This is a genomic window from Thalassospira sp. ER-Se-21-Dark, assembly GCF_017922435.1.
In the GTDB taxonomy this organism is placed as follows: Bacteria; Pseudomonadota; Alphaproteobacteria; order Rhodospirillales; family Thalassospiraceae; genus Thalassospira.
This window is the reverse complement of the sequence record NZ_VDEZ01000002.1, coordinates 513,213-628,555: the sequence shown is the minus strand read 5'-3', so window position 1 is coordinate 628,555 and position 115,343 is coordinate 513,213. Positions and strand designations below refer to the sequence as shown.

Here is a 115,343-nt window from a genome sequence, read left to right as displayed (position 1 = left end):
AATAGCCAAAAGACCGGTAGGTATGGGCATTGTTGCGGGCCTTAAACCCGCGAAGTTTCATCGCCATGCGGAGCCGGTGATATTCGTCATGAAGCACCGAAATATAGCGCACCGTAAACATCATCAGATGCACCAGAACCGGCGGACATTTCAGACGATATAGCGTGTGACCAAGTGTCACCGGCGTCATACCCGAAAGCAGGCTCAGCATCATAAGCACAACCGCATTGGCCCGTATGCCGACAAGGATAGCATGCATCAGGCCTTCCTTGCTGGCCTCTGCCCCAAGGACCGAAAACATCGGTGTTCCGGGGGTCGTAAACGGCAACATTACCAGCATGACGATAATGAAGCCGTCCATCGCTGCCATGCGTTTCAGGGTTACGCGCAGCGGCAAGTCCGTCAGGCTCATGGTAATGGCGGCAAATATCAGGGCACCCAGTGCGAATTCGATCTGATGCAGGGCCACCACGACGATTGCAAATACACAGGCCGCGACCACCCGTACCCTTGGGTCAAACGTTCCGACGAATGACGGTGAATGTCCGCCACGCGCCTGAACGGTCAGGGGTTGGTCATGTCCGAAAAGGTGGCTCATGCGTTTGGTGCTTTTGCTCTTAGCCGTCGCGCAGCGATGTAATAAATGATCCCGAAGGCACCGAATATATAGCCAATGCCGCCCAGAATCGATTGAAGATCATTCTTTTCCTTGTAGGCAGTGAGTTCGCGCCTGAGCGGACGCAATTCGTCACGCACGATGGTCGCAATGATTTCTTCCTGTTCACGGGTAATTGCAGGCCCAGCGTTTGATCCTACGCCTGATGCAGTCGGCGCCTTTGACGGTGCTGTTTGTACAGTCCCATCAACACCCGTCAGGTCCGCAATGGCAAAGGTTGCCTCGGCAACGTGCCCTGCCCCGAGATCGGCCCGAAAACGCAGATCAATCTGTTGGCTTGGCGTGTAGATAAAGAAACCGTCGCCGTCGGTGGTAACTTCATCAATCTTGTTGCCATCAAGATCAAAGATCTCAACAAGCGTGTTTTCGGCCATAACACCGTTGGAGAAAACGATTTCACCTTCGATGTCCGAACCGCTTGGAAACAGAGATGCGATAACCTTGTGCGCCTGTGCAGGTTCTGCGCCGACCACAAGCATGCCAAGCACAACGACCAGCATGAGTGATCTAGCCATTGGATGCCTCGCCCGCCTGCTTTGCACGCAAAGTTGCTGCCGGTTGCATCTCAAAACCCGATGTCTGATCGGCGGGCTGCAACAAGGCCGGTTTTACCTTGGCGATCAGATACACCGATGCCGCTGACACCAACCCTTCGACCACCATGATCGGAATGTGGGCAAAGAAGACCAGTTTGGCCGCCGGAACAAATGCATCACCGCTGAGCGCAAGCGAAATCGCGACAAACACCGTTGTCAGTCCGATGGAAAACGCACCGGCACATCCACCAAGGACGGCGGCTGCGACCGGGCTGCTGCGCGACACCATTCCCCGGAACAAAAGCCCCGCCAGCACAGCCGGAAAGGCGATATTGACCGTATTGACGCCAAGAACCGTCAGGCCGCCAAAGCCAAAGAAAACCGCCTGAAGCAAGAGACCGACAAAAAGTGCCGGAAACGCAGTCCAGCCAAGCACGAGCCCGGCAAGACCACTCATGATCAGATGCACACTGGATGGTCCCACCGGCACATGAATAAGCGAGGCAACAAAGAATGTTGCCGACAAAACCCCGGTAGCAGGAATTTTATCGATTGGCAGTTTCCGCAGACCAAGTCCAAGCCCGGCAACTGCGAGAACACCCCCGCCAATCAAGACTTCCGGTGCCAGCGCACCATCAACAATATGCATCTGTTTTGTCCCTCGCCTATTTCACATCATAGGCGCGAACCCACAGGACTGCATCCTGTGAAAGTTCCTTGCCCTGAAATTCTTTGTCAGGGCCGCTGCCAAGTGCTGCAAATCCCCAAAAACCTGCTTTGGGGACACCAAAAGTGAAATACCCGTTTTGATCGGAGATGGCCACAACCGCACCACCGGGCATTGGCGATGCCGTTGGCCCTTTGGGTGTGTTACTGGCCATATCGGGTTCTGCGGCCATGTATTCGATTTCGACTTCAACACCGACTACCGGTTGGCCTTCGCTTAACACTCGGCCGGTAAAGGTCGAACCGGCAATGATGTTGGTTGGTCGATTAAGCGGCAGGATTTCGGTTTTAAGACCTTGCGGTTCCATCCAGTCGGTCGGAATTTCATTGCGGTTCACATAGGATTTCGTGATCTGCTGGATGAAGATATCTTCGCTTTCTTCGTAATACGGCGTCGGCACCACCACCATTACGTAATCACCGCTGCGGCGCAGAGTCAAAGTTGCGTCAAAGGCCGCTGCCGAGTTGGCAATTCCGGTGAAGGTAATCGGCGAAAGCGTTGATTTCAGATCAATTTTCTCACCGCGGTTAACCGCATAAAAGTCAAGCGGCTCGGCCATATCCATGACATGACCGTTTTCAAACGGGTGCCAGAAAATCAGCTTCACCGGCTGATCCCCGGCCTTGGTCACGTTTACGTCCGGCGTATAGGCCAATTGAAAATGCGCATGGGCCGGCATGGTCGCCGACAGCACGCAGGCGCTTGCAATCGCAAGCCTGCCAAGGGTCTTCAACATATAATCGTCTCTTTCTCAAACGATGCACGCAGGCCAAAGGCCCAACGCACAGGGTCAGGACAAAGAACGATAGGATGGCTGGAAGCAAGATTGCGGATCTTCAAAAGACCGTTTGTACCCCTGCAACCTGACGCTCACCCCGGCGTCCAACAGTTTCATACCGGGCAATCGGCACCCGGCAGTCAAAGGCAGGTCTCCTGGCTCACGGTTTGAAAAGCAATGCGCCTTCCCGGGTTGCACCAGTGGCATATGCAATGCTCTGACCGCTTACAGTTGCGGGGGCAGCCGTGGCTTTGTCATACATGACGCACCACGTTCCCTTTTAAGTTGATCCAATCGGATCAACACCAAAGACAATGTCATAATCCACGTCGGACGGATTGCTGTCAACTCCCTGCCCCATGGTCCATGACAATCTTTTTGCGGATGGCTTGACGCGCCTTAAACCGGGCGCGAAGATCACGCGCAATTTTGCCGACGGGCCGCAAAAGCCTGCAATCAGATGGGTGGAAACATTATGAAACCTGAAACGGTTCTTGTTTTCTGGTTCAAGGAACTCGAAGAAAAACAGTGGTTTATCAAGGATGAAGCACTGGATCGCCATATCACGGAACGCTTTGCCGATTTTCACGACGCCGCCACGACCGGAGAGCTTTTTAACTGGCGCAAAACCGCCCATGGACGACTTGCCGAGATCATCGTTCTTGATCAGTTTTCACGCAATATGTACCGCGATCAGCCACAGTCCTTTGCATCAGATCCAATGGCATTGGTGCTGGCACAGGAAGCTGTTTCGTTGGGGCTGGATCGCAAACTGGTCACACCGCAGGAACAGGCATTCCTGTATATGCCCTATATGCACTCGGAATCCGAAATCATTCATGAAGTGGCGGTTGACCTGTTTTCACAGCCCGGCCTTGAACACAATTACGAGTTCGAGCTGAAACACAAAAAGATCATTGACCGGTTTGGCCGCTATCCACACCGCAATGAAATATTGGGCCGTCCATCGACGCCAGAGGAAGTGGCGTTTCTCAAAGAGCCCGGATCATCGTTCTGAGCATTAAAAAAGGGACGGTTTCCCGTCCCTTTTATTTGATCGCACTTAGGCGCAGAACATCAGCCAACATCACGGTCGCGATTATCCCACCAGCCCTGCACAAGGCTTTCTGCCTCATCCATGTAATCCGCCTTGCCCGCAAGGAAGGCTGCCATGGCAGCACTACCCTTGATCTTGGCTTCGGCGGGAATATCTTCCACCTCGCCACGCCAGACAGCTAGGAAGTGCTTCAGCGACACAGGGCTTTGGTCTTCGCCATCCTTTTCGGTTTTTGACAGCAATGCTGGCCAGCGAACATCATTGAGCTCCCCATTATCAAGCATGCGCAGATCGACATGCTTATAGGGTGTTCTTTCGGCTTCGCCGCCACCGCCCTTGATCACGCCGATGCGTGGAAGTTCCAAGAGCTTGCCGGTTTCACGATGGACATCAAGAAACGCCGGATGAAACACACCAAGGAAGGCTGCACGCGCATGCAACGGATTAAGCAAACGCAGTAACGTATTGACCGGACTACGCAATCCAAGAAGCGGACGCAATCCGATCAGCTCTTGCAGCTTGGGATGCATGTGACGTAGCGGCAGATACGCAAAGCCCTTCGATGCGATATCAGAACGCGCTTCTTCTGCAGACATGGCAATCGGAAGCTTAAGCGCCTTGATGGCAACTTCTGTGCTGATCCCGTTGACCAGATGCGAGTTATAGCCATGCATCAGCACCGGAACATTATTCTGCGACAGCAGAAGCGCCGACAGCACAAACCAGGGCAGACCACGGGTCCGACCGGCCGCATAGGATGGCCAGTCCAGCGCAGGACGCATAAGCGCGTCATCTTTGCTGTCTTCATCCGGTTCAAGGCGCGCGGCCTTGCGCACAGCTTCGATCATGCCAGCCAGTTCTTCGGGCGTCTCAGCACGGTAGCGCAGCATCAAAAGGAATGCGCCAAGCTGGATCGGTTCGACCTCGTCGCGCAGGATCATCGAGAACGCATCAAATGCCTCCTCGCGGGTCAGACTGCGCGAACGGCCCGGCCCACGGAAAAACGTGCGCAGATAGCCAGAAAACGGATGCGCCTCTGGTAAGACATTCTCATCCTCGAGCTGTTCAAGATGCTCGTCGGTCATATGGTTTCACCGGAATAATTGGTGTTACTGATCGTGAATACGCGTGAAGACCCACTCTGTTTCGGTCGAGAGGTCATCCTGATAGCGATAGCCATCAACATTAAACTTCTTGAGCTCTTGCGGGTCTTCGAGCCGATTGTCAATCATATAGCGTGCCATCATGCCACGCGCACGCTTTGCCGAGAAGCCGACAACCTTGGCCGTACCGCCCTTCACTTCCTTGAACACAGGCGTAATTACCGGGCCATCAAGGACCTTGGTCTTGATCGATTTGAAATACTCGTTCGAGGCGAGATTGATCAGACTACGGTCCTTGTGACCTTTGGTAATCGCGTTGATTTCTTTTGAAAGCTTATCATCCCAGAACGCGTAAAGGTCCTTGCCCCGCGGGTTGGAAAGGCGCGTTCCCATTTCCAAACGATAAGGCTGCATCAGATCACGCGGCTTCAGAAGGCCATAAAGGCCCGAAAGCATCCGAAAATGATCCTCGGCCCAGTCGATGTCGTCGGCCTTCATGGTATCGGCATCAAGGCCGACATAGGTATCACCGCGGAATGCAAAGATCGCCGGTTTGGCGTTGGTGCTATTAAACGGACGCGAAAAATGCTGAAAACGCTGATAGTTCAGATCGGCAAGGTTTTCGCTGATTCCCATGATCTTCATCAGATCGCTGCGGTTTTTTTTGCGCGCGACATCAACAAGTTGTTCGGTGTCGTCCAGAAATGCGGGTTGAGAAACAGACATTTCCGGGACGTCTGTTTCGAAATCCAGCTTCTTGGCCGGGGACACAACAGCAAGCATCAATCTGCCTCTTCTCTTTCATCTCGGTTCGATTTGTCGTAACAAGCCACAAGGCATGGGCAATGTCTAGGGTCCAACCCTATGTACAGGAGTATACGGCTGTACATGGATTTGGACCCTTAGCGTTATCCATAAACTTCTAATCTTGCAGAAAATCCGTCGGTTGCAAGTTTTGACGGATGAAAGGACCCATTATGAGTGAACAAGTTCGCGCGTCGCACATTCTTCTGATGTATGCCGGTTCGGCACGTTCGACCGCCACCCGCACCAAAGACGAAGCCCTGACCGAAATCAACGCGCTGAAAGACCAGATCGCAAACGGTTCCGATTTCGCAGAACTGGCAAAAGCCAACTCTGACTGCCCGTCCGGCCAGCAGGGCGGCGACCTTGGCTTCTTTGGCCGTGGCATGATGGTTCCGGAATTCGATGCCGCTGCGTTCAGCATGGAAGTTGGTTCGACGTCTGACGTGGTTGAGACCGATTTCGGTTACCACCTGCTGCAGCGCACCGCATAAGCAATCGCCTGCGCGTGATGCAAAACGTAAAGGCTGGCATTTGATTGCCAGCCTTTTTCTTTTTTCAGAACCGCCTGTCAGAAATCCACAACCGGGGCATCAAGTTCGTATTGCCCCTTGTGATCTTCGATTTCCAGCACCCAGACATCCGGATCATAGCCAATTTGTTTCCGCCAATATTCATCGCAGACAAACTCGGTTTCGCGGCCCCCATCCGGGCCACCGGCCACCAGCATCCAGCCCAGCTCCCCATCAAGTGTCGTCACACGTGAATAGACAAAGCACCCTGCATCAAACCGATTGAGCTTCACAAGCACGGCCCCGGCATCTTCGTTGCCCTTGTGGGCCACCATCGCCGTAATCAGTTTCGACTGGCAAATGGCGATCTGCGCGCGCACCCACAACCCGGCTTTCAGACGCGGTTGCATCTATACCCCTTCCCGTGACGCGGTCACGTTTTCAGGCATTTGCAGGATCAGGTTCGGGTTTGGGCAGATACTTTCCCAGATATCCCATTCTGACGGCTTGGCGGCACCAAAGAAGTCCCCTTCGCGCCCCAGCATGTCAAAGATGATCTGAAAATGCAGATGCGGTATCCAGTCGCCATTAATCGGGAAATCGCCAAACCGACACAGAAGGTCACCCGCCGTGATTTCCTTACCCTTGTATAGCCCGTCCAGGGATTCGCGGCTGAGATGACCATATAGCGTATAGAACCGGATGCCTTCAGCCGGTTCATGCTGCAAGATAATGGTCGGGCCGTAATCCAGATGCAGGTTGTTATCGGCAAAGCTGTGCACAACGCCGTTCAGCGGTGCAAAGACCGGCGTGTATGCCGGTGCGAACAGATCAATGCCAAGGTGCTGACTGCGGGCCTCGCCATCGTTTTTGAACTGTTCGGACTGATAACAAATCCGGTCCTCGCGATAACGCCCAATGCCAACCGGGGCATTGGCATCGGCCAGTTGCTGCCACATGATTTCGGTCTGGCGCGCCGGATCGCTTTCGCCACCAATCACCACATCGCCGTTTGAAGAAAAGTCGTAAACGATCTTCGCGCATGTTTTGAGGTCGCATTCCATGACCGAGTGAAAGCTATCACGGTTCTCATCGATCCAGGCACGCAGGCTTACGGCTTCTGGCATCGGCTCCTCGCCATTTGCAAAGCGGTCCTGATAGGATTGAAGACGTTGGGCTGCGGCAGTCGATCGCAAGGCGGTCACGGTGGTGGCTCCGAAACAGAAAAAGGCAGGGAACTATGCCCTGCCTTTAGCTACATTAATTTTTGCCCGAACGGCAAGCCCTGGCTTACCAGTTGGTCACTTCATATTCGCAGGACACATCGTCATCATCGGTGTCGGTCAATGCAACCGTCAGGCGGCGCATCTGCGGATTGAAGCGTTTGATGAAGTTCAAGAGCAGCAGCGCTTCTTCGGAGAGCTCGCCCGCGTCTTCGTCATCTTCATCAATTTCGCAAAGCTCGACCAGTTCGAGGAACAGGGCACCAAGGGCGCGTTTGACGTCTTCGCCGCCTTTAAGGCCGCCGGTAAGCTCGCCAAGGGGTGAAAGATCGATTTCAAGTTTGCGCAGGTTTTTGCTCATCTGGTCGATGGCATCTTCATCAAGCACCATTTCGGCCGCGATCATGTGCGTGCCAACTTCGTTGATGTTCATGAAACCGATGAACTCGAACAGGTCGTCTTTGGTGCGACCGTCTTCCAGCAGCTTTTCAGTATGGGCTTCGAATTCTTCGAAGTCGATGTCGTCGCCAAGATCGTTTTCAAGATCGCTCATGTCGCTCTCCAATCAAAATTTGCGCTGCTGATACTCTGGATTGCGGGAAAACTCAACCCGGACTGGTGACATGACGATCTGCTATGCATCCATCACATTGCGTGGCAAACAATATTGCGAACGATAGCGCATTATCACTAGGATTAGAATAAATCTGATGGAACGGCTTTGAATGGAACCCGTTATGCCCACCTTCACGCTTCTTGATGTTGTCGCAATTTGTTGGGCGTTTGCCTGGTGGGTTGGTTACACGATTTTTGCCGATGCCAGTTCGCGACGCCGTAACTCCATCTCCGCCCACATGGCACGCAATCGCCATCGCTGGATGGAACAGATGCTTAAACGCGATATCCGTATGGTTGATACATCAATCGCCAGCAACCTGATCACCGGCATCAGTTTCTTTTCCTCGACCACCATTCTGGTCCTGATCGGCCTGATGGCGCTCCTGGGTTATACCGACAAGGCGATTGAAACTGTCTCTGCCCTGCCCTTTGCCGCTGTCACCACGCCGGCTGTGTGGGAATGCAAGGTGGTGTTGCTGATCGTGATCTTTATCTATGCCTTCTTCAAATTCACATGGGCGTTTCGGTTGTCCAATTATTGTTCCATCCTGATCGGCGCCGCCCCTGAAGCCGACGCGCCCGATGCGGCCCGCGCGGCAGCGCGCGCATCGCGCATGAGCATGATGTCCGCCCACAACTTCAACCGCGGAATTCGCGCCTATTTCTTTGCGCTCTCGGCATTGGGGTGGTTCTATCATCCCCTTGCTTTCATTGTCTGTGCGACCTGGGTGACGCTGGTTCTCTATAATCGGGAGTTCCGATCGCACGCGCTCGATATCCTGAGCGGTCATCACTGATCGGCACAGCAACGAAAAAGGGCCGCATGTGCGGCCCTTTCTTTTATCTATCAAAGTTCTGTCTTCAGGCCGCTTGTGCCTTACGTCGGATCGCGAAGGTCGCAACGATCAGCAACACCAGACCAACCGGCAAAGCGGCACTGTAAAGCAGCGTCCCCCATCCCGATCCGGCATAGATCGTTCCTGCCGACAGCGATGCAATCGCAACGGTGCCAAATACGCAAAATTCGTTGATCGCCTGCACCCGCGCCTGTTCGGACGGACGGTAGTTTTCGGTCAGGAACGTCGTCGCACCGACAAACATGAAGTTCCAACCAACGCCGAGCAACACAAGCGACACCCAGAAATTGCCGATCAGGTCCTGTCCGGCAAGACCAACCGCAAGACAGGCAAAGTTCAGGATTGCACCGGCCTGAATAACCTTAAGCGCCCCAAATCGTTTGATCAGGTTCCCTGTAAAGAAACCGGGCGCATACATGCCCACCACGTGCCACTGAATGATAAAGGCGGCATCACCGAACGCGTAATCGCAATCAAGGATCGCAAGTGGGGTCGCCGTCATCACAAAACTCATGACCGCATAGCCAAGCGCACCTGCAATAATCGCAACAATAACGGCGGGTTGACCCATTACGGTCGATAATGGGCGTGCCGGTTCAGGATGCTTGTGGCCGCGCATGTCGGGCAAGCGCAGCTGACCAATGGCAATCACCAACAGAAACTGCAAGCCGATCAGGGCAACGAAGGTGCCAAGAAACGGGATGGTCTCAAACCAGTCCCGAGCAAAACTTGCCAGGTTCGGCCCGATAAAGGCCGAGGCAAGCCCGCCCAGCATGGTGTAGGAAATCGCACGCGCACGAAATTCAGCCGGCGCGGCTTCTGCAGCGGCAAAACGGTATTGCATGGCGATGGCATTGCCAGCACCAATGCAGGCACATGCAGCACAAAGCAGCCAGAAATTGGCGTAGTAAACAGCGCCCATACCCGACACTGCACCCATCATGGCAATGGTCGCCCCCATCCAGAACCCGAATTTTCGGCCCATCTTGGCCATGACAACCGCCGACGGGGCCGTCATCGCCATCATGGCAATCATCATGAAGGCGACTGGCAGGGTTGAGAGGGATTTGTCACTGGCCAGCGAAAAGCCGATCACTGCAGCGACCGTGAAAATCAACGACATCGCGCTGGCAGACAACGCGACGCAAAGACTCAAAATCATGATGTTCCGGCGAACTTCAGGGCTCGACATTTGGGGCTCCCTTCGATGGCGTTGGTGGCGCCGTAATAATGCGTTGAACAAAACCTGCCTTTGGCAAAGGCTTGCGTCTTGCTCTACAAGTTTGTCCTGTTATATTAAGTCTTCACCTTACGGGATAGTATCAATGCACGGCTTTGCCGACAAAAAGTTGAATACCGCCGAAAACACTGCACGCCTGATTGGCGTTGCGGCGGTTCGTGCTGTCCCGAAAGTCGCTTTTTTCAAAGAGCGAACTTGACCTCATCCTGAAATTCCTTTTCTTGTGCATTTACCCCGCGTAAACATGCGGGTCCTATATGTGCATTCCTGAATTATGCCCGCAGATAAAGCAGAGTTGAGCCAACCATGATTGCCCTGACCCTTCCCGATGGTGCCGTGCGCGAATTTGACGGCCCCGTATCGGGTTTCGATGTCGCCAAAAGCATCAGTTCTTCGCTGGCAAAGAAGTCCTTTGCCATCATCGTCAACGGTGAAGTGCGCGACCTCGCGCGCGAGATTGACACTGACGCGACTATCGAAATCGTGACCAAGGGCCATGCGGAAGTTCTGCCGCTGATCCGTCACGATTGTGCGCATGTCATGGCCGAAGCCGTCCAGGAACTTTATCCCGATACGCAGGTCACGATTGGCCCGTCTATCGAGAACGGTTTCTATTATGATTTCGCCCGCGAAACGCCGTTTACGCCGGACGATCTGGTCAAGATCGAAAAGCAGATGCACAAGATCATCGAACGCAACGAACCGATCGTACGCGAGGTCTGGGACCGTGACGAGGCGATCAAGTTCTTCCTTCATAAAGGTGAGAAATACAAAGCCGAGATCATCCGCGACCTTCCGGAAACCGAGACCATTACCTGCTATCGCCAGGGCGATTTCATCGACCTGTGCCGTGGTCCGCATGCACCGTCGACCGGCAAGATCGGCAAGGCCTTCAAGCTGATGAAGGTTGCCGGCGCCTATTGGCGTGGCAATTCGGATAACGAAATGCTGCAGCGTATCTATGGCACCTGCTGGGAAAGCAAGGAAGACCTTGATGCGTATCTGCACATGCTTGAAGAAGCAGAAAAGCGCGACCACCGTCGCCTTGGTCGTGAAATGGACCTCTTCCATATGCAGGAAGAGGCCCAGGGCTCTGTCTTCTGGCATGACAAGGGGCTGAAGCTTTATCGCAAGGTCGAAACCTATATCCGTGATCGCCTTGATGCGGCCGGGTATCAGGAAGTGCGTACGCCGCAGTTGGTCGACCGTGTGCTTTGGGAAAAATCCGGCCACTGGGAAAAGTTCCGCGAGAACATGTTCACCACGACCCCGGATGAAGATGATCCCGAGAAGGTTCTGGCGCTTAAGCCGATGAACTGCCCGTGTCACGTGCAGATCTTCCGCCTTGGCAGCAAGTCGTATCGTGACCTGCCGCTGCGTATGGCGGAATTTGGCTGCTGTCACCGCAATGAGCCGTCTGGCGGCCTGCATGGCATCATGCGTGTCCGTCAGTTCATTCAGGATGACGCCCATATCTTCTGCACCGAAGACCAGATTGTCTCCGAAACCAAGATTTTCTGTGACCTTCTGAAATCGGTCTACAAGGATTTCGGCTTTACCGACATTCTTGTGAAGTTCTCCGACCGCCCGGAAGTGCGTGCCGGTTCTGACGAGATTTGGGACAAGGCCGAAGCAGCCCTTCGCGAAGCGGCTGAAGAAGCGGGTCTGGCACTTGAAGTCAATCCGGGTGAAGGTGCTTTCTATGGACCGAAGCTTGAGTTCGTGCTTCGTGATGCCATCGGTCGTGACTGGCAGTGCGGTACGCTTCAGGCTGACTTCGTTCTGCCGGAACGTCTTGATGCATCCTACATGGGTGAAGACGGCGAAAAACACCGCCCGGTCATGCTGCACCGTGCGATCCTTGGATCGCTTGAACGCTTCATCGGTATTCTGATCGAAAACTATGCCGGTCGTTTGCCGCTGTGGCTGTCACCGGTTCATGCGGTTGTCTGCACCATTACCAATGATGCAGACGACTATGCCCATGAAGTCAAGGCAGCACTTGAAGCCAAGGGCCTGAATGTTGAGCTCGATACCCGTAACGAGAAGATCAACTACAAGGTCCGTGAACACAGCCATGCAAAGGTCCCGATGATCCTTGCGCTTGGCAAACGCGAAGCCGAAGAAAAAACTGCTTCGGTCCGTCGCATTGGGTTCAAGCACCAGAAGACGTTTGGCATTGATGAACTTGGTGATGCAATGGCGGCCGAAATCCGCGATCGCGTGATCGAAGCCGACTTCTGATCGACGTTAGAAACACAACCAATAAAGCCCGCAAGTTAAATACTTGCGGGCTTTTCTTTTGGCTCAACGTGACCTTATTCAGGCGGAAGTTTGGGTTTGTCCGATGGTGGCAAAGCTGATCCGCTTGCCCCGGATAGATTGAGTTTTGGCAGCCCCGTACCGGGGCTTGCCTGTTGCGCACGCGTTTGGGCATAGGCCACGGATGGATGACGTGCATTGCCAAACACCTGCCCGATAAACCGCCAGATCTTTGGCACCAGCCAGACCAGAAGCAGAACAAACAGGGCAAACAGCACAAAGAAAACCACCGGATGGAAAGCGACCGTGTACAGCGCGCCAAATACGGCGACATCCTCGGCGACTGAGGCAATGCTGTTACTAAACGGTTCAGGCGATGTATTGATTGCCGCGCGGCTGCCAGCCTTTGTAAAGTGGCTCCCGGCCGCCACCGTCCCGCCGACCAGCAAGGCAATCGCAGTTTGAAGGCCGTCGCCCATGCCGGTATCAAGGCCGCTCATGGCGCCTGCGGCAAGGAGTGCGCCAGCAGGAATCCTGATGAAGGTATGAATGGCATCCCAGACGCTATCGATGATCGGGATCTTGTCGGCCACAAATTCGATCAGATAAAGGAACATAGCGAGTGCCAGCACCCACCAGCTTCCCAGGACCTGAAGCTCCGGCGGCAAATCAAGCAGCCCGAAATTGTTCAGAAGACCAAGAATAACCACCGTGCCATAGAGGTTTACACCACTGGCCCAGGCCCCGCCCATTCCCAACGCAAGAGTTTCAATCACCCCCACAGATTACGCCCTTTCAAAGCCATAATTCTCACCAACAAGTGAACAGGAAAAACGTTCAGTTGTGATAAATCACACTTTCAGCGCGTCCCGACACACGTATTAATGCCAAACCAGATCACAGAAAGGTACGACGATGGACCGTAACGGTGAAACCCCAAAAATGATCAAGGTATGTGCTGTTATGATGATGCTTGCCGCCCCGCTTCTGGCAGGCAACGCTTTTGCAATGGGCAGTTCGGACAGCTGGAGCTCGGAAGGCACCGACCTTTCCGCTGTTACGGAGCTTGTTGATACCGGCATGTACGACATGGCGATCGACAAGATTGAAACCATGCTCGAAGAAGATCCGGAAAATGCCGATCTTTACAATTACCTTGCCTACAGCCAGCGCAAGATGGGTGACTTTGACAGTGCCGCGCAAAACTATGAACGCGCCCTGATGATTGACCCTGAACATGTCGGCGCTCTTGAGTATCAGGGCGAACTTTTCCTTCAGACCGGAAAACCTGAAATGGCTCAGGAAAACCTTGCGCGACTGGAACAGCTTTGTGGCATGGACTGCGAAGAGTACAAAACGCTGGCCAGCAGCATTACGAACTGATCTCTCCCGTTTGTCCGCCAAGAGAACCTATTCTTTAGGATAGGTTCTTATTTTTGCGCGAACACGCCATATGTCTGTCAAAGTTGTACACGAAAAAACAGGAATAAAGATGACCGACGCGGCACTTAGCAAAAGTTATACTGTGGTTTGCCTGCGCAAGACCGGAAACCTGATGGAGCTGGAGCCGGTATCGGACTACAGTTCTGCCCTGAAGACTGCCAAGGATGCGATCAGCAGCAAAGGCAATTCTGAAGTACGGATCGTTGAAAACAAGTACGACCAAGATACCCGCAAGGAAAAGAAGCAGGTCATCAAGATTTTGACGTCCGAGAACGCCGGCGGTGCAACGGGTGCGTCCGGCCGATCTTCTCAAAGCCGTGGCATGACGCGTGAAACGGCAAACAAGGCAACAAAAGGCATCATAAATATCGTCATCGCCGTAACCGTTCTGATCCTGCTTATCGGGATCATGGTTCCATTGGCCATGCGGTGATTTAACTGCCTGCTGCGCCACCCTTCTGAATGCGATACCGCTTACTTGCTATGTCCCTGATTTCCAAAGACAGCTGATCATCATCGTTGCGTTAGCAGGAGTTGTTTTTGCTGGCGATGAAAGATATAACTTTCTGTGATACAGCGATGATCAGGTGAAGCGTGAAAATCAGGTTTGCGACAACAAACACTCCCCGTCGACGCAACTGGGGAAGAATAACTGCCGCAGCTCTCTTGCCGCTCCTGACTGCTTGCAGCACTTCTGATTTTTCCGGCCTTTGGTTCGGTTCATCCACTGCCTCGCAAGAACTAAGTTCTCCATCGAACGAACAATTGCCTGCGGCGGAAAAAACAAGCTTTAACCGGGCCGCCTGTGGTTTGTTTTTCGGCCACACCGCTTCCAATGGTACCGGTATGGCGAAGGATGGCTCCACCCCATCCGAACCGATTTCACTTGATCGAAGCCCCGAGGATAACTTCCTTCAGGCGATTTCATATGACATGGACGGCAACTATGAAAGTGCGCGCAAGCTTTATGTTTGGCTGACCGCGACGCCGCCCGACGCCAAGATCGATCTTGATTGCGGCCAAGGTGTGCGACTTTCAGGCAGCATCAACAGCCTCGCACAACGACGGCTTGTCACGCTTGATGCATCATCTCCGGAATATGCGCGATCCAAAGAAATAGATGCCGTTGTCGCATCCGCCACGGTTGCACCAGGTCCAGAATTACCCAATCCGCCACAGGTCGAACGTGATCGCCGGTTTTATGAAACTGGTGGCGTGGTAGAGGCTGAACCCGAAGCCCCCACCAGTCCCGTGGTTCGGATGGAGATGGAAGTCAGCGAAAACACGGCGCGACTGACACGGGTTGACCGACAGGCCGCTGCACCGAGTGCGACGCCTGCAGCTAAGCCCGTCCCCGCAGCTGAGCTAACCAATGGGCCGGCGAGCAGTGGAACGGAAACGGCAGTTTCTAAACTTGCCCCGGTTGCAGCCCCTGCACCAGTGGCCAGTCAGTCAGTGCAAACCGCGGCACCGGTTCCCGTTATTGCTGCGCCGACGATTGCTGGCGATGCAGCCTCAACCGAACATAAGGGTGCAATGGTCACCTCAAACGCGCGCCCGACTGAACAGGGCGAACTTGATATTGTTGACCCTAAACCCGAAGCACCAATGATCGAACTTCCGATCACCTCGACAGAGCCGGTGGCAACACAAAACGCGATGGCGCCATCAACTGGGAACTCAACACCAGCGGAAACTGCGACCAGCCAAACCACGCAAAGTGATAGCCCCTACTACGCCGTTCAGCTTGCAGCGTATCGTTCGCGCGGACGTGCGGAAGATGCATGGACGAAGTTCCAAAGCGCATCGCATGGCATACTGGCGGCCGCAGACCATGAAGTCGTCAGCATCGCGATTGAAGGCAAAGGTCTGTTTTTCCGCCTGCTGACCGGAATGTATGCTTCCTCTGCCGAGGCAACGCAGGCTTGCAACAGCTTGAAATCTGCCGGGACGGATTGCCTGGTTCGACGCGTTAGTCCTTAGACCGTTGTCTGGCGGATGCCGCCATCTTCTCAGACCGCATCAAGCCATCCGGGCGGGTTTTCCGACCGTGTCTTCGAACGAAGCCGGGCATCTTTCCCAAAAAATATTCGATCTTGGTGTTGTGCCGGTAATACCGCCAACGCAGATGCTGGATAAATCGCCGCGTTCGTTTCGATCCCGCTGCCAGCAATGGAATACCAAGGGCAATAAACACCATGCCAAAAAATGGTGGCGGCAATGGCAGGAACAAAAGCCCGACCAGCAAACTGATCGCCCCCACCAGCATCAAAGCTGTCGATTTCAAATGCTTGAACCTGTGCAAAGCCATTCCATCTTGCCGTTCCATGGACTTTTGGTGCGGATTATCAGCATGATTGGTGGTGTCGCCAAAAGAATGTTCAAAGACATTTGATCAAGACGGGAATTGCTATTGTCCGCGTCTGGAGTACATTGCAGGCATGAGCGCAAATTCTTCTTCGGGATATTAAGACATGTTCTCCGTGCTGAAATCAGACAAACCCAAAATGCCAACCGCTGACACCGCGCTTCCGGGGCGCGACGAAGCACTGCCAGTTGCCGATGCCAATATCGTCACTGGCCATCCGATGAAGGGCCCCTTCCCGGATCATCTGGAAATTGCCGTCTTTGGCATGGGATGCTTCTGGGGGGCGGAACGCTTGTTCTGGAGAGCTGAAGGCGTTTACAGCACTGCTGTTGGGTACGCCGGTGGCTTCACCAAAAACCCGACCTATCGCGAAGTTTGCAGCGGCATGACAGGCCATGCCGAAGTGGTGTTGGTCGTCTTTGATCCTGCGGTAACGTCCTATTCTGCGCTTTTGAAGCTGTTTTGGGAGAACCACGACCCGACTCAGGGGATGCGTCAGGGCAACGACATCGGCACACAGTACCGGTCCGTGATCTACACCTTTACGCCTGAACAACGGGAAGCGGCTGTTCAGTCACGTCAGGATTACAACGCCGCACTGAAAGAAGCAGGTCAAGCCGACGTGACAACCGAAATCACCGAGGCACCGGAATTCTTTTATGCCGAGGACTTCCACCAGCAATACCTTCACAAGAATCCTGATGGTTATTGCGGGCTCGGTGGAACAGGCGTTTCCTGCCCGGGTATGTAAACAGCAATCCTACTTAGCGCGATAACTTTGGTCTGCGGAAGAACGCCGTTCTTTAGACCGGCTTTCCTCCATATTCGCGGCTCAGGTCGGCGCAGACACGGCGTATTTTAAGGCCCAATTGCTCGATATGGTCGTTTGGAATACGGGCTGCAGGCCCCGAAAGTGATAATGCCGCAATTGGCAAACCCGTTTCATCACGGACGACGCCCGCCACACAACGCAGACCAACCGCATGCTCTTCATCATCAAGGGCATAACCGCGCTGACGGCAACGCTCCAGATCCTTTTCAAGAGCTTCCTGGGTTATCAGGGTTCGTTCGGTAATTTTTGGCAACCCGTGCTTTGCTACGACCGAGTGCAGTTCTTCTTCCGGCAAAAAGGCAAGCAAGGCTTTGCCAACGCCCGAGCAGTGCATCAAAGCCCGGCGGCCCGGTGTGACGAGTGCGCGCATCATTTTGCGGCATTCAACCTGCGACAGGAAGATGACCTCCCCACCGTCTGCGACAGCAAGATTGACCGTTTCACCGCTGTCTTCCATGAGTGCGCGCATATAGGGGCGCGCGATCTGGCTAAGATTGCGATTTTTGGTAAATGAATTGCCGACGCTGAAAGCCTGAACCCCGACGAACCAAAGGGTGCGCTCCCCCTCGAACGATACATAGCGTTCGTGCTGCATGGTGGTCAGCAACCGGTGTGCTGTCGAGGGCGGCAATTTCACCTGATGAGAAATTTCGGTCAGGGTCATCCCGTCTTCGCTTTCGGCAAGCGCGTTGAGGATACTTAACGCCCGTACCAGTGACTGGACTTGCTGCATTCAGCGACTACTCCCTGTGTGCGGTCGATTTGACCGACCATCATTGTCGTGTTCTCTGAATGTTAGGAGATCATTGCGCTGCTTGCACGGACTTTTGGCGGACCCAGACGAAAGTGGTGTACCCGACCAAATAGACGGTGGCAGCCCCGAAGGCACACAGCGTGCCCAAGCCAAGCCCAAGAACAGGATAACCAAGGGTTACGGCAAGGATATAAACCCAGAGCGCCCCCATTCCCCTCGGAAAGTTTCGAATAACCGTATGCACCGGTTCTGCCCCATAGGTGAAATGAAGGATCAGCATCATGGGATAGAGTGTTACGGGGAAACCTGACAACAATCCTGCCCAGCGCGGACCAATCCACGCCGCCATGCCGCTAATGACCAGAACGATGATTGCCGCCAGTGAAGCGCGAAGCAAAACAACCCGCTTGGTCAGGCGAACTCGATTGAGAATACGCACATTCTCGATCTTACGGAAAAGGATCAGTGCGACAACGATCGCAACCAGCAAAATCACCGCCGCCTGCGTCAAGCTCATCGGTGCGAGCTGAAACAACCAGGAGACAGACAGATAAGTGACAAACGCCCCGAGCGAGCTGAGCAGAATCTGTGGAAAGACAGGCAGGCGCACGCATTGGAGCGACACAATGAAATAGGCATAGAGGAAGGTTAAGGTCGCAATCAGGCCGGGCAAGGCGTACACCGCGCTTTCACTTGCGAAGGCAACACCCTGCTCGACTGCAATGAAATACAAAAGGATTGCTGTTCCCAGCGGGTAACCTGACAACACACCGGCGACACGCGGCCCTGCCCGTTCTGCAAGCATCGAAAGCCCCAGCACCGTTCCGATAGACACGGCAATTTTGGCAAGGATCAGTTCCAACAGCTTTCATCCTTCAAGGCAGCTACGATGACATTTTATCAATAAAGTGACAGCATCGTTATCTCTTTTCATGCCAAGGGGCAAGCGCAAACACCTGAGCACAAAACAAAAGAAGACGGGCACCAACACAAGGTACCCGTCTTCGTTTAGCAGATCGATATCGCCGTTTGCCTAGACGTCGACGTTCAGGCGGCAGCATTTTCCGATCGTGGTGTTTGCACGATAACCCCACGCCAGCCGAGCCCTTGATAGGTTTCGTAACCTGGCGTCAAGGCGTAGGCCACAAGGGATCCGTCTTCAAGCAGATAGGCCCCACGGGCAGGATCATCGACACGCAGATGAAATGTTTCGCTGAGCACGCCGCGATCATCGGATGCAGCAAGAACCCGATTTTTTGCGTCGATCAACATCACCCGGGTACGTTCACGTTCTTCCGCGTTGAAGTTTAACGATTTGACGATCATCGGTGCCTGGCTTTCCCAGTCAAAGAAAACCCCCAAAACACCAATCACATCGCCATCAACGGCACCGCCCCGGCGCACGGCGGTTGCATAAGTCGGTGTTGCGGCATTGTTTAACAGCGAATTGGCTGCCACATCCGCGACGGCATAATGTCCACCATCGCGACAGCGCAATGCTTCCTGAAACCAGCCCTGATCAGAAACATTTTGCCCCATGACGCGATAGGAGTCCGGGCGTCCGTTGGCAATAACGTTGCCGTTCCGATCAGCCACCCAAAGATCAAGATACACAGTATAGGAATCGAGGATCACACCGAGCCGTTCCGATGCACGCAATGCAAACGTCGGATCTTGCAGATTTTCGCAAACATCGACCACGGCTGCGTCGGTTGCCCACCAGCGCACATCGCAAGATCGTTCGTACAGGTTGCGGTCCATCAATTCGACAGAATAACGGGCAAGGTCGGCAAAACGATCACCACGAACCGTCTGCGCTGTTTTCTCCAGATCGGAGGCAAGCGTCAGAAACATGTCTTCAAGTTCTTCGGTAATCACGTTCACGCGTTGAGAGATTTCCTTGACCTCGTTGGCAACAACGCCAAACCCCCGGCCCACTTGGCCTGCGCGTGCGGCCTCGATCAACGCATTAAGTGCAAGGGTTCGTGTTGCCCGTGTAACGGCCTTGATTTCGGTAATTTTATCATTGGCTTGCCCGGAAATTGCTGTCGCAACCTGCAGAATTCTTTCTGGCATTTAAATAAAGCTCCCATATGCGCATCAGGTTTCCTCCTGGCTGCTGATCGCGTGCTTCTATTCGCCATCCATTCTGCTTGTCTTTGCAGCACTGATATCTAATAAGCCACTTATACCATTACGTAAATACAGGATTATATTCGGACCACACGGCTATCTAATTGGCGTATGCCATTTCCACCCTGACGCGAGTGAATACATCACATCAAAACCATTGATCGACACGCCGACAGTTAGCGCAGAGCGTTAAAGTACCGCGCAAACCGATGCGATGTTCAGGCTGTAAATTCGAGGATCGAATCTGCAAGCAGCTTAATCCCTGTAAGGAACAAAAGGCTGTAGCAAACCCGGTAGAACAATTTGACACTGACTTTGTCATGCGCCCACAAGCCAAGCCACGTCCCGAACAGCGCGATCGGCACGAACAAAAGTGATGTTCCGAGGTTGGATGCATCGAATTGCCCAAGCAGCGCATACGGGATCAGTTTGACGTAATTGACGACAATGAAGAACATGACTGTCGTGCCGACAAAGATCGATTTGTCCATTCGTTGCGGCAGCAGATAAACCGATACCGGTGGCCCGCCCGCGTGGGCAACGAAACTGGTGAAACCTGCCAGCGCACCAAGAACTGTACCCTTGCCAATCGTTGCCCTGCCCGGTGCACCGGTTTCCTTTCGGCCACGGAGCCAATGATCAAGGGTAAAGATGATTGCGATCATCGCGATGATCAATTTGACGGCCGCCTCGTTCAGGTAGCTGAAGGACAATGTCCCGACAAGAATGCCCAGCAATGCGGCCGGCACCAGGATTTTCATGTTCCGGCGATCCCAGCGGTTACGGTAGGCCCAGACATTTGCAAGGTCCATCAGGCACAGGATGGGAAGCATGATCGCCGCGGCGGCCTGTGGTGATACCGCCAACGCCATCAAAGGCACAGCCACAACACCGAGCCCGCCGCCAAAGCCGCTTTTTGAAACACCGGCGATCAAGACGGCGGGAATGCCGACAACATAGAAAAACGGATCCGAGATAAATTCCATCGGAAGTCCTTGTTATTTAGGGAATTCGGGGATCACGGGCAACGGATATGAACGGCGTGCGCCCCTATTCTTCAAGAAGACGCGGCATGAGCTCGACGAAGTTGCACGGCCGATGACGGATATCAAGCTGATAGGTCAGAATTTCGTCCCAGGCATCTTTGCATGCCCCGGTCGATCCGGGTAACGCAAACATATAGGTTCCCATACACACCCCCGCGGTCGCCCGTGATTGCACGGTGGATGTGCCAATTTTCTGATATGATATCCAACGGAATAGTTCGCCGAAGCCCGGGATTTCCTTTTCGTAGATTGCCCGGTGGGCTTCCACCGTCACGTCGCGCCCGGTCACGCCTGTGCCGCCCGTGGTAATGATCACATCGACATCCGGGTTTGAGCACCAAGCACCGAGCTGCTTGCGCAAGGCCAGTTGATCGTCTTTCAGGATTTTGCGCTCGTAAACGTGATGGCCCTTGGCGATGATGCGCTCACAAAGAACCTCGCCCGAGGTGTCGTTATGGAGATCGCGCGTATCGCTGACGGTCAATACGGCAATATTGATCGATACAAAGGGTTGGCTTTCGTCAATACCTGCCACGGTTATCTCCATGTCTCATGAAATGCTGTGTCAACCTAATATGCCCAGACAGGCGTGCAAGCGTTTTCACGTGCAAGAAACGCTGGCATCGCAACCCAACGAATCACGATAGAACAAAAACCGTCCGCCATTTGATATTTTATTAGCCTTACGGGCTATTTTTAAGCTTCAACTCACAATATTTTTGCACGTCAAAACGTTAGATCATTATACCTTCAATACAGACACTTAAGGACAACACCTCGCCTTATATATGATGAAAAACAAGTCAATTGGTATTACCAATTAAGGACATCTGTGTTACTTCACTTGCTGGTCCGCATTTTTACGCCTAGAAAAGCGGTAAAGGACTACCAATTTGGCGCCCTCAAAGGATGCGCCGACGAGATCGAAACGTTCGGCAGGAAACAGAGGACTCATGATGAGCGACTTTCTTTGGCAACCGACGAAAGAACGCGTTGAAAATGCAAACGTCACCCGCTTTCGCGACTGGGTGAATGAAAAGCATGCGCTTAACCTTCAGAGTTTCACCGAACTCTATGACTGGTCCGTTGCCGAGATTGAGCGTTTCTGGCCTGCTCTTATCGAATATGCCGATTTGAAAGCGGAAACATGGGGCGACCGTGTCCTGATCGACGGCAACAAAATGCCGGGCGCCCAATTCTTCCCGGATGCGCGCCTGAACTTTGCCGAGAACCTTCTGGTCCGTGATGACGACACCGACGCCCTGATCTTCTGGGGTGAAGATAAGGTGAAAAGCCGCCTATCCTGGGCGGAACTTAATATTGCGGTATCGAAATTCTCGCAGGCCCTTCGCGCAGAGGGCGTTGGCAAGGGTGATCGCGTATGCGGCTATATGCCAAACATGTCTGAAACCGTGATTGCGATGCTGGCAACGGCAGCCATCGGGGCAACGTGGTCCTCCGCCTCCCCTGATTTCGGCGTTCAGGGTGTTGTAGACCGCTTTGGCCAGATCGAACCAACCGTAATGATCACCGTTGACGGTTATCACTATAACGGCAAGCAGCACGACATCCGCGAGAAAGTCCACGATGTGGTTGAACGTATCGATAGCCTTAAGAAGGTTGTGATCGTTCCATATGCCTTCGATGGCACCAACACCACCGATATCCGCAACGCCGTGACCTATGACGACTTCATTGCCCCCTTCCGGACCGAAAAGATCGTCTTCGAACAGGTCGAGTTCAATCACCCGCTTTATGTGATGTTCTCGTCCGGCACGACGGGCAAGCCGAAATGCATTGTTCACGGCACGGGCGGAACACTGCTGAAACAGGTTTCGGAACATATCCTGCATTGTGATGTCGCGCCCGGTGATCGCGTTTTCTATTTCACCACTTGTGGCTGGATGATGTGGAACTGGTTGATGGCGGGGCTTGCGGCCGGTGCAACGCTTCTGCTTTATGATGGCTCGCCCTTCTATCCGAGCGGCAATATCCTGTTTGATTATGCCGATGCAGAAGGCATGACGCTGTTTGGCACATCTGCCAAATATATCGATGCGTTGGCCAAGGCCGAACTCAAACCGCGCGAAACACACGATCTGTCCACTGTTCGTGCGATGACCTCAACCGGCTCGCCGCTTGCGCCGGAAAGCTTCGATTACGTTTATCGCGACATCAAGGAAAACATCCATCTGGCGTCCATCTCAGGCGGTACAGATATCCTTGGCTGTTTTGTGCTGGCTTGCCCCGTCCTGCCGGTCAAACGTGGCGTCATCCAGACCCGTGCCCTTGGTGTTGCTGTCGACGTGTTTGACGACTATGGCAACTCCGTGCGGAACGAAAAAGGTGAACTGGTCTGCACCAAACCATTTCCATCCATGCCGGTCGGCTTCTGGAACGACCCGGATGGTTCGCGGTATCACAGCGCCTATTTTGACCGGTTTGATAACATCTGGTGCCATGGCGACTATGTCGAGCTTGATGATGATGGCGGCATGGTCATTTATGGGCGTTCGGATGCGACCCTTAACCCCGGCGGCGTTCGTATCGGCACGGCAGAGATTTATCGTCAGGTAGAAAAACTACCTGAAATTCAGGAATCGATTGTGATCGGCCAGGACTGGGATAATGACGTTCGGGTGATCCTGTTTGTTGTGCTCCGCGACAATTACGAATTGGATACCGCACTGATCGACAAGATCAAGAAGCAGATCCGCAACAACTGCACCCCACGCCACGTCCCTGCCAAGGTGCTTGCGGTTGCCGATATCCCGCGGACAAAATCGGGGAAAATTACCGAACTTGCTGTTCGTGATGTTGTCCACGGACGGCCGGTAAAAAATCAGGAAGCCTTGGCCAACCCGACGGCACTGGAACTGTTTTCGAACCTGTCGGAACTGAAAACCTGATCAAGACAAGCCCCGCTTCGAGATGCGGGGCTTTTTCGTGCCGATCCGGTTTTGCAAGATGCTAGGCCGCGATGCTTAGCGAATGCGGCTCCCGATTCCGCAGTGCAACGATGCGTATTTTTTAAACAGTGTGAACTAATGCACTTTTTTTGATCATGACCGATTGTTTGGTGAAAAAAAGTTCGTGCAATTTTCGGTCTTGTCGGTGATCAGAACGAAACTACCACTAGGTTATTGAATATATGAGACAAACGAAGTTTCGTATATTTTATGTGATCGCATCTCCGCGCGATATAACCGCAGAAAAAGCCTCAATTTTTAGGCAGCACCGCAGGTTCTAATGTTGCCAAATTTTTTTCACACTTGACACAAGGCGGCCTAAAATTTCTTAATTTGGCGGTCCGATCTTTTTCGGACAGATGGATATGCGGCTGTGCATATCCAGGGTGGCACAAAAGCTAAAAACAATGCTTTGCTAATAAGGGAGCTATCTTATGAAAATCCAGACGATCCTTGCCGCTGGCGCAATGACCGTTGCAGCCGTTGCCGCGCAGAACGCACAGGCAGGTGCCGTGCTTGACGGCATCAAGGCCAAAGGTTTCGTTCAGTGCGGCGTGAACACCGGTCTTCCGGGTTTCTCCGCTGCCAATGCCGAAGGTAAATGGGAAGGTATTGACGTTGACGTCTGCCGTGCAACCGCTGCTGCACTTCTTGGCGACGCGAACGCTGTTCAGTACACCCCGCTGACCGCAGCACAGCGCTTCACGGCTCTGCAGTCCGGTGAAATCGACATCCTGTCGCGTAACACCACTGCAACCACCACCCGTGATGCGAAACTGGGTCTGACCTTTGTCGGCATCAACTACTATGACGGTCAGGGCTTCCTGATCCCGAAAGCTCTTGGCGTTTCCAGCGCAACCGAGCTTGACGGTGCGACCGTCTGCGTTGAGCCGGGCACCACGACCGAGCTGAACCTCGCTGACTACTTCCGCGCCAAAGGCATGTCCTTCGAGCCGGTCGTTATCGAGAACATCAACGAAGCAACCGCTGCCTTCTTCTCTGGCCGTTGCGACGTTTACACCACCGATGCTTCGGGTCTTGCTTCCATCCGTACCCAGATGGCTGAAAATCCGGCTGACTATGTGATCCTGCCGGAAATCATCTCCAAAGAGCCGCTCGGCCCGGTTGTCGCCCAGGGCGACGAACAGTGGTCGGACATCGTTCGCTGGGCTTTTGCTGCAATGGTTGAAGCAGAAGAATATGGCGTCACCATGGAAAATGTTGACGACATGAAAGCAAACAGCACCAACCCGGGTATCCAGCGTCTTCTTGGCGTTTCGCCGGGCATGGGTGAAGCTCTTGGTCTTGACGAAGCTTGGGCATACAACATCATCAAGCAGGTTGGTAACTATGGCGAAAGCTATGAGAAAAACGTTACCGCCAAGCTCGGTCTTGAGCGTGGTCTGAACGCTCTGTGGACCGATGGTGGCCTGCAGTACGCATGGCCGGTTCGCTAATCGCTAGCAAACCGACTGCCTAAACCTACGAAGCTCCGCCCCACTGCCTAAACGCATGGGCGGAGCTTTTCGTTAGGTGCTTGCTGATTTTGGATACAATCTACACCTGAGGGTCATATGAGTAAGCCTCAAAATGCCCCGGGGGATGTTCGTTCCAAGGGCCTCGTTGATTATCTCAATGACGAAAACGTCCGTGCGGTGCTTTATCAAGTCGTCGCAATTGGACTGATCGTTCTTGCGGGCTGGTACCTGGTGTCCAACACCTTGTACAACCTTGAACAACAGAACATCTCAACCGGTTACGGGTTCCTTGATCTTGAAGCTTCCTTCGAGATCAGTGAAACCATGATCGATTACAGCGCCCAAAGCGACTATGCGACGGCGTTGATGGTCGGTCTTCTGAACACTGTGAAGGTGTCACTGCTTGGGATCATTTTGTGTACGATTATCGGGACAATCTTTGGCGTTGCGCGCCTGTCCTCGAACTGGATCGTTCGCAAACTTGCGACTGTGTATGTTGAAACGTTCCGGAACATTCCGGTCCTGTTGCAACTGTTCTTCTGGTACGCACTTATTCCAAGCGCTTTCCCGCATCCACGCGACGCGCTGGAGCCTCTACCCGGTGTTTTGCTGACGTCGCGCGGTATGTATTTGCCGGTGCCGGAACCTGATAACGCCTATACCCTTATGACCATTGCGGCCGTGATTGCCTGCGTTGTGATCTATTTCGTCAAGAAATGGGCCAAGAAACGCCAGGACGCCACAGGTCAACCCTTCCCGATGCTTCTTGCCGGGATCGGTATTTTCGTCGGTCTCGTTCTGGCTGCCTATCTGGCAGGTGGCGCTCCGACCGACATGAGCATGCCGGCCCTCAAAGGCTTTAACATTCAGGGTGGCTACAACATTTCGCCTGAATTCATGGCGGTTCTGATCGGGCTTACGGTTTACACCTCGACCTATGTTGCCGAGGTTGTTCGTTCCGGTATTCAGGCTGTTCCGAATGGCCAGTGGGAAGCTGCCGACAGTTTGGGCATTCGCCGTTCTATTGCGCTTCGCAAGGTGATCCTGCCGCAATCCATGCGTGTCGCGATCCCGCCACTGACCAACCAGTATCTTAACCTGACCAAGAACAGCTCATTGGCTGTTGCCGTCGGTTATCCGGATCTGGTTTCTGTTTCCAACACGACCATGAACCAGACAGGTCAGGCGATTGAGGCCATCTCGATCTTCATGTCGATCTATCTTGGTTTGTCCTTGTTGACCTCGCTCTTTATGAACTGGTTCAACAAGAAAATGGCACTGGTGGAGAGGTAACATGTCAGAAAACGCAAAATTACCTCCTCTTCCGACCGGCACCTTTTCCGAGCGTGCCGTGGCATGGTCGAAAAAGAACCTGTTTGACGGATGGTTCAATACCCTCCTGACCCTTGGTTCGATCGCATTTCTCGTTTGGCTGATCCCGCCAATCGTCGAGTGGGCCATCATCAATGCGACGTTGGCGCCGTCAATTGAGGCCTGCGCGGAAGCGACAGGTGCCTGCTGGGGGTTCGTTAATGCCAATTTACGACTGATCCTGTTTGGCACCTACCCGTTTGAAGAACAGTGGCGGCCGCTTCTTGCCATGATCCTTCTGATGGGCATCATTTGCGGCAGTCTGGGTGCGGTTAAGTATCCGAGCCTGCGCAAGGCAATCATTCCGATGTGGGTCATTGGTGTGCCGATTATTGCCATCCTCATGTGGGGTGGTGTGTTTGGCCTTACCTATGTCCAGAACAGCTATTGGGGTGGCTTGCCGCTGACCCTGATCCTGTCCTCGATCGGTGTGATCTTTGCTTTCCCGTTCGGGCTGCTGCTGGCGCTTGGTCGTCAGTCGCACATGCCGGCCATCAAAACCGTTTCCGTGGTGTACATCGAAGTCATTCGTGGTGTGCCGCTGATTACGGTTCTGTTTATGGCATCGGTTATGTTCCCGCTGTTCCTGCCAGATGGGGTTACCATCGACAAGCTGCTGCGCGCGCAGATCGGTATTATCCTGTTTACCGCCGCCTACCTCGCCGAGGTATTCCGTGGAGGTCTGCAGGCCGTTCCGCGTGGTCAGTTTGAGGCTGGTGACAGTCTTGCGCTGTCTTATTGGCAGTCGATGCGTCTGATCATTTTGCCGCAGGCACTGCGTCTGGTGATCCCGCCGACCGTCAACAGCTTTATCTCCATGTTCAAGGACACCACACTGGTCGTGATTATCGGCCTGTTTGACTTCCTTGGCACGGTGAAGCTGGCACTGCGCAGTGACCCGGCCTGGACCAAATATTACGTCGAAGGTTACGCCTTCGCCGCGGCAATATTCTTCCTGATCTGTTTCTCGATGGCGAAATATTCCGCCTATCTTGAAAAAGAGCTTCGCAAAGGCGAACAAAGGTAAGGAGTGAGGAAAAAACAATGACTGTAGCAACTGAACCCACTACCGGCGCTGTGCCTCCTCCGTCCAAAGAGGATGTCATCACCGTCAACAAGATGAACAAATGGTATGGCAATTTCCATGTTCTTCAGGATATTGACCTGTCTGTTCGCAAAGGTGAGCGTATCGTTATCTGCGGCCCGTCCGGCTCAGGTAAATCGACGCTGATCCGCACCCTGAACCGCCTTGAAACCTATCAAAGCGGTGAAGTTTACGTCGACGGCATCTTGCTTGGCGACGATGTCAAAAACATCGAAGCCGTGCGCCGCGAAGTCTGCATGGTGTTCCAGCACTTCAACCTTTTCCCACACATGACCGTGCTGGAAAACCTGACGCTGGCCCCGATCTGGGTTCGCAAGATGCCCAAGAAGCAAGCCAACGAACTGGCCATGCACTACCTTGAGCGTGTGCGAATTGCCGAGCAGGCCCACAAATTCCCGGGTCAGCTTTCCGGCGGTCAGCAGCAGCGTGTGGCGATTGCCCGTTCGCTCTGCATGCAGCCGAAAATTATGCTGTTTGATGAACCGACCTCAGCACTTGACCCGGAAATGGTCAAGGAAGTTCTCGACGTGATGGTCGAACTCGCCAAGGAAGGTATGACCATGCTTTGTGTGACCCACGAGATGGGCTTCGCCAAAGAGGTTGCTGACCGTGTGATCTTTATGGACGCTGGCCAGATCGTCGAAATGGCTGGTCCGAAGGAGTTCTTTGATAACCCGAAAAGCGATCGTACAAAGCTGTTCCTCAGCCAGATACTGTCGCATTAATCGGTTATCAAACACCCGATCTTTGCAAAACGGCCCCCATTTGCGGGGCCGTTTTCATTTTTGTAAAAATGATCCTTGCCCAGACCATCGCAATTGCCGAAACTCGGCCCAACACGTTCATCATCCGGATTGCCAATGACCACGCCTGAAACCAGCTCCGCGACCCATCCGGCCTTTATCTCGGTTGAAAATCTCAGCAAACGGTTTGGCGACAAGCTTGCCCTTGATGATGTCAGCTTGCATCTTCCGAAGGGCGAAACCATGGCCATTATTGGTCCGTCTGCCGCAGGCAAAAGTGTCCTGATGAAATGCCTAGTTGGGATTTACGGGGCCGATGCTGGCAAGATCCTGTTGGATGGCGATGATGTCAGTCAAACCAATGCACCGAAACGCGCCGCATGGGCGGAACGCATTGGCATGCTGTTTCAACAAAATGCACTGTTTGACAGTCTGAAGGTTTGGGAAAACATCTGCTTTCGTCAGATCGAAACCGGTACTCTCAGTCGCAAGGAGGCCCGGGAACGTGCCCTTGATCTATTGGGCCTTGTCGGTCTGGCATCGGAAAGTGCGGATCTGACGCCAAGTGATCTGTCTGGCGGCATGCAAAAACGCGTTGGTGTCGCAAGGGCGATTTCCACCGACCCGGCGATCCTGTTGCTGGACAATCCGACCGCCGGGCTTGATCCGGTTCTGTCGAACCATATCGAACGCATGATTGGCAAGATAGCAGAACAACGCGGGACCACGGTGATATCAATCACCAACGACATGCAGATTGCCCGCACCCGTTATCAGAACCTGATGATGATGCATGACGGCAAAGTCTATTGGGCGGGTAAAACCAAAGATATCGATGACGCACATAATGCACATCTGACCCAGATGCTGAATGGATCCTCACAGGGCCCGATCACCATGCGAACCGGCAAACGCGAAGACCACGTCTATAGCTAACGGCGCAAACACCCTGCCCCGTGCCGGATCTAGTTGGCTGTATAGACCGAAACGTCGGCTTCGCGGATCACATCCGCCCAAACCGGCCCCGGATGACGATCAGTAAACAGAGCGTCGATTTCGGAAAGATGTCCCAGGCGCACCATCGCACGACGACCAAACTTCGATGCATCCGTGCACAGGAATGTTTGGCGTGCGTTTGAAATAATCGCCCGCGCGACGCGCACTTCACGATAATCAAAATCCATTAGGCTACCATCTTCATCCACGCCGGATATCCCGACAATTGCGTAATCGACCTTGAACTGGTTGATGAAATCAATGGTGGCCTCGCCGATGACACCAAAATCGCGCTGTCGCACAACCCCGCCGGCAATGATCACTTCAAAGCCCTGATTGGCAGCACAGATTTCTGCAACATGCAGGTTATTGGTAATGATCTTAAGGCTTTTATGACCCAGAAGCGCATGTGCGACTTCTTCGTTGGTTGTTCCGATATTGATAAACAGAGACGCGCCTTCAGGGATATGTTGCGCCACCAGCTTTGCAATCTCACGCTTGCTGCCAAGGTTCAGAACCTGACGGTCGGTATAGGCGGTATTTTCGGTGGTTGAGACACTGGCAGCACCGCCGTGATAGCGGGCAATCAGACCTTCTTCGGCCATTTCATTGATGTCGCGTCGGATGGTTTGTGGCGTGACAGAAAAATGTTCAGCAAGGGTATCAATTGTCATAAAGCTGTTGGAGGCGACAAGCTCCAAAATCTCTCTACGACGCCGATCCAGTTTCCCCATGCCTCTCTCCTTCTGTTTTCAATTTTCATCTTTATTGGAAAATTTTCATTCCTGATCAAAATGCTTTCTCTTGAGCCATTTGGCAAGCCTTGTCCGCCGAAAGCAAATGCACGCAGAATGCCGGCGGCGAACTTCGTTAAGAGCAGAAAACAAAAAAGCCGGGTTTCATCCCCGGCTTTTTGCTTTTGACTTGGTGACAATCACGCCTTTTTGCGTGCCACGATCCGTTCCCGTACAGCTGGTTCGGTCCCTGTCGGATCGGCATCCCCCTCGCCAATCACAATCGCTTCACGCAGCAAGGCGGTTGCTTCTTCAAGCTGTGCCTCGTCACGGGTATGGGCCAGGCAAATTGGTGTTTCAGCCGAGACCGGCTGTCCAACCTTGATAAAATCGGTAAAGCCAACCGCAAAGTCGATCTTCTGATCTGCCCGCGTGCGCCCACCTTTAAGCGACACCAGCGCAAGACCGACCTTTCTGGCATCCATTGAGAGAACACGGCCGGTCTTGGCGGTCGTTACCGTGTTGATCATCGGGGCGGCTTCAAGATACTTGTTGGTGTTTTCGACAAAGTCCGCAGGACCACCAAGACTTGATACCATCTTGCCAAAGGTCTCGGCTGCCTTGCCGCTCTCAAGCGCCTCTGTGGCCATACGCAGGCCGTCGGAAACATCGGCCGCCACACCACTCACGGTCAGCATTTCTACCGCCAGCGTCATGGTGACGTCATAGACACGTTGCTCCTGATGCTTGCCGGTCAGGAAGTCGATCGCTTCCTGCATTTCGAGTGCATTGCCAACTGTGTCACCCAGCACCTGTTCCATATCGGTCAGAAGTGCGACCGTGGGAACACCGTTGCGGGTGGCAACTTCGGTGATGCTTTCGGCCAGTTCGCGGGCGCGCTCATACTCGTTCATAAAGGCGCCAGAGCCGAATTTCACATCCATGACAAGGCTATCAAGCCCGGCTGCCAGTTTCTTTGACAGGATGGACGCCGTGATCAAAGGGATGCTCTCAACCGTCGCAGTCACGTCGCGAATGCCATAAAACCGTTTGTCCGCCGGTGCCAGATCGGCTGTCTGGCCGATAATCGCGCAGCCGACTTCACGGGTGACCTTGGCGAATTCGTCAAGACTTGGTGTGGTGCGATAGCCCGGAATGGAATCAAACTTGTCAAGCGTCCCGCCCGTATGGCCAAGGCCACGGCCGGAAATCATCGGCACGAACGCTCCGCAGGCGCCAACAATCGGCCCCAGCATCAGGCTTACCTTGTCACCAACGCCACCGGTCGAATGCTTGTCCACCACCGGTCCATCAAGGCCAAGCGCCTTCCAGTCCAGAACCGTACCGCTATCGCGCATGTTGCGCGTAAGCGCCGCGCGTTCGTCCATGGTCATTCCATTAAAGAACACTGCCATGGCAAGGGCGGCGACCTGCCCTTCGCTGATGCTGTTATCGGTGATGCCCTTGACGAAAAAGGCAATCTCAGCGTCTGTCAGAACTTCGCCTTCGCGTTTCCGGCGAATGATTTCTTGGGGCAGCATGTGCTGTCTCCTGCGCACGTGTCGTTAATTCAAATTAGCAGCCTCGAAGTCATTCGACTTCAGGAAGCGCTTGAAAAATATTGCAGTAATATCTTGATAAGATTGGCCGAACCGGCTTTCGACATTTCCAATGTCTGCTCGTGGCTAAGCGGTGTCGCACTCATGCCAGCAGCCAGATTGGTGATGTTTGAAACTGCGGCGACCTTGAATCCAAGACGGCGGGCCAGAATATTTTCCGGCACGGTCGACATGCCGACCGCATCGGCGCCAAGGATCTTGAGCGCTCGGATTTCAGCTGGCGTCTCAAAGCTTGGCCCGGTGCACCAGCAATAGGTTCCCTCAAACAGTTTGATGCCAAGCTTGGCCGCCGCACCATGCAGCCCAGACCCGATTTCAGGATCATAAGGCACATCCATGCCGACAAAACGGTCGTTTCCGTGATAGCCGATCAATGGGTTCGGGCCAAACAGACTGATATGATCGGTAATCAGCATCAGACTGCCCGGTACGGCGTCAGGGATCAGTGAACCGGCAGCATTGGTCAAAAGCAGACGTTCTGCGCCAAGTTCGCGCATAATTTCAAGCGGTTCAGCCATCAGATCTGATCGGCCATGCTCGTAATAATGCGCCCGCCCCTGCATCACGGCAACGGAAACACCGCCAATGCGTCCAAGCACAAGTGTGCCCCCATGTCCTGCGACAGTTGGACGGGGGAACCCCGGCAATTCTTCATAAGAAATGCTGATCGCATCACTTACGGCGTCAACCACACCACCAAGGCCGCTGCCCAGCACCAATGCGACTTCTGCCTTGAAACCCGGTGCCTTGGCGGCAATGACATCAAGCGCTGCTTTTACGTTGCTCATTTGAGGTTCTCCGGCCCGAAGGAATGGGGAATAAGTTCTTCACGGCTGAGCGTCAGAAGCGTTTCACCGGCATCATTGATGATGAAGATGGTCGCATCCGGACCTGTGAATTCGCGGATCTTCTGGCGGCACCCACCACAGGGAGTACAGGCGATATCGCCCAGCCCGACAACGACGATCTCGTCAAAACGGGTTTCCCCTGACAGCACCATCGCCGAAATCGCGCCGGCCTCGGCACAGACGCCTTCGGGATATGCCGCATTTTCAACATTGCAGCCTGAAATGATCTTGCCCTCGGTCGTGCGCAACGCAGCACCGACAAAGAACTTCGAATAAGGGGCATATGCCTTGTCACGAGCCGCAAGTGCCGCGTCAATCAGATCGCGCGGAGCCTGTTTGTGAGCAACCATTTGTTTGATCCTGTTTTGATTACCTATCGCGCCTGACCAAAGCGCACATTTTTGGAAAAAGTGGTTCGGGACTGCCTGTATCATAGGCCGAGACCCGAACCACGAAAAGCTTAGCGTTCCTTGACGTATGCCCGACCAAGTGCCTTTGGCGGAATAGCCCGGCCAATGAACCCGGCCAGAAGAATGACCGTCAGGATATAGGGCAATGCCTGCACCAATTGGACCGGAACTTCGCCAATACCGGGCAGAACGACGCCCTGCAAACGTGTGGCTGCTGCATCAAGGAAGCCAAACAGAAGGCAAGCTGCCAATGCCGGGAATGGACGCCACTTGCCAAACACCATGGCCGCCAGCGCAATATAGCCTTTGCCTGCCGTCATGTCCTGCAGGAAGGATGCGCCTTGCGCTGTTGAAAGATAGGCGCCTGACATGCCAACAAGCACACCGCTGCAAATTACGGCGCGATAGCGCATGGCGACAACGCCAATGCCCGCCGTATCAACAGCCCCCGGGTTTTCACCAACCGCGCGCAGACGCAAGCCAAACCGGGTGCGATACATCACCCACCAGGCTGCCGGAACGGCAAGGAAGGCGACATAAACCAGAATGTTATGACCGCTCAGCAGTTCCGAATAGATCAGGCCCAGAACCGGAACGTCCTGAACGGCGTCGGCCCCCGGGAACGTGATCGGCTGGAAACGCGATCCTTTATCAAGCGCTGGCGTTTTGCCGCCCTGTGCAAAAAGTGCAATCCCGACAAGGGCGGTCAGACCCGACATCAGGATATTGATCGCCATGCCCGAAACCACTTGGTTGCCCTTGTGCGTGATGCAGGCAAAACCATGCAGAAGCGAAAGCGCAATCGTGGTTGCAATCGCGGCCAGAAGCCCGACCCACGGGCTACCGACATAGAATGCAACCGCAGCAGCCGAAAATGCCCCGCCCAGCATCATGCCTTCAAGGGCAAGGTTAATCGTCCCGGACCGTTCGGAAAACATCCCGGCCAGGGCCGCAAGAATAAGCGGTGTCGAGGTGCGCAGCGTTGCATCCAGCAACAGGATAATCAGCTGAAATGTATCCATTATGCGGCCTCCCCGGCGTCCTGACGCAGGCGCCAGGCTGTATAGATCTTTGTCACGCGCGGACGGAACATGTGTTCCATCGCACCGGTAAACAGGATGACAAGCCCCTGAATAACCACGACCATATCATTCGAGATCGTCGGAATTTCAAATGAAAGCTCCGCCCCGCCCTGATAGAGCATCCCGAATAGCAAAGCAGCAAGGAAGATGCCAAACGGATGGTTGCGCCCCATCAGCGCTACAGCAATGCCAACAAAGCCATAGCCGGCGGTAAAATCAATCAACAGGCGGTGCTGAACACCCATGACTTCGTTTAGCGCCACAAAGGATGACAGCGCACCTGAGATCATCATCGCAATGATGATAAAACGCCCGGGTTCAAGCCCAGCATAGGTTGCCGCCACAGCATTGGCACCGACTGTCCGGATGGCATAGCCCCAACGGGTATGCCAGATAAACAGCCAGACCATCACGCTGATGACGATGGCATAAACAAATGACAGGTTCAGCGGGCTTGACGCCATTTCAATGCCAAGCGCACCTGCAATGTCGTGAATAAATGGCAATCGCAAATGTTCGGCGATCTGTTCGCTTTCGGGCGTCATCGACCCTTCCGGACGAAGCACATTGACCAGCAGGTAGACCATCAGTGATGAGGCGATGAAGTTGAACATGATCGTCGTGATCACGACGTGCGATCCGCGCCGCGCCTGCAAGTAGGCCGGGATATAAGCCCACGCCGCGCCAAAAATCATCGCCGCCAACATCGCCACAACCAGCATGATCGGGAATGGCAGGAAATCGAGATAAAGGGCGGCCAACGTCACACCAAGGCCACCGATATAGGCCTGCCCTTCGGCGCCGATGTTAAACAGCCCGCAATGGAACGCGACGGCAAAGGCAAGGCCGGTAAAGATGAAGTTGGTGGTGTAATAAAGCGTATAACCCCAAGCCTCTTCATAGCCAAACGCGCCATAAAGCAGGATTTCAACCACCTGAACCGGGTTTTCACCAATCGCCAGAACCACAAGCCCGGACACAACAAGGGCAAGCAGCAGATTCAGCAAAGGCAACGCGCCCACATCAATCCAGCGCGGCAGTTCGACAGTTTTGCTCATGCCTGCCCCTCCGCTGCCTTGGCTTCATTTGGGTCAACGCCCGCCATCATCAAACCAAGCACGCGTTCGTTGGCCTCGGATGCGGCAACTTCACCAATGATGGCCCCATCGCACATCACCAGAATGCGGTCGGCAAGCGACATAATCTCGTCAAGCTCCACTGACACCAAAAGGACGGCTTTGCCAGCATCCCGCATGGCGACAATACGTTTGTGAATGAATTCAATGGCACCGATATCGACACCACGGGTCGGCTGGCCCACCAGAAGCAATTCCGGATCACGCATGATTTCACGCGCCAGAACAAGCTTCTGCTGATTACCGCCCGAGAAATTGGCTGCTTTCAAATCCGGATTGTCCGGACGAACGTCAAATTCCGACATCATATTGGCTGTGGCAGCCGAAATCGCATCCCAGTCCAAAAGCCCGCCCTTTTGATAGGCAGGATCATCTTCATAACCAAGAATGGCGGCCTCTTTGGCTGAAAAGGCCGTGACCATCGCCATGCGATGGCGGTCCTCGGGCACATGCGCGACACCGCGACGACGAAGCTCAGCGGCATCGACCCCTTTGCCGGGCGTTACATCTTGCCCGTTTAGTTCCACGGTCCCTTCGCTGGCAGATCTGATTCCACCAAGCGCTTCAAGTAGCTCACTCTGCCCGTTGCCAGATACCCCGGCAATGCCGACAATTTCGCCTGCGCGCACCGTAAAGGTCGCATTTTTGACCTTACGAACGCCCTGCGCATTATCAACACAAAGATTATCGACTTTAAGCGCGGTCGCAGCCGGATTGGATTCACCTTTTTCAAGGCGTAGCAATACCTTACGGCCGACCATTAATTCCGACAGTTCTTCCGGGCTGGTTTCGGCTGTTTTGCGATGCGCCACCATTGCGCCTTGGCGCATGACGGAAACATTGTCCGTTGCGGCCATGATTTCGCGCAGTTTGTGGGTAATCAGAACAACCGTCTTGCCCTGTTCTTTCAGGGTATCAAGAATTCTGAAAAGATGATCAGCTTCTTGCGGTGTCAAAACACCGGTCGGCTCATCCAGAATAAGAATTTCCGCCCCGCGATAGAGCGCCTTCAGGATTTCCACGCGTTGCTGGAGCCCAACCGAAAGATCACCCACCGTAGCGTCCGGATCAATATTGAGCGAATATTCGCGTTCAAGACGTTTGAGTTCTTCGCGTGCCTTTTCCACACCGTCGCGCAGAACAGCACCACCTTCGACGCCAAGGATAACGTTTTCAAGCACCGAAAACGTCTCAACCAACATGAAATGCTGGTGAACCATCCCGATCCCGACCGCGATCGCGTCTTCTGATCCGTTGATTTCACAGAGCTTGCCGTCGACGTGAATGGTTCCTGCATCGGCCTGATAAAAGCCATACAGAATACTCATCAGGGTCGATTTACCAGCCCCATTTTCGCCCACGATTCCGTGGATAGTTCCCTTGTCGACCTTAAGGTCGATTTCTTTATTGGCATGTACCGCACCGAACCGCTTGTCTATACCGCGCAGTTCAATAGCGGGTTGCACGGCACCGGTTTCCCCAGCGCCGTGCATTTGATGCATCGTATCCGACACGACAAATCCCCGATTTGCTTTGACGTCTGCCTTACATTGGGCAGGCGCTATCGCTCATGTAATCGTGTACTTCAAGGTTACCGGAAATGATTGCTTCCTTGGCCTCGGCAACGGCTGCTTTCATCTCGTCGGTGATCAGGCTTTCGTTATTTTCATCAAGTGCCCAATCAACGCCGCCCTCTGCAAGACCCAGAATGGTCAGGCCCGGCTCCCAGGTATCGTTGGCAGCAGCCTCGAAAGCTTCGTAAACAGCAACGTCAACGCGTTTAAGCATCGAGGTCAGAACCGAACCCGGATGCAGGCCGTTCTGGTTGGAGTCCACACCAATGCCGAGTTTTCCGGCATCTGCAGCAGCCTGAAGCACACCAACGCCAGTACCACCTGCAGCATGGTAAACAACATCGGCACCTCGGTCGAACTGCGATTTTGCAAGTTCACCACCCTTTACCGGGTCGTTCCAGGCCGCACCGGTGGTGCCGGTCATGTTCTGGAAGACTTCGGCATCACCGTTCGAATATTTTACGCCCTGTGCGTAACCGCAGGCGAATTTGCGGATCAGCGGAATGTCCATACCACCAACGAAACCGACTTTGCCGGTTTCAGATGCCATAGCCGCCAGAACACCGACAAGGAACGAACCTTCATGTTCCTTGAAAACCACCGACTGAACGTTCGGCAGGTCTACAACCATGTCAACAATGGTGAATTTGGTTTCAGGGAATTCTTTAGCGACTTTTTCAAGTGCAGAAGCCTGGGAAAAACCAATCGCAACAATCGGATTCATGCCGCGGCGCGCAAAGTTGCGCATTGCCTGCTCGCGCTGTGAATCGTTCTGGATTTCGAAGTCACGATACTCAGTACCGGTGTCTTCCTTGTACTTCTCGGCACCCGTGTATGCCGCCTGGTTGAATGAGCGGTCAAAACGACCACCAAGATCGTAAACCACAGCCGGATTGATTTCTGCAGCCGAAGCAACGCCTGCATAGCAAGCAACAGCCGCGACCACCGAGGTCAGAAGCTTTTTCATTCCGATGCCCTTCTTTGTTTGAATTCTGATTATCTTTCCGCCAATGCCCATCTTGTTTGGCGGAACTCCCTCATCGAAAACACATGTCTCGCAACATAAGCAAAGCGGCGTTGGTCGAGGACCAATGCAGCGCGGTTTGGCATGCTGCGAATGCTCATGGTAACTACAAAATATAGTGCCCTGTAAATAGCTGAGCACGCAACACGTTGCACAGACCTGTCCACTTGGTCAGCACCAATCCACTACAACCGGAACTTCAAATCGCATATCTGCGGGGTTTCCCTTAGTTTCGGGCCGGTCGGGCTCAAATCTGAACCAACCTTTTCTGCACGGTAATTTATCTTTGTCGATACGCTTAAATGGCGCCAAATCGGGACCATTGAACCTCGAATGATTGAAATTGGTGCGCTTCCGATTCTTCCAGACACAAATGAACCGGTGCAAACCTACGACCACAACCGATGTGTAATTTTAACCACACCGTCAACAACCGGACATACCGTTCGCGAAAGTTTGGTGCTAGCATTCCTCGGGGCAAAGATTTTCCGACCCACAGATTTGCGTTTTCATACTTTCCCTCCCGATCGGGACAGGAAGAGTGGATTATTGTTGGAGAACAGGAATGAAAAGAACAATTGCGGGGGTGCTGTCGGCCTGCACCATGCTCAGCCTTGGTGCCGGAAGCGCGTTGGCCGATTATGATTTGCGCCTGATCCATACCAATGACGTTCATGACCGCGTTGAGTCGGTCACCAAATACAATAACACCTGCAGTGCCGAGGATGATGCCGAAGGCAAATGCTTTGGCGGCTACGGCCGTCTTGCCACGGCCATTCGTGACGCCCGTGCCGAAGGCGGCAATGTTCTGGTTGTCGATGCAGGCGATCAGTTCCAGGGATCCCTTTACTATTCGACCTACAAGGGTTCGCTGACGGCTGAACTGATGAACCTTGTTGATTATGATGCAATGGCGGTTGGCAACCACGAGTTTGATGATGGCCCGGACGTCCTGGCAAGCTTCATAAAAAAAAGCCTTACCCCTATTCTGTCGGCCAACATCGAAGCCACCACGGATGGTCTGAATGAACTGATCAAACCTGAAACCATCATCACGGTTGGCGGTGAACGCATTGGTATCGTTGGGCTGACAACGCCGGAAACGGCCGATATTTCAAGTGCGGGTCCGAACGTCAAGTTCAACGACCTTGCGCAATCACTGCAAAGCTCAGTCGACCGCTTGACCGCCCAGGGGATCAACAAAATTGTCGCTCTCAGCCATTCGGGCTCATACGCCGATTTCGAGTATGTCAGCGATGTCACTGGTGTTGACGTGATTGTCGGCGGTCACGACCATCTTCTGTTTTCCAACAGTGATGACAAGGCATCCCATCCCTACCCGGTCGTCAAAAATGGTGCCGACGGCAAACCTGTTCTGATCGTCCAAGCATATGCCTATAGCCGTTATCTTGGCGACCTGAACGTCACATTTGATGACGCCGGTGTGGCAACCGCATGGTCGGGTGATCCGATTGCCCTTGATGCCAGCATCAAACCGGCCGAGGACGTTCTTGCCGTTATCTCTGAAGCCAGCGGTCAGGTTGATGCCGTTCGCACCCTTGAAGTTGGCAGCTTCACGGCACCTGCAGATGGATCGCGCGAGATCTGCCGCAAGATGGAATGTTCCATGGGTTCGTTGGTTGCCGATGCGATGCTTTGGAAAGCTGGTGATGACTATCAGATCGCCATTCAGAACGGCGGCGGTGTGCGTGCAAGCATCGATGAAGGCACGGTTACCATGGGTGAAGTCCTGACGGTTCTTCCGTTCCAGAACGCCTTGGCAACCTTCAAGCTTTCCGGTGCGGATATCGTTGCGTCGCTTGAACATGGTGTATCGCTTGTCGAGGAAGGCAAAGGCCAGTTTCCGCAGGTTGCGGGCCTGAAATTTGACCTTGATCTTTCGCAACCTGCCGGATCGCGTGTTTCAAACGTCATGGTTGCCGAGGGCAATGGCTTCGTGCCGATCGAGGCTGGCAAAATATATGGCGTCGTTTCCAACGACTTTATGCGCAATGGCGGTGATGGTTACGCCCTGTTCCGGGATAATGCCACCGATGTCTATGACTTCGGACCGAACCTTGAACAGGCTGTTGCCGACTATATCGGACTTAACTCGCCTCTGACCCCGACGACCAAGGGGCGCATCAACCTGAAATAAACAGGTTTTCTGTGTTATCGAGTGACCGAAAGGCAGTCCGTTACGGACTGCCTTTTTTGTTTTCCTTGCCTTCATGCGCGCTTGAGGCTTATCAACATCGCTTACAGCACATGACCGTCACCTGCGTGACGTCCCACGACAAAGAGCACCCGTTCTCTATGACGCCTAATGCCAACATTCTTTGCTTTGGTGCCGCCCATTTCGACCGCACCCTGCAATGTACCGAGACTTTTGTTCCCGCTGCCTCGAACCCAGTTCGGACCTTGCATCGCAAACCTGGCGGTGTCAGCCGCAACATTGCGGTGCATCTGAGGCTTCTGGGCAATAATGTCGCGATGCTTGGCGCTGTTGGGGATGATGGTGATGGCGATCAAGTGATCGAGGCGCTGTCCGAACTTGGGATCGATACCCGCCATCTGATGAAGATCAGTGGCATGGCAACGGCCGGTTACACGGCCCTTCTTGATGAAACCGGCGAACTCGCACTTGGTATGATGAATGCCGAGGTCTATGACCTGCTGACCATTGATCGCCTTGAACCGCATCTGGCAAACCTTCAGGCGCGGCCCTGGTGGTTGGTTGATGCGAACTTGCCGACCGAAAGCATCATGTGGCTTGCAGAAAACAAACAGACGACAAAACTCTGCGCAGCTACCGTTTCGCCCAGCAAGGCAGTACGGTTCAAGCCGGTGCTTGATAAGCTGGACTTGCTGATTGCCAACCGCGCAGAAACACGCATCCTGACCGGTATCGAGATCAACGATCTTGCGCAGGCGAAAGTCGCGGTCGAGCTTTTGCGCGGCAAGGGCATCCCGGATGTCGTGATCACACTTGGTGCCCAAGGGGTTGTGTCCTCCTCCGCATCGGGGACGGCGTTCTGGCATCCGTTGCCCACCAAGGTCAAAGACGTCAATGGTGCGGGTGATGCCTTCTATTCCGGTTTTCTGTCGGCTTACTCGAAACCGCATACAAGCTTTGACGATGCAATGGCATCGGGCCTCGCGATGACAAGCCTGACGGCAGAAACCGAAGGCACCACCGTTTGGGATCTGACGCTGGACGCGGTCACGGAACGCGCGGCAAAGGCCGAAAGCAAGGTCCTTTGATCCAATGGGGCCAAACCAAGATCCTGCTTGATGATTGCATGGATCATGCAACGCAGGTAGCTTGTCCTGAATTCAACATCAAACCGGAGCCGATCCGATGCATCCATTTTTCATCTTTGTGAAATGTGAACTTGGCAAAGCCTATGACGTCGCAGCAGCGCTTGTTGAAGAAGTCGAAGGCGTTTCCGAAGTCTATTCCATCTCCGGCCCGTTTGAATTGTTGGTCAAGGTGTATGTGGAAGAAGAACAGGATATTGGGCGCTATGTGAACGAAAGTATCCATAAGCTGGATCATATCAAGGATACCCAGACCATCATTACCTTTAACGCCTTCACCTGAGGGCAAAACGGCCGACAAACAAGCTTGCAGAACCAAAAGCGGCGCCAATCAGGCGCCGCTTTCTTTCTGTCGGATGCAGGCAACGCAACCTAGTTCCTGGCAACATCCCGGATCACATCAAGAATGATCTCGGTCCCCTTTTCGATCAGCACAACATCGTCGCCAACGATCTGACGCAGCGCACCGTCCGTGCGCGCAGGAAGTCGTGAAATCAGGTTATCGGGCAAATCGCGTTTGGCGATGCCGGGCGGCAAGGTACCGCCACGCTCAAGCTTCATGGCAATACCGGGCGGCAAGCCTTTGTTGCCTTTACCCTTGTTCTTTTTGTCGCTATCTTGGTCAGTCTGCCCAGTCGCGATATCAAGCACATCGCGAATAATGCGCCGTTCTTCATCACTGAAAATACCGCCACCTTGGGCAAGTTCGACGACGGTGTGATCATGTTCCTGATTGGCCGGATGTGACTGTACAGGTGTTGTCAGGGCAAGACTGGCACCGACAAGAACAAAACCGGTCGTAATTGCTTTGACCCAGCTGGTTGTGAACGGCATGGCGACCTCTGTCATCGTGAAAAACATCCAAACTCATGTGGGGACTTTGCCCAAAATTGCGACAAGCCCAGTAAGGATAACGTTTCACCGGCTATCTTTATGCCATACAGCAAAGAATATTTTTCTGGATTGTTCGTAACACAGAGCGCGGCAATACCAAATGACGCATTTGACCTTGTCATCAATACGCCTTGGGCTTTTCAATCCGCGATGATATTCGACCGAAAACACTGATCGATTTAACGCTATCATATTGTTTTCATAGAAAGTTCATTATGTGATACAAATCACTCTGTCATCGCGAAAAGCGACGGCAACCAAGTTTCATTAGAACAACAGAATTAATTTCCAATATGGCATCCGGTAGATTTTCTGTTCATCTTGCCAAGACCAAACAAGACCTGAAAGCGGCGCAAGAACTTCGCTTTGAGGTCTTCTTTGGCGAATTTCACGCCAAAGCCATGACCGAGCAACACTCGGCCGGCCTTGATAGCGATAAATTCGACGCGTTCTGCGAACACTTGCTGGTCGTGGATAATGAAAATGACAAGAAAGTCATCGCCACCACCAGATTGCTGCTTTCGCAACAGAAACCCGCAGATCTGTCATACATCGCGCAGGAAGAGTTCTCTATTCCCCTGCTTGACGCTGTAAAAGACAACTGCATGGAAGTCGGCCGATCCTGTGTTCACAGGGATTATCGCGATGGCAAGGCCATTCAGCTTCTGTGGCGTGGTATCACCAAGCTGATTTTCAATCATGACATTCGCTATCTGTTCGGCTGCGCAAGCTTCCATGCGACCGATATCGACAAGATCGCCTACGAACTGTCATACCTGCATCACTACCGGCTGGATGATGAACCTCATATTGCGCGCGCACTCGATTATCAGTCGATGGAACGCATCGCAAAAGACGACATTGATCCGGACGAGGCCCTTGCGAAATTGCCCCCCTTGATCAAAGCCTACTTGTCGCTGGGTGGCGTTGTTGGCGATGGCGTCGCACTTGATCCCGATTTCAAGACGCTTGATGTATTGATTACGGTCGATGTCGCCAAGGTCCCAGATCAATACTATAGATTCTATAAAAAGCAGGCTGATCGCCTTGATCTCACACCTCTAAACACGTGAGTGCGATTACTGTTAAAAGAGACATCCGTGACGTCAAACAAGGGTTTTCAAGCGCTTTGGACCAGATGGCAACACCCCACATCACTGCACCGATCACACCAGCACAGCACGTGAAGGCAGGGCTAAAATTCACGACGCTGATGGTCTGGCTGTTTGCGATGCTGATCCCTTTCCTGATCCTTGAAGGTCTCAAGCTCCGGGCCAGTTCCCAGATTGTCCGCATCTGGCACCTTGGTGCCCGCAAGATCACAGGCATCAAGGTCGAAGTCACTGGATCGCCAAGCGAAACCCTTCCACTGCTGCTGTTGGGGAACCATACGTCTTACCTCGACATTCCGGTGATCAATGCGCTGTTCACCGTTAATTTCATCGCCAAGTCCGAAGTTCGCGGCTGGCCCGGCATCGGGTTCCTTGCGCGCTGTTGCCAAACCATTTTCGTTGAGCGCCGGGCCATCAAATCCCACGAACAGATCAAGATTCTGCGCGACAAGATCCTGCCCGACCGTCGGCTGGTTCTGTTTGCCGAAGGGACAAGCACGGATGGCAGTGTCGTATTGCCGTTCAAATCGTCGCTGATGGAATTTGTGTTTGATGAAAAGATCGCTGAAGTTTGCCACGTTCAGCCGATAACCGTTTTATGCCTGAAAGACAGCGCGAGTGGATCTTCGCCAGAACCGGAAACGGTTCTTTACCCATGGTTTGACGACACGACCCTTGCCTTCCATTTCTGGCGGTTCATGGCAACGCCGGGCTGTACCGTTAAAGTCCATTTCAGTCCGAGCCGTCCGGTATCCGAATTTGACAACCGCAAGGAACTCACCCGATGGGCCCATGCGGGGGTTCAAAACGGCTATGACATCATCCTGAAAAAGGCTTGAGGCATGCCTCAAGCCTTTCGCGCACGGGCGTGTGCCCAGTCTTCCTTCATCTGATACCACTTTTTCTCGCCAATCATCTTGCCGAGATACTGGTCAATGACCTTGAGCTTGATGATGCTGGCAAGACCCGCCGCACGCGCAGGCCAGGTTTCAGGCAAGGCACGCAATGTCAGGCTGATGCCAGCCGTGCTGTATTCGATGAAATGCCACCAGCGGCTGGGGATAAAGATGGTATCGCCCGGCTCCAGAATGCATTCATAGCCGTGAATATCCTTAAGCTTCGGATAGCGTTCCAGATCCGGGTTCCGAAAATCGATATTGCACGAAACAGTCAGCGGATGCTGATACAGGTGACGTCCGTTTTCACTTCCATACAGGATCACACGTTTGGTGCCGGTCATCTGCGTCAGAAAAACATGGCTGTGATCCAGATCGTAATGAATATCGACATAGGCGTCCTGGCCACCGACAAACAGGAATGGATGATTTTTCAGGAACGTGACGCCCAGGTCAGAATATGAAAAATCCTCGCGCAGTTGCGGCATATGCTTGAACACATTGAACAAAAACATGCGAAGCGGTGTCGGCCCCGCCTGAATAAGATCAAGATATTCGCCAAAGGGCATGCTTTGGGTTGAATCGAGATAGTCGTTGTCCGAGTTCGCAAATGCCTCGCTATAAAGCGGCACCTCGACATCGCCACAGCCCTGCTTCAGATAGTCATAAGACCATTTTTCCAATGCAGGCCAGTTTGCGGCGAAACTGCGCATGATGACGGGACGTTTGGGCTTAAGATACTGGTCAATAAACTCTTCTCTGCTCAGATTATCTCGGCGATCAATGCTCAGATAGCTTAACTGGCTCGTCATTCCGGCCCCGTCTGTTTTCTTGTTTTGCTGCACACCAGAACGCTCATGCCTTTTTTCTGTTCCACCTTCAGCTTGGAGCTTGTCAGATAGATCATAGGAAACAGACGAAATCAAGCTGGCTGCGCCGGTGGCACTATGTACTAAACAGTTGTAATTTTTGATATCTTGCGAAGAGCCAACCTAATTTGGGAACGGATCTGGCCTCACCATGATCAATCGCGTCGGCCACGGCCCAAATGCGCGGGCCGGAAACGAAAAAAGCACCCTTTTGGGGTGCTTTAATCAATGGCGGGCAAGGAGGGATTCGAACCCTCGATAGGGCTTTTGACCCTATACTCCCTTAGCAGGGGAGCGCCTTCAGCCACTCGGCCACTTGCCCTTTATGTCCTTGGTGTTCCCTGCGGAACGACGCCTTTCTTAAACATCGCCATGGCGCATGTCAATGCCCGAAACCGGCGTTAAGGTCGTTTTCTTTTTAACAGTCCTGCCAAATAAAACCAGCAGCTTTTTGCCTGCATTGCTCACTGCATTTCACGGTTGATTGGGAAAAGAGTCTTCAAACCATCACATGGCTGTCATCGGACAGAAAAAAACAGCTGTCATAACGGTGTGGTCGATTGGTTTTTCACCGTCTTTTGACGTAAATGCTGGTTGGAGAAAAATGCGTACGATCTATCAAAGCACGGATGATCTCGGTCATACCCTTCGCGCCCTCAAAATGACCAAGGAAGGTCATAACGACCCTGTTTACATGGGGCTGGTCATTCAGGACCGAGAAGTCCTGTTCCGTACCCGCGAAAACAGTTCACGCGATTTCGTTTTGCAGAAGATCAAGGAATTCGTCGCAGGCAACACGACAAGTTTGGTATCCCAACCGGCCTGATGGCCGGTTTTTTATTGCCTGTACACACGCACCCGACCCGTTCTCGTCCATCCCGAACGGCTTGGGATGCAAGCGATTTCAGTCGCGCCGGGGCGACGATCCCCGTTCGCCCTGCAACTTCACCGCCGGTCGTCTTGACCGGCGGTTTCTTTTGGCTTCAGGCGCCTGCGGTTGCTTGCTTTGCGGCATATCCCCGCCACATCAAAATCAACGCAATGGCCAAAACCGGCAGCACACCAAAGTTAATCAGGCTCCAACCGGCACCGGCGATCAATGCCCCGCTGGCAATTGTGGCGACTGTCGCCGTCCCACTGTTGCCAAGCTCCATCAGGCTTTGCGCATGCCCGCGTTCCGCCGTGTCATGCCCCCCGCCCAGCATCGTCGTTCCCGCCAAAAGCATCATGTTCCAGCCAATCCCAAGAAGGAACGAACTGATCAGAAAAGCGGCAACCGAAATGCCCGAAACGGCAACGCCAACACTTGTTACCAGCGCAAACGCCCCGAATGATGCGACCCGGCGTGGCCCAAACCGGTCGATCATTGGCCCGGCAACGAAGGCCGGCAAGAACATCCCGATCAAATGCCAGCGGATCACGTTGGCCGAAACATCCACATCAAAGCCACAATATTTCATCGCAAGCGGTGTCGCTGTCATAACCAGGACCATAATCCCCTGCCCGGCGGCACTGATGGCGATTGCGCCGCGAATGACTGGGCGGCGCAACAGATCGGACATAACCGCCCTGCTCGACCCGGCACGTTGCGGAATGCCACCATCTGGCAACATGATCATCAAGGATGCGCCCAAGGCCGCCAGACCTGCCAGTGCCACGTAGGCCCCGGCAAACGGAACTGGAAGTAAACCTTGGCTTGCCACAGCAATCTCAGGGGCAATCAGCGCAGCAAGAACACCCCCGCCCAGAACGAGGGCGGCAGCACGCCCCTTTTCGGATGGCGCGACAATTTCCAGCGCCGCGTAACGATAATACATAGCCGACGCCTGATAGGTGCCAATCAGTGCGGCAGCAAGCGTGACCAGCCAGAACGATCCGATATAAATGCCGTAAGCCACCATCAGGCCACCCAAGACCCCAAAGAGTGCCCCGACAAACAACCCAACACGTCGGCCACGACGCTGCATCAACATGGCAAGCGGATGAACAGATACGAGATTGCCGACCATAAGCATTCCAAGTGGCAAAGTTGCCATGGATGGCGCGGGGGCGAGCGATACACCGACAAGCGATGTCAGGGTAATGCCGATCAGTGAACAGGACCAATACAGCGCCTGTGCGAAGAAAAGCAGACGCAATGATCCATTGGTCAGCAACAACATGTTCCCAACTCCTGAAATTCAAACTGTTATGAAAGCCGTCAAACCGTTGTTAGTTTGCGGTGACTAATGATTTGCGGGCAAAACGCTCCGCATATTCCTGGGGGCTGACAGAAAGATGTCGCTGAAACGCCCGGCGCAGCGTTTCCGGATGCCGGAACCCGCACAACTCGGCAACCTGCCCAATCGCAAGGGCCTCGTCCTGTAACAGCGCACGGGCGGCTTCTACCCGGACACGTTCGACATAGCGCGCCGGGCTCATCCCCAGATCACGCGCAAACACCCGTGAAAAAGTGCGCGGTGTCATCCCCGCACGTTCGGCCAGTGTTTCAAGTGACAAATCCTTGGCGATATTGCCGGGTAACCATTCAAGCAGATTTGCAAGCCTTGCTGTGGCGCCGGTTTCAGGGATCAGATAGGCACTGAACTGTGCCTGCCCGCCGGGCCGTTTGAGGAACATCACAAGCCGGCGCGCAACGGACAAGGCCAAGGCACGACCAAAATCGGCCTCCACAATCGCCAGCGCCAGATCAATCCCGGCGGTGACGCCAGCTGATGTGAAAACATGCGGATCGCCATCCAGTCCTGCGGGATCATAGCTATGCAGCCGGTCCCCCATCATTTGGATTGCCGGGTAATCCCGTGCCATTTGTTCGCAGCGCGACCAGTGGGTTGTGGCCATTTTGCCATCAAGCACCCCGGCCTCGGCCAGGACAAGCGCACCTGAACAGATCGAGCCTAGCCGTGGTACGATGCCTTCGGCCTTTCTGACCCAATCAAGGATTTGCGGTTCTTTGCATTCTGTCAGAACACCGACACCACCTGGCACCAGCAGAGTATCGACCGTGTCCAGATCAAGGTCACGCCACGCCATATCGGCATATATTCGCACACCACAGGATGTCCGTACCGGCCCACTCGCCCCGGCGACAACGATCCCTTCGTATCCTTGTGGCCGTCCCAGCGCGGAAAGCTCGTCATTTGCCGAGCCGAACACCTGAAGCGGTCCGACGACATCAAGGCTCATGACACCATCAAAGGCATGGCAGACGACTAATTTCGGGGTGTGGGGCGAGTTGGACATCATCTTAGCTCCTTGTCAGAGATACATGATGCCCAATCCCGAATGTGGCAACAATGACAAACACCCCACGAATCTCGCCAACCGGCTTTCGTGGGGTGTTTTCATCATTCAACGCCAAAAGAATTCTTCGACTCAGAACCCGCTTCGTTGCAACAATGCATAGAAATCGCGGATCGTGCCTTCCTTGGTCGTCATGTCCTTGATGTCATCGACCAATTTGTCGGTAAAGTTGGGCTGTTTCAGATACCCGACCACCCTTTTACGGGCCATGGCAGCCGATTTGCCCTCAATCAGAACACCGCTTGAACAGAATTGAACCAGCATATAGGCGCGTTTGCGCAAATGCAGAGACGGATTATCAATGCGTTCAATCACCTTCTCGCGGACAAGATACTCTGCCAGCCCATCATCAAGCTTGGCGCCGATTTCCGCCTTCTGTTCGTCAGGAACGTTTGATGCCGCAAGCACGTCGTTCATATGTTTGACGGTCGCCATTTTATCGCGTGGCTTGGCGTCCGGCTCACAGAACGCGCGCAAAGCACGCATATCACCAACAGCGTCGCGCATCATCTCATAGAGTTCGTCGGCAAAGTCTTCGACAATCCCGCTATTGGCAACCGCAATAAGCCAGGTCAGCTTCCGGAAGTTGGGGATCAGGCGACTATTGATTTCTGCAACGCCTTCGATCAGGGCCCGTGGGCCGCCAACATTGCGCAACCGTGCCCCACGTTCGGCAATCGCGCTGACCATGGGCGTGCCATAAATCACGCCCTGCTCTGTGATCAGGCGTTCAAGGATACCGTCAAGCGGATCCGGATCGCTTTCGTGGCGTTGCAGGCTATTGGCACTGCGCAGTTCACGAACGATGTAATCAAACATCGCTTCCTGGCTGTTGGCCAAAAGGCCTGACCCAAAAAGCGGGTTCAGAAGTTCAAGAATGTCATCGGCAGCACCGCGATTTCCCTTTGCACGGCCAAGTGCAAGATCGATGTGCAGGGTCACCGCTTCGCCAAAGCTGCGCGAACCGCCAAGCAGTTCCTTGAGTGCGACGGGAGAACCGAGAATATCGGCAATCACGTCATCAATCATCTTGCGGGCGGCTTCGTCCTTTTCATCGCCCTTGACCTTAAGCGCGAGGTCAAGCTTGCCAACCCAGTTACGGGTCGAGGACAGCACGCGCGTCAGCGCAACCATGGTCAGGAAGTCGGTATCTTCCGCAAGGTTGAGGCGTCGGATTTCGTCGCGCACTTCCGAAATGGTGGCGTCTTCGAATGCTGGCAGATCGACTTTTTCAACTTCGCGGGCGCGCGCAGAAAGCTGCTCAATCGCGCCATGAAGGTTGTTCATCGCCTCAATGTGATCGCCGTCAGTCGCCTTGGCATGAAGTCCTGCAACCTTGTCAACCGCGGTCGGCATCAAGGTGTCATGGAACATCAACTTGCGCAGGTTCTGGTAATTGTACATTACCTCGCAAGGCGTCAGGATTTCCTGTTCGAAATATTTGCGCAGCAACCGGTTGATCGTCGCGCGGCTTTCTTTCTGCAAAAGGTCGTTATCCGTCTCGCACAACGGCGCTTCGTCGATCGAAGTTACCCGAACGTCATCGTCCTGGTCCTCGCCCGCACCTTGTTTTTCGAGAAGTACCTTTTCAATATGACGACCGTCGCCGCGTTCCCAGTTACGAATAACGCGCACGGCAGAGATCTTGGTTTTCACAAGCTTTTCAGCTTCTGTAACCGCCTCCTGTTCGACATCAAATGTCGAATGGATTATCCAGCGATCCCCACGCTGGACCATAACTTCAAATGTCGTATCCGACATGACGCGCTCTGGCTCCCTAACTTCCTGTTTGGGCGGCATAAGTCTGCCGTTTGACTAGTCAGGCGCGTGTCCCAATTTTTATATTTATTCTTACTTATACTGCTAATCGGGTTCCTAAAACAATAGTTCGATGCAGATGTTTTTTATACTTTCGGGTATTTCTTTAGAATTTCCTGAATTCCCCTGCCCTTGGAACTGGAAAATTCTGAAAATCAAACTGCGTATTTGCCCTTGAACCGTCATTTTGCAGCGAATCACGGAATCCGCGCCGCAATTTCGGCCGTCAAATCGGCCAGCAGGCTGCTCATGGCGATAACGGTGTTGTCGAGTGTTTGATCGACTGGTGTACTGACCTTGTCATACTTGGCCGCTGTGACGATCTCCCCACTTTGGAAATGGACGAGCTTCCAGCGGGCTGTCAGGTTAACATTGCCATCGGCCTGCCGTTCGAAACGGTCAATATCAACAACCACCTGCCATTCCACCATATCCCGTGAGTTCCAGGGAAAGACTTCCAAACGTGCTGCAACCCCAGTCCTGTCGAGGTTATCCATAAGAACACGATTGATGTTCTCGCCCAGCGGTTCGGCCCAGCGGTATCCGGAATTGACCTCCGGCCGATTGGCGGCACTGCGCGTGACAATCGTCGATCGGTCGAGATAGCTCGGAATTGTCACCGGCCCGACACCAATGACCGTCGCTTCACCGGGTGCTGGCGACACCGGCTGCACCATTGGTGACAGCAAATAATATTGGTCAGGAACCGAGGGTGACGCACAAGCGGCCAAAAGTGGTGCGACAAGCAGCAACACCCATCTGGAGATCATTTTTCGGACTGTCTGTCGCATCATTCATTCTCCTCCGGGCCGCTCTTGCCAAGGATGAGGGCACTCGGGTTCTGTTCGAGGAAATCGGTAAGTTCTCGCAGGGAACGCGCCGTTGCACCGAGTTCTTTCAGGGCCTGTTCAAGGTTGTAACGCACAGGTGACGTTGGCGCGGTGACATCGCGAACACCGCCAAGTGCCTCGCGTGCTGCATCCAGCGCGGTCTGGGTTGCGGGTAACACACTCGCATCCAGATTGGTAACAAGCGTGTTTATGCCCGCTGCGGCCTGTTGCAGGCTGATCATCCCGTTATTCAATGCTGGCGACGTGACGATATTCTCCATGCCCTCCACGGTCCCAAGCAGGCGAATTCCGATTTCTTCAATCGGGAAGGTTTCAACCTTTTCAAGAAGACTGGTCAGCGAATTGGCAATTTCGTCCAGCTTTTGCGGCAATGTCGGAAGTTCCGGCAAATTGCCCTCTTGATTGCCAAGATAGCGCGCCGGGGAAACCGGATGCATAGAAAGGTCGACAAACAACTGACCGGTAATGAAACTTCCTGTCTTGAGGCGGGCACGCAGGCCATTATCAATCAGGGTTTCAATGGTTTCCTGCGGGTCAACATCCCCCAGGCGCCCACCGACGATGCTTACGCGTTCAGGTTCAAGTGTGACTTCAACCGGCACACGGAAGGTATGCTGTGTGACGACATATTCCAGGTCGACACTTTCGACTGTCCCGACACGGATACCGTTAAATTCCACAGGCGCACCGCGCGAAAGCCCGCGAACCGAGGAATCGAAATAAAGCATGTAGCGCTGGCTGTATCCCTCGGCGAGCAACTCGGCCTTCTCAAGGCTTTCATGCAGTCGGAATACCGTATCTGCGGTCGCCATTTCGTCGTTCTCATGCGCGGGCGGCGTATAAAAGTTGATCCCGCCCGCCAAAACAGAACGAACAGACTGCGCGCGCACAGAAAAGCCTTCGGCATTCAGATCAAGGGCAATCCCGCTTGAATCCCAAAATCTGGTTTGGCGTTTAACAAGCGCATCAAAAGGTTTGCGGATAAATATGGGGATTGAAACACCATCCGCATTGGCATCCAGTTCGGTATCAAGCACCTCTCCGACCTCGATCCCGCGCAAGAGGACCGGTGTCCCCTCACCCAGGGAACCGAGTTCTTCTGCGGTCAGGACAAAACGCGTGCCGTTTTCTTCATCAGGTATAAATTGCGGCTCTTCCTCGCCAACAAATTGGCGTGCCTTTTCCCCCGACTTGTCCGGTATCACTTCAATGTAGGCGCCGGAAACAATGGTTTCCAAGCCGGTAATACCGCGCGCACTCACGCGTGGGCGCACAACCCAGAACCGCGTTTTGTCTGTCAGGTAATCGCTGAAATCCGCGTTCATGCGGATCGTCAGAACAACATGTTCCATATCGTCGGCAAGATTGATGGCTGTTACCTGACCGACATCGACATCGCGATAACGCACGGCTGTCTTACCGGCAGACAGACCTTCGGCCGCTTCAAACGTAACGGTGATTTCGGGACCCTTTGAGACGATATCACGCCACAGCAGCCAACCACCGACGATCAAGGCCACCAGCGGCACCAGCCAGATAATTGAAAAACGGCCCCAGCCTGTTCGGATGTCGGGCTTTTCCGGCTGTTGATCCGGTTCTGAACTTTTCGCGTCACTCATGACGGAATCCCCTGATTTTCAACGCGGTCATGATCTGTCTTCACACTTGCCAATCTTGGTCGCTTGACTGTTTGCATACCGGCGCGATCCCAAATCAAACGCGGATCAAAGGCCATGGCCGACAGCATTGTCAAAATGACCACCCCACAGAATGCCACAGCCCCGAAACCGGGTTGAACTGTTGCGATATTTCCAAGTTTCACCAGTGCGGCAAGGATCGATACCATAAACACATCAACCATCGACCATCGCCCGATCAGCTCCGTAATACGATAAATCAATGTGCGCTCCTTGAGTGGACCAGACAACCCCAAGGCGGTTGCAATATAAACCCACCCCAACAGCAGGATTTTGATGATTGGCACCAGAATGCTTGCGGTAAAGACAACGATGGCAATTGGCCACTCCCCGGCCCGGACAAGCGCGCTGACGCCCGAGAGTATTGTGTCTGCCTCTGCCCGGCCAAGATACGTCACGGTCATGATCGGAAAGACATTTGCCGGCACGTACAAAATGACCGCAGCCAGCAACAACGCCCATGAACGCGACAGGCTGCGTGGCTTTCGGTGATGCACCATCGCACCACAGCGCGGACAACGCACATTTTCATGCCCGCCGCCCAGAACAACCATGGAGCATGTGTGACAGGTCAGAAGTGTTCTGTCTTGCTGATCTGAACCTTGTTGGTTGCCAATATCTTCAGATGTCGGATAACGCAGGTTTGCCGGTGCCAATCGCCGCCAAACGTAGCGTGGATCAAGCGTGATATTCATCAGAAGAACCGTCGGGATCAGACAGCAAATCGCAAAAAACGCAGGACCGGCAATGACATCAGCAAAATCCGTCAGCTTGGTCAAAGCCACCAGCAACCCGATCAGGAAGACATCGAGCATCGACCATGGCCGGATGATCGCCAGAATGCGCCAGACCTGCTGCATGCCGGGCACTTGCCTGTTCAAGCTGATCGGCAGCAATACATAGATGTGCGCCAAAATCAGGACCAGCGGTGCCAGCACAGATGTGACGGCGACCATAATGGCCAAAAACGGAAACCCTTCGCGCCAGAACGTCAGCACACCACTGCTCAGTGTGTTGGTCTCAACCCGGCCTTCCATGGCAAAGGTCAAGACCGGATAGCTGTTGGCAATCAAGAACAACAGAAAGGCCGTGACAGCCAGAGCCAACGGTTTGTCAAAGCGCACCTGTGCTGCGCGGTACAACGGTGATCCACATCGAACGCAATATGCGACACTGCCCGTCGGGATTTCTTCCTCGACATGGAGATAGTCGCAATGTTCACAGGCGATCAGTCGATGAGACATTGTTTTCCTGTTTTTACAATCCGTTATACGGACTGGTTCGCACATCAAAGTAAGCGACACTTTTCCCTGCAAGTCAAATCGGGGGCACTTGGCAGCGGTGAATGTCCTTGGCAAATGAGACAAAACAATGTTCAGAGAGGCATGATTTTACTGCGGAATTTCTGGCAGATGACGGTGCGCCTCCGACAGGACGATATCGTTGACTTGATCAAGAAGCCGACTGTTGATGGTTTTGTGATGCCAATATAGTGGGCGATCAATTTCAAACGGACACGGCCGAACCAGCTTTCCGGTGCGAAGCCCCTCTTCCGCCTGATGCTGTTCAACGACGGCATAGGCCACGCCCTGTTCGGCAAGGGTAACGAACCCCTGTGAACTTGGAACAGTATGAGCGGGGAATTCCCCGGGGTTAAGTCCGAAATATTGAGAAAGGAACTGGTTTTGCAGTTCATCATGTTCGGAAAAATTCACCGCCGGACAGGCGCGCAAGGCATCCGCATTTACGCCATCCTTGAAATAGCGTTCCTGAAACTCTGGTGAAACCACCATAAAGTAACGCATGGAGCCCAGCGGCCGTACCCGACATCCCTGAATGGGTGTATCGCGCAAACTGACCGCACCCAGCACGTTTCCTTCCTGCAAGGATTGATGATTAAGCGATTCATCATCGACGACCAAATGCACCAGAACCCCAAGATTCTCAAACAGCATCTTGGGCACATCAACAAACCAGGTCGCCAGACTGTCGGCATTAACGGCAAGCGTTACCTGACCAAATTCACCCTCGGCGCGCACCTCCGGCAGTTCCGACCCCAGATCCTGTTCAAGCAGTCGCACACTCTGATAATGCGCAAGCAGCCTTTGGCCTGCCACGGTCGGAACAATCGGCTTGGCGCGCACCAACACTGGCTGACCAAGTCGCTCCTCCATCAGCTTGACCCGTTGGGATATTGCAGACTGAGTTAGTCCCAGCGCCCGCGCCGCCTTCTCAAAGCTTCCGAAACGGATAACCTCCGCACAGGCCTCAACCAATTTGTAATCGAGCATGAATAACCATCAATTATACTAATCCATGTTTAGTATAATTCGATTTTCTTAATCCACAAAGGTGCTATCAACGGCGGACCATAGTACAAGGGATGCCAGAGAATGCTTTTAACCTATGTCACCGGATTTGGCCTTGGCGGCGGGCTGATCATTGCGATTGGCGCGCAGAATGCCTTTGTTCTCGGTCAGGGATTGCGGCGCAATCATCCGCTGATGGTGGCCTTCGTATGCGCTTTGTGTGATGCCGTTTTGATTGCGGCGGGTGTCGCAGGGCTCGGAACCCTGATTGCCGCCTACCCGCTCCTCACAAAGCTTGCGGCCTGGGGCGGCGGTTTATTCCTGATCTGGTATGGATTTGGTGCTCTGCGGCGGTTGTTTGAAACCGAAACATTGTCGGAAAAGGTGATTTCAAAAACCGGTTGGAAAGCGGTTCTTGCAACCACCCTTGCGGTCACGCTTTTGAACCCGCATGTCTATCTTGATACGGTTGTCATGCTTGGTGGTATTGGCGGGCAGTATCCGACGGGCGAAAGACTTGGCTTTGCCTTGGGTGCCATGAGTGCCAGTTTTGTCTGGTTCTTTACCATTGCACTGGGGGCTGCATGGCTTGCACCCTATGTCGCGCGCCCAATCACCTGGAAGATCATTGATGGCGTAACCTGTGGCGTGATGTGGCTGGTGGCCTATAGCCTGCTGGCACCGGAAATACGGGCGCTCATCGGGAACTAGGACGCCAAGTCGAGTGCGCCCTACTCGTCCATTGCTTCCTTGAAATGCCGACGACAGACCGGGACATAACGGTCATTGCCGCCGATTTCGACTTGCGCCCCTTCGCGGACAGGCTTGCCATCCCCGTCAACCCGCAAAACCATGCCGGCCTTGCGGCCGCAATGGCAGATGGTTTTAAGCTCGTTAAGCTTGTCCGCCCAAGCGAGCAGCCACTTGGAACCTTCAAACAGCTGCCCCTGGAAATCGGTGCGGATGCCATAGCACAACACAGGAATGCCATGGATGTCGGCGATATCGGAAAGTTGCCAGACCTGTTCTTTAGAAAGGAACTGTGCCTCGTCAATCAGGACACAATCGACTTTTCCCTTTTCGACCTGCTCCAGGATCAGGGAAGTCATATCAGTGTTGGCATCAAACAGCAGTGCCGGTGCTTCAAGACCAATGCGCGACGCAATCTTGCCTTCGCCAAAGCGGTTATCAAACGCCACTGTCATCAGCAACGTTTCCATGCCGCGTTCACGGTAATTGAAACTCGCCTGAAGCAAGGTGGTCGATTTCCCAGCATTCATGGACGAGTAATAGAAAAACAGATTGGCCATGCGTCTCCCCCGAAAGTCGTCACAGGGGAATAGCCCAACAATCAAGAATGATCAATATGGCTGTCGCCTTGAACTTGCCCATTGCGTGAAATATCGATTTCACGCATTTCTCGCCGCATGTAATCCAGAAGTGACTGAACCTTTGCACTGCGGGTCACACCGCCCGGATAAACGGCATAGATCTCAAGATCGGGCAGCTTGCAATCAGGCAAAACCCGGATCAAGTCGCCGTTATCAATTTCCTGCTGAACATCACATAGCGGAACAACCGCCAATCCATGACCGCCCCGCAGAAACTGCAATCTGGCTGTCGCGTTATCCACCCGAACACTGCCCGACACACGGATATTTCGGGTACCCTCGGTACATTGAAGTGTGAGCGCCTCAGGAACGCGGCTATACATCACCCATTCATGTTCGGACAAATCATCCGGGCTTTCGGGCAATCCGAACTTGCCAACATAGGACTTGCTGGCTGCGATGATCCTGTGGGTCTGATAAAGTTTGAAATTCTTGAGTTCCGAATTTTTCAATGGCCCGGAACGCACGGCGATATCAATGCCGCGACCAATCAGATCGACAACTTCGTCGCTGAGATGCACATCGATCGAAACACCCGGATATGTTTGCCTAAACCGGTCAAGGATCGGCACAATTCGCAGCGTGCCAAGATGAACCGAACAGGTCAGCGATATCTTTCCCACCGGGTCGTCACGCAATTCTTCGACGCGTTTCCGCGCTGCTTCGGCTTCAAGGGAAATGGTCCGGCAGCTGTCGTAATAGCGTGCCCCCGCATCAGTCAGGCTGAAACTGCGTGTGCTTCTGCGCAACAAAGGCACGCCAAGGCGGGTCTCAAGCTGGCGAATTTGATGGGAAATGGCAGCACGGCTGAGCCCCATCTTCCGCGCAGCCGCAGAAAACCCGCCTTCGTCAACAACGCGGGCAAAAATCATCATCGCCCGAACTTCATCAAGTGCCGACATGTTATATGCTCATTAAATTTGACAATGTGTTCACTTCATCAATCTTTCGCAAATTCTGTCAGCCAGTTAAGATGAGTGCAAATGAATTCCACGCATGGAGGAACTGATGCGTATTTTGATGATTGTTACGTCGCACGATCAGATGGGTGACACCGGACACAAGACCGGTATCTGGCTCGAAGAGTTTGCAGCCCCTTACTATCGCTTCAAGGATGCCGGGGCAGAAATTACGCTGGCATCCCCCAAAGGCGGTAAGCCCCCCCTTGATCCCAACAGTCAGGTGCCCGATGCCCTGACCGATGCGACCGAGCGGTTTGAAAAGGACGACGCGGCAAACGCGGCTTTCGCCAACACCGTCACCCTTGACGGTCTGAAAGCCGATGATTTTGACGCCCTGTTCTATCCGGGTGGGCATGGTCCGCTCTGGGATCTTGCAACAGATCAGAAATCCATTGCCCTGATCGAGGCGTTCGTTGCCCAGAATAAACCGGTTGCTGCCGTCTGCCATGGCCCGGCCGCCCTGGTGAACGCCAAGACGCCAGACGGCAAACCGCTCGTTTCGGGCAAACGCGTTACCAGCTTCACCAATGATGAAGAAAAGGCCGTCGGCCTTGAAAACGTCGTGCCGCTGTCGATTGAAGACGAATTCAAGAAGCACGGCGCAACATTCGAGCGCGGCGATAACTGGGCTTCCTATGCGGTTGTTGATGGCAAACTTGTCACCGGTCAGAACCCGGCATCAAGCGATGCAACGGCCGATGAAGTCATCAAACTTTTGTCTGCATAAAACTGCTTGACCTTCCATCTACTGGAACCTCCATACTGCGTTCATAGACACTGATCATATGGAGAAATCTGATGGTGAAACTGAAGGTCGAAAAAATGAGCTGCGGTCACTGCGCAAGTGCCGTGACCAAAGCAGCAACAAAGGTCAGCGGCGTTGAAGGTGCCGAGGTTGATCTGGCCAATGGCGAAGTCGCCGTTTCCGGAAACCCGGACGTCAATGCCCTGATTGCGGCGATCACCGATGCTGGCTATCCGGCATCAGAAGCCCGCTAGACTAGTAGACACCCACGTTCGCGTCCCCCACCCGAACGTCAGAGCCGCCAGTATTGAAAATATGCTGGCGGCTTTTCTTTACCCTGCGTGCTCGTTTGTGCAAACATCGCCACAAACAGAAAGCGGCACCAAATGACTTTTCATATCACAGCCCTGTGCGGAAGCCTTCGCCAAGCATCGATCAACAGAACGCTCCTTCAAGCGGCACAAAAGGTTGCGGGCCCCCATGGTGCAACCATTCATCTGTTTGATGGCTTGGGCCACCTTCCGATCTTTAATCCGGACAATGAAGATACCGATGATCACAATGTCGCGGCGTTTCGAGATGCACTTCGCCGCGCGGATGCAGTCCTGATCGCCAGTCCCGAATATGCCCATGGTGTCACCGGCGCGATCAAGAATGCCCTTGATTGGGTGGTGGCCAGTGGCGAATTCATGCAAAAGCCGGTCGCCTGCCTGAATGCGTCAGGCCGCGCAACAATCGCGCAGGCGGCATTGATTGAAACCATTCGCACCATGGATGCACGTGTCATCATTGACGCGTGCATAACGATCCCGCTGAACGGCAAGAACTTCGACATTGATGATATTTTGCGCGATCCAACCAGCCGGGCATTAATTGAGACCGCGCTTCGACACTTAACGGCTGATATTCCAAGCGAAATGCAAAACCAGGCCATTTAGTCATACAAAAAAAGCCGCCCGTTTGGGCGGCTTTTTCTTTGGTCTGATGATTACAATCAGCCGAGGATTTTATCGCGCAGCAGCTTGTTGACCATGCCCGGGTTGGCCTTGCCACCCGTGGATTTCATGACCTGACCAACAAACCAGCCAAGCATTTTGTCCTTGCCTGCGCGGATCTCTTCAACCTTGTCCGGATTTGCGGCAATGACTTCGTCAATTGCCGTTTCAATCGCACCGCTATCGGTGATCTGCTTGAGACCTTTTTCCTCGACGATCTTTTCCGGATCGCCGCCGGTTTCGATCATGATTTCAAAGACATCCTTGGCGATACGGCCAGAAATAGTGTCATCAGAAATCAGATCGATCAGCTTGCCAAGGTTTTCAGCCGTAACCGGGCTGTCGGCAATCCCGACTTCTGCCTTGTTCAGCGCACCGAACAGGTTGGTGATCACCCAGTTCGCAGCAAGCTTGCCATCACGACCCTTGGCAACGACTTCGTAGTAATCCGCCTTTTCCTTTTCGGCGACAAGAACACCGGCATCATATGCCGACAGGCCGTTTTCACGCATGAAACGGGCCTTTTTCTCATCCGGCAGTTCCGGCAGTTCTTTTTCGATTTCCGAAATGAACGCATCATCGAAAACCAGCGGAAGCAGATCCGGATCCGGGAAATAGCGATAATCATGTGCCATTTCCTTGGAACGCATGGAGCGGGTTTCACCCAGACGCTGATCATAGAGACGGGTTTCCTGCTGGATTTTCCCGCCGCCTTCGATCACTTCGATCTGGCGTTTTGCTTCGATCTCGATCGCCTGCATCACGAAACGGATGGAGTTGACGTTCTTGATCTCGCAACGCGTGCCAAAACCCTCGCCCGGACGACGGACAGAAACGTTGGCATCACAACGCATGGAGCCTTCGTTCATGTTGCCATCGCACGTGCCAAGATAACGGACAATCGCGCGCAGCTTGGTCAGGTACGCACCGGCTTCTTCCGGCGAACGGATGTCTGGCATGGAAACGATTTCCATCAACGCCACACCCGAACGGTTCAGGTCGATATGCGAATATTTCGGGTCCTGATCGTGCATCGACTTACCGGCATCCTGTTCAAGATGCAGGCGTTCAATGCCAACCGACTTGGTCGAACCATCTGGCATATCAAGAATGATCGTGCCTTCGCCGACAATCGGTTTGTCGAACTGCGAAATCTGATAGCCCTGCGGCAGATCAGCATAGAAATAGTTTTTGCGGGCAAAAACGCTTTCCTTGTTGATCTTGGCCTTAAGACCCAGACCGGTTTTAACCGCCTGACGCACGCATTCAGCGTTCACGACCGGAAGCATGCCCGGCATGGCCGCATCAACGAGGCTGACGTTACTGTTGGGCTCGTTACCGAACTTGGTCGAAGCACCTGAAAACAGCTTGGACTTGGAAATGACCTGGCAGTGGACTTCAAGACCAACCACGATTTCCCACGGGCCGGTAGAACCTTCAAGAATATAGCTCATGGATCAGCCCTCCTGCCCGGCAGGTTTTGCGGTAAAGTTGGCAGCACTTTCGAGCACGCCACCAACACGCAGAACGGTTTCTTCATCAAACGGCTTGCCAATCAGCTGAAGACCCAGCGGCAATCCTTCGGCCGAAAGACCGGTCGGCACCGAAATGCCCGGAAGACCCGCAAGGCTTGCCGGAACAGTGAAGACGTCATTGAGATACATCTTGACCGGATCGCCTTCGTTCTCACCAATGGCAAAGGCCGCAGACGGTGCAGTCGGGGTCAGGATCGCATCGACCTGACCAAACGCACCTTCGAAGTCCTGATAGATGCGACGGCGGACTTTAAGCGCCTTGTTGTAATAGGCGTCATAATAACCAGCCGACAGCACATAGGTACCGATCATGATACGGCGCTGGACTTCCTTGCCGAAACCAGCAGCACGGGATTTCATGTACATGTCATCAAGGCTGTCGCCGTCATCCATGACACGCTGGCCGTAACGCAGGCCGTCATAACGTGCAAGGTTCGAGGATGCCTCTGCCGGGGCGACGATGTAATAGGTGCCCAGAGCATATTTGGTGTGCGGCAGGGTCACATCGACAACTTCGGCACCCGCATCGCGCAACATGGCAACGCCGTTATCCCAAAGCTTGCTGATTTCTTCGGGCATGCCATCAACGCGATATTCCTTCGGAATACCGATTTTCATGCCACGGATGTCACCGGTCAGGGCTGCTTCGAAATCTGGAACCGCAATCGGTGCAGACGTGCTGTCCTTGGCATCGTGCCCCGCCATCGAACCCAGCATGATCGCCGCGTCGCGAACGGTTTTGGTCATCGGACCAGCCTGATCAAGCGAGCTTGCGAAGGCAACAATACCCCAGCGAGAGCAACGACCATAGGTCGGCTTCAGACCAACAATACCGCAATAGGATGCCGGCTGACGGATCGAGCCACCGGTATCGGTACCGGTGGCGGCCAGCGCCATGTTGGCAGCAACAGCCGCCGCCGAACCACCAGATGAGCCACCAGGAACCAGATCCTTGCCGGATTTGTCTTTCCACGGGTTGATCACGTTGCCGTAATAGGACGAGGTATTCGATGACCCCATGGCGAACTCATCAAGGTTCGCCTTGCCCAGCATCACCGCACCATTGCCAAACAGGTTGCTGGTGACGGTGGATTCATATTCCGGTTTGAAACCTTCAAGGATGTGCGATGCCGCCGTGGTCTGAACACCTTGGGTGCAGAACAGGTCTTTGACCGCAATCGGCAGGCCTTCCATTTTGCCAGCGTCGCCCTTGGCGCGCTTGGCATCGGATGCCTTGGCCATTTCCATGGCCTTTTCGGGGGTTTCGGTGATGTACGCATTCAGATTGCGATGTGCGTCCATCGATTTCAGGTGTGCTTCGGTCAGTTCGACCGAGGTATAATCACCCTTTGCAAGCCCGTCGCGGGCTTCTGCAAGTGTCAGCTTTGTCAGATCAGTCATTATTCAACCACCTTGGGCACAACAAAACAGCCAGCATCTGTCATCGGTGCGTTTGACAGCACTTTTTGCTGGATATTGCCATCGGTGACTTCGTCCTTGCGCAGCGGCAGGGTCAGATCGGCAACAGATGTCAGCGGCTCGCAGCCTTCAACATCAACTTCTTGCAGTTCCTCGACAAAGTCGAGGATACGGGTCAAATCTCCCGCCAGTTCGGAGAGGCCTTCTTCAGACACGTTGATACGCGAAAGATAGGCAATACGGCGAACTGTTTCCTTATCCAAAGACGACATGGATGAAAGTCTCTCTTAAGGAATGACAAAAAACCCGGCAGATAGATATCTGCCAGAACGTGAATTACAGCGCGGAAACTAGCACCCCGCCGCCCCTGCCGCAAGGGTTCGAAGCAACGAAGAACGCCTGTTGTCGCGCTGTCTGGCAGATAAAACTCTCAGGTGCGAAAATCTCACCTGCCCAGATCGGATCGGGGATATGAAAACAAACAGGCCGACAACAAGAATGTTGCCGGCCTGTTTCGTGTTTATGCCCTGCCCGTGTCACGCGACAGAATGCCAGATCGGCTTAGCCCGGGCTCATACCACGCAGACGTTCGGAACGACGACGCAGCAGCTCCACGGTCAGCAGCAGCAGGATCGAGACAGATACAAGGATCGTCGCGGCTGCCAGAATGGTCGGCGAAATCTGTTCGCGCAGGCCGGTATACATCTGCCATGGCAGGGTTTGCTGACGGGCAGACCCGACAAACAGCACCACAACCACTTCATCAAACGAGGTGATAAAGGCAAACAGGCCGCCCGAAATCACACCCGGCAGGATCAGAGGCATCTGAACCTTGAAGAAGGTGGTGACCGGGTTTGCCCCCATGTTTGCCGCCGCACGGGTCAGTGACTTGTCAAAGCCCACCAACGTCGCGGTGACCGTGATGATGACAAACGGAATGCCTAGCACAGCGTGGGCCAGGATCACCTTTACATAGCCGACGAATGCCTGGTTGAGCCCAAGATTAAGCTCAAGCCAGTTGCCCAGCGGCGCATAGAAGAAGAACATGCCGGTCGCCGAAATGATCAGCGGCACGATCATCGGCGAAATAAGCACGGCCATCATCGCCTGACGCCCCGGCACGTGCGACTGGCTGAGGCCAATTGCGGCAAGGGTGCCAAGAGAAACCGAAATCAGCGTCGCAATTGGCGCGATGATCAACGAGTTCTTGAGCGGCACCATCCATTCATCGGTCCCAAGGAAATCGCGATAGTGCTTGAGGCTATAGCCCTCTGCCTTGAAGCTCAGCATTTCTGGCGTGAAGGTAAAGAAGTTCTCGGCATTGAAGCTGAGCCAGATCACCGGCAGAAGCGGTGCGATCAGGAAGAAGAACACAAACGCACAGATAAACAGGAATGCGTTGTGCCAAAGAACCTGCCCCGGCGTGTAATAGATCGGAACGCCAGCACGATATCGACCGCTTCCAACCCAGTTGGCAAACCAGCCCATCGAAATACCGACAAGGAAGCCACCAAACAGGCCGCCAAGCCCACCGAAAATCATGCCTACACCGCCGAAAAGCACGCCGGTCGCCAGCGTTTTCTGTTTGCTTTTCACCTTGATGATTTTCGAGAACACAAAGGCCAGTGCCGCACCGACCACAGCACCGATGACGAACCCGACCCACGGGCTGCCAAAGATGTTGCCGGTAATGAAGCCGAACATCGCGCCCAACAAGGCCACCAACGGCATCGTGAAGGTCATCAATTCGGGCCGTCTTACGTACGAGATTACTTCATTCATGTTCTTAGCCCCCCAACTTCACGTTATCGATGCCCACAATCTTGTCGTAGCACCAGTAAAGCCCAAGAACGACGACGAGAAGGATGGACCCGAGTGCGGCCGCAAGGCCCCAGTTGAGCGAACTTGAAATGTGATAGGCAATTCGGTTGGAGATGAAGACACCATCCGTACCACCAACGATTTCCGGCGTGATGTAGTAACCGATCGCAAGAATGAACACGAGGATCGAACCAGCACCAATACCCGGAACCGATTGCGGGAAATAGACACGCCAGAAGGCCGTCCAGTTCGTCGCACCAAGTGACTTGGCAGCACGCTGATAGCTTGGCGGAATGGTTTTCATCACCGAATACAGCGGCAGGATCATGAACGGCAGCAGGATGTGCGTCATCGCAATGACCGTACCTGTTGCGTTGTTCATCAGAACAAGGCGATCCGCATCGTTAACGAAGCCAAGCCAGACAAGGATTTCGTTGATCACCCCTTGCTGCTGTAACAAGACCTTCCAGGCCGACGTTCGCACCAAAAGCGACGTCCAGAACGGCAGCAGAACCAAAATCATCAGGATACTTGCCGTCCGCATTGGCAGATTGGCAAGCAACCATGCCACCGGATAGCCAAGAACAATACAGCTTGCAGTAATGATCAACGCCATGATCAGTGTGCGCGTGAACAGCGTCGTATAAATCTGCTGATTTTCCGGCTTCATCACGATGCCGTCGGGCGTCAGGGTCATATCGACGGAATTCAGGAAGTAACCCGGTGTCATGCTTGGCGAATAGAGCTTGATGGTTGCCCAGATATCAGCTGAGCCCCAATCTTTGTCTTCTTCGGTGAAAGCTTCGCGGAAACCGAATTGCGGAAGCTGATCAATATTCGCAGCCGCCGCCTGCAAGGCGCTTGCGCCCGCACCGTTATAGCTGTTGATCGCCGAAACCGTATCCGGATTGGTCAGGTCCATACCAAGGGCGCCATAAACGGACTCCCATGGATCTTCCTCGGCAACGGTGTCGCCATCACGGATCGCCGCCCAAAGGGCAAAGTCGGTATAGGCGCGTGCGGTCCAGGGCAGCAGTTGAATGATTTCTTCCGACGGCACAAAGCCGACATCACCGCTCATGTCTTCATCAGACATCAGCGCCATCAGTTCACGGCGTGTTTCAAGGAAATCTTCGCCGCCTGTGCCCGACATCATTTCGAACCAGAAAGAACCTTCTTCGAAGTTCGGATCGATGTCTTCAAGCGGATCCTGCCAAAGTTCACCGATATCATCAAGCGACCGCCCCGTGGTCCGGAACAAGGATGACAATCCGGATTGCTCGTAATTCAGGCGAGAACCAAGACGGGTGTGCTGTTTGGCTTCTTCTGCCTTGAATAAATCAATGTAAAGATTGCGGTATACGTTTTCGTGCGGCGGTTCCCCGCTTGATCCATCCCACTGGGAAAGCGCAATCACGGTTCCCGGGATCGTATTCGGCACAATGTCGTTTTCAACCGACCGGAAAAGCATCGAGAGAATCGGTACGATAAAAGTCACGACCACAAAGATCAAAAGTGGTGCAACCAGCATGAGCGCGCGCATTTTCTGGCGCATCAATGCCCTTCGTAGACTTTGTTTTAGCGGTCTGCCATCGGCAGCTAACACTACTTCTTGAGATGTATCACCCATTACGCCCCCGTAAGCCTGCCCCGGTGTTTTCGGTCTATTGTTTCGACCGGCAATTTATTGTTTAGCGAATTGGTCGGTAAAGGGGGCCGCGAACGGCCCCCTACCCTTAGCTCTTATTGAGCAAGCCAAGCCTGGAATTTGGCATCGATGTCGTCACGGTAATCAGCCCAGAACTCGTAGTTATAGAGGAACGTGTTCTTGGCGTTTGCCGGATCGGTCGGCATGTGCGGAGCCATGTCGATACCGAGTTCGGCGTGCTTACCAACGAGCGGTGCCGAGGAGAAACGAGCCGGACCGTACGAGATGTAAGCAGCCTGGTCAGCAAGACGCTGGGTGTCGGTTGCGAACTTTACGAAGTCCAGAACGCGGTTCAGACGCTCTTCCGGAAGACCGGACGGAATGATCCAACCGTCAAGGTCAAAGACCTGCGCGTCCCAAAGCATGGCGATCGGCTGATCCTGTTCTACGATTGCGGAGAACAGACGACCGTTGTAGGTCGAACCCATGAAGACTTCGCCGTCAGCCAGAAGCTGCGGGGTATCTGCACCAGCACTCCACCAGATGACGCTGTCTTTGATGGTTGCCAGCTTGTCAAGAGCGCGCTGCTGACCTTCCGGGGTTTCAAGAACACTGTAAACTTCGTCCTTGGCAACACCATCGCAGAGCAGAGCCCATTCCATGTTGTTGATCGGGCGTTTCTCAAGCGAACGCATGCCCGGATAGGTTTCGGTGTCGAACAGAGCACAGATGTCGGTCGGTGCCGGAGTTCCAGCCGGAACCATGTCTTCACGGTAACCAAATGTGGTCGAATAAACGATCTGCGGGATGAAGCAATCACTTACGAGGAGATCACCGAAGTCATCTTCTGCCGAGGTGCCATCCGGCGCTTCTGCAAGAACTTCGTTCGGATCGATTTCCATTGCGAGACCTTCATCGCAAAGGCGCATTGCATCGGCAGCAACCACGTCGACCAGATCCCAAGTCACGTTGTTGGCTTCATTCATTGCACGCAGTTTTGCAACGGCTTCGTTCGAGCTTTCATCCCAGGTAATCGAAACACCTGGGTTCATTTCCATATAAGGCTCAGCATAAGCCTTGATCTGGCTGTTCTGATAGGCACCGCCCCAGCTGACCAGCGTCATGTCGGACGCCATGTGGTCGTCGGCATAGGCTGCGCCTGCCGCCACAACAAGCAAAGCTGTTGATGCTGTAAGGGTTTTAATAAGCTGCATTAATAGACTCCCTGATTGTTTCCCGGACTATTCGTTGAGGACCAGCACCCGGGCGTACCGGTCCTGTATCTGCCTGACTAAAAGTTACGACGCGTCAAGCGCGCGGCAATCTTCTGCAAGCCAGCCAATCTCGATCTCCGTACCCGGCGTCAGGCGAACCTGATCCGGTGCGTTCCTAGTCTTGATGATAAATTCATCATTGCCAGCCACACGCAGACGTGTACGGAAGATGTCCCCCATATAAATGAATTCCAGTACCTCTGCCTTGAGCGTATGCGCGTCTGCATGCAGGCGATCACGGTTATATTCAACACGTTCAGGACGGATCGAAACGCGTGTACGTTCACCCACTTGGGTGACATTGACCGGAACGGCATCAATGATTTCGCCGCCATCAAGCTGGACAACACAAGTGTTGCCCTTGATTTCCTTGATGACGCCTTCGAGCGTATTGTTTTCGCCAATGAACTGCGCGACAAAGCTGTTTTCGGGCTGTTCGTACAGTTTATCTGGCGGTGCAAGCTGCTGAATCCGGCCATCGTCAAACACGGCGACGCGGTCGGACATGGTCAATGCCTCGGTCTGGTCGTGGGTGACGTAAACCGTGGTAATGCCAAGTTGATGGGCCAGATGCGTGATTTCAAACTGCATCTTTTCACGAAGCTGTTTATCAAGCGCACCGAGCGGCTCATCCATCAGAACCAGTTCAGGTTCGAACACAAGCGCACGGGCCAAAGCGACACGCTGTTGCTGGCCGCCGGAAAGCTGTGCCGGACGACGGCCACCGAAGCTTCCCATTTCAACCATGTCGAGTGCGCGTTTGACCTTCTCTTCCTGTTCCGCTTTGCCCAGTTTGCGGACCTCAAGCGGGAAAGCCAGATTTTCGGCAATGGTCATGTGCGGGAAGAGCGCGTAATTCTGGAACACCATGCCGATACCACGCTTGTGCGGCGGGATATCGTTGATCGAAACGCCACCAAGGCGGATATCGCCGTGGGTCGCGGTTTCGAAGCCGGCAAGCATCATAAGACAAGTCGTCTTGCCAGACCCTGACGGACCAAGCATCGTCAGGAACTCGCCTTTAGGCATTGTTAGGTTGAGATCTTTAACGACGAGTGTCTCGCCGTCATAACTTTTCTGTACACGTTCAAACTCAACGAACGCTTCATTTGATGCACCGTCGGCCAAACCCTATACCCCCTGATTTGTCATTGTTTGTTCAGCGTTTTCGCTTTTGGTGATTTTTGTATGCGGAAATCAACTGGAACCTGTCGAGCATGACGGTTCCCGAACCCCGTGGATAGAAGCATTGCGACACTCACGTGTAATAGGTGCGCTGCCTCTTTCTGTTTTTTTCTCTCTCAAGATGATCTGCGCATTCGGTCTGCCTGTTTCGCCCTGCATATTTCGATTTCGATCAATTTCGGCAGTGCGATATTAAAACAAACCTGCTGAGGCACTTCAACCCCTCATCATTCAGAAAGATTTTTACGCTAGGAAGTCCGCCATTCTTGGCTGCATTTAGAATAAAATGCGCTCACACACTCAACTCGGCGTCGTTTCTTCCATAAATCGGAAAACGATACATTTGCTTTGCGCTGGCAATTTCGCAAAAAGACTCCTATAAGGTCGCCATGATTTGCAATGACACTCAGGAATTGCTGCGGTTCTTGCCACCGGCAGCACGTGTATTGGGCCTTGATTTGGGCACCAAGACAATTGGCGTAGCCCTATCAGATGTAGGGCTGCAGATTGCCTCACCGTATGAGCTGATTTCACGAAAGAAGTTCACACGCGATATTGCCCAGCTTTCGTCGATCATCGACAAACAGAATGTCGGCGGCATTATCATCGGCTTCCCGCGCGAACTTGATGGTTCGATCGGCAAGGCGTGCCATCGCGTCTATGCCTTTATCGACGAAATGGAAAAGTATATCGACCTGCCGGTTTTGATGTGGGACGAGCGCCTGTCAACAAACGCGGTCGAGCGTATTCTGATTGAAGAAGTCGATATGACCCGCAAACGCCGCGCTGAAGTCGTCGACAAGACAGCTGCTGCTTATATCTTGCAAGGCGCGCTGGATCATTTGAACCGCCATACCGATCCCGGCGAGAACGCCGAACCCGACGATGACGATATCGAGGCTGAAGAAGACTGATAATCATCAGCCCGCCCTGACCAACAAGATCAAAGCTGCCTGTTCATTCAGGCAGCTTTTTATTTGGCTTTGATCACCATCATCACCCCGAAGAACCGTGAAGGCGGAATGATAAGCATACCGTCTTTTTCTACAGCCCCCATTGCGACAGCTGCATCGGTAATTTTCGCGATGTCATCGACAATTAATTCAAAGCCGGCAAATCCGTCTGTCGGAAATGCGGAATCCTCCACGCCATAGCGCGAAATCAGTTCATCGCCATGCAAGGCATCAACAATCGCATCGACTCCGATTTCCTCATAGAAGTCGCGCACCGCTTCGGCCGCCCAATGATCAACAAGAACCTTGCCAATCGCAACAGCGCCATTTTGATGGCTTTGATAGTCAGGGAAATAGAAATTCTGCACCGGGTGTCGATGTTGACACACAAACGTCACCGCATGTCGCAACAGTGGATGGTTGGCATAGGCCAACGAAAAGGCAACACCGACCGTTTCACCGTCAGGCGTCTTGGCATCGCGCTCAAAGTGAAATACCGGCGGCACTGCAGCACCGGCAGCGATAAATTTTTGCCTGTCCTGTTCGGCATCGTGCGACTGCAGGGCCAGCATCGACATGCCTTCGCGATGTCGCAGATAGTCGCGGTTATAGATCGGAAACGAAAATGGCTGGGCAAGGTCGGTTTCGGCAATCTTGTCCGGATCAATCACGGCAAGAAGTTCGATATACATGCCGTCAAGCTGGATCAGGGCATTACCGGTACCAAAGGGATGAACTGCACGCGGGGTCACTGTGAATCCGAGCTGCTTATAGGCAGCTATCGCGGCATCAAGATCATTCACACATAATACAATGTGATCAATCGCGCGTGACATGGCGTCCCTTTCCTTGAACATTCAGCGAGCTGGACGACTTTGCAGAACAAACAGTCTATCGACGCCAAAACCTGTTGGATGTGCTGACTATCACATCGGAAAACACCGGCAAAGAACAACTCGACACCAACTGAATTTTAGTCATCTATGCCAATTAGATATTGTGAGCGTATTTCACCCTGCTCAGATCGGTGATAACAGTATGGTGACGTTGAAAGTTCTTCTTCATTACGTGATGAAAGCCACCTGATGATTGCCATTCTCTCAGCACTTCTGCCGACCTTTGCCCTGATCGTTGTCGGGTATGTGCTGCGTGAACGGCGTTTCCTGCCCGACAGTTTTTGGCCGGGTGCCGAGAAACTGACTTATTTCATCACCTTCCCGGCCCTTCTTTTTTCCAACACCGCCAAAGCAGACCTTGGCAGCCTGCCGCTTTTGGGGATTGCGACAGCAATGCTGGGCACAATCGCGATCTGTACGGTTCTGATCCTTGTAACGCGCCCCGTTTTGAAGGTTTCGGCACCAACATTTTCATCGCTGGTGCAAGGCGCCATTCGGCCAAACACCTATATCGGGCTTGCCGTTGCCGCAGCCTTGCTTGGAACGCACGGACTGACCGTTACTGCCCTTTGCGTCGCATTGGTCGTGCCGACAGTTAACGTGATTTCTGTATTGGCATGCGCCCATCTGGGTGAAAATGATCGCAAGCCCGGCGTTTTGTCATTGCTGCGCGATGTGGCAAAAAATCCGCTTTTGATGGCATGCGTGCTGGGCAGCCTGTTTAACCTTCTGGGAATAGGCTTGCCGCCGATCATTGGCCCCTTCCTTGAGGTGCTTGGACGCGCGGCCCTGCCCATCGGACTGCTTGCCGTGGGAGCCGGTCTTGATCTTTCGGCTGCGCGGCGCGCAGGTTTCCCAGTCGGGGTTTCAAGCATTGGAAAACTGGTGTTGAGCCCTGCGATTGCAGCGGGTCTGTGTCTTATGCTGGGACTGCCCGATATCGAACTTGCTGCGGTGGTGCTTTATGCGGCACTGCCCTGCTCTGCCAGTGCTTATGTTCTTGCGCGCCTGATGGGGGGCGATGCACAAATGATGGCCAGTATCATCACCGTTCATACCCTGCTTGCGATTATCACCATGCCGGTGATCGCCATTTTGACCCAGGCCGTCTGATCGCCGATCTTCTGTCGTTCGCAACCTCAAACCTGACCGATCAGTCAGGAAATTTGATGCGATTGCATAGGCATTATCGGCAATATTTAACTTTTCGTGACAGGGGCAATTCGTTATGCTCCGCCCGAAATTTTTCAAAGATCATCCAAGGGAAATGTGCAACGCCATGAGCGTCATGGGACCAGCGGCGGATCATTATCCGCACCCACACCTCCTCGGGATCGAGGGTCTGACCCCCGGGGAAATCACCCTTATTCTGGACCGCGCCCAGCACTATGCGGAAAAAAACCGCTCCGCAGACAAGACCAGCAATATTCTGGCCGGCGCGACAGTTGTTAATCTGTTTTACGAAAACTCCACCCGGACGCTGACATCTTTTGAACTGGCTGCCAAACGTCTGGGGGCTGATGTTATCAACATGACGGTCGGAACCAGTTCGGTCAAAAAGGGCGAAACCCTGATTGATACGGCGATGACCCTTAATGCCATGAACCCGGATGCACTGGTCGTTCGCCATGGCGATAGTGGCGCGGTCAAGCTCCTAAGCGAAAAGGTCAATTGTGCGGTTTTGAATGCGGGCGACGGTCGCCATGAACACCCGACCCAGGCACTTCTTGATGCGCTGACCATTCGCCGCCACAAGGGACGCCTGCATCGCCTGAATGTTGCGATCTGTGGTGATATCGCTCATTCGCGTGTTGCGCGTTCCAATATCCTGCTTTTGAACACCATGGGATCGCGCGTGCGCCTTGTCGCCCCACCGACCCTGATCCCGTCCAAGATCGACCGGATGGGTGTCGAAATTTTCCACAACATGGAAGAAGGCCTGAAAGACTGCGACATCGTCATGATGCTGCGGCTGCAACTGGAACGCATGGAAGGCAGCTTCATCCCGTCGGTGCGCGAGTACTTCCATTTTCATGGCCTTGACCGTGCAAAGCTTGCCAACGCCAAACCAGATGCCCTGATCATGCATCCCGGCCCGATGAACCGCGGTGTCGAGATCGACAGTGAAGTGGCTGATGATGTTGAACGTTCCGTCATCCGCGAACAGGTCGAAATGGGCGTTGCGGTGCGCATGGCAGCGCTTGAATTGCTTGTGCAGAACCACAGAAAGATCGGAGGTCAGGCATGAGCCCCGCCATTCGCGCCAAAGGTGCCGGCAAAAAAGCTTTCATCAATGCCAGGCTGCTTGATCCGGTCAAACAGACCGATGAAACCGGTGGCCTCCTGATTGAAGATGACACCATCGCCAAAAGTGGCCCGGACATCACCGAAGGCACCGTTCCCGATGGTTTTGAAATCATTGACCTTGGCGGTGCATGCCTTGCACCGGGTCTGGTTGATATGCGTGCCCAATTGCGTGAACCGGGGTTTGAGCATCAGGAAACCATCGAAACCGCCGGCAAGTCTGCGGCGATCGGTGGCGTCACCACCATTATTGCGCTGCCCAACACCGATCCGGTGATTGATGACGTGGCCGGTGTTGAATTCATTGCCCGTCGTGCCCGCAAGGTTGGCTTGGCCAAGGTATTTGTCTATGGCGCCGTCTCCAAGGGCATCGAGGGGCAGGAAATCACCGAGATGGGCCTGCTTCATCATGCCGGTGCAGTTGCCTTTTGCGACGGGATCAAGACCATTGCCAGTGCACGCCTGCTGCGTCAGGCCCTGTCCTATTCCACGTTCTTTGATGGCATGATCGTCCAACACCCTGAAGAGCCCGAGCTTTCCAAGGGGGCGTCGATGAATAGCGGTGAACTGGCAACCCGCCTTGGCCTTTCCGGTGTCTCGCCACTGGCCGAAGTTATTCAGATCGAACGCGACTTGCGACTGGTTGAAATGACTGGTGGGCGTCTGCATTTCGCCCATATTTCGACCGGTGAATCGGTGGAAGTGATCCGCAAGGCAAAGAAACGCGGGCTTAAGGTCACCTGCGATACCGCACCGCCCTATTTCGCACTGAATGAGAATGCGGTTTCAGATTACCGAACCTTTGCCAAGTTGTCACCGCCGCTTCGCTCCGAAGATGACCGTCAGGCGATTGTTGCCGGCCTTGCCGACGGCACGATTGACGCCATTGCGTCGGACCACAACCCGCAAGATGCCGATTCCAAACGCCTGCCCTTTGCGCAGGCCGCTGCTGGTGCAGTCGGGTTTGAAACGCTGCTTCCGATGGCGTTGGAGCTTTATCACAACGGGCACATGTCGCTGCTCGATGTGATTACCAAACTGACCCGCACCCCGGCCGAACTTGTTCGCATCAAAGGGGCCGGAACACTGGCAGAAGGAACTGCAGCCGATCTGGTGATCTTTGATCCGGATCGCCCGTGGAAAATTGATCCGTACCAGTTCCATTCGAAATCGAAAAATTCACCGTTTGACGGCCGTCTGACACAGGGACGCGTCCTGCGCACCCTGATCGATGGCCGCGAAGTCTTCTCGGAAGGTGCCTGAAATGGAACTTGATGCCAGCTATAAGGCAATGTTGATGTCGCTCCAGGTTGCGACGGTCTGTGGGTACCTGTTGGGCTCTATCCCGTTTGGTCTGGTTCTGACCCGCATGGCAGGGCTTGGCGACATCCGCCAGATTGGTTCCGGCAATATCGGTGCAACCAACGTTCTGCGTACAGGTCGCAAGGGGTTGGCCTTCCTGACCCTGATCGGCGATGCGGGCAAAGGCGCCTTTGCCGCACTGCTGTTCACCCACCTTTATGGTGCAGAGCAAGGCATCTTTGCCGGCGGTGCCGCCGTTATTGGCCACATGTTTCCGATTTGGCTACGGTTCAAGGGCGGCAAAGGGGTCGCCACCACCCTTGGCACGCTTGCCGCCGTCAACTGGATCATGGGCCTTTGTGCGGCGCTGACGTGGTTGGTGATGGCGCTGATTTTCCGGATTTCTTCGCTTTCGGCACTCATCGCCATGATCGCAGCCCCGTTGGCGGCGTTCTTCATCGCCAATGATCCTGGCGCTGGATGGCTTGGTGTGTTTCTGGCTGTCATTGTTTGGCTTGCCCATCACGCCAATATCAAACGCCTGATCCGCGGTGAGGAACCCAAGATCGGCCAGAAGAAAAAGCAGGCTGACGAAGAAACGCCTGCTTCATAGGCGCAAGTCGCCCTTCGAATAGCTTGACGAAATAACGCCCGGATGACCACAATTCGGGCGTCATGCATTTACCAAACCAACAACCATCGCGATTATCGCAATCGGAACGTCTGGCACGCATGCGACTGGCGCGCAGCACCAATGTCGGACCGGTCACCTTTCGCAAATTGCTGGAACGGTTTGGTTCAGGCCGAAATGCCATTGATGCCCTGCCCGATGTCATTGCCCAAGCAAAGACCACGCGAAAGATCAAGATTGCCAGTCGCGACGAAACAGTTGCAGAAATCGAGGTCGCGAAAGCATCGCGGGCCCGACCGATCATTTTCGGCGACCCGGAATATCCGGCCCTTCTGGCGCGGATTGATGACGCGCCCCCCTATTTTTATGCTATCGGACGAACTGAGCTTCTTGGCAAAGCCGCCATCGGGATCGTTGGTGCGCGCAATGCTTCGGCAACGGGATGCGGATTTGCCCGTAAAATCAGTCATGAGCTCGTAAACGCGGGCTATGTCGTCGTGTCAGGTATGGCACGCGGCATTGATGGCGCTGCCCACACGGCGGCTTTGCAAAGCAACCATAATGCAGGCGGTGGTACGATTGCTGTTCTGGGTGGCGGTGTGGATGTCGTTTATCCCCGCGAACATCAGGACCTTTATGCGCAACTCTGCGAACAGGGGTGTGTGGTGTCAGAAATGCCGCCCGGCCTTCAACCACAGGCAAGGCACTTTCCCCGTCGCAACCGCATCATTTCCGGACTGTCTTTGGGAACGGTTGTCATCGAGGCAGGGCGGAATTCCGGATCGCTTATCACCGCCCGCTTTGCCGCCGAACAAGGACGTGATGTGTTTGCCGTTCCGGGCTCCCCGACCGATCCGCGCGCAGCAGGTCCGAACAGCTTGATCCGTGATGGTGCAATCTTGTGCGACTCTGCCGACGTAATTCTGGATGCCCTTCGAACTGCCGAGCAAAACAGTCATCTGTTTGAACAAAATCACACCTTCAACACAGATGCGCGCGACGCAATCTCTGACACCTCAGCCGAGGCATATCACGAGATAACGGCATCACTGGAACAAGATGCGGTCATTTTTGGCGCAAAGAAAGCCCCGCAATCAATTGAATTAGAAGACTTTTCTCACGAAACCGACGCCAACGAAGACTCCGTCAAAGAGATGGAAAAACTCTTTGATTTGCTATCTGCTAGCCCCCTTCTGATTGATGAGCTCATTCGTACGTCTGACTTGCCCGCCGAGCAGGTTTCGACAATTTTGATTGAGCTCGAACTTGCAGGAAGGGTTGAACGTCACCCCGGAAATAGGGTATCGCGTATCGCCAAATGAGAGTCGCGTCGGATATGGATGTGACAAATATTGTTGTGATTTGCCGCAATTTGCGCAATTTGATCTGAAAAACAGCGACACACTATAATATATGTGTGCAGACTTTCAGGTTACGGACCACACAGCATAATGACCGCCTTCGGGCGCAAGAACCGGACACGAAAAACGTAATGAATCTTGTCATCGTCGAATCCCCGGCCAAAGCCAAGACGATCAATAAATATCTCGGCGACGATTATAAGGTACTGGCCTCGTTTGGTCATATCCGTGATCTGCCGTCCAAGGATGGTTCGGTCGATACCGACAATGATTTTGCAATGGTCTGGGAAACCGATGGCCGTTCCGAAAAGCAGATCAAGGAAATTGCTTCGGCGGCACGTGACTCAGACACCATCTACCTCGCGACTGACCCGGATCGCGAAGGTGAAGCCATTTCCTGGCATATTCTTGAAGTTCTCGAGCAGAAAAAGCTGCTCCGTGGTCGCGATGTCCATCGCGTCGTGTTTCACGAGATCACCAAGAAAGCTGTCACCGAAGCCATCGCAAATCCGCGTAAGCTTAATCAGGAATTGGTGGATGCCTATCTGGCGCGCCGTGCGCTTGATTATCTGGTCGGCTTTAATCTATCGCCGGTTCTGTGGCGCAAACTGCCCGGTTCGCGTTCGGCTGGCCGCGTGCAATCGGTAGCACTCCGCCTGATTTGCGAACGCGAGATTGAGATTGAAGCCTTCAAACCCGACGAATACTGGTCGCTTGAAGCTGGCTTTGCCGTTCCCGAGGGCAAGTTTTCCGCACGTCTGACCCATCTGAATGGCGAAAAGCTTGATAAGCTGGCACTTGGTGACGAAAGTGCCGCCAAGATCGCCAAGGAAAAGGTCGAAAGCCGCAGCTACACCGTTTCAAAGGTCGAACGCAAAGACGTCAAACGGCGTCCGCAGCCGCCTTTCACCACATCGACCCTGCAGCAGGAAGCATCGCGTAAGCTTGGCTTTGGGGCCAAACGCACCATGCAGCTTGCCCAGCGCCTTTATGAAGGTGTCGATATCGGTGGCGAAACGGTTGGTCTGATCACCTACATGCGTACCGATGCCGTGGTGCTTTCACAGGAAGCACTCGCGGCTGCACGCCGCCTGATTGGCAAGGATTACGGCGATCAATACCTTCCGGCCAGCGCACGTAGCTTTGCCAACAAGGCCAAGAACGCACAGGAAGCCCACGAAGCTGTCCGCCCGACCGATCTGTTCCGTCGTCCGGAACAGGTTTCGCGTCACCTTGATAAGGACCAGTTGGCGCTTTACACCCTGATCTGGAAACGTACCGTCGCCTGTCAGATGGAAGATGCCCGTTTCGATCAAGTCGCAGTCGACCTGTCATCGAATGACAATCACGTGGTTCTGCGTGCAAATGGTTCTGTTGTGAAGTTTGACGGCTTCCTGAAGCTTTATCAGGAAGGCAAGGATGACGAGGCTGAAGACGAAAATGATCGTCGCCTGCCGCCGCTAAAAGAAGGCCAGAAGCCCGACCTTGGCAAAGTCAGCATTGATCAGCACTTCACCCAGCCGCCGCCCCGCTATACCGAGGCAAGCCTGGTCAAGAAGATGGAAGAACTCGGCATTGGCCGTCCGTCAACCTATGCGTCGATCATTTCGGTTCTTCAGGACCGTAACTATGTGTTGCTGGAACGTCGCCGTTTCGTCGCACAGGACCGCGGGCGTCTGGTAACGGCCTTCCTGTCGAAATTCTTTGAACGCTATGTGCAGTACAACTTCACGGCCGACCTGGAAAACCAGCTTGATGAAGTTTCGATGGGCAAGCTGGAATGGAAAGACGTTCTCAAGGATTTCTGGAAATCGTTCAAAGGCAATGTCGACGAGGCCAAGGAACTCAAGATCACGGACGTCCTTGATGCCCTTCAGGTGATGCTGGAAAACTACCTGTTCCCGCCGCGCGAAGACGGCACAGACCCGCATAAATGCCCGAAATGCGCGGATGGAACGCTAAGCCTCAAGCTCGGAAAGTTTGGCGCCTTTCTGGGCTGCTCGAACTATCCGGAATGCAATTATACTCGGCCGCTCGTTGCCAATGAAAACGGTTCCGAGTCCGAACTTGACTCCGGCCCCAAAGTCCTTGGCATTGACAAGGAAACCGGCAAGGAAATCACCCTTCGCAAAGGCCCGTATGGCGTTTACGTCCAGTTGGGCGAGGAAGAGGAAGTCGAAGGTAAGAACGGCAAGCCGAAAAAGGTTAAACCGAAACGCACATCCCTGCCCAAGGGATTGGAGCCATCTGTCGTTGACCTGACCAAGGCCGAAGAACTTCTGACCCTGCCACGTGTTGTTGGGATTTACCCCGATACTGGCGAGGAAATGAAGGCCAATATCGGCCGTTTCGGCCCATACGTTCAGGCGGGTAGCATTTTTGCATCGCTTAAGGCCGATGATGATGTTCTGACGATCGGTGAAAACCGGGCCATCACCCTGATCGCGGATAAGCGTGAAAAGTCCGGCACGGAAATCGGCAAGCATCCCGATGATGGTGAACCGATCTTTGTCGCCGTTGGCCGCTGGGGACCGTTTGTTAAACACAAGAAAACCATCGCCAATATCCGCGATGTAGAACGTGATGACATCACCCTTGAAATGGCCATCAAGGCCATCAAGGAAAAGGAAGCCAAGTCGGGCAAAACGACCAAGGCCGCGACCAAGAAAACGGCAACCAAAACCGCAACGGCTAAGAAAAAAGCCCCTGCGAAAAAGAAAACGGCTGCAAAGAAACCCGCAGCGAAGAAGACAACCACGAAAAAGGCGGCGGCGAATTAATCGCCGCCTTCCTTTTCTCTGGAATACCTATGAAAGGACGCCGCAACGTTGGCGAACGATACAGAAGACAAAAAACACTTCCCCACCAAGGAAGAGATTATCGAATTCATCGATATGAGCCCGACACCGGTTGGGAAGCGCGAAATTGCGCGCGCCTTCAACATTAAGGGCGCAGCCAAGATCGAACTCAAAAAGATCCTGAAAGACCTGAAGATTGGCGGCGATGTCGTCAAGGGCCGCCGGCGCTTTGACAAACCCGATCGCCTGCCCCCGGTCGAAGTTCTGGAAATCACCGGCGTTGATGACGACGGCGAAGTTCTGGCCAAACCGAATGTCTGGAAACACGAATACGAACCGCCGCTGATTGTTGTGAAATCAATTCGTCGCGGCGGCCCAAGTGCGCCAGGCATTGGTGACAAGATTCTCGCCAAGCTGCGCTACACCGGCAAGCATACCTACGAAGCCAGCATCATGCGGGTCCTCGGAAGCGGGCCACAGCGCGTCTTGGGACTTTATCGCCCCAATGAACGCGAAGGCCGCGTTGTGCCCACAGATCGCAAGGATAGCGGCGAGATCGCGGTCCCGCTTGACGACCATCCTGATCTTGAAAGCGGCGCACTGGTTCTGACCGAAATTTTGCCGGGCAAACATTTTGGTCTGCGCAAAGGCCGGATTACCGAGGTTCTTGGCAACATCAATGAACCCAAATCCATCAGTCTTGTATCGATCCATGCGCGCGGCATTCCGTTTGAATTCCCGCCGGAAGTCGAACTTCAGGCACGTGAGTCCAAGGCCACACCACTGGGTAAACGCACTGATCTGCGCGACATCCCGCTGGTCACAATTGATGGTGCCGATGCGCGTGACTTTGACGATGCTGTCTGGGCCGAAGCCGACCCCGATCCCGCCAATGAAGGTGGCTGGCACATCATGGTCGCGATTGCCGATGTGTCTTGGTATGTGCGCCCGGGTGATGCCCTTGACCGTGAAGCGGTAAAGCGTGGCAATAGCTGCTATTTCCCGGACCGTGTGGTGCCGATGTTGCCGTTTGAGCTTTCGAACGGCTGGTGTTCGCTTGTCCCGCATGAAGATCGCGGCTGCATGGCGGTCGAAATGTGGCTGGATAAACACGGCCACAAACTGCGTCACAAGTTCTGCCGCGGGATGATGAAGTCGGCCGCCCGCCTGACCTATGATCAGGTTCAGCGCGCCATGGATGGCCAGCCAGACGACACCACCGGTCCGCTGGTTGATACCATCATCAAGCCGCTGTATGGCGCGTTTAATGCGTTTCTGGAAGCGCGCAAGAAACGTGGCGTACTCGAACTTGATGTGCCCGAACGCAAGATCGAGCTGAATGACAGCGGACAGATCGTTGCCATTGCGCCGCGTGCACGGTTTGACAGTCACAAGCTGATCGAAGAATTCATGATCGCAGCCAATGTCTGTGCTGCTGAGGAACTTGAACGTATCAAGCAGCCCTGCATGTATCGTATCCACGATGCACCGAGCGAGGAAAAGCTTGAAGCGCTGCACGAATTCCTTGAAGGCGCTGGCTACAAGCTGAACAAGGCATCGGTTCTGAAACCGCGCGATTTCAACCGCATTCTTGAACTGGCCAAGGACACGCCAGAGTCTGAGCTGATCAACACGGTCGTTCTGCGCAGCCAGTCACAGGCCATGTACAGCCCCGACAATATCGGACACTTCGGCCTTGCTCTCAAACGGTATGCGCACTTTACCTCACCGATCCGGCGCTATGCCGACCTTCTGGTCCATCGTGCATTGATCGCTGGCCTTAAACTTGGTGAAGGCGGTTTGACGCCGGAAGAAGGCGAACGGTTCGAACAGATTGGCGAGGACATCTCCGGCACTGAACGACGGGCGGCCATGGCCGAACGCGATGCGGTTGACCGTTATGTCGCAGCCTATATGTCTGACAAGGTCGGGGCCGAGTTCCCCGGCAAGATTTCTGGCGTCACCCACTTTGGTCTGTTTGTTTCATTGAACGAAACAGGGGCGGACGGGTTGGTTCCAATATCCACGCTGCCCGATGACTATTACGTCCATGACGCAGCAAGCCACGCACTTGTCGGACAAAATCGCGGCAAGAAGTTCCAGCTGGGTGATACGGTTGTCGTCAGGATCGCCGATGCCGATGCAGCCACCGGTTCATTGGCACTGCGACTGGCAGAACACGCCGACATTACCGCCCGCGACTTAGTTGAACGGCCACGTGGACGTCGTGGTGCAGGCAAACGGCGCGGGAGCCCCGGCGATCGTAGCCATCGCCATGGCAGCAAGCCCGGTTTCCGATCCGGCCCGCGGGACGCAAATGGCCCGGCTGGATCGTCTGCGACCAAGTCCAAAGGCAAGAAAGCAGCGGCAAAGAAAAAGACCACACCGAAAAAGCAGCGCAAGCTGGTGGCATCCAACCGGGCGGCGCGCAACGCCCCCAAGCAGGGCCCGAAGTCGGATTAAGACCGACCTGCCAACACAAACAAAGGCGGCCGATATGGCCGCCTTTTTCTTTTCGAAGCTAACGATCCGACAAAAGCTCAGAGCATGGTTTCGATGAATTTCGCCAGGTGCTCTGCGGTTTGTTTACCCTTGTTGCTGATGATCGCAACGTTTTCAGGCAGGCCTTCAAGATCGGGATGCGACGCATCGAAACTCGTCAAAAGCCCAAGTTTTTTGTCTGACAGGGTCTTCATCGCTGCCAGGGCGCGGATCAGTTCGATCCCGCTGAGTCCATCAAGCACAGCCGCAGTAATGACGGCATCCGGGCGCGATTGAACCACCGTTTCGAACGCCTCGACGGCCGAACGGGCCGTGATGGTGCGAAAACCCTTTTCACGCAGTGCACGCTGCAAAAAATGCCCCTGCACAGCGGTCGCGGTGACAATAAGGACTTCCTTATCCTGCGCTACTGCAACTTCGGATGCATCATCCTGCTCATCCGCCTTGGCGCTGCGGGTCGGCAGGGAACGGAGAATGCGGGTTTCTTCCTCGGCCTGGGGGTTGGTGCCACTTTCGATGATCTCGCGGATCCAACTGGTGAAATCCACAAGCGATGCCGCTTCGAGATCATCAATTTGGGTCAGTTCGGCAATATAATCTTCAAGCCGATGCGCAATCGCCCCCACCAGCGGGAAGCCGAATGATCCGGCAAGTCCTTTGACGGTGTGCGCTTCGCGCCGCAGTTCGGCAATTCCCGGTCCGGCTTCGTCCATTCCGCCGGCGACACGATCAATCGTGGTTTCAATACGATCAATGCGTTCGATCGTGTCCTCAATGAAGTCCTGTTTCAGACCGGCAATGACTGCGTCTGCACTTCCCACTGGGCACTCCCTTGGCAACTGTTCGATCAAGCAAATGTGACCATATATACGCCCCTGAGGTGAATAGGCATGGCCGATTTTACTTGCTTGCGCAACCGAACATCATGATGATGGCGTACAGTCTCAATGCCTGTTTTCGCCACACGGATCAAGAGGGCGCTGAGATATGACAGGAGTTAATTTTATACATGAATGCCCCACACGATATTTCTCCCGAAACAAATGCCACCACCAGCAACCAAAGCAGCGGTCGACTGATGACCGGTTTGCGTCGCGGATTTCGACGCAAATGCCCCAATTGTGGCCACGGTTTTGCTTTTGGCGGCTATCTGAAGCTTCGTTCCGAGTGTGATGTTTGCAATCACCCGATCGGGGAATATCGCTGTGATGATGCCCCACCCTACTTCACGATCTTTCTGGTCGGACACATCGTGGTTCCGGGTGCCTTGGCGATGGAGCAGAATTTCACCCCGTCCATGGCGTTGCAGCTTTCGATCTGGCTTCCGGCCACCGTCGCATTATGCCTTGGCTTTCTGCCCTTTATCAAAGGGGCTGTTCTTGGCACTCAATGGGCCATGCGCATCAAAGGATAGTCGTTGGCAGAATGCCAATTTTTCCAGTAGAATGCGTAGGTTATCTCGCCTGAATTAACCGGATTGTTTAATTGGTCGCACTTCGCGTAGCACAGAATACATATGACAATCCCGACGCAGGAGTGCGACGTTTGCGGCGCATCTGTGTTGCCGTCGGGTTAAGTGTATTGCAGGCTGCCTGTGCCAGTTCCGACCGGATGGCAGTGACCTCCCCTGATGATCCGCAGACGCGGGAACTGATTTCTCAAACAATTGAACTTGTCGCAACACGCTATATCGATCCGATCAGCCGTGAACAGATCCTGGTGAGCACCCTTGATGGGCTCTCATCGATTGACGAAAGCATTCGCGTCGACATCACCCCCACCGATCTGGTCTTGCAATATGATGACCGAACGGTCGGCAAGATTGCCCTCCCGGCGTCATCCGACGGCATGGCGGATCACGAAAATCTTCAGATCTGGTCCGAAATCACGCTAACCGGATTGGCAAGATACCGGGCACATTCGGCCAAACTGCGCAACACGGACACCAAAGACATCGAGTCTGCCCTGATCAGTGGCGCAATCCGCAATCTGGACCGCTATAGCCGCTATGAGGGTCCGGTACGTGCAGAAAATGCGCGCAACCGTCGTGACGGCTATATTGGCATCGGCGTTCGTGTGGTTGGCGGAAGTGGCTACCCTGTTGTCAAACTTGTTCATGCGGAAAGCCCTGCCGCGCGTGCCGGACTGCATCCCGGCGACCAGATCCTGACGGTCAATGGCGAGGACATGTATGGCAAAGCCAGTCGCTATGCCGCCGACCTGCTGCATGGGGAGGAAGGTACATTTGTCCTGCTTGAAGTGAATGCAGCCAAAAGCAACGCCATCACCCCGATGGAGATACTGCGTGAACGGGTGATTGACCGCACAGTATTCGATGATGTCCGTGACAATATCCTGATTGCGCGTGTCAGCAGCTTCAACTCGGCAACTGCGTCAACGCTTGCTGACAGCATCATGAAGGCGAAGCTTTACGATGGTGGTCTTCACGGCGTTATTCTCGACCTTCGTGGAAACCGTGGCGGACTGTTGCAACAGGGCGTTGCGGTGGCTGACCTGTTTCTGGCCGATGGTCCGATCGGAAAGACGTTTTCCCGTGTCACAGCCGCACGTCACATATTCAAGGCAGAAACCGGCGATTTGACCAATGGGGCGCCTCTGGTTGTCCTGATTGACGGGCGCACGGCCTCGTCAGCGGAACTGGTTGCAGCAGCGCTGCAGGATCGGCATCGTGCCGTGCTGATCGGGTCCACAAGCTTTGGCAAGGGGTCCGTTCAGGCAATCAATGATCTGCCTAACCATGGCACATTGACCTTTACCTGGTCGCGCATGACAGCCCCTTCTGGATACACCTTTGACAGAATCGGTCTTTTCCCGGCCATCTGCACGAAATCGGGCACAGGTAGCACAGCTATTCACAAGGTGGCGAACGCCCTGTCACAGCGTGATGAGACCGCCTCGGTGATGATGAAATGGCGTAAGCTGGACTATCAGGACGAAAAGAGCCGTCGAGAATTGCGTAGCGTTTGTCCGGCCAGCACAAATGGTGAAACATTTGATGTCGAAGTTGCACTTGAGCTGCTGAAAAATAACCGTGAATACAAGAATCTGGCCTATGTCGGACAACAGGAAATCGCCGATACTTTTGCCAGCCAATAAAATTACATTCTTTTTTCCAAAATGGCTTGACACTCTGCCGATAACCTTTATGTTCCGCCGCCTGAGATACACCTGAACACAGGATGCAGAGACATGGCGAAGCCCGCTTCGATCCTCGTAAAGTTGGTAAGCACCGCAGACACCGGTTACTTCTATGTTGTTAAGAAGAACCCGCGGAATACCACCGAGAAATTCCAGTTTCGCAAGTACGACCCGGTCGTGCGTAAGCACGTCGTGTTCAAAGAAGCGAAAATGAAGTAATCTGGTTCTTCGGAACTTGATTGCAAAGATTTAAAAAAGACGTGTCCTTCGGGACACGTCTTTTTTGTTTGTACTTGCCTGGTTCAGGTTAAATGCCACGTGCTGCGATATCAGCCAAAGCGTCTGTATCCCGCCGCAGCAAGCAGCAACCAGCCCCCAATAAAGGCAAAACCGCCAATCGGGGCCACTGCACCAAACGCAGAGATACCGCCAAAGGCAATTGCGTATAAAGACCCGCAGAAGAAAACGATCCCGACAAGCATTGCATAGGCGGCAATGCGCAGGAACTTCTCATCGGGCACATGATGAACCAGGCCAGCAATTGCGGCCAGGGCAACAGCATGTACGAGCTGATAATGCGCGCCCTTCTCGACCAGGCCGCGTGCATAATCCATTTCGCTTCCAGCCATGCCATGGGCGGCAAACGCCCCCAACGCTACCGCCATCGCACCATTCAGTCCGGCCATAACCACAGAAATACGCATCAGAGGTTCCCTTAAAAAGAAGTGCAGTTGTTTCGAACAGATTAGACATCAACAAATCCGTTCGCCATGCGAAAACGCAAAAAAATGGCCGTACAACAAGTGTACGGCCAGTAACTCTCTTGGGGGAGATGTGCCGGAACATTTAAATGTCCGCCACACCAATACCTTTACCTGTCGATCATCTTCTTCTCTGTGACAGTCATCACATGAAGACAAAAAAAATCATACAAATACGACCTAATGAATTGACTCACTTAGGAATTCTTCAAGTCGGCGCACATCCGGGACGAAAAGACCGGTCTCAACCTTTGTCACCAGTTGTCGACGGCCAAGCGTACTCATGACGCGTGCAACGGTTTCCCGCGATGTGCTGACCCGCCCGGCGACCTCGGAATGAACCGGAACGGGTGACAAAAGTGCCGAACCGTTATCGTCACAAACATTGTTGGCACGGCGCAAAATTTCCGCCACGACGCGTTCGTTGGCGCCAAGTGTGCTGACATCAACAATTCTTCGGGTGGAGTTCCGCACAATTCTGGCCAGTTCGCTGATTACGTTCCAGGCGACTGACGGGTGATTTTTGACGACCTTTTCAAAGTTTGCCGGGCTCAAAATACCGACACTGGTATCGTCAACCGCAATTACACAAGCCGAACGCGGCTGCCCGTCAATGGCCGAAAGTTGTCCAACACAGCCGCCTGCTCCGATTTCCTCAAGGGTGATTTCACGCCCCGAAAGCGAGTAATTAACGATCCGTACCCGCCCGGACAAAATCAGGTAAACGTCAGAACTATCTGATTCCGGTTCGATAATTTGCGTTCCGGCCGCAAACGTCTTTCGGTTGACGTGGCGTTCGACGTCTGCAATCGCGCTCTCATCGAGATCCGCGAAAATGCCGACCACTGATAATTTAACCATATCCCCCAAGCTTCTCACTACGGTGTTGTTAGTGTCCGGAGCACAGATCCCCTGCGTTCCCTCACATCTTTTACTGTCCCGGACGCAATCATAAGCAAACAACTTCAGACTGACAATCATTGCCAAACTAAAGTCGGACTCCCACATGTGATTGGACAAGATTATGCTGCATGTGCGAACATAATCGAGTTCTTTTTAATCAAGGCATATATTTGCATCGATCCCGCATCGCGAGGAGGCACGCCATGAGTCCCGAATTGGAGATTTTCCGTCGCAGCCCGACAGGCAAACCCAAAAGTAAACATCCATTGGTGTTTGTACATGGCGCCTATACCGGAGCGTGGTGCTGGAACGAACATTTCCTGACCTGGTTTGCTGATCGCGGCTTTGAGACCGTGGCGTTTTCCTTGCGCGGCCATGGCGGAAGTGGCGGTCGCGAACTGCGCAGCCTTGCATCCATTGACGATTACGTCGAAGACCTTGAAGAGGTTGTCGAGACCCTTGGCAAGAAGCCCGTGCTGATCGGTCATTCGATGGGCGGCTATGTCATTCAGAAATATCTCGAACGCCACAGTGCCGAGGCCGCCGTCCTTATGGCCGCCGTCCCGCCAGAAGGCCTGATTGCGAGCAATGCGATGATGGCAATGGCCCAGCCCGATCTGTTTTTCCATATGTTCTGGCTTCAGGCCATTGGCCCCCATACCCTGCTTCGTGAACGTCTGGGGCGCGCGATGCTGTCGCCTGATATCGCCGAAGATGAAGGCATGATCTATTTCGGGCGGCTTGAAACGGAAAGCCAGCGGGCGATTACAGACATGATGGGCGCCAACCCGATCTTCCTCACAAAGGATGAAGCGCCAGCCATGCTGGTCATGGGCGCACGCGACGATGAAATCATCCAGAGCGAGCTGATCCACCACACAGCCAAGCGCTATGGCGCGGATTATGCCCTGATTGACGACATCCACCACGCGATGATGCTCGATAAAAACTGGGAAAAGGTCGCTGAAACCATACTGGAATGGCTGCAGGTCAAGCTCGTTAGTCAACAGCGTAGCAAAGGCAACAAGACAGCGGCCTAGTCAACCTAAACTGGATTTTTACTGCACATTTGCACCCGCATCTGCCACGATGCGGGTGTTTGCTTTTGAGCGCCCCGACAAACGAAATACCCCGCCAAACAAAACAAAGGTCTGGAACATGCCCCTTAACGCTCCTGTATCTTTCGAAACAATCAAACCACGCCCACGGCTTCTGGCAGCCCTTATTGCCGCGGGTTTATACGTCTGCCTTGGCCAAAGTGCTGTTGCCCAGCAAACAACAGACGCTATTGCGCCTGAGGCAAGCACGGCCGGTTCCTCGTCCGAAATGCGCAAGGCCGCCAATGCAAACAACTGGATGATCAGTGCTGGCAACCCACTGGCTGTCCAGGCAGGTGCCAATATCTTGCGATCTGGTGGCAACGCCATTGATGCGATGGTAACCATTCAGACCATGCTTGGCCTTGTTGAGCCACAATCATCCGGGATTGGGGGCGGCGCGTTTCTGGTTTATTTCGATGCAACGAGAGGAAAACTGACCACGCTTGATGGCCGCGAAACCGCGCCTCTGAACGCAACGCCGATGCTATTCCAGGATGAAAACGGTGAACCGCTTAAGTTTTATGATGCGGTTGTTGGCGGCAGGTCGGTTGGCACGCCTGGCACCCCTGCCCTGATGAAGGCAGCGCACGAAAAGTGGGGGCAACTTCCTTGGAATAGCCTTTTCGATCCGGCAATTGATATTGCCACGGCGGGCTTTGAAGTTTCTCCACGTCTTGCTGCCTTGATCATTGATGATCAGGAAAAACTTTCACGCGATCCCGAAGCAAAGAGCTATTTCTTTGACCAGGATGGCGCACCACTTGCTGCCGGTACGGTTCTTCGCAATCCGAAATATGCCAAGACCCTGCAAGATCTGGCGACTAACGGCACCGTGAATTTCTATCAGGGTCCGGTCGCCCAGGACATTGTCGATAAGGTCAAGGGTGCCAGTTGGAACCCCGGCGTCCTGTCACTTGCCGATTTCGCCACGTATCACGTCAAGGAACGCCCGGCCGTCTGTATCGAGTATCGCGATCATGATGTGTGCGGCATGGGACCACCTTCTTCGGGGGCGCTGACGGTTGGACAGATCCTTGGACTGCTTGAACCCTATGACATCGCCGCGATGGGCCCTGAGTCTGCACAAAGCTGGCGTTTGATCGGCGATGCATCGCGTTTGGCATTTGCCGATCGTGGGCGCTACATGGCCGATATTGATTTTGTCCCGATGCCATTGACCGGATTGCTTGATAAAACCTATCTGGCGGACCGATCCAAACTGCTTGATCGGGACACCGCGCTTGAAACCGTCGAACCCGGTATGCCGAGCTTTAGCCACGCCATGAAATTGGCAGACGACGAAGCGATTGAACTGCCAAGCACCAGCCATTTCTCGATCGTTGATATCTATGGCAATGCGGTTTCGATGACGACCACAATTGAAAACGGCTTTGGTTCACGCCTGATGGTGAACGGCTTTATGCTCAATAACGAGCTGACCGATTTCTCGTTCAAGACCCATTCAGATGGCGTGCCGATTGCCAACGCCTTGGCACCGGGCAAACGCCCGCGTTCATCCATGGCGCCCACCATCGTGATGAAAAACGACAAGCCGGTAATTGTCACTGGTTCACCGGGTGGATCGCGCATCATTGGGTATGTCGCCCAATCGCTTATCGGGATGATTGATTGGAACATGTCGCCCAAGGACGCCATCGACATGCCCCATCTGGTCAACCGGTTCGGCACCTTTGACCTTGAAGCCGGAACTGATGCCGAAAACTTGGCCCCAGCACTGGAAGGCATGGGCTTTAAGACCGATATCCGCGATCTCAATTCCGGCATTCACGCCATTATGATCACCAAAAACGGCTTGATTGGCGGCGCTGATTCCCGCCGCGAAGGCATTGTGGTTGGTGAATAAAGACATCCTGCGAAAACAAAAGAACGGGCAGCCCAACACGGCGCTGCCCGTTCTTTTTTGATGGACACTATGAACGCCAGCTAGGCTGCAGACATCCAATCGGCCAACAGCCGATAAAGATCCCGGTGGTCGGTCGCAATATGATGCGCACCAGCGTCAAGAAGGTAGTTGGCCGGCGTAATATCGACAAGACCGATGGTCGTCGCACCGGACGCAACCCCTGCACGCACGCCATTCTGACTGTCATCGACAACAATGCAGTCCTTGATATCGACACCGATTTTCTGTGCGGCCAGCAAAAAGACATCCGGATGCGGCTTAGGGTTTTCGACATCATGTGCCGAGCAAACCCTGCCTTCAAAGCGCTCCTTCAAGCCAACCTTGGCGAGCGACACATCCATCTTGGCATGTGGACCGTTGCTGCCAATCGCAATGGGAATGTTGTTTTCTTCCAGCAGATCAAGCACCGGATCAAGATGTGCGAACGGTGTCAGATCGTTGCGAAAGGCCGTAAACGTACGTTCGTAGCATTCAGACAGCCAGTCTTCTGGCAGTGTGATGCCAAACATCTGTTCCATTTTTGGCGGCACCATCGCCAATGTGCCACCAATGAAAAGATCATGGGTCTTCGCCATATCCATGTCGCAGCCATAATCACAAAGTTGCTCTGTCAGCACACGACACGCCAGCGTTTCGGTATCAACCAAAACACCATCACAATCAAAGATCACTCCCCGAACGACCGGCTTTGACATTTCCGCCCCCTTACAAACCGGCCAGATCAGACCAGCGTTCCTCATCATAGGCGACCGTCCGGGTCGATCCGAAATCAACAACCGGACGTTTGATCACGGTCGGATTGGCGGCAAGCACTTCAGATGCGGCGGCACAGCCCTGCTCCAATATCGCTTTGTCGTCGTCACTCAGATTGCGATAACTCGGCCCGCGCTTATTGATCAAAACCTTACCCCCGACTTCATCAAGCCAGCCTTTAATGGTCTTGGCATCAATACCGTCGGCACGGAAATCATGGAGCTTGTTTTCAATGCCCTTGGCCTCAAACCATTTAAGGGTTTTGCGGACAGTCTCGCAGTTCTTGATGCCGTAAATCGTAACCATATCAAATCCTGTACTTTAATATCTTCGGGATGCTGCTATGCATCGCGCAATCGGTTTTGACCCTAAATCCCGGAACCTATATAAAGACCGCGCTTGGAATACAGCAACCCTCTTCACCCGGCTTTGACAAAAACGGTAGGCAAATGACTGTTAATCGGCGTATTTCCGTCGCCCCGATGATGGATTGGACGGATCGGCATGATCGCTATTTTCTGCGGCAGATCAGTCGTCATACGTTGCTTTATACAGAAATGGTCACCACGGGTGCCATTCTTCACGGCGGCGTGGAACGTCATTTGCGCTATAACGATGCCGAACACCCGGTTGCGCTTCAGCTCGGCGGCAGCGACCCGGATGATCTGGCGCGCGCCTGCGAAATCGCCAATGACTATGCCTATGATGAAATCAATCTGAATTGCGGCTGCCCGTCTGATCGTGTGCAGAACGGCGCCTTTGGTGCCTGCCTGATGGCAACACCAGATGTCGTTGCGAAGTGCGTGAAATCGATGATTTCGGCCAGCAACGCCCCAGTCACAGTCAAGAACCGCATCGGCATTGACGATCAGGAAGACTACCCGTCGCTTAAACGCTTTACCGAAACGGTTGCCGATGCTGGCTGTAAAACCTTTATCGTTCACGCGCGCAAGGCGTGGCTCAAGGGCTTATCTCCCAAGGAAAACCGTGAAGTTCCGCCGCTAAAGTACGAATTGGTCTATCAGCTCAAACAGGAATTCCCGGAGCTTGAAATCCTGATCAATGGTGGCATCAAGACGCTTGATGAAACCGACGCGCATCTGAAACATGTCGACGGTGTCATGATCGGGCGCGAAGCCTATCAGAACCCTTATGTTCTGGCAGATGTCGACCGGCGTTTTTATGGCGATGATGCCAAGCCCCTGAGCCGCCATCAGGTGGTTGACGCCATGCTGCCCTATATCGAAGAACACCTGAAAGAAGAACACGGCACCATTGGCCATGTTACCCGCCATATGCTGGGCCTGTTCCAACAAATGCGCGGTGCGAAACAATGGCGCCGTTATCTGAGCGAAAACGCCCATCGCAAAGGTGCAGGTACTGAAGTCGTGCGCGAAGCCCTGGCCCTTGTCCCCGAACAGGATGACGAGGTCCTGTCTGCATGACGGCAAACGATGTCACCAGGCTGGCAGAAGGTGATGAACCAAGACCTGCCGGTGAAATAACCTGGCAGGATGGCAATGTGCCTTTCTCTCCGCATTTTGGTGATATCTATTTCAATCCCAAGGATGGGCTTGCTGAAACGCGCTATGTGTTTCTTGAGGGCAACAACCTTCCATCTGCCTGGCAGGACCGCGAAAACTTTGTCATTGGCGAAACCGGCTTTGGCACCGGACTGAACTTTTTGGCCGCGTGGCAATGCTGGGGCACTGATCCCAACCGATCCAAACGCCTGCATTTCGTTTCCGTTGAAAAATACCCGCTGTCGCGCGATGACATGATCCGCTCGCACCAAAGCTGGCCGGAACTATCACAATATTCCAACCAGCTTGCCGAAATCTGGCCACATGAAACCATGTTGCCCGGTGTGCACCGGTTTTTCCTTGCCGATGGCAATGTCAGTCTGACGCTTTTGATCGGCGATGCGATTGAATGCTGGTCTGGCTATGACGGGAATATTGATTGCTGGTTTCTTGATGGCTTTGCGCCCGCGCGCAATCCCGATATGTGGCATCCGGACCTGTTTGCTGCACTTGCCAGCACGTCCAACCCGCGTGGTGCAAGCCTTGCGACTTTTACTGCCGCACGCATTGCCCGTGACGGCCTGGAAAGTGCGGGATTTGAAATCAGCAAGCGCAAAGGGTTTGGCTATAAACGCGACATGATCACGGCGACGCTTTCGGCACCGGTTGGTGACAGCGACGATGCGTCGGACCTTTTCGAAATCGCCGATGATCCTTGGTTTAACCTGCCCCGCCCCAAGAAAACCAAATCTGTCGCCGTTATCGGTGGAGGGCTTGCCGGTTCGGCCTGCGCGGATGCCTTAAAGGCGCGTGGCGTTGCCGTAACCCTTTTTGAGAAGGCAGATGAACTGGCCAGCGCGGCATCGGGCAATCCGATTGGCATGTTGGAGCCCTATCTGACCGTTGATGATGCCATCATGGGCCGGTTTTATGAGGCTGGTTATCGTTTCAGCCATCGCAAGATCAAAAAACTCGCCGATCAGGGATTGGTCGAGGCTGATTTCTGCGGCGTGATTGATCTTGCCACCAGTGACCGCAAACGTGAACGGCTTGATGGCCTGATCGCGCGCCTTGGTGACAAACCCGACCTTGTTGAGGCGCTTGACTGTGATCAGGCCTCAGAACGATTTGGCCTACCCTTGCCCTCTGGCGGTGTTTTCTATCCATCCGCCGGCTGGGTTAATCCGCCTTCGGTGGTGCGGGCCTTTTCAGATGGCATTGATGTGCGGCTTTCAACAACCATCACGGCCATTGGCGATGCTGAACAAGGCAAAGTCCTGACCGATGAAAACGGGTTTTCCTATGGGCCGTTTGATGCCGTTATCATCGCTGGCGCGCATGAAACGCAGATGCTGTCTCAGACAAGCTGGCTTAGAGACCACCTGAACCCTGTTCGCGGTCAGATCAGCTTTTTACCAGAAGAAATCGTGGCAAACTTTGACGATGGTTCCGCTATTAAGTGCGTACTGAGCCACAAGGGCTATGTGACGCCAGCCCGCGATGGCATGCATGTATTTGGGGCCACCTTTGGGCGTGACGATGCGCATACGGACCTGCGCGAAGATGACCACGCCTTTAACATCAACCAGCTTGGTAAAGTCCTGCCCGATGTTGCGGCAAAGCTTTTGCCTGACATGCTGCAAGGCCGGGCATCCTTGCGAACGACAACGGCGGATCACCTGCCCCTGATCGGTCCTGCGCCGGATTTTGACGCCTATCTTGCGTCATATGGCGAGATCGACAAGGGCAAAAAAGGCGCGCGATATATCGATGCGCCCTACCACAAAGACGTGTATATCTGTACCGGTTTTGGGGCCCGCGGACTGATTGGCGCCCCGCTCGCCGCCGAGATTCTTGCCAGTGAGATTTGCGACATGCCCCTGCCTCTGGAAAAAGCGCTGATGCATGCCATTCATCCGGCGCGTTTCATCATTCGCGGCCTCAAGCGTCGGCAACTCACCGCATGAACACACCAAACGCCACACGATCATCGAAACCGTCACCAGCCACCGATCCGGATCGCATGAAAACAGCGGCAACGCTGGCCTTGTTCTTTTCCGGACTGTTTCTGATTCAGGGGGTTTTTCTACCCTATTGGCCGGTCTGGCTAAAATCCCAGGGATTATCGGCGGCCGAGATTGGCATCCTGCTTTCACTGCCGAACTGGGTGCGCGTCTTTGCCGATCCGTTGATTGCCCAACGCGCTGATCGCACCGGCAATCGCAAAACCCCGATGATGTGGCTAGCCGGGATCTATGTGTTATCCATTCTGGCCTTCCCGATCTCGAGCGATTTCTGGTGGCTTGCCACCCTGTCGGTCGTGATCGGCTTTACCTTCTCGCCGCTCCTGCCGCTTGGCACGACCATCACGGTGCACGAATGCAAGGCGCGTGAACTTGATTATGGGCGCGTGCGGCTGTGGGGTTCGCTTGCCTTCATTCTGGCGTCCTATGGGGCGGGCTGGGTTCTGGATGGAACATCGACGGAATGGATCGTCTGGATGCTGTTTGTTGCGGGGATCGTGAATTTTGCGATTACCACCCGTATGCCTGACCCGCAGACAGATCGCCCGCTCAGGTCCGGTTCGTCGCTGATGTATCTGCTGCGTAAACCGGTTTTCCTGATCTATCTCGCCTGCATCGGGTTTGCCCAGGGTGCTCATGGCACCTACTACGCCTTTGCCTCCGTCCATTGGGAATCCGCCGGTTACTCGCATGAGATGATTGGCGTTTTCTGGTCAATTGGTGTGATTGCCGAGATTGTTCTGTTTGCCGTCGCCGGGCGGTTTGTCCGTGGTCGCCATCCCGGTATCTTGTTTGCGATTGGTGCGGGATCAGGAATTTTGCGCTGGATTGTGCTGGGCACAACCGACAATCTATGGTTGATTATTTTGGTTCAACCCCTTCATGCCATGACATTCGGGATCACACATTTGGCCGCTGTCAGTTTTATCGCCCGCGCCATACCGCAACAACTTGCCACCTCGGCACAAAGCCTGATGGCGACATTGTCCATGGGCGTTTTCCTTGGTAGCAGCATCTGGATTTCCGGCCCGCTGTATGAACAGTTCGGATCGCAGGTCTATTACCTGATGGCGGTATTTTCGGCGATTTCGATGGGATTTGCGATTGTGCTGACGCGGACCTGGCGCGGAGAGGATCAGACTTTTTGCAACTGATTAAACTTACCGGCACGAACCAAAAGACAATAATTTTGAACCCATAAGGGGCCTTTGATATGACCTCGATGCCGTTCTCTCTCAGAATGCGCCGCTTGAAACTTGGTTTGAAAACACTGATTGGCGCTGAGCCTGCCGGCTATTTCATTCCTTACCGCTATGCTAGCGAGACGGCAAAGGCTGTTGGTCGCCCGACCTACCCGGCAATCGAAACCATGATGGACACAGCCGCCCCCACCATGAAGGCGTGGCTGACCAAGGCCGCCAATTATCAGGAGGCGTTTGCCAGCTTCGGCAATGCCACCCCGCCGGAGCCACGCTGGCAACAAAGCTGGTTCCCGCGCCTTGATGGCATGATGGCCTATGTCTTTACCCGGGAATTTCGCCCGGACCGGATCATTGAAATCGGGTCGGGTCATTCGACACGGTTTTATTACCGGGCGATCAAGGACGGCGAACTGGATACGGCTTTTCATGCGATTGATCCGGCGCCACGCGCTGATATCGCAAAGCTTCCGATCACCGTCGAACGCACCATCGTGCAAAAAGCCGACCCATCGGTTTTCAAAACACTGACAGGTGCAGATTTCCTGTCGATCGATTCAAGCCACATCCTGATGCCCGGCACAGATGTTGACATGCTTTTTTCATCGGTCATCCCGACCCTGCCGAGCGGGGCGATCATTCATATCCACGATATCACCCTGCCCGATGACTATCCGGAAATCTGGCAATGGCGCGGCTATAATGAACAACAAGGGGTCGCAGCGCTTCTGGCTGGCGGCGGGTTTGAAATCATGTGGTCAAGCGCATATGCAACGACCCGCATGCGCGATGAGGTCGACCAATCCATAGCCAACGGCATACACCTTCCCGAAGGCGCGCATGAAACAAGTCTGTGGCTGCGCAAGCGCTAGGAAATAGACACCCAAAAACAAAGGGCAGCCCAATAAGGCTGCCCTTTTTTCGTTTGGTGCGATGATGGATCAGTTCTTGTAAGGATCCGCCGCATCCCGCAGGCCATCGCCCAGGAAGTTAAAGGCGAGCACCACGACAACAACCGGGACAACCGGCAACATCAGCCAGGGATAAACCGCGACCGCATTGATGTTTTGCGCTTCATTGAGCAACACGCCCCAACTTGTCACCGGCGCGCGCAGGCCAAGCCCAAGGAAGCTCAGCGCGGTTTCACCAAGGATCATGTTCGGGATCGACAACGTCACGGAGGCGATCAGGTGGCTGGCAAAGTTCGGCAGTAAATGGCGGGCAATAATCCGCTTGGGCTTCGCCCCCATCAGGCGTGCGGCAAGTGCATAATCTTCTTCACGAAGCGCCAGCAGTTTCGATCGAACCGCGCGTGCAAGCCCCGTCCAGTCAATCAGGCCAAGAATGATCGTTATCCCGAAATAAATTAAGATCGGGCTCCAGGTCACGGGCAATGCGGCTGAAAGCGCCATCCAAAGCGGAATTTCCGGCAAGGACCGGATGACTTCAATCGCACGCTGGGCTGTTGAATCAACCCAGCCACCGTAATACCCGGCCGCCCCACCGATCAGGATACCGAGAAGGAAACTGACGGAAATACCAACCAGACCAATGGTCAGCGAAACCCGCGCGCCATAGATCATGCGTGACAACATGTCCCGACCAAGCCTGTCGGTGCCAAACATGAACAGCGTACCGTCCTCAGACGGGCAGACGAAATGGAAGTCCATATCGATCATGCCCCAGAATTCATACTCATCCCCTGAACAGAAAAAGCGCAATGGCTCTATCCGGTCCGGATTGACCGTGTAAGTCGGTTTGAGTGTTTCCATATTGACGGAGAAATCGGTGCCATAGGTAAAAGGCCCAACAAATTCGCCCTCATGGAACAGATGAACACCCTGCGGCGGGTGATGGATATATTCAGAATTGCGGGTTTCCTGCGCATAGGGTGCAATGAACTCGACGATAAAGACCGACGCGTACATGATCGCCAGAACAATCAGTGAAAAATACGCCAGCCGGTGCCGTTTCAACCGCCACCACATCAATTGCCACTGCGAGGCAAGGAAATACTTTTCCTGCTCAGGCGTCAGTTCCTCGCGATCCCAGGGATCAAAGGGTGCTGAATCGACAAAATGTTCGTTGCGCTTTTCGGTTTCCTTGCTCAATTCCCTACCCCTCCCTGCAGGCGAATACGCGGGTCAAGCCAGGCAAGCAACACATCGGAAACAAACATGCCCACAACCGTCAAAAGGGCCAAGAACATCAGGAAGGAACCAGCAAGATACATATCCTGACTTTGCAATGCCGTAAGCAACATCGGGCCAGTGGTGGGTAGTGACATCACCACCGACACCAAAACCGAACCCGACACCACCTGCGGCAGGATGTTACCGATATCTGCGATGAACGGGTTAAGCGCCATGCGCAAAGGATACTTAAACAGTACCTTGGTCGGTGACAGCCCCTTGGCATGGGCTGTAACCACATATTGCTTGCCCAGTTCATCAAGCAGGTTGGCGCGAAGACGGCGGATCATGGCGGCTGTACCGGACGTGCCAATAACCACGACCGGTGCCCAAAGATGTTCAACGACCGACATCATCTTGGACAATGACCAGCCTTGGTTGATGTATTCCGGATCCATCAGACCACCGATTGATGTTCCGAAAACGACGTTTGCGTAATAAAGCAGGATCAGGGCAAACAGGAAATTCGGCATGGCAAGCCCAAGGAAGCCGAGCAAGGTAAACCCGTAGTCGCCCCAGCTATATTGACGGGTTGCCGAATAGATCCCGATGGGGAAGCTGACGATATAGATGAAGATAACCGTGCTGAAATTCAGTACCAGCGACAGCCAAAGCCGATCACCGACCACATCGCTCACAGGCAGGTTATATTCAAACGAAAAACCGAGATCGCCTTGCAGAAGCCCCCAGGCCCATTCGGCGTATTGAATATAGATCGGTTGATCCAGGCCGTACTGGCGTTTGAGAAACTCGATCTTTGCCGGATCAACCGCCTCGCCCTGTGCTTGAAGCTCGTTGAGATATGTGGTCAGAAAGTCGCCGGGTGGCAGCTGAATGATGACAAACACCAGCACGCTGATCATAAACAGCGTGGGTATCATCACGAAAAGCCGTCTTGCCAGATAAGTCAGCATCGGCGCTGTTGCTCCCCCGAGGATGTTTTACGCCATTCCCTCAACGACGTAAAACAACACGTTTTTAGTTAAAAGATTACCGATCCCACCAGAAGGTATCAGGTCGGTAAATCCCAAAGAACGCGCCCGGCTCCCAGCTATGGATGCCTTTTTCGGGCACGTTGCGCATGTCCTTGTCGATGACGACCGGTTGCGGCACGTTGCCGATCAGGCCAATTGAGAACATGTTTTCCGAATTGATATCGAGAATGGCTTGCCATGCTTGTTTCTGGCCCGCTTCATTGCTGGTTTGCCACTTGCGATACTGTTCCATCAGTTCCTTGGCGGCTGGCATATCGGGTGCTTCACCCGCCTCGCCGTCCGTTTGATAATACTGTCCCCATTTCGGCCATTGCAGGCTGTCTTGCAGAACAGGAACAAATTCATCAGGGGCAGTGTTGGGCGTCGCCAAGCCGTTATCAATGCCGTTGAAAATCGACATGATCGTCTCACCGGTATAGGCACGGTTACGCATTACTTCGCGCTGCAGGCCCTTGACGAACAGCTTGATGCCAACCTGACGCCAACTGTCGCCGATCAGTTCAAGCATGTCGTCATGTTCGGGGTTTTCCCCGGAGGTCTCGACAATGATTTCCATCGGGCGTCCATCAGGCAAAAGACGAATACCTTCGCCATTGCGTTCATCCAACCCAATTGTATCAAGCAGTTGGTTTGCGGCCTTGACGTCGAAATCGGTATAGCTTTCACGATATTCCGGCTTGAATAACGGGCTTTTGGGCAAGACGGTATTGTTGGTCGGTTGCGCCAAACCAAAGAACATGACCCGGTTAATCTCGGTACGGTTGATCGCCAACGACAGCGCACGGCGGAAACGGACATCACGCAGAACTTCGCGCCAGACCGGATCGCTGCAGGTCAGGTTGGGATACAATGCGGCATAAGCCCCCGCCCCGACATCCCAAAGACGCACATCATAGTTCTGATTGGCTTCGGATTGCTTCAGGAACGTGTAGTCCTTAAGCGACAGAATTCTGCTTTGCAGGTCGACCTCGCCCGCGCCGACTTTGGCCGGGACCAGCTTTGCGTTCGAGATATTGAAAATCATCCGGTCGATGTAAGGAAGCTGGTTACCTTCCGGATCGACGCGGTGATAATACGGGTTGCGCACGAAGACGAAGCGATCAGAAGGCTCCTCTGTCGTGATCAGCCATGGCTCCAGCGACGGGCGATGAATGTTGGAAAGCTTGTAGGGACGATCAATGTCCGTATGCAAGACAGCCCAGCTACGCAGACCGCGTTCTTCGACCATCGCCTGCAGTGCGTCGGCATCACGATAATTCTCATGGAACTGTTTCAGATAGTGCGCCGGACGATAAATAAATGGCGGGCGGGTTGCTGCCAGTTCGGTCAGGAAAAACGGGTTTGGCTGTGACCAGCTGTACCGAACTGTATATTCGTCAATAATTTCAAAGGTTGCCGGCTCATTCCCGACAAACAGGAAGCGCGGCGGCCCGACCGGAAACAGTTCGTCGTTATTAACGATATCTTCCCAGTAATAACGGAAATCCTCAGCCGTGAACGGCTCGCCATCCGACCATTTGTGACCTTTGCGGATATGCAACGTGAAGACATTGCCTTCTTCGTTTACATCAAGCGCTTCAAGGATATCTGGACGCAGGTTGAGGTCCTGATCATAGCCGATCAAGCGGGCATAGCCATAGACAACCGCCATACGGATATCTTTGGACCGCCCCATGATGGTGACAAATTCTCCACCATACTTGCCGATTTCCTTACCCTCACCGGCAAAGTCAATCACATGCGGATGTTCTGGCAGGCGGTCATTCATCGCAGGCAAAGACCCGCTTGCGACCGCATCCTCGAAATAAGGGACTTCTGCGTGCGCCGGTGCGACCAAGACACTTGCCGCCAGAAAACCTGTCGTCATCACAAGGCCAGAAAAGGCACGATGAATTCTAGACATCGACGGGTTTAACACACTGATCATATGGCGATCTCCGTAAAATCGGCACGTTCGGCACGAACAAAGTGATCTTCTGCGACCTGCATCATCTTGGGCTCGCTGGTCTGGTTGATCGTGAACGGGGCTGGCCAGCGGGATGGATCAGATGCCTTGCCATCCATTATCTTGTCGAAATCAAGCAGGTGATCCAGATCGGCAAACGGCACGGCATGCAGCAAAGCCTGCGTGTAGGGATGCATCGGGTTCTTAAACAGCACTTCGCGTGGTGCGGATTCAACAATCCGCCCAGCACACATCACTGCAATCCTGTCTGCAACGTAATCCACGACCGCAAGATTGTGTGATATGAACAGATAGGTCAAATTAAGATCACGCTGCAAATCTTTTAAAAGATTAAGTATTTGGGCCTGAACCGATACATCAAGTGCCGATGTCGGCTCATCGAAAATCAACAAATCCGGCTTCAGGCTAAGTGCACGTGCGATCCCGATACGCTGGCGCTGCCCGCCTGAGAAACTATGCGGATACCGGTTCAGAAAGCGCGGATCAAGACCAACCAGGTCCATCAGTTCCAGCACCATTTTCTGTCGATAGTTACTATCCCCGACACCGTGAATAAGCATGGGTTCGGTAATGATATCCTGAACCGTCATCCGCGGATTGAGCGATCCGAACGGGTCCTGAAAAACAAACTGTATCCGCTTTCGGTACGGATTGAGCTGATCTTCATCAAGCCCGGTCAATTCAGTCATCTGTCCGCTTTCACCGCGAAACAGAATGGAACCTTCATCCGGGCTCATCGCGCGCATGATCAGCTTGGAAAGGGTCGTCTTACCGCAACCACTTTCGCCTACCAGACCAACGCATTCGCCGCGATTAACCGTCAGTGAGACGTCGGAAACTGCGGGTACAAGGCGCTCTTCGGATTTGATCCAGTTACCCTTGCGCGTGGTAAAACTTTTGCTGAGATGGCGAACTGCCAGAACCGGCTCGCTGGCCATGGTCGGGTGCAGGGCCAAAGTCGCCGGAACATCCGATGTATTTTGTTGTGTATCGCCATCACCTGCACTGGCAAGCAGACTGCCGGTTTTCGGCTTGATCTCGCGCAGCGGACGCAACCTTTCGTCCGGTCCCATGTCAAAGTGCGGAACCGCCGCAAGCAATGATCGTGTATATGTATGGCCGGGATTGATGAACACATCGTCGGTTTTACCAGCCTCGACCACCCGCCCGTCATAGATCACCACCATCCGGTCAGCCATGTTAGCAACGACACCAAGATCATGGGTGATCAACAGAACCGACATCTTCAATTCTGCCTGCACTTCCTTGATCAGACGCAGAATTTGCGCCTGAATGGTTACATCAAGCGCGGTTGTCGGTTCATCCGCAATCAACAAGGCCGGACGACACACCAGTGCCATCGCGATCATTGCACGCTGACGAAGGCCACCAGAAAGTTCGAATGGATAAGTTTTAAGGGAGCGCTTGGGCTGCGGGAAGCCGACCAGTGTCAGCATTTCAACGGCAAGTTCACGCGCCTCGGCCGATCCGACCTTGCGATGAAGTTTCACGGCCTCGCATATCTGATCGCCGATTGTGTGGAGTGGCGACAGGGAACTCATCGGTTCCTGGAAAATCATCGAAATCCGGCCACCGCGAATGGCGCGCATGTCAGAGCCAGACCGATCCAGCATGGCGATATCCGCGCGGGTTCCGGGCTTTTTCGGATCGGCAAAGATGATAGATCCTTTGGTGACCTGGGCCACCTTTGGCAACAGCCCCATGATTGCCTGCGAAATGGTGCTTTTGCCCGATCCGGACTCACCAACCAGTGCAACGGTTTCCTGCGCACCGATCCGAAAGCTTACATTCTCGACAGCCTTGACACGCATGTGCGGCAGTACGAATTCAACTTTCAGATCCTTGATGCGCAGAATATCGGACATTCTAGTTGGTACCACCGTGTTTGCGTTCGGATGCAGCGGCCTTAACCAGTGTTTCGGCCTCATCCATGCGCATCAAGTTTGTTCTTGTGACGTCATCGACAAGCAGCTGGTTATCTTTCGCCCAATCACGAGAAATTTCAAGGAGATCGTCAAAACCGTCCAGTGTTGATTCTGCGACAATTTTCGCATCCCCTGCCTGCAGGGTCAGCTCAAACCATCCCTTGTTGCCATCGCGCTTGGTACTAAAGTAACGCAAACGGAACTTTGAAAGTTCCGGCCAGGCAAAAGCCGTTCCACCGCGCAGGCTTGAAAGCCGAATGCCGTATTCCGATACATAAATCTTTGACTGGAAGCGGATCACCGTGCGGGCAAAATAGAAAACGAACAGCAAAGCAAGCCCGGCCGACGTCCATTGAATGATTGCGAGCATCTCGGGAATCAGCGCGATAACCCCGCAAATCAGCAGCCCGACAATTGATTTCGCCAAATCCGGCGCCATCAGTTTGGATGGATAGCCCATCGTCTGGACTTCGCTGTCACCAACACCTGCTGGCTTTACCGGGTCCACTGTGCTTGGCACACTGGGGGCCTCGGGGGCCGGTGCCTGTTCAGGTTCCACGTGTTGTTTTGGCCTTATTGCCATGGAAATACTCCGGGTATTCTCAACCAGCGCAAGGCTGAATGGTCCATAGAAAACAGATTATCAAGGAACTTCGTAGTGGCCTCGTCATGGACAAGATGATGGGTCAGAATGCCCGTCGGCTCATCCGCGTCGACCTGCCCTGTTCGCCGCGCCGCCAGATGTTCAATCATCGCGCCAAGTGCCGCGTCTTCGCCAACAAAGCCGCGTGTTCCACGCCAATCAATGACGTCAACATGCGTGTTGACCTGCATGATGCCTTTGTACGGCTCTGCCACCTTACGCGCATTGAATGTGCTGATCCCGCAAAAGCCAAGGGAATGCAAAGCCGCCACGACATCTTCGGCCACCCGGTTCCATGGCGGCACCAGGACCGGCAAGAAACGATTGCCAAAACGCGATTGCAGAACCGAAAACCCGTGGCGCAGATCGGCAACGACATCGCCAATATCGCGCACGTCATCGAGTTCCTGTTTCTTGCGTCCCTCTGGCATATGGTTTTGGTGGGACCAACCATGCTGCAACACACGAGTATCAAGGGTTTCGACAAGACGTTCGACAAGGTCGTCCTGTAAAACCGCCGGAATAACCGCAAGTGCGAGTGGCACTTTATAGTCCTGTTCAAATCGCAGAAGCGTTTCAAGCGCCGGGGTCACAGAAACCGCATCGTCGTCACGCCACCACGCGGTGGCAATCCGGTCTTCCGACTGCCACAGATCAAGCTCTGCGCGTAATTGGTCCCAGCTGCTCATGCCTGCCCTTTGATCTTTTCTGCGATGATTGACGCAGTTCTTTTTGCGCCATCCAGTGCGATTTTAATCCCGCTTGGCTGTCTGGCGTTATCTATTTGTTTTGCTAATGATTGCGCAGACAGGCCATCAAGATCAAGCAGGGAAATAACCCCTTCTTTGGCAAGGACTTCTGCACGTTCGGTTTGCTCGCTTTCGCCGCCTTCTGCAAACGGCACCATGACAGCTGGCGTTCGCGTCGCCAACACATCCATCAGCGTGTTGTATCCGGCCTGTGAAACGGAAACGGCGGCACGCAACATCCGTTCACGGAAATCGGGCAAGAACCGATGCAGGATCACACCGTCTGGCAACTGGCCGCGCAAAAGCTCGAACTGATCTGAGGGAAAATGCGGCCCAGCGACAATATCCCAAATAGCGTCGCTATATTTTTGCGAATGCGCGCGGGCAGAAATTGCAAGCCTGATCAGTTCAGCTCCGACGGCACCACCACCGGCGGAAACAAGAAGACCGTGACGGTCCGCCTCAACACCTCCAGCAACGTCATCGGCAACCTTTGGTGCGACATAGCCGGTGTAAGCGATCAGATCAGATATATCGTCGGCAAACTCAAAGCTGCGATCAAAACCAAACAGGCGCGGATCGCCATGTACCAGAACCGCATCAAGATATTTACGTGCGGTGTCACGCATCCATCGTGTTTTGCCGATGTCTTTTTTACGCACCAAAAGGTCTCTGACAGAACAAATGATCGGAATGCCTGCTTCATTCGCCGCGTCAAATAGCGGAATCAATTCGAACCGAAATGCGCGGCGCCCGAATGGGAACATTTCGACCAAAAGCAGTTTCGGCGCTGTTTCCTTAAACGCGGTCAGCAGTTGTCTTTTACGTTCTTCCTGCCAGTCGTCCCCCAAGGCGTTCCCTTCAGGATCGACAAGCCCTGAGAAACCAGTATCGGATGTCTTGCACGGGAAAAGCTGAACAACTTCATTGGCCGCGAAATTAAGGCTGTCATCGGGCACACCGCCGCTTACGACCGTGACGCCAAGCCCTTCATTGCGAAGCGCCTGATTGATCAACGCCATGCGGCGCACGTGACCAATGCCAAGCAAGTGCTGAACATAGACCATGACGTCACTCATCACGCACTCTCCTGCGCGGGCACAAGTGGCACATTGAGTGCGTCAACAGAGAACCCGGCCTCCTCGGAATACTGAAACACCTGCAAACAGTGCCAATCGAGTTTGTCTGGAATTTTGCCCATCATGTCCCATCCACGTGCCGCAGCATAGACAGCACGTATCACGCCCTTGTGGGTTACCACACCAAATTCCGGCAAGTTGCAATCCTCTAAAAATGTCGCAACCCGGTTCAATACATCACGCGGACTTTCGCCATCATCTGGACGAAAATCCAAACCGCGGTCTTCATTGTCACGAAGGTCTTTCCCCATCCTTGCACGAAGATCCGACAGTTTTTCACCTTCCCACGTGCCCCAGTCCATCTCGATGAACGCAGGCTCAGTGGCAACGGTTCTGATCCCAAGCGCATCTGCGGTTTCACGTGCCCGGGATAAGGACGAAGAAAACCACGGCACATTGGCCCACTTGTCGGGTAAGCGGTGCTGACGATACCAAGCAGCTGTCTCGGGCATGATTGAGATATCTGACCGTCCCTGAATGCGCTTTTCGGTATTCCACGCCGTGACACCATGTCGAAGCAGCGCAAAACGGATCTGTTTCATACCAAACCCTGCCCGTTTTGTGACGAAACGTGACCCGGGATGATTTTCTTGAATGTGGTGGATAACAGATCGGCTGCGGCTTCAAGCGTGTGATGCTGCGCTGCTTTCGATGCGCCAGCGGCACCTATATCACGCAATACGGCGAAATCCCCCCCAAGGCATTCCGTCAAACGGTTTGAAAAAGCCGCGACATCACCAACAGGCACAAGCCACCCGGTCACACCGGATGAAACAATACCCGACACGCCGCCGGTATCCCCTGCGAGAACCGGAAGCCCAGCAGACTGTGCCTCAAGTAACGCCATTCCGAAGGCTTCATTGATCGCGGGCCAGACAAATAAATCTGACTGCGCGAGAATATCTTTGGTTTGTTCCGGTGTTTTCAGCCCCACTAGTGAAACCTTGTCTTCACCAAGTCCTTTTTCTTCAAGAAGGTCCTCGACCTGCTGACGTGCGGGGCCATCACCAATCACTGTCAGGTGCCAGTTATCAACACCATTGCGCCTGAGGCGACCCAGTGCGTCTGCCAAAAGCGCATAGGATTTCAGTTTATCACCATCCCGCATCATCGCGGTTGTCACCAACCGCACGCATTGCGAATTGATTGCTGCCCGCTGCCCAACATGCCATGACGCGACACGTGCAAAGGGCGGCAGGAAATGCAGACGATCCGGTTGGCAGACCTGAGCCAAACATTCCATATCAACGCGATTGAGCGAGAAAACGGCATCTGCCTGCTTAAGCGCCGTCTCAACTGCCAGATGGCTTTGTCCCCACGGCCCGTTTGCACGCTTTTGGGCAAAGGATGCTTCGGCCACCACATACGGGATACCCAGCGCATTGGCGACAATCGGCCCGATCCAGTCCGGTGCCTTGTAATAAAGATGATAGGTAAACCAGATATCCGGTTTGGGACGGAACCCCGATTGGTACTGGCACAGTAAACGGGCTGCAAGTTTGGTCCCCAGTTCGGCAAGCCGTGCCTGCTTAAGGACATTGCCATCTGCAACGCGGCTGCGAAGGCGGGCGCTAACATCGACCTTCATACCTGTTGACTGAAGGGCCTCACAGAGCATGCGGGCAATCAGGCGGTCACCCGATGGCACCGGATGGTCAATCGGCTTTAGCGGGGCGTAAAAGGCAACCTGCAAGTGCGTGCCTCCTACTCTGCGGCGGGTTGTTCGGCGGGGGTTTCTGCCTGTTCGTCGGACTGGGAGTTAACACCGAAACGTACCGCCAGATCCTTCATACCGCGATAGAATGAGAAATCACGACGCACAATCTCATTACCCTTTCGCCCCATGGTTTCACGAAGACGAGGATCAGTGATCAAGGCTTTCAGCGCACTCGCAAGTGCATCCGGATCACGTTCGGGCACAAGTTTGCCATTTACACCGTCTTCAATCAGTTCAGGAATGGCCGAAATTGCAGTCGAAACGGCAGCAAGTCCGCAAAGCTGCGCTTCCATCAGAACGTTTGGCAGCCCATCGCGATCACCATCTTTCTCAATCCGGCTGGCCAAAACGAACAAATCGGACGACTGACATGCCGCAATGACTTCCTTCTGATCACGTGCCCCTTGCCAGTCACAGCGGTCCGCAATGCCGAGCTCGGTCGCAAGCTGCTGATATTTTTCGCCGGTGCCGCCGCCAATATGAACGAACCGCCAATGAAGGTTGGCTGGCAGTTTGGCCAAGGCGCGCAGAAGGTCGTCATACCCCTTCTTGCCCACCAGTCGCCCGACCGACAGGATCCTTGCCGGGTTTTCGGCATCCTTCCCATCGCGCAGAGGTCTTTTTGGAAGGTCTTCGGGGAAACGCGAAAAATCCAGTCCGTGATAGAGCAGATTAACTTTATCCGGGTCCTCGGCAATGGTGCGCAGGTAATCGACATTGGCGCTTGTACAGGTCACCAGCCAATCCATATCGCGCAGCTTTTCGCGCATATCCCAGTCCTGACTGGTATAGATATCCTTGGCATGCGCCGAACACGACCAGGGCAAGCCGCGCATAATTGCGCAATAGCGCGCGACCGATGCCGGTGTATGCAGGAAATGGGCATAGATGCGGGTCACATCATCGGGCAGCTCGGCGGCCATCACCATGGCCTGGGCAAATCGGCGTGCGCGATTGGCGGTGCGGTCCCGGCGGTAATCCTGCCACCAGATATTCAGGGCTCGACGATATCCGGGCATCTTGCGCGCCTTAAGCCAGCCACGCAAAACCCGCATCGGTTCCTGATAGACATATTCCGGGAGATAATCGACCGCACCTGCAATGCGATCATTGATCGGATGGCGTTTTTTGTCGGTTGGATGACGCAGCGACACAATCCGATAGGGAATGCCTGCCTGCTGAATACCCAGAATTTCCTGGGCGATAAAGGTCTCCGACAATCGCGGATAACCCTTCACCACGATTGCCAGATTGTCGCGTGCCATCAAATCTATTCCCGATGATTATTCTGCGGCCATTTGTGGCGGAAGCCAGCGATCAACCAATTCGCCAACGCGATCCAGTCCGCCCATAAGGTTCGGAACAGTCACATGCGACGGTTTTGGCTGATGTATCAGACCACGCAGTGCGTCGGCCATTTCGCGCGGATCGCGACCACCGTCTTCGGTCAGCATTCTGACCAGACCAAGCTTTTCTGCCGCCGCGGCGCGAACATATTGTTCAAGACGCGGGACAGTACGCGGCACGATAACGGCCGGTTTGTCAAAGGACAGGATCTCGCAGAAGGTGTTGTAGCCGCCCATGCCGATCACGCCGGCCGATTTGTGCATCAACACTTCGACATTGGCATCAAAGGTAATGACCGACAGTTTGTCGATCTTTTCCGCACGCTTCATGAATTCGTTTTGCTGTGTCGGCCCCATAAAGGGTCCGAGAACAACCAGCGACGGCACCGGAATGTCCGGATCGGTTTCATAGGCGCTGATCACCCAATCGACCAAATTGACGCCATCCCCACCGCCACCGGTCGTTACCAGATAATACGGTTCTTCAAGACCAAGCGCCCCGTGCTCGGGTGCGGGTCTGCGGGTGGCGGTACGTGGCAGATAGCCGGTATAGGACATCTTTTCTTCAACACCCGGGGGCAAGTCGATCCCTTCGAGCGGATTACAGATTTCCTTGAGACCATAAACCCAGATTTCATCATAGAGGTTTGCCAGGGCCGGAACGCATTGCTTGCGGTCCCATTCTTCGCGCAGGTTCACCGGATCATCCATGACATCGCGCAAGCCCATCACCAAACGGGTGCGCCGATGGCGCAACATCTGCAAGGTAGACTCGACCTCGCCGCGCAAGCCAAGCGGTTCTTTGTCGACGATGAAAATGTCGGGGTTAAAGACATCGGCTGTGTGCTGAATAATCGATTCTCGCATCGCCAGAATCTGGTCGACATCGATATTGAGGTTAAGCGACGTATATTCGCCATTCGACAGCTTGATCACGCCCGGTATGCGGACAAAGTCCACGCGCGAGCGGAATTCAAAGCTGCCGATAATCGGTGAGCCCGACAAAATCAGAACAGATACGTCATCGCGATGCGATACCAGCGCATGCGCAATCGTACGGCAACGGCGCAAGTGCCCAAGCCCAAAGGTATCATGGCTGTAAATCAGAACCCGATATCCGGAATTCCCTACGATTGACATATCCCCGCCCGTATGCGTAGTGATCTCAGTTCCCCGCACAACCCATAAACAGGGTGACAGGTTCTTTGTTTATGGCAAGTAAATCCGTGAAGTCGGGGTTTGCGCCCTTCTTTCAGCTCCCGGACAATTGCTCTCATACTGAACCGATATCGCGCAAGACTTTTTCGAGCATCTCTTTTCTTTCTTCCGCAGTTTCAAGCGAACGAAGTTTTTCCGAAAGCGCCGTTACTGTACCTGCATAAAGATTATGCCAGTCATCGCGCGAGAGTTCTTCACCCGAAAGACGTGCCTGCGGAATAGCCGGTTGGCCTTTGCCCTTCTTGAGGGTGACCGTGTCATCAAGCATCGGCATGGAAATCAGCTTTTCCTCGATGCCGTGCGCCATCAGAACTTCTCGGAATGCCGCGCGTGCGCCTTCTTCACCATGGGTGAGGAAAATCTGACGCGTCACTGGCAAACGGTTCTTGGTCCATTGCAAAAGCATATCCTGATCGGCGTGGCCAGAATAGACGTCCAAGGTCCGAATACGGGCACGCACTTCGATTTCATCGCCGTGTATCCGCACATGTTTTGCCCCGCTCTGCAAAACACGACCGAAAGAGCCCGCAGCCTGAAAACCGACCAGAAGCACGGTGCAATTAGGGCGCCACAGGTTGTTCTTCAGATGGTAGCGAATGCGACCAGCATCGCACATGCCGCTTGCGGAAATAATGATCGCACCGCTGGTGACCTGTGCAAGCTGTTTACTGGCCTGAACATCCGGCACCATATGGAACTTAGGATGCGACAGCGCCTGTGCGTCGCCGCGCTTCAGGTGTTTGGCAAATACATCGGTCGCACGTTGCGCCAAGGGGCTATCGACAAAGACATTTGCCGGTGGCAACTGGCCGCGGTTGAAAAGATGCGCTAGATCAACAAGCAGCTCTTGCGTTCTGGCAACGGCAAAACTCGGAATAACCAGATTGCCGCCATTGCCCAGCGCATCCTGAACTTCCTTGCGCAGCATCTCACGGCGTTCTTCGTCGGTCATCACCGGACGGTTACGATCGCCATAGGTGGTTTCGACAAACAGGTAGTCGACACCCGTCGGTGCCTCGGGTGCCTCGTTAAATACGGCCTCACCGGTTCCGACATCACCCGAGAACAGCAATCTTGTCGGTTTACCGTCTTTGTCGCCGTTCTCAATCTCCACCTCGATCGAAGCGGAACCAAGAAGATGGCCAGCATCCCAGAATCTCGCCCGCACGCCATCAATCACCGGCAACCATTCGTGATATTCAACGGTCTTGAGCTGCGAAAGCGTATTTTCCGCGTTTTCACGGGTGTAGATCGGGGTGACTTCAGGACGACCGCGCCGCGCATTGCGACGGTTCAGGCGTTCGACTTCGCTCTCCTGAATGTATCCGGAGTCCGGCAACATATAAGTCAGAAGATCACAGGTCGGCTCCGTCGCATAAATCGGCCCGCCGAACCCGGCTTTGACCAGCTTGGGCACAAGTCCGGTATGGTCAATATGCGCGTGCGTCAGCAACACGGCCGAAATCCGGTCTGCCTCAAACGGGAACTTGCCATAGTTCAGTTCACGGACGGTTTTGCTGCCCTGGAACATACCGCAATCAACAAGGAAATTGCCCTGATCGGTCTGCAGAAAATAGCAAGACCCGGTCACCCCACCAGCAGCACCACAAAACGTCACCGATATCGTCATTCTATTCACTTTCGCGGATTGGAAACGGTCCAACAGTCCGGCAAACCATGTTCGTTTGCAATGATGTGGATCATTTTTGATGAAGTCACTGCAGGCCTTGCAGCGGCAAATAAAGAACCTGATCTCCTTTGGAGACCTGCCCGCAATTTTCGGGCAGTTCAATCAGACCTTCGGCCCAGACCATTGATGACAACATCCCGGAACTGGTCGAAGAAAAAGCAATCGCTTCAAATTCGCCGTCATCACTCTGCACCAGACGCGCGCGCAACCATTCCCTGCGTCCGGTGCCACGCTTGAAATCAAACCCGGCACGAACCGGAATACGTGTTGGTGCCAGTTTGGAATGATCCGCGCCCATCGCATGACGCAGCAACGGTAAAACATATAGCAAGCCTGAGACCAGGACTGATACCGGGTTCCCCGGAAGCCCGATCACCAGACAATCGCCGATCTTGCCGCGCATCAAAGGCTTGCCGGGCTTGATCGCAAGTTTCCAGGCGGCGATTTCACCAAGGCTGTCGACCACCGGTTTCAGAAGATCGGCCTTGCCGACCGAAACACCGCCAGATGTCATGATCAGGTCATGCGACTTTGCCGCGCTCGACAACGCGTTTTGCAACACATCAAAATTATCAGTGAGCAATCCAAGGTCTGTGACCTCGCAACCGATGGACCGCAACATCCCGATCATTGCGAAACGGTTGGAATCATAAATGCCCCCCGGCGGCAAAGGATCGCCGGGTTTAGCCAGTTCGTCGCCGGTGGAGAAGACAGCAACTTTAAGGGGCCGTGCAACCGACAAGCTGCCAAATCCTTGCCCGGCCGCAATCGCGATATCCTGGGGGCGCAGGATCGTGCCTGCCTTCAAGACTGTATCACCGGTTTTGATGTCTTCGCCCAGCCAGCGGATGTTTTGATGCAAGCTTGCGCGTGCGATCACGTCGGCATCAATTTCAATGATGGTTTCATCGGCGTTGGCGGTGACATTCTCCTGAATGATCACGCTATCCGCGCCATCGGGGATCGCAGCCCCGGTCGCAATACGGATCGCGGAGCCCGTTGGCAGGGTTCCCTCAAACGGATGACCTGCCAACGACGCACCGACCACCGAAACAGGGCCGTCTATCGCGGCCAGATCGGCATGACGAAGGGCATATCCATCCATGGCGGAGTTATCCACCGACGGCACGGAAACCCGCGCAATGACGTCCTTGCGTAAAATCGCACCGTAACAATCACTGATCGGGCGTTCTTCGGATGGCGTCATCACCGGCACTTCGGCAAAAGCAATGTCGAGCGCATCGGAAAGTGTTGTCAGTCCCGGTTTGATTGTTTGCATTCCGAAAGTTTCCTGCCGCCCTTGGTCTTGTTTTGTATTCCCATCCGTAATCAGGATAGCCCGATCATCGCCGGAACGCATCAGGATTGTCCGCTATGCCCCGGACGGGATTTTGAAATTGCACGGCTCAGCATAATCACCGGCACCACACCGACAAGCACAATGGTCAGCGCCCCAAGGGCTGCATGTTCAATCATTTCATCCTTGGCGAACTGATAGACATGGGTTGCCAGCGTATCAAAATTGAACGGACGCAGAATAAGCGTTGCCGGCAGTTCCTTCATGCCATCGACAAAGACCAGCACCGATGCTGCCAAAATGCCGCCGCGCACCATCGGGAAGTGAATGCGTTTGAGTGTTCCCCACGGGCTTTCGCCCAAGGTGCGCGCCGCGTCATCCATGCTTGGCCGAACCTTGCCAAGGGCTGCTTCGATCGAGCCATAGGATACCGCCATGAACCGAACTGCATAGGCGAAGACCAAAGCGAATACCGTCCCGCTTAGCAGTAACCCGGTTGATATGCCGAAGGTATCGCGCATCACCGCGTCCAATGCGTTGTCAAACCGCGCAAACGGGATCAAAACCCCGATGGCCAAAACCGCGCCCGGCACGGCATAGCCGACCGATGACAGACGGACACAGAATTTCAACAGCGGTTGCGGGAACAGGCGCAGCGCATAGGCCATGAATATCGCACAACCAACCGCAACAAGCGTCGCAAGCCCGGATACCAAAAGGCTGTTGCCGGCAAATTCAAAGAAATCCGCCGTCCAGCTTTGATCAAAATAGCCAATGGAATAATAAATCAGCACCAGAGACGGCACGACAAAGCCCAGCACAATCGGCAGGATACAAATCGCCAATGCGCCGGCCTTGGCAAGCGGGCTCAGTTCATAGCCCGGCAGTTCCTGAAAACGGCTGGTGGTGTCATGGAAACGCTGGCGGCGGCGTGAATAGCGCTCGATCACCATCAATGCGATCACGACAGCCAGCATGGTCAGGGCAATCTGGGCAGCACCACCAGCATTACCCATACCAAGCCAAACGTTGAAAATACCGGCCGTCAAGGTATGCACGGCAAAGAAATCAATCGTGCCAAAGTCATTGAGCGTTTCCATCAACGCAATGACAACGCCAACAACGATTGCCGGTCGTGCCAACGGCAACGCGACCGTAAGAAACGAACTCCAGGCACTTCGACCAAGGATACGGGCCGCCTCGATCGCACAGATGGATTGAGACAGGAACGCCGCACGCGCCAGCATGTAAACATAGGGATAAAGTGTCAGGCTGAGCACCATGATCGCACCACCCTTGGTGCGAATATCAGGAAACCAGTAATCGGCCGCCGATTGCCAGCCAAACAAGTCCCGCAGGAAGCCCTGCAACGGTCCGGCATATTCCAGAAGGTCGGTATAAACATAGGCCACGATATAGGCCGGAACCGCCATCGGCAGCAACATCGCCCATTCAAAGAACCGCTTTCCCGGAATTCGGCACATGGTTACAACCCACGCGGAAGCCACCCCGATCAGGGTCACACCAATACCAACGCCAAGCATCAGGATACCGGTATTCTTAAGGTACCTTGGCAACATGGTGGATGCCAGATGCGGCCAGATATTTTCGGTCGGAAACAGGGCAATCCAGGCAACGGCAACAACCGGTGCCGCAACCATAGCCGCCACGATAAACGCGCCGATCAGCCAGGCTGCCGATTGGCCACGCGGCAACCACAGCATCGCCCGACGTCCGGTGGGCGTGCGCATGGGGTCAAACGTTTCCGCCATGGCGCTCGGCCGAATGTCGTCTTCCTTTTGCGTCTGACAAGCGTTGTTCAAGGCTGTTTCCGTTTCATTCGCCGCGGACTACTCCGAACGGTTCTGTTGGGCGGTCTTGATATCCTTCTATCGACGTACGGTCTACTCGTTAAAGCCGACCTCATCAATCAGACGAATTGCCGCACCACGATTGGCCGCAACCGCATTAAGCGGCAAATCATCATGGACAAAAGTGCCCCAAGCCCGAACCTGTTCAGACCAGGCAACGCCCGGTTTGACCGGATATTCAAAATTGATATCGGCATACATATGCTGGGCTTCGGCACCAGACAGGAATTCCACCAGCTTGATGGCATTTTCCTTGTTCGGTGCATACTTCATCAGCGCCACACCCGAAATATTCACATGCGTGCCACGGTCCCCCTGATTGGGGAATACGATACGGACCTGTTTGGCGGCTTCGGCCTTGTTCGGGTCATCAAGCATCTTGCCGTAATAATAGGAATTGCCAATCGCAACGTCACAGACGCCCTGCGACACTGCCTCGATCTGATCGGTATCGGCACCCTGCGGTTTACGGGCGAGATTGTCCTTAAGCCCGGTCAGCCAGGCTTTGGTTTCTTCTTCACCATGATGGGCAATCATCGAGGCGATCAGGGCGATGTTATAAACATGCATGCCGGAACGCACACAAATGCGCCCCTTCCATTTCGGATCGGCTAGCTCTTCATAGGTGGTGATCGCGTCCGGCTCCACCCGATCAAGCGAGGTGTAAAGCACGCGCGCACGCGTCGTCATCCCGACCCAAAGCTTGTCTTCATCGCGGAACTGATCGGGGATATTGGCATCCAGAACGGCACTTTCGATCGGCTGGGCGATATCGGCATCGACTGCATCCTGAATGCGGCCGATATCAACGGTCAAAAGCAGATCGGCCGGGGTGTTACGCCCTTCGTGCTTGATGCGCTCCACCAGTCCACTTTGCGAGAAAAGCGTATTCACGCGAATACCGGTTTCCTCGGTAAAGCGTTTGAACATCGGTTCGATCAGAAAGGGCTGTCGAAGCGAATAGACATTAACTTCCTCTGCGGCATGGGCGGTGGGGAACATGGACACCCCCATCGCGGAAACAACAAGACCAAGAACGGTTTTGCGCAGAGAAATCATAAATGCCTCGTTTGGATCAGCTGCAGGTCGCACAGCAATTAGGAATGATTTGTATTTGCTGCGGCCGAAATTAAAGGGCCCGCCCCGCCTTTTGCAAGCAAGAAAACCACATAAGAGCCATACCCGAAGTCACGAATGCGCGACCACATCCGGCGGGAGACCGCGTGCCGAAACTGAAAAAAGGGGCGGTATTACACCCCCCCTTTTAAAAAGCTCATCAAACTCAGTCGGTTTGACTATTCGTTATAACCGATCTCATCGACCATCTTGATCGCATCCGGGCTCAGGCGGGCAATCTCGGCCAGCGATACTTCATCGGCCTTGAAAGTGCCCCAGGACTTCACATTCTGAGCCCACTCGACACCCGGCTTGACCGGATATTCGTAATTGACCTCAGCATAGATGCCCTGCGCAACATCACCGGCCAGGAATTCCATCAGCTTGATGGCGTTTTCGCGGTTCGGCGCATCGGCGATCAGGCTCATGCCCGAAATGTTCATCGACATGCCACGACCGTCCTGGTTCGGGAAGACAAGGTTTACGGCCTCGGCCCAAGGACGCTGTTCTTCGTTATCGAGCATCTTGCCATAGTAATAGGTATTACCGATCGAAAGATCGCAAACGCCTTCCTTGATCGCCTTGACCTGTGCGCGGTCATTGCCCTGCGGCTTGCGCGCCAGATTGTTTTTAAGACCCTGCAGCCATTCCTTGGCTTTTTCCTCGCCATGAACGGCGATCATCGATGCAAACAGCGCCACGTTATAAACGTGTGTGCCGGAACGGGTGCAGATGCGCCCTTCCCATTTCGGATCGGCAAGGTCTTCATAAGACGTGATCTCGCCTTCTGCCACGCGCTCCTTGGAGGCATAGATCGCACGACCACGCTGGGTCAGAGCAAACCAGTGACCTTCCGGGTCGCGGAGATGGGCCGGAATATTGGCATCAAGGGTGTCATTCGAAACGGCCTCAGTCACACCGGCGTCAACGGCCTGCTGGATACGGCTGATATCGACGGTCATCAGGATATCGGCTGGGCTGTTTGCGCCTTCCTGCTTGATACGTTCGACCAGACCTTTTTCAGCAAAGATCACATTGACGTCGATGCCGGTTTCAGCGGTGAACTTCTCAAAAAGCGGTTCAACCAGAAATTCCTGACGCAGGGAATAGACATTAACTTCCTGTGCCATCGCGGTTGTCGCAGCCATCGCTGTTGCGCCGAATACCGCACCACCGACGAGTTTCTTGATATCCATTTGAACGATCCCTGTTGAGTTTAACCCTGTTGGATTTGGGTACGCGTTGAAACGTACTGACGTTGC

106 protein-coding genes, 1 tRNA gene and 1 riboswitch (1 of these 108 only partly in view) are annotated in these 115,343 nt (G+C 54.0%); of the genes, 42 read left to right on the top strand and 65 right to left on the bottom strand.

What is annotated here, in order from left to right; all coding sequences use genetic code 11:
• The 4 genes in view from cbiQ to FHI25_RS10545 are tightly spaced (at most 16 nt apart) and all read right to left on the bottom strand, a layout consistent with a single transcriptional unit that may run on beyond the window.
• Positions 1-598: the 5' portion of a cobalt ECF transporter T component CbiQ gene (cbiQ, locus tag FHI25_RS10560; RefSeq protein WP_246879035.1), read on the bottom strand. It extends 200 nt beyond the left edge of the window; only the first 598 of its 798 coding nucleotides appear in the window; it begins with the start codon at positions 596-598; its stop codon lies off the left edge, out of view.
• A complete protein-coding gene (locus FHI25_RS10555; RefSeq protein WP_246879034.1) occupies positions 595-1,191 on the bottom strand; it encodes a cobalt ABC transporter permease in 597 nt (198 codons plus the stop codon). The genes cbiQ and FHI25_RS10555 overlap by 4 nt, the downstream gene beginning before the upstream one ends.
• On the bottom strand, positions 1,184-1,861 hold the full coding sequence (gene cbiM, locus FHI25_RS10550; RefSeq protein ID WP_210517613.1) for a cobalt transporter CbiM: 678 nt from the start codon (positions 1,859-1,861) through the stop codon (positions 1,184-1,186). Before cbiM ends, FHI25_RS10555 begins: the two co-directional genes overlap by 8 nt.
• A gap of 16 nt (positions 1,862-1,877) precedes the next feature.
• Entirely contained in the window at positions 1,878-2,675 is a 798-nt protein-coding gene (locus tag FHI25_RS10545) for a DUF4198 domain-containing protein (RefSeq protein WP_210517610.1), read from the bottom strand.
• Between the two features lie 169 nt (positions 2,676-2,844).
• A riboswitch (cobalamin riboswitch) is annotated at positions 2,845-3,042 on the bottom strand.
• A gap of 150 nt (positions 3,043-3,192) precedes the next feature.
• Here FHI25_RS10545 and FHI25_RS10540 point away from each other — a divergent pair.
• A complete protein-coding gene (locus tag FHI25_RS10540) occupies positions 3,193-3,735 on the top strand; it encodes a DUF924 family protein (RefSeq protein WP_246879033.1) in 543 nt (180 codons plus the stop codon).
• Between the two features lie 59 nt (positions 3,736-3,794).
• Here the strand turns inward: FHI25_RS10540 and FHI25_RS10535 are convergent, their stop codons facing one another.
• The gene (locus FHI25_RS10535) at positions 3,795-4,859 is read right to left on the bottom strand and encodes a glycosyl transferase family protein (protein ID WP_008890716.1); all 1,065 of its coding nucleotides are present in this window, start codon (positions 4,857-4,859) and stop codon (positions 3,795-3,797) included.
• A gap of 24 nt (positions 4,860-4,883) precedes the next feature.
• On the bottom strand, positions 4,884-5,660 hold the full coding sequence (gene yaaA, locus FHI25_RS10530) for a peroxide stress protein YaaA (protein WP_210517605.1): 777 nt from the start codon (positions 5,658-5,660) through the stop codon (positions 4,884-4,886).
• Between the two features lie 194 nt (positions 5,661-5,854).
• Between yaaA and FHI25_RS10525 the strand changes: the two genes are divergently transcribed.
• On the top strand, positions 5,855-6,175 hold the full coding sequence (locus FHI25_RS10525; protein WP_063089685.1) for a peptidylprolyl isomerase: 321 nt from the start codon (positions 5,855-5,857) through the stop codon (positions 6,173-6,175).
• A gap of 77 nt (positions 6,176-6,252) precedes the next feature.
• On the opposite strand, the gene FHI25_RS10520 is transcribed toward FHI25_RS10525, so the two are convergent.
• The 3 genes from FHI25_RS10520 to FHI25_RS10510 form a co-directional block, all read right to left on the bottom strand.
• Positions 6,253-6,603: a DUF1491 family protein gene (locus tag FHI25_RS10520; RefSeq protein WP_210517601.1), complete on the bottom strand. Its 351-nt coding sequence runs from the start codon at positions 6,601-6,603 to the stop codon at positions 6,253-6,255.
• Positions 6,604-7,398 carry a peptidoglycan DD-metalloendopeptidase family protein gene (locus tag FHI25_RS10515; RefSeq protein ID WP_210517598.1) on the bottom strand — a complete coding sequence of 265 codons (795 nt, stop codon included), beginning with the start codon at positions 7,396-7,398 and terminating at the stop codon, positions 6,604-6,606. It lies immediately after the preceding gene.
• Positions 7,399-7,483: 85 nt separating this feature from the next.
• Positions 7,484-7,969, bottom strand: a complete 486-nt coding sequence (locus FHI25_RS10510) for a hypothetical protein (protein WP_008890721.1) — start codon at positions 7,967-7,969, stop codon at positions 7,484-7,486.
• Positions 7,970-8,141: 172 nt separating this feature from the next.
• On the opposite strand from FHI25_RS10510, the gene FHI25_RS10505 reads away from it, so the two are divergent.
• Positions 8,142-8,831, top strand: coding sequence for a DUF599 domain-containing protein (locus tag FHI25_RS10505; protein ID WP_008890722.1), 690 nt, complete (start codon positions 8,142-8,144; stop codon positions 8,829-8,831).
• Between the two features lie 64 nt (positions 8,832-8,895).
• Here the strand turns inward: FHI25_RS10505 and FHI25_RS10500 are convergent, their stop codons facing one another.
• Entirely contained in the window at positions 8,896-10,083 is a 1,188-nt protein-coding gene (locus FHI25_RS10500) for an MFS transporter (RefSeq protein WP_210517595.1), read from the bottom strand.
• A 354-nt stretch (positions 10,084-10,437) separates the two neighbouring features.
• Here FHI25_RS10500 and thrS point away from each other — a divergent pair, with 354 nt between their 5' ends.
• Positions 10,438-12,375, top strand: a complete 1,938-nt coding sequence (gene thrS, locus FHI25_RS10495; RefSeq protein WP_210517591.1) for a threonine--tRNA ligase — start codon at positions 10,438-10,440, stop codon at positions 12,373-12,375.
• Between the two features lie 74 nt (positions 12,376-12,449).
• Here thrS and FHI25_RS10490 read toward each other — a convergent pair whose 3' ends face one another.
• On the bottom strand, positions 12,450-13,169 hold the full coding sequence (locus tag FHI25_RS10490; RefSeq protein ID WP_349238002.1) for a DUF4126 domain-containing protein: 720 nt from the start codon (positions 13,167-13,169) through the stop codon (positions 12,450-12,452).
• A gap of 139 nt (positions 13,170-13,308) precedes the next feature.
• Between FHI25_RS10490 and FHI25_RS10485 the strand changes: the two genes are divergently transcribed.
• The 5 genes from FHI25_RS10485 to msrA all read left to right on the top strand — a co-directional run bounded on the left by FHI25_RS10485 (position 13,309) and on the right by msrA (position 16,955).
• A complete protein-coding gene (locus FHI25_RS10485; protein WP_210517584.1) occupies positions 13,309-13,776 on the top strand; it encodes a tetratricopeptide repeat protein in 468 nt (155 codons plus the stop codon).
• A 109-nt stretch (positions 13,777-13,885) separates the two neighbouring features.
• Positions 13,886-14,269 (top strand): hypothetical protein, encoded by a 384-nt coding sequence (locus FHI25_RS10480; RefSeq protein WP_210517581.1) that lies wholly within the window; start codon positions 13,886-13,888, stop codon positions 14,267-14,269.
• A 413-nt stretch (positions 14,270-14,682) separates the two neighbouring features.
• Positions 14,683-15,819, top strand: a complete 1,137-nt coding sequence (locus tag FHI25_RS10475) for an SPOR domain-containing protein (protein WP_210517577.1) — start codon at positions 14,683-14,685, stop codon at positions 15,817-15,819.
• A 67-nt stretch (positions 15,820-15,886) separates the two neighbouring features.
• The gene (locus FHI25_RS20590) at positions 15,887-16,231 is read left to right on the top strand and encodes a hypothetical protein (protein ID WP_246879032.1); all 345 of its coding nucleotides are present in this window, start codon (positions 15,887-15,889) and stop codon (positions 16,229-16,231) included.
• A 79-nt stretch (positions 16,232-16,310) separates the two neighbouring features.
• On the top strand, positions 16,311-16,955 hold the full coding sequence (gene msrA / locus FHI25_RS10465; RefSeq protein ID WP_210517569.1) for a peptide-methionine (S)-S-oxide reductase MsrA: 645 nt from the start codon (positions 16,311-16,313) through the stop codon (positions 16,953-16,955).
• A gap of 52 nt (positions 16,956-17,007) precedes the next feature.
• On the opposite strand, the gene FHI25_RS10460 is transcribed toward msrA, so the two are convergent.
• From FHI25_RS10460 to moaB, 5 genes are all read right to left on the bottom strand, one after another.
• On the bottom strand, positions 17,008-17,769 hold the full coding sequence (locus FHI25_RS10460) for an IclR family transcriptional regulator C-terminal domain-containing protein (protein WP_008890731.1): 762 nt from the start codon (positions 17,767-17,769) through the stop codon (positions 17,008-17,010).
• A gap of 70 nt (positions 17,770-17,839) precedes the next feature.
• The gene (locus FHI25_RS10455) at positions 17,840-18,652 is read right to left on the bottom strand and encodes a hypothetical protein (RefSeq protein WP_210517566.1); all 813 of its coding nucleotides are present in this window, start codon (positions 18,650-18,652) and stop codon (positions 17,840-17,842) included.
• Positions 18,653-18,837: 185 nt separating this feature from the next.
• Positions 18,838-19,866, bottom strand: coding sequence for a methyl-accepting chemotaxis protein (locus FHI25_RS20730; protein WP_210517563.1), 1,029 nt, complete (start codon positions 19,864-19,866; stop codon positions 18,838-18,840).
• A gap of 275 nt (positions 19,867-20,141) precedes the next feature.
• Complete coding sequence (locus FHI25_RS10445; protein WP_197147550.1) at positions 20,142-20,909, bottom strand: sulfite exporter TauE/SafE family protein; 768 nt, start codon at positions 20,907-20,909, stop codon at positions 20,142-20,144.
• 64 nt (positions 20,910-20,973) lie between these two features.
• The gene (gene moaB, locus FHI25_RS10440) at positions 20,974-21,504 is read right to left on the bottom strand and encodes a molybdenum cofactor biosynthesis protein B (protein ID WP_040823811.1); all 531 of its coding nucleotides are present in this window, start codon (positions 21,502-21,504) and stop codon (positions 20,974-20,976) included.
• 421 nt (positions 21,505-21,925) lie between these two features.
• Here moaB and FHI25_RS10435 point away from each other — a divergent pair, with 421 nt between their 5' ends.
• The 6 genes from FHI25_RS10435 to FHI25_RS10410 all read left to right on the top strand — a co-directional run bounded on the left by FHI25_RS10435 (position 21,926) and on the right by FHI25_RS10410 (position 29,571).
• Positions 21,926-23,878: an acetoacetate--CoA ligase gene (locus FHI25_RS10435; RefSeq protein WP_210518275.1), complete on the top strand. Its 1,953-nt coding sequence runs from the start codon at positions 21,926-21,928 to the stop codon at positions 23,876-23,878.
• 494 nt (positions 23,879-24,372) lie between these two features.
• Positions 24,373-25,395: an amino acid ABC transporter substrate-binding protein gene (locus FHI25_RS10430; protein WP_063089710.1), complete on the top strand. Its 1,023-nt coding sequence runs from the start codon at positions 24,373-24,375 to the stop codon at positions 25,393-25,395.
• 117 nt (positions 25,396-25,512) lie between these two features.
• Positions 25,513-26,709 (top strand): amino acid ABC transporter permease, encoded by a 1,197-nt coding sequence (locus FHI25_RS10425; protein ID WP_210517560.1) that lies wholly within the window; start codon positions 25,513-25,515, stop codon positions 26,707-26,709.
• 1 nt (position 26,710) lies between these two features.
• Positions 26,711-27,814: an amino acid ABC transporter permease gene (locus FHI25_RS10420; protein ID WP_063089713.1), complete on the top strand. Its 1,104-nt coding sequence runs from the start codon at positions 26,711-26,713 to the stop codon at positions 27,812-27,814.
• Between the two features lie 17 nt (positions 27,815-27,831).
• Entirely contained in the window at positions 27,832-28,617 is a 786-nt protein-coding gene (locus FHI25_RS10415) for an amino acid ABC transporter ATP-binding protein (RefSeq protein WP_040823744.1), read from the top strand.
• 135 nt (positions 28,618-28,752) lie between these two features.
• On the top strand, positions 28,753-29,571 hold the full coding sequence (locus FHI25_RS10410) for an ATP-binding cassette domain-containing protein (protein ID WP_063089715.1): 819 nt from the start codon (positions 28,753-28,755) through the stop codon (positions 29,569-29,571).
• Between the two features lie 29 nt (positions 29,572-29,600).
• On the opposite strand, the gene FHI25_RS10405 is transcribed toward FHI25_RS10410, so the two are convergent.
• From FHI25_RS10405 to FHI25_RS10370, 8 genes are all read right to left on the bottom strand, one after another.
• Positions 29,601-30,365: a DeoR family transcriptional regulator gene (locus tag FHI25_RS10405; protein WP_008890742.1), complete on the bottom strand. Its 765-nt coding sequence runs from the start codon at positions 30,363-30,365 to the stop codon at positions 29,601-29,603.
• Positions 30,366-30,565: 200 nt separating this feature from the next.
• Positions 30,566-31,906: a thymidine phosphorylase gene (deoA, locus tag FHI25_RS10400; RefSeq protein WP_210517557.1), complete on the bottom strand. Its 1,341-nt coding sequence runs from the start codon at positions 31,904-31,906 to the stop codon at positions 30,566-30,568.
• A gap of 59 nt (positions 31,907-31,965) precedes the next feature.
• Entirely contained in the window at positions 31,966-32,772 is an 807-nt protein-coding gene (locus FHI25_RS10395) for a purine-nucleoside phosphorylase (protein WP_210517552.1), read from the bottom strand.
• Positions 32,769-33,182, bottom strand: a complete 414-nt coding sequence (locus tag FHI25_RS10390; protein ID WP_210517549.1) for a cytidine deaminase — start codon at positions 33,180-33,182, stop codon at positions 32,769-32,771. Before FHI25_RS10390 ends, FHI25_RS10395 begins: the two co-directional genes overlap by 4 nt.
• Before the next feature lie 110 nt (positions 33,183-33,292).
• Complete coding sequence (locus FHI25_RS10385) at positions 33,293-34,264, bottom strand: ABC transporter permease (protein WP_008890746.1); 972 nt, start codon at positions 34,262-34,264, stop codon at positions 33,293-33,295.
• On the bottom strand, positions 34,264-35,382 hold the full coding sequence (locus FHI25_RS10380) for an ABC transporter permease (RefSeq protein WP_120224803.1): 1,119 nt from the start codon (positions 35,380-35,382) through the stop codon (positions 34,264-34,266). The genes FHI25_RS10385 and FHI25_RS10380 overlap by 1 nt, the downstream gene beginning before the upstream one ends.
• Positions 35,379-36,953, bottom strand: a complete 1,575-nt coding sequence (locus FHI25_RS10375; RefSeq protein WP_210518273.1) for an ABC transporter ATP-binding protein — start codon at positions 36,951-36,953, stop codon at positions 35,379-35,381. The genes FHI25_RS10380 and FHI25_RS10375 overlap by 4 nt, the downstream gene beginning before the upstream one ends.
• Positions 36,954-37,005: 52 nt before the next feature.
• Positions 37,006-38,001 (bottom strand): BMP family ABC transporter substrate-binding protein, encoded by a 996-nt coding sequence (locus tag FHI25_RS10370; RefSeq protein WP_008890749.1) that lies wholly within the window; start codon positions 37,999-38,001, stop codon positions 37,006-37,008.
• 622 nt (positions 38,002-38,623) lie between these two features.
• Here FHI25_RS10370 and FHI25_RS10365 point away from each other — a divergent pair.
• From FHI25_RS10365 to FHI25_RS10355, 3 genes are all read left to right on the top strand, one after another.
• Positions 38,624-40,216 carry a bifunctional metallophosphatase/5'-nucleotidase gene (locus FHI25_RS10365; protein ID WP_210517546.1) on the top strand — a complete coding sequence of 531 codons (1,593 nt, stop codon included), beginning with the start codon at positions 38,624-38,626 and terminating at the stop codon, positions 40,214-40,216.
• A 158-nt stretch (positions 40,217-40,374) separates the two neighbouring features.
• The gene (locus tag FHI25_RS10360; protein ID WP_210517543.1) at positions 40,375-41,322 is read left to right on the top strand and encodes a carbohydrate kinase family protein; all 948 of its coding nucleotides are present in this window, start codon (positions 40,375-40,377) and stop codon (positions 41,320-41,322) included.
• Positions 41,323-41,419: 97 nt separating this feature from the next.
• Positions 41,420-41,662 carry an Lrp/AsnC ligand binding domain-containing protein gene (locus tag FHI25_RS10355; protein WP_210517540.1) on the top strand — a complete coding sequence of 81 codons (243 nt, stop codon included), beginning with the start codon at positions 41,420-41,422 and terminating at the stop codon, positions 41,660-41,662.
• A gap of 89 nt (positions 41,663-41,751) precedes the next feature.
• Here the strand turns inward: FHI25_RS10355 and FHI25_RS10350 are convergent, their stop codons facing one another.
• Positions 41,752-42,213: a hypothetical protein gene (locus tag FHI25_RS10350; RefSeq protein ID WP_210517538.1), complete on the bottom strand. Its 462-nt coding sequence runs from the start codon at positions 42,211-42,213 to the stop codon at positions 41,752-41,754.
• Between the two features lie 353 nt (positions 42,214-42,566).
• On the opposite strand from FHI25_RS10350, the gene FHI25_RS10345 reads away from it, so the two are divergent.
• Positions 42,567-43,346, top strand: coding sequence for a GNAT family N-acyltransferase (locus tag FHI25_RS10345; protein WP_210517535.1), 780 nt, complete (start codon positions 42,567-42,569; stop codon positions 43,344-43,346).
• Positions 43,347-43,411: 65 nt separating this feature from the next.
• Positions 43,412-44,224, top strand: coding sequence for a lysophospholipid acyltransferase family protein (locus FHI25_RS10340; protein ID WP_210517532.1), 813 nt, complete (start codon positions 43,412-43,414; stop codon positions 44,222-44,224).
• 8 nt (positions 44,225-44,232) lie between these two features.
• On the opposite strand, the gene FHI25_RS10335 is transcribed toward FHI25_RS10340, so the two are convergent.
• Positions 44,233-45,093, bottom strand: coding sequence for a cupin-like domain-containing protein (locus tag FHI25_RS10335; RefSeq protein ID WP_210517529.1), 861 nt, complete (start codon positions 45,091-45,093; stop codon positions 44,233-44,235).
• A gap of 286 nt (positions 45,094-45,379) precedes the next feature.
• Positions 45,380-45,472: transfer RNA gene (locus tag FHI25_RS10330), tRNA-Ser, on the bottom strand.
• 282 nt (positions 45,473-45,754) lie between these two features.
• On the opposite strand from FHI25_RS10330, the gene FHI25_RS10325 reads away from it, so the two are divergent.
• Positions 45,755-45,976 (top strand): hypothetical protein, encoded by a 222-nt coding sequence (locus FHI25_RS10325; protein WP_210517526.1) that lies wholly within the window; start codon positions 45,755-45,757, stop codon positions 45,974-45,976.
• A gap of 157 nt (positions 45,977-46,133) precedes the next feature.
• Here FHI25_RS10325 and FHI25_RS10320 read toward each other — a convergent pair whose 3' ends face one another.
• From FHI25_RS10320 to FHI25_RS10290, 7 genes are all read right to left on the bottom strand, one after another.
• The gene (locus FHI25_RS10320; protein ID WP_210517524.1) at positions 46,134-47,312 is read right to left on the bottom strand and encodes an MFS transporter; all 1,179 of its coding nucleotides are present in this window, start codon (positions 47,310-47,312) and stop codon (positions 46,134-46,136) included.
• 49 nt (positions 47,313-47,361) lie between these two features.
• Positions 47,362-48,396, bottom strand: coding sequence for a GlxA family transcriptional regulator (locus FHI25_RS10315; RefSeq protein WP_246879031.1), 1,035 nt, complete (start codon positions 48,394-48,396; stop codon positions 47,362-47,364).
• Between the two features lie 129 nt (positions 48,397-48,525).
• Positions 48,526-50,214 (bottom strand): hypothetical protein, encoded by a 1,689-nt coding sequence (locus FHI25_RS10310; RefSeq protein WP_063089746.1) that lies wholly within the window; start codon positions 50,212-50,214, stop codon positions 48,526-48,528.
• Positions 50,215-50,468: 254 nt separating this feature from the next.
• Complete coding sequence (locus tag FHI25_RS10305) at positions 50,469-51,065, bottom strand: PqiC family protein (RefSeq protein ID WP_210517521.1); 597 nt, start codon at positions 51,063-51,065, stop codon at positions 50,469-50,471.
• The gene (locus tag FHI25_RS10300) at positions 51,062-52,741 is read right to left on the bottom strand and encodes an MlaD family protein (RefSeq protein ID WP_210517518.1); all 1,680 of its coding nucleotides are present in this window, start codon (positions 52,739-52,741) and stop codon (positions 51,062-51,064) included. Before FHI25_RS10300 ends, FHI25_RS10305 begins: the two co-directional genes overlap by 4 nt.
• A complete protein-coding gene (locus tag FHI25_RS10295; RefSeq protein ID WP_210517515.1) occupies positions 52,738-54,063 on the bottom strand; it encodes a paraquat-inducible protein A in 1,326 nt (441 codons plus the stop codon). Before FHI25_RS10295 ends, FHI25_RS10300 begins: the two co-directional genes overlap by 4 nt.
• Positions 54,064-54,210: 147 nt before the next feature.
• A complete protein-coding gene (locus tag FHI25_RS10290) occupies positions 54,211-55,110 on the bottom strand; it encodes a LysR family transcriptional regulator ArgP (protein ID WP_210517512.1) in 900 nt (299 codons plus the stop codon).
• A 102-nt stretch (positions 55,111-55,212) separates the two neighbouring features.
• Here FHI25_RS10290 and FHI25_RS10285 point away from each other — a divergent pair, with 102 nt between their 5' ends.
• On the top strand, positions 55,213-55,839 hold the full coding sequence (locus tag FHI25_RS10285; RefSeq protein WP_210517509.1) for a LysE/ArgO family amino acid transporter: 627 nt from the start codon (positions 55,213-55,215) through the stop codon (positions 55,837-55,839).
• A 20-nt stretch (positions 55,840-55,859) separates the two neighbouring features.
• Here the strand turns inward: FHI25_RS10285 and FHI25_RS10280 are convergent, their stop codons facing one another.
• On the bottom strand, positions 55,860-56,438 hold the full coding sequence (locus tag FHI25_RS10280) for a thymidine kinase (protein WP_210517506.1): 579 nt from the start codon (positions 56,436-56,438) through the stop codon (positions 55,860-55,862).
• 41 nt (positions 56,439-56,479) lie between these two features.
• Positions 56,480-57,421, bottom strand: coding sequence for a LysR family transcriptional regulator (locus tag FHI25_RS10275; protein ID WP_210517504.1), 942 nt, complete (start codon positions 57,419-57,421; stop codon positions 56,480-56,482).
• A 106-nt stretch (positions 57,422-57,527) separates the two neighbouring features.
• Between FHI25_RS10275 and FHI25_RS10270 the strand changes: the two genes are divergently transcribed.
• From FHI25_RS10270 to FHI25_RS10260, 3 genes are all read left to right on the top strand, one after another.
• A complete protein-coding gene (locus FHI25_RS10270) occupies positions 57,528-58,208 on the top strand; it encodes a type 1 glutamine amidotransferase domain-containing protein (protein WP_210517502.1) in 681 nt (226 codons plus the stop codon).
• A gap of 71 nt (positions 58,209-58,279) precedes the next feature.
• Positions 58,280-58,480, top strand: a complete 201-nt coding sequence (locus FHI25_RS10265) for a cation transporter (protein WP_008890769.1) — start codon at positions 58,280-58,282, stop codon at positions 58,478-58,480.
• Between the two features lie 132 nt (positions 58,481-58,612).
• Positions 58,613-59,164 carry an NADPH-dependent FMN reductase gene (locus tag FHI25_RS10260; protein WP_210517500.1) on the top strand — a complete coding sequence of 184 codons (552 nt, stop codon included), beginning with the start codon at positions 58,613-58,615 and terminating at the stop codon, positions 59,162-59,164.
• 56 nt (positions 59,165-59,220) lie between these two features.
• Here FHI25_RS10260 and gatB read toward each other — a convergent pair whose 3' ends face one another.
• The 7 genes from gatB to FHI25_RS10225 form a co-directional block, all read right to left on the bottom strand.
• On the bottom strand, positions 59,221-60,675 hold the full coding sequence (gatB, locus tag FHI25_RS10255) for an Asp-tRNA(Asn)/Glu-tRNA(Gln) amidotransferase subunit GatB (protein ID WP_210517497.1): 1,455 nt from the start codon (positions 60,673-60,675) through the stop codon (positions 59,221-59,223).
• A 3-nt stretch (positions 60,676-60,678) separates the two neighbouring features.
• On the bottom strand, positions 60,679-62,157 hold the full coding sequence (gatA, locus tag FHI25_RS10250; RefSeq protein WP_210517494.1) for an Asp-tRNA(Asn)/Glu-tRNA(Gln) amidotransferase subunit GatA: 1,479 nt from the start codon (positions 62,155-62,157) through the stop codon (positions 60,679-60,681).
• Positions 62,157-62,447 carry an Asp-tRNA(Asn)/Glu-tRNA(Gln) amidotransferase subunit GatC gene (gatC, locus tag FHI25_RS10245; protein WP_008890773.1) on the bottom strand — a complete coding sequence of 97 codons (291 nt, stop codon included), beginning with the start codon at positions 62,445-62,447 and terminating at the stop codon, positions 62,157-62,159. Before gatC ends, gatA begins: the two co-directional genes overlap by 1 nt.
• Positions 62,448-62,736: 289 nt before the next feature.
• The gene (locus FHI25_RS10240) at positions 62,737-63,957 is read right to left on the bottom strand and encodes an ABC transporter permease (RefSeq protein WP_040823753.1); all 1,221 of its coding nucleotides are present in this window, start codon (positions 63,955-63,957) and stop codon (positions 62,737-62,739) included.
• Positions 63,958-63,961: 4 nt separating this feature from the next.
• Positions 63,962-65,551 (bottom strand): ABC transporter permease, encoded by a 1,590-nt coding sequence (locus tag FHI25_RS10235; RefSeq protein WP_210517481.1) that lies wholly within the window; start codon positions 65,549-65,551, stop codon positions 63,962-63,964.
• A gap of 188 nt (positions 65,552-65,739) precedes the next feature.
• Complete coding sequence (locus FHI25_RS10230) at positions 65,740-66,858, bottom strand: extracellular solute-binding protein (protein WP_210517479.1); 1,119 nt, start codon at positions 66,856-66,858, stop codon at positions 65,740-65,742.
• An 84-nt stretch (positions 66,859-66,942) separates the two neighbouring features.
• The gene (locus tag FHI25_RS10225) at positions 66,943-68,046 is read right to left on the bottom strand and encodes an ABC transporter ATP-binding protein (RefSeq protein WP_210517476.1); all 1,104 of its coding nucleotides are present in this window, start codon (positions 68,044-68,046) and stop codon (positions 66,943-66,945) included.
• Between the two features lie 446 nt (positions 68,047-68,492).
• Between FHI25_RS10225 and ruvX the strand changes: the two genes are divergently transcribed.
• On the top strand, positions 68,493-69,017 hold the full coding sequence (gene ruvX, locus FHI25_RS10220) for a Holliday junction resolvase RuvX (RefSeq protein ID WP_210517473.1): 525 nt from the start codon (positions 68,493-68,495) through the stop codon (positions 69,015-69,017).
• 59 nt (positions 69,018-69,076) lie between these two features.
• On the opposite strand, the gene FHI25_RS10215 is transcribed toward ruvX, so the two are convergent.
• Complete coding sequence (locus FHI25_RS10215) at positions 69,077-69,892, bottom strand: VOC family protein (RefSeq protein ID WP_210517471.1); 816 nt, start codon at positions 69,890-69,892, stop codon at positions 69,077-69,079.
• Between the two features lie 249 nt (positions 69,893-70,141).
• Here FHI25_RS10215 and FHI25_RS10210 point away from each other — a divergent pair, with 249 nt between their 5' ends.
• The 7 genes from FHI25_RS10210 (at position 70,142) to rnr (ending at position 80,811) form a co-directional block, all read left to right on the top strand.
• Positions 70,142-71,065, top strand: coding sequence for an AEC family transporter (locus tag FHI25_RS10210; protein WP_210517468.1), 924 nt, complete (start codon positions 70,142-70,144; stop codon positions 71,063-71,065).
• 175 nt (positions 71,066-71,240) lie between these two features.
• Complete coding sequence (locus FHI25_RS10205; protein ID WP_086013196.1) at positions 71,241-72,200, top strand: aspartate carbamoyltransferase catalytic subunit; 960 nt, start codon at positions 71,241-71,243, stop codon at positions 72,198-72,200.
• On the top strand, positions 72,197-73,519 hold the full coding sequence (gene pyrC, locus FHI25_RS10200; protein ID WP_210517466.1) for a dihydroorotase: 1,323 nt from the start codon (positions 72,197-72,199) through the stop codon (positions 73,517-73,519). Before FHI25_RS10205 ends, pyrC begins: the two co-directional genes overlap by 4 nt.
• Before the next feature lies 1 nt (position 73,520).
• On the top strand, positions 73,521-74,171 hold the full coding sequence (gene plsY / locus FHI25_RS10195; protein ID WP_210517464.1) for a glycerol-3-phosphate 1-O-acyltransferase PlsY: 651 nt from the start codon (positions 73,521-73,523) through the stop codon (positions 74,169-74,171).
• 62 nt (positions 74,172-74,233) lie between these two features.
• The gene (gene dprA, locus FHI25_RS10190; protein WP_246879029.1) at positions 74,234-75,511 is read left to right on the top strand and encodes a DNA-processing protein DprA; all 1,278 of its coding nucleotides are present in this window, start codon (positions 74,234-74,236) and stop codon (positions 75,509-75,511) included.
• Positions 75,512-75,681: 170 nt separating this feature from the next.
• Positions 75,682-78,330, top strand: coding sequence for a type I DNA topoisomerase (gene topA / locus FHI25_RS10185; RefSeq protein ID WP_210517461.1), 2,649 nt, complete (start codon positions 75,682-75,684; stop codon positions 78,328-78,330).
• 48 nt (positions 78,331-78,378) lie between these two features.
• Complete coding sequence (gene rnr / locus FHI25_RS10180) at positions 78,379-80,811, top strand: ribonuclease R (protein ID WP_210517458.1); 2,433 nt, start codon at positions 78,379-78,381, stop codon at positions 80,809-80,811.
• 77 nt (positions 80,812-80,888) lie between these two features.
• Here rnr and FHI25_RS10175 read toward each other — a convergent pair whose 3' ends face one another.
• Positions 80,889-81,671, bottom strand: coding sequence for an Hpt domain-containing protein (locus tag FHI25_RS10175; protein ID WP_210517455.1), 783 nt, complete (start codon positions 81,669-81,671; stop codon positions 80,889-80,891).
• 188 nt (positions 81,672-81,859) lie between these two features.
• Here FHI25_RS10175 and FHI25_RS10170 point away from each other — a divergent pair, with 188 nt between their 5' ends.
• The 3 genes from FHI25_RS10170 (at position 81,860) to rpmG (ending at position 84,228) form a co-directional block, all read left to right on the top strand.
• The gene (locus FHI25_RS10170) at positions 81,860-82,264 is read left to right on the top strand and encodes a DUF983 domain-containing protein (protein WP_210517452.1); all 405 of its coding nucleotides are present in this window, start codon (positions 81,860-81,862) and stop codon (positions 82,262-82,264) included.
• Positions 82,265-82,335: 71 nt separating this feature from the next.
• Positions 82,336-83,967, top strand: a complete 1,632-nt coding sequence (locus FHI25_RS10165) for a S41 family peptidase (RefSeq protein WP_246879028.1) — start codon at positions 82,336-82,338, stop codon at positions 83,965-83,967.
• A gap of 93 nt (positions 83,968-84,060) precedes the next feature.
• Positions 84,061-84,228 carry a 50S ribosomal protein L33 gene (rpmG, locus tag FHI25_RS10160; protein ID WP_008890790.1) on the top strand — a complete coding sequence of 56 codons (168 nt, stop codon included), beginning with the start codon at positions 84,061-84,063 and terminating at the stop codon, positions 84,226-84,228.
• 110 nt (positions 84,229-84,338) lie between these two features.
• On the opposite strand, the gene FHI25_RS10155 is transcribed toward rpmG, so the two are convergent.
• Together FHI25_RS10155 and FHI25_RS10150 are read right to left on the bottom strand one after the other, a co-directional pair.
• Positions 84,339-84,713, bottom strand: a complete 375-nt coding sequence (locus tag FHI25_RS10155; RefSeq protein WP_008890791.1) for a DUF423 domain-containing protein — start codon at positions 84,711-84,713, stop codon at positions 84,339-84,341.
• Between the two features lie 237 nt (positions 84,714-84,950).
• Positions 84,951-85,631, bottom strand: coding sequence for a Crp/Fnr family transcriptional regulator (locus FHI25_RS10150; protein WP_008890792.1), 681 nt, complete (start codon positions 85,629-85,631; stop codon positions 84,951-84,953).
• A gap of 245 nt (positions 85,632-85,876) precedes the next feature.
• Between FHI25_RS10150 and FHI25_RS10145 the strand changes: the two genes are divergently transcribed.
• Both FHI25_RS10145 and ggt read left to right on the top strand, forming a co-directional pair.
• A complete protein-coding gene (locus FHI25_RS10145; RefSeq protein ID WP_210517449.1) occupies positions 85,877-86,713 on the top strand; it encodes an alpha/beta hydrolase in 837 nt (278 codons plus the stop codon).
• A gap of 118 nt (positions 86,714-86,831) precedes the next feature.
• The gene (ggt, locus tag FHI25_RS10140; protein WP_246879027.1) at positions 86,832-88,637 is read left to right on the top strand and encodes a gamma-glutamyltransferase; all 1,806 of its coding nucleotides are present in this window, start codon (positions 86,832-86,834) and stop codon (positions 88,635-88,637) included.
• An 80-nt stretch (positions 88,638-88,717) separates the two neighbouring features.
• Here ggt and FHI25_RS10135 read toward each other — a convergent pair whose 3' ends face one another.
• Positions 88,718-89,392, bottom strand: coding sequence for an HAD family phosphatase (locus tag FHI25_RS10135; RefSeq protein ID WP_064780918.1), 675 nt, complete (start codon positions 89,390-89,392; stop codon positions 88,718-88,720).
• 10 nt (positions 89,393-89,402) lie between these two features.
• Positions 89,403-89,756 carry an ArsC/Spx/MgsR family protein gene (locus FHI25_RS10130; protein ID WP_210517446.1) on the bottom strand — a complete coding sequence of 118 codons (354 nt, stop codon included), beginning with the start codon at positions 89,754-89,756 and terminating at the stop codon, positions 89,403-89,405.
• A 143-nt stretch (positions 89,757-89,899) separates the two neighbouring features.
• On the opposite strand from FHI25_RS10130, the gene dusA reads away from it, so the two are divergent.
• Genes dusA through FHI25_RS10110 form a run of 4 tightly spaced genes read left to right on the top strand, consistent with a single transcriptional unit; the run spans position 89,900 to position 95,068 of the window.
• A complete protein-coding gene (gene dusA, locus FHI25_RS10125; RefSeq protein WP_210517443.1) occupies positions 89,900-90,895 on the top strand; it encodes a tRNA dihydrouridine(20/20a) synthase DusA in 996 nt (331 codons plus the stop codon).
• Positions 90,892-92,940 (top strand): bifunctional tRNA (5-methylaminomethyl-2-thiouridine)(34)-methyltransferase MnmD/FAD-dependent 5-carboxymethylaminomethyl-2-thiouridine(34) oxidoreductase MnmC, encoded by a 2,049-nt coding sequence (gene mnmC, locus FHI25_RS10120; RefSeq protein ID WP_210517440.1) that lies wholly within the window; start codon positions 90,892-90,894, stop codon positions 92,938-92,940. The genes dusA and mnmC overlap by 4 nt, the downstream gene beginning before the upstream one ends.
• Positions 92,937-94,151: a 3-phenylpropionate MFS transporter gene (locus tag FHI25_RS10115; RefSeq protein ID WP_210517437.1), complete on the top strand. Its 1,215-nt coding sequence runs from the start codon at positions 92,937-92,939 to the stop codon at positions 94,149-94,151. Before mnmC ends, FHI25_RS10115 begins: the two co-directional genes overlap by 4 nt.
• Before the next feature lie 59 nt (positions 94,152-94,210).
• Positions 94,211-95,068 carry a class I SAM-dependent methyltransferase gene (locus tag FHI25_RS10110; protein ID WP_210517434.1) on the top strand — a complete coding sequence of 286 codons (858 nt, stop codon included), beginning with the start codon at positions 94,211-94,213 and terminating at the stop codon, positions 95,066-95,068.
• Positions 95,069-95,137: 69 nt separating this feature from the next.
• Here FHI25_RS10110 and FHI25_RS10105 read toward each other — a convergent pair whose 3' ends face one another.
• The 16 genes from FHI25_RS10105 to FHI25_RS10030 all read right to left on the bottom strand — a co-directional run bounded on the left by FHI25_RS10105 (position 95,138) and on the right by FHI25_RS10030 (position 115,277).
• Positions 95,138-96,307: an ABC transporter permease gene (locus tag FHI25_RS10105; protein ID WP_210517431.1), complete on the bottom strand. Its 1,170-nt coding sequence runs from the start codon at positions 96,305-96,307 to the stop codon at positions 95,138-95,140.
• Positions 96,304-97,302: an ABC transporter permease gene (locus FHI25_RS10100; protein ID WP_210517428.1), complete on the bottom strand. Its 999-nt coding sequence runs from the start codon at positions 97,300-97,302 to the stop codon at positions 96,304-96,306. Before FHI25_RS10100 ends, FHI25_RS10105 begins: the two co-directional genes overlap by 4 nt.
• Before the next feature lie 76 nt (positions 97,303-97,378).
• Entirely contained in the window at positions 97,379-99,310 is a 1,932-nt protein-coding gene (locus tag FHI25_RS10095; protein WP_210517423.1) for an ABC transporter substrate-binding protein, read from the bottom strand.
• Positions 99,307-101,235 carry an ABC transporter ATP-binding protein gene (locus FHI25_RS10090; RefSeq protein WP_210517420.1) on the bottom strand — a complete coding sequence of 643 codons (1,929 nt, stop codon included), beginning with the start codon at positions 101,233-101,235 and terminating at the stop codon, positions 99,307-99,309. The genes FHI25_RS10095 and FHI25_RS10090 overlap by 4 nt, the downstream gene beginning before the upstream one ends.
• A 1-nt stretch (position 101,236) precedes the next feature.
• Positions 101,237-101,854: a hypothetical protein gene (locus FHI25_RS10085; RefSeq protein WP_349237998.1), complete on the bottom strand. Its 618-nt coding sequence runs from the start codon at positions 101,852-101,854 to the stop codon at positions 101,237-101,239.
• A 14-nt stretch (positions 101,855-101,868) separates the two neighbouring features.
• Positions 101,869-102,627 (bottom strand): polysaccharide deacetylase family protein, encoded by a 759-nt coding sequence (locus FHI25_RS10080; RefSeq protein ID WP_210517411.1) that lies wholly within the window; start codon positions 102,625-102,627, stop codon positions 101,869-101,871.
• Entirely contained in the window at positions 102,624-103,766 is a 1,143-nt protein-coding gene (locus FHI25_RS10075; RefSeq protein WP_210517408.1) for a glycosyltransferase, read from the bottom strand. The genes FHI25_RS10080 and FHI25_RS10075 overlap by 4 nt, the downstream gene beginning before the upstream one ends.
• Positions 103,766-104,368: a histidine phosphatase family protein gene (locus tag FHI25_RS10070; RefSeq protein WP_210517404.1), complete on the bottom strand. Its 603-nt coding sequence runs from the start codon at positions 104,366-104,368 to the stop codon at positions 103,766-103,768. The genes FHI25_RS10075 and FHI25_RS10070 overlap by 1 nt, the downstream gene beginning before the upstream one ends.
• On the bottom strand, positions 104,365-105,519 hold the full coding sequence (locus FHI25_RS10065; protein ID WP_210517402.1) for a glycosyltransferase family 4 protein: 1,155 nt from the start codon (positions 105,517-105,519) through the stop codon (positions 104,365-104,367). The genes FHI25_RS10070 and FHI25_RS10065 overlap by 4 nt, the downstream gene beginning before the upstream one ends.
• 11 nt (positions 105,520-105,530) lie before the next feature.
• Positions 105,531-106,808, bottom strand: a complete 1,278-nt coding sequence (locus FHI25_RS10060; RefSeq protein ID WP_210517399.1) for a glycosyltransferase family 4 protein — start codon at positions 106,806-106,808, stop codon at positions 105,531-105,533.
• 18 nt (positions 106,809-106,826) lie between these two features.
• Positions 106,827-108,029, bottom strand: coding sequence for a glycosyltransferase (locus FHI25_RS10055; protein WP_063089861.1), 1,203 nt, complete (start codon positions 108,027-108,029; stop codon positions 106,827-106,829).
• 133 nt (positions 108,030-108,162) lie between these two features.
• A complete protein-coding gene (locus FHI25_RS10050) occupies positions 108,163-109,737 on the bottom strand; it encodes an MBL fold metallo-hydrolase (protein WP_210517395.1) in 1,575 nt (524 codons plus the stop codon).
• Between the two features lie 85 nt (positions 109,738-109,822).
• Positions 109,823-111,076 carry a gephyrin-like molybdotransferase Glp gene (gene glp, locus FHI25_RS10045; protein ID WP_210517393.1) on the bottom strand — a complete coding sequence of 418 codons (1,254 nt, stop codon included), beginning with the start codon at positions 111,074-111,076 and terminating at the stop codon, positions 109,823-109,825.
• Positions 111,077-111,156: 80 nt separating this feature from the next.
• On the bottom strand, positions 111,157-112,845 hold the full coding sequence (locus FHI25_RS10040; protein ID WP_246879026.1) for an iron ABC transporter permease: 1,689 nt from the start codon (positions 112,843-112,845) through the stop codon (positions 111,157-111,159).
• 153 nt (positions 112,846-112,998) lie between these two features.
• A complete protein-coding gene (locus tag FHI25_RS10035) occupies positions 112,999-114,024 on the bottom strand; it encodes a Fe(3+) ABC transporter substrate-binding protein (protein ID WP_210517391.1) in 1,026 nt (341 codons plus the stop codon).
• A gap of 236 nt (positions 114,025-114,260) precedes the next feature.
• Positions 114,261-115,277, bottom strand: a complete 1,017-nt coding sequence (locus FHI25_RS10030) for a Fe(3+) ABC transporter substrate-binding protein (protein ID WP_210517389.1) — start codon at positions 115,275-115,277, stop codon at positions 114,261-114,263.
• Positions 115,278-115,343: the final 66 nt, after the last annotated feature.

What these genes read in the sequence shown, in the direction of transcription:
- FHI25_RS10555 (WP_246879034.1), bottom strand. Translation starts at nt 1,191, where the DNA reads ATGGCTAGATCACTCATGCTGGTCGTTGTGCTTGGCATGCTTGTGGTC.
- cbiM (WP_210517613.1), bottom strand. Translation starts at nt 1,861, where the DNA reads ATGCATATTGTTGATGGTGCGCTGGCACCGGAAGTCTTGATTGGCGGG.
- FHI25_RS10545 (WP_210517610.1), bottom strand. Translation starts at nt 2,675, where the DNA reads ATGTTGAAGACCCTTGGCAGGCTTGCGATTGCAAGCGCCTGCGTGCTG.
- FHI25_RS10540 (WP_246879033.1), top strand. Translation starts at nt 3,193, where the DNA reads ATGAAACCTGAAACGGTTCTTGTTTTCTGGTTCAAGGAACTCGAAGAA.
- FHI25_RS10535 (WP_008890716.1), bottom strand. Translation starts at nt 4,859, where the DNA reads ATGACCGACGAGCATCTTGAACAGCTCGAGGATGAGAATGTCTTACCA.
- yaaA (WP_210517605.1), bottom strand. Translation starts at nt 5,660, where the DNA reads ATGCTTGCTGTTGTGTCCCCGGCCAAGAAGCTGGATTTCGAAACAGAC.
- FHI25_RS10525 (WP_063089685.1), top strand. Translation starts at nt 5,855, where the DNA reads ATGAGTGAACAAGTTCGCGCGTCGCACATTCTTCTGATGTATGCCGGT.
- FHI25_RS10520 (WP_210517601.1), bottom strand. Translation starts at nt 6,603, where the DNA reads ATGCAACCGCGTCTGAAAGCCGGGTTGTGGGTGCGCGCGCAGATCGCC.
- FHI25_RS10510 (WP_008890721.1), bottom strand. Translation starts at nt 7,969, where the DNA reads ATGAGCGATCTTGAAAACGATCTTGGCGACGACATCGACTTCGAAGAA.
- FHI25_RS10505 (WP_008890722.1), top strand. Translation starts at nt 8,142, where the DNA reads ATGGAACCCGTTATGCCCACCTTCACGCTTCTTGATGTTGTCGCAATT.
- FHI25_RS10500 (WP_210517595.1), bottom strand. Translation starts at nt 10,083, where the DNA reads ATGTCGAGCCCTGAAGTTCGCCGGAACATCATGATTTTGAGTCTTTGC.
- thrS (WP_210517591.1), top strand. Translation starts at nt 10,438, where the DNA reads ATGATTGCCCTGACCCTTCCCGATGGTGCCGTGCGCGAATTTGACGGC.
- FHI25_RS10485 (WP_210517584.1), top strand. Translation starts at nt 13,309, where the DNA reads ATGGACCGTAACGGTGAAACCCCAAAAATGATCAAGGTATGTGCTGTT.
- FHI25_RS10480 (WP_210517581.1), top strand. Translation starts at nt 13,886, where the DNA reads ATGACCGACGCGGCACTTAGCAAAAGTTATACTGTGGTTTGCCTGCGC.
- FHI25_RS10475 (WP_210517577.1), top strand. Translation starts at nt 14,683, where the DNA reads ATGGCGAAGGATGGCTCCACCCCATCCGAACCGATTTCACTTGATCGA.
- msrA (WP_210517569.1), top strand. Translation starts at nt 16,311, where the DNA reads ATGTTCTCCGTGCTGAAATCAGACAAACCCAAAATGCCAACCGCTGAC.
- FHI25_RS10460 (WP_008890731.1), bottom strand. Translation starts at nt 17,769, where the DNA reads ATGCAGCAAGTCCAGTCACTGGTACGGGCGTTAAGTATCCTCAACGCG.
- FHI25_RS20730 (WP_210517563.1), bottom strand. Translation starts at nt 19,866, where the DNA reads ATGCCAGAAAGAATTCTGCAGGTTGCGACAGCAATTTCCGGGCAAGCC.
- FHI25_RS10445 (WP_197147550.1), bottom strand. Translation starts at nt 20,909, where the DNA reads ATGGAATTTATCTCGGATCCGTTTTTCTATGTTGTCGGCATTCCCGCC.
- FHI25_RS10435 (WP_210518275.1), top strand. Translation starts at nt 21,926, where the DNA reads ATGAGCGACTTTCTTTGGCAACCGACGAAAGAACGCGTTGAAAATGCA.
- FHI25_RS10430 (WP_063089710.1), top strand. Translation starts at nt 24,373, where the DNA reads ATGAAAATCCAGACGATCCTTGCCGCTGGCGCAATGACCGTTGCAGCC.
- FHI25_RS10425 (WP_210517560.1), top strand. Translation starts at nt 25,513, where the DNA reads ATGAGTAAGCCTCAAAATGCCCCGGGGGATGTTCGTTCCAAGGGCCTC.
- FHI25_RS10420 (WP_063089713.1), top strand. Translation starts at nt 26,711, where the DNA reads ATGTCAGAAAACGCAAAATTACCTCCTCTTCCGACCGGCACCTTTTCC.
- FHI25_RS10415 (WP_040823744.1), top strand. Translation starts at nt 27,832, where the DNA reads ATGACTGTAGCAACTGAACCCACTACCGGCGCTGTGCCTCCTCCGTCC.
- FHI25_RS10410 (WP_063089715.1), top strand. Translation starts at nt 28,753, where the DNA reads ATGACCACGCCTGAAACCAGCTCCGCGACCCATCCGGCCTTTATCTCG.
- FHI25_RS10405 (WP_008890742.1), bottom strand. Translation starts at nt 30,365, where the DNA reads ATGGGGAAACTGGATCGGCGTCGTAGAGAGATTTTGGAGCTTGTCGCC.
- deoA (WP_210517557.1), bottom strand. Translation starts at nt 31,906, where the DNA reads ATGCTGCCCCAAGAAATCATTCGCCGGAAACGCGAAGGCGAAGTTCTG.
- FHI25_RS10395 (WP_210517552.1), bottom strand. Translation starts at nt 32,772, where the DNA reads ATGAGCAACGTAAAAGCAGCGCTTGATGTCATTGCCGCCAAGGCACCG.
- FHI25_RS10390 (WP_210517549.1), bottom strand. Translation starts at nt 33,182, where the DNA reads ATGGTTGCTCACAAACAGGCTCCGCGCGATCTGATTGACGCGGCACTT.
- FHI25_RS10385 (WP_008890746.1), bottom strand. Translation starts at nt 34,264, where the DNA reads ATGGATACATTTCAGCTGATTATCCTGTTGCTGGATGCAACGCTGCGC.
- FHI25_RS10380 (WP_120224803.1), bottom strand. Translation starts at nt 35,382, where the DNA reads ATGAGCAAAACTGTCGAACTGCCGCGCTGGATTGATGTGGGCGCGTTG.
- FHI25_RS10375 (WP_210518273.1), bottom strand. Translation starts at nt 36,953, where the DNA reads ATGCACGGCGCTGGGGAAACCGGTGCCGTGCAACCCGCTATTGAACTG.
- FHI25_RS10370 (WP_008890749.1), bottom strand. Translation starts at nt 38,001, where the DNA reads ATGAAAAAGCTTCTGACCTCGGTGGTCGCGGCTGTTGCTTGCTATGCA.
- FHI25_RS10365 (WP_210517546.1), top strand. Translation starts at nt 38,624, where the DNA reads ATGAAAAGAACAATTGCGGGGGTGCTGTCGGCCTGCACCATGCTCAGC.
- FHI25_RS10360 (WP_210517543.1), top strand. Translation starts at nt 40,375, where the DNA reads ATGACGCCTAATGCCAACATTCTTTGCTTTGGTGCCGCCCATTTCGAC.
- FHI25_RS10355 (WP_210517540.1), top strand. Translation starts at nt 41,420, where the DNA reads ATGCATCCATTTTTCATCTTTGTGAAATGTGAACTTGGCAAAGCCTAT.
- FHI25_RS10350 (WP_210517538.1), bottom strand. Translation starts at nt 42,213, where the DNA reads ATGCCGTTCACAACCAGCTGGGTCAAAGCAATTACGACCGGTTTTGTT.
- FHI25_RS10345 (WP_210517535.1), top strand. Translation starts at nt 42,567, where the DNA reads ATGGCATCCGGTAGATTTTCTGTTCATCTTGCCAAGACCAAACAAGAC.
- FHI25_RS10340 (WP_210517532.1), top strand. Translation starts at nt 43,412, where the DNA reads ATGGCAACACCCCACATCACTGCACCGATCACACCAGCACAGCACGTG.
- FHI25_RS10335 (WP_210517529.1), bottom strand. Translation starts at nt 45,093, where the DNA reads ATGACGAGCCAGTTAAGCTATCTGAGCATTGATCGCCGAGATAATCTG.
- FHI25_RS10325 (WP_210517526.1), top strand. Translation starts at nt 45,755, where the DNA reads ATGCGTACGATCTATCAAAGCACGGATGATCTCGGTCATACCCTTCGC.
- FHI25_RS10320 (WP_210517524.1), bottom strand. Translation starts at nt 47,312, where the DNA reads ATGTTGTTGCTGACCAATGGATCATTGCGTCTGCTTTTCTTCGCACAG.
- FHI25_RS10315 (WP_246879031.1), bottom strand. Translation starts at nt 48,396, where the DNA reads ATGATGTCCAACTCGCCCCACACCCCGAAATTAGTCGTCTGCCATGCC.
- FHI25_RS10310 (WP_063089746.1), bottom strand. Translation starts at nt 50,214, where the DNA reads ATGTCGGATACGACATTTGAAGTTATGGTCCAGCGTGGGGATCGCTGG.
- FHI25_RS10305 (WP_210517521.1), bottom strand. Translation starts at nt 51,065, where the DNA reads ATGATGCGACAGACAGTCCGAAAAATGATCTCCAGATGGGTGTTGCTG.
- FHI25_RS10300 (WP_210517518.1), bottom strand. Translation starts at nt 52,741, where the DNA reads ATGAGTGACGCGAAAAGTTCAGAACCGGATCAACAGCCGGAAAAGCCC.
- FHI25_RS10295 (WP_210517515.1), bottom strand. Translation starts at nt 54,063, where the DNA reads ATGTCTCATCGACTGATCGCCTGTGAACATTGCGACTATCTCCATGTC.
- FHI25_RS10290 (WP_210517512.1), bottom strand. Translation starts at nt 55,110, where the DNA reads ATGCTCGATTACAAATTGGTTGAGGCCTGTGCGGAGGTTATCCGTTTC.
- FHI25_RS10285 (WP_210517509.1), top strand. Translation starts at nt 55,213, where the DNA reads ATGCTTTTAACCTATGTCACCGGATTTGGCCTTGGCGGCGGGCTGATC.
- FHI25_RS10280 (WP_210517506.1), bottom strand. Translation starts at nt 56,438, where the DNA reads ATGGCCAATCTGTTTTTCTATTACTCGTCCATGAATGCTGGGAAATCG.
- FHI25_RS10275 (WP_210517504.1), bottom strand. Translation starts at nt 57,421, where the DNA reads ATGTCGGCACTTGATGAAGTTCGGGCGATGATGATTTTTGCCCGCGTT.
- FHI25_RS10270 (WP_210517502.1), top strand. Translation starts at nt 57,528, where the DNA reads ATGCGTATTTTGATGATTGTTACGTCGCACGATCAGATGGGTGACACC.
- FHI25_RS10265 (WP_008890769.1), top strand. Translation starts at nt 58,280, where the DNA reads ATGGTGAAACTGAAGGTCGAAAAAATGAGCTGCGGTCACTGCGCAAGT.
- FHI25_RS10260 (WP_210517500.1), top strand. Translation starts at nt 58,613, where the DNA reads ATGACTTTTCATATCACAGCCCTGTGCGGAAGCCTTCGCCAAGCATCG.
- gatB (WP_210517497.1), bottom strand. Translation starts at nt 60,675, where the DNA reads ATGAGCTATATTCTTGAAGGTTCTACCGGCCCGTGGGAAATCGTGGTT.
- gatA (WP_210517494.1), bottom strand. Translation starts at nt 62,157, where the DNA reads ATGACTGATCTGACAAAGCTGACACTTGCAGAAGCCCGCGACGGGCTT.
- gatC (WP_008890773.1), bottom strand. Translation starts at nt 62,447, where the DNA reads ATGTCGTCTTTGGATAAGGAAACAGTTCGCCGTATTGCCTATCTTTCG.
- FHI25_RS10240 (WP_040823753.1), bottom strand. Translation starts at nt 63,957, where the DNA reads ATGAATGAAGTAATCTCGTACGTAAGACGGCCCGAATTGATGACCTTC.
- FHI25_RS10235 (WP_210517481.1), bottom strand. Translation starts at nt 65,551, where the DNA reads ATGCGCCAGAAAATGCGCGCGCTCATGCTGGTTGCACCACTTTTGATC.
- FHI25_RS10230 (WP_210517479.1), bottom strand. Translation starts at nt 66,858, where the DNA reads ATGCAGCTTATTAAAACCCTTACAGCATCAACAGCTTTGCTTGTTGTG.
- ruvX (WP_210517473.1), top strand. Translation starts at nt 68,493, where the DNA reads ATGATTTGCAATGACACTCAGGAATTGCTGCGGTTCTTGCCACCGGCA.
- FHI25_RS10215 (WP_210517471.1), bottom strand. Translation starts at nt 69,892, where the DNA reads ATGTCACGCGCGATTGATCACATTGTATTATGTGTGAATGATCTTGAT.
- FHI25_RS10210 (WP_210517468.1), top strand. Translation starts at nt 70,142, where the DNA reads ATGATTGCCATTCTCTCAGCACTTCTGCCGACCTTTGCCCTGATCGTT.
- FHI25_RS10205 (WP_086013196.1), top strand. Translation starts at nt 71,241, where the DNA reads ATGGGACCAGCGGCGGATCATTATCCGCACCCACACCTCCTCGGGATC.
- pyrC (WP_210517466.1), top strand. Translation starts at nt 72,197, where the DNA reads ATGAGCCCCGCCATTCGCGCCAAAGGTGCCGGCAAAAAAGCTTTCATC.
- plsY (WP_210517464.1), top strand. Translation starts at nt 73,521, where the DNA reads ATGGAACTTGATGCCAGCTATAAGGCAATGTTGATGTCGCTCCAGGTT.
- dprA (WP_246879029.1), top strand. Translation starts at nt 74,234, where the DNA reads ATGCATTTACCAAACCAACAACCATCGCGATTATCGCAATCGGAACGT.
- topA (WP_210517461.1), top strand. Translation starts at nt 75,682, where the DNA reads ATGAATCTTGTCATCGTCGAATCCCCGGCCAAAGCCAAGACGATCAAT.
- FHI25_RS10170 (WP_210517452.1), top strand. Translation starts at nt 81,860, where the DNA reads ATGAATGCCCCACACGATATTTCTCCCGAAACAAATGCCACCACCAGC.
- rpmG (WP_008890790.1), top strand. Translation starts at nt 84,061, where the DNA reads ATGGCGAAGCCCGCTTCGATCCTCGTAAAGTTGGTAAGCACCGCAGAC.
- FHI25_RS10155 (WP_008890791.1), bottom strand. Translation starts at nt 84,713, where the DNA reads ATGCGTATTTCTGTGGTTATGGCCGGACTGAATGGTGCGATGGCGGTA.
- FHI25_RS10150 (WP_008890792.1), bottom strand. Translation starts at nt 85,631, where the DNA reads ATGGTTAAATTATCAGTGGTCGGCATTTTCGCGGATCTCGATGAGAGC.
- FHI25_RS10145 (WP_210517449.1), top strand. Translation starts at nt 85,877, where the DNA reads ATGAGTCCCGAATTGGAGATTTTCCGTCGCAGCCCGACAGGCAAACCC.
- ggt (WP_246879027.1), top strand. Translation starts at nt 86,832, where the DNA reads ATGCCCCTTAACGCTCCTGTATCTTTCGAAACAATCAAACCACGCCCA.
- FHI25_RS10135 (WP_064780918.1), bottom strand. Translation starts at nt 89,392, where the DNA reads ATGTCAAAGCCGGTCGTTCGGGGAGTGATCTTTGATTGTGATGGTGTT.
- FHI25_RS10130 (WP_210517446.1), bottom strand. Translation starts at nt 89,756, where the DNA reads ATGGTTACGATTTACGGCATCAAGAACTGCGAGACTGTCCGCAAAACC.
- dusA (WP_210517443.1), top strand. Translation starts at nt 89,900, where the DNA reads ATGACTGTTAATCGGCGTATTTCCGTCGCCCCGATGATGGATTGGACG.
- mnmC (WP_210517440.1), top strand. Translation starts at nt 90,892, where the DNA reads ATGACGGCAAACGATGTCACCAGGCTGGCAGAAGGTGATGAACCAAGA.
- FHI25_RS10115 (WP_210517437.1), top strand. Translation starts at nt 92,937, where the DNA reads ATGAACACACCAAACGCCACACGATCATCGAAACCGTCACCAGCCACC.
- FHI25_RS10110 (WP_210517434.1), top strand. Translation starts at nt 94,211, where the DNA reads ATGACCTCGATGCCGTTCTCTCTCAGAATGCGCCGCTTGAAACTTGGT.
- FHI25_RS10100 (WP_210517428.1), bottom strand. Translation starts at nt 97,302, where the DNA reads ATGCTGACTTATCTGGCAAGACGGCTTTTCGTGATGATACCCACGCTG.
- FHI25_RS10095 (WP_210517423.1), bottom strand. Translation starts at nt 99,310, where the DNA reads ATGATCAGTGTGTTAAACCCGTCGATGTCTAGAATTCATCGTGCCTTT.
- FHI25_RS10090 (WP_210517420.1), bottom strand. Translation starts at nt 101,235, where the DNA reads ATGTCCGATATTCTGCGCATCAAGGATCTGAAAGTTGAATTCGTACTG.
- FHI25_RS10080 (WP_210517411.1), bottom strand. Translation starts at nt 102,627, where the DNA reads ATGAGCAGCTGGGACCAATTACGCGCAGAGCTTGATCTGTGGCAGTCG.
- FHI25_RS10075 (WP_210517408.1), bottom strand. Translation starts at nt 103,766, where the DNA reads ATGAGTGACGTCATGGTCTATGTTCAGCACTTGCTTGGCATTGGTCAC.
- FHI25_RS10070 (WP_210517404.1), bottom strand. Translation starts at nt 104,368, where the DNA reads ATGAAACAGATCCGTTTTGCGCTGCTTCGACATGGTGTCACGGCGTGG.
- FHI25_RS10060 (WP_210517399.1), bottom strand. Translation starts at nt 106,808, where the DNA reads ATGGCACGCGACAATCTGGCAATCGTGGTGAAGGGTTATCCGCGATTG.
- FHI25_RS10055 (WP_063089861.1), bottom strand. Translation starts at nt 108,029, where the DNA reads ATGTCAATCGTAGGGAATTCCGGATATCGGGTTCTGATTTACAGCCAT.
- FHI25_RS10050 (WP_210517395.1), bottom strand. Translation starts at nt 109,737, where the DNA reads ATGACGATATCGGTGACGTTTTGTGGTGCTGCTGGTGGGGTGACCGGG.
- glp (WP_210517393.1), bottom strand. Translation starts at nt 111,076, where the DNA reads ATGCAAACAATCAAACCGGGACTGACAACACTTTCCGATGCGCTCGAC.
- FHI25_RS10040 (WP_246879026.1), bottom strand. Translation starts at nt 112,845, where the DNA reads ATGCGCACGCCCACCGGACGTCGGGCGATGCTGTGGTTGCCGCGTGGC.
- FHI25_RS10035 (WP_210517391.1), bottom strand. Translation starts at nt 114,024, where the DNA reads ATGATTTCTCTGCGCAAAACCGTTCTTGGTCTTGTTGTTTCCGCGATG.
- FHI25_RS10030 (WP_210517389.1), bottom strand. Translation starts at nt 115,277, where the DNA reads ATGGATATCAAGAAACTCGTCGGTGGTGCGGTATTCGGCGCAACAGCG.